The following is a 115,343-nucleotide window of genomic DNA, read 5'->3' as shown; positions in this document are numbered from 1 at the left end:
GAGGTCCACCGGGTGCCCGACGGTAATAAACGTCACTTTCGGCCCGACCATCACACCCTCGCCAAGGCGGGTGCCCGCGTAGTCGAGAAACGTGCAGCCCTGGTTAATGAACACCCGCTCTGCGAGCTCAATGGCTAAGCCGTGGTCCGTGTAAAAGGGCGGGTAGATGGTCGCTCGCGGCGGCAGTGGGCGGCCCAGTATCTGCTCCAGCAGTGCAGCCCGGCCAGCCTCGTCGTCAAACGGCAGCACGTTCAGCCGCGAGGTGAGCTCGGTGGCAAGGATCACACGCTCGCTCATCGCCCGAAACTCTGGGCCGAGCACTCGCTCCCCCGCGGCGAGCCGTTCGGGGTCGTGAATGCGCAGAAACTCGTTGTTGCTCACTCAGCTATTCTGAGGCATTCGCGGCGGTCAGGATCACACCCGCAACGTGCGTCGCAGTTTGTCGGTCTCTTCAACCGTCATGCCGCCCGACTGCAGGTACCCGGCGGCATCACGGTAGTTTTCGCTGATCCAGTCCATGGCTGCCTCAATCGCTGCCGCGGGCGACTTAGTCGCGAGCTGATCGAGTTTGGGGGTGAGCGGCAATCCAAACCCCGTAATGAGCCCGGTCAGCGCCTCGGCAAACGCGCCGGCAAGGTTCTCTTCGGTCTGGGTGTAGTCGGCGACGATGGTCTCGCGATCCACCCCTGCCAGCATCAAAAGAATCGCCGCTGCAAGACCCGTGCGATCCTTCCCCGCGGTGCAGTGAAAGAGCACCCCCGGCCGATCCGTCGCCACACCCGCGAGCACCGCACGACCGAGCTCAGCAAACTGGCGTGCGCTGCTTGAGAGGATACCAACGTAGAGCTGCTGCAGCGTCGGCACCTGATCCAGGATCGCTGAGAGCTGCTCAGACGAGAGCTGAGTCTTAGAACCTGCAGTTGCTGCGGGCATGAGCCCCCGTGCCATCTCGTCCATCGCACCGCCAAGCACGGGGAGCGGGATCAGCGTGACGCTGTTGTCGGTCGGAAGTACGTCGGCGGCCCGGCTGCGCTCGGCGTCGGTGCGCAGGTCGATCACCGTGCCGATGCGATACTCACGAAACGCGGCAACCCCTTCAGGCGTAAGCGCAGAGAGTGAGTCGGAGCGAAACAGCACACCCTCCGCGATGCTTTGCCCTCCGTCGGTGGGCAACCCTGCCAAACCGCGCGCGTTGTGTGTCCCCTGCAAATCCGAACCGAAACTCATGGCCCCACCTTCTTCGAAACGACCCCTGTATGGGTCATCGTATCGGTGGGCACTGAGCAAACGGAAGAGGCGAAAAGCGTCGCGAACAGCTACACGCCGGCGGTGTCGAAATCCTCAAAAATGAGCTGGGTGCGCGTGCCGCGCACGGCCGGAATCGCCTGGATTTCTTCGAGCACCACTCGCCGCAGATCTTGATTGTCCCGGGCCCTCACGAGCGCGATCACATCGAACTCGCCCCCGATCAGCGCGATGTGGCAGACCTCAGGAATTCCCGTCAAGCGGTCTCGCAGGTCTTGCCACTCGGTCTGATCCGCCGAGATGGTCACGTACGCAGAGGTCCGTTTGCCCGCGAGCACGGGGTTCATCTGCACCGTGAAGCCGCGAATCACCCCGCTGTCAACGAGCCTCCGAAACCGTGCGTGCGCGCTCGCCCGCGAGACGTGCACGGCCTCCGCCAGGGTCGTCATCGAGACTCTGGCGTCGGCCGCGAGCACGTCAAGTATCTCGCGATCGATCTCGTCGAGGTCCATAGGTCACTGGCCTAGGCGAGCAGCGCTCGGTCGTCGAGCATGGCTCCCTTGATCTTGGCAAACTCGGCAAGCAGCAGCGGCACGGTGAGCTGGCGCTTCTCTTCTTCCGAGGCCTGGAACACAATGCGCCCTTCGTGCATCATGATCAGCCGGTTACCAAGGTGCAGGGCCTGCTCCATGTTGTGGGTCACCATCAGCGTCGTGAGCCCACCCTGCGACACGATGCGCTCGGTGAGGTTCGAGACGAGCTCGGCTCGCTGCGGATCGAGCGCGGCCGTGTGCTCGTCGAGCAGCAGGATGCGCGGGTGCGTAAACCCGGCCATCAGCAGCGAGAGTGCCTGCCTCTGGCCACCGGAGAGGAGACCCACCTTTGCGGGGAGCCGGTTCTCAAGGCCAAGCTCAAGCGCTTTGAGTTCTTCGCGAAAGCGCTCCCGCTGCTTGGAGGTCAGTGCGAGCCCAAGACCGCGCGGCTTGCCGCGGCGCAAGGCGAGCGACAGGTTCTGCTCGATGGTGAGGTTTGGCGCGGTGCCGGCCATCGGATCCTGAAAGACACGGCCGATGTATTTGGCGCGCTGGTACTCCTTCAGACGGTTGACTCGCTGCCCGTCGACCTCGATATTGCCCGAGTCGACCGTGTATCGGCCCGAAACGGCGTTGAGCAGCGTCGACTTACCGGCACCGTTCGAGCCGATGACGGTCACGAAGTCACCCTCGTTGAGGTTCAGGCTGAGGTCGACAAGCGCCTTGCGCTCGTTGACGGTGTTCGGGAAAAAGGTCTTACTGATGTTGCTGATCTCTAGCATCGTGAGCTACCTTTCTCCGGCGCTGGTCGAGGACTCCATGGCGGCAGATTTCTCGGACTCCTCGAGCCCAACAACACCAACCCCGGCAGTGAGAGCTACGTTCGGGTCAGAGTCCGACCGCGGTGCGGCGCGACCCCCGCGCCCTCTGAGCGACGGTATGCGTTTCAAGAAGCCCCAGCGCGGCAGCAGCAGCGCTGCCACAACAAGCACCGCGGTGATGAGCTTCATGTCGTTGGGGTCGAGGCCTGCCATCAGCGCCAAGAAGATGATCATGCGGTAGAGCACAGCACCAAAGACCACGGCGAAGCTCGCGAGCCAGATGAAGCGCTGCCCGAACACGGCCTGGCCGAGAATCACGGACGCGAGGCCAACAAGAATCAGGCCGATACCCATGCTGATGTCGGCGAAGCCCTGGTACTGCGCGATGAAGGCACCGCAGAGCGCGACGAGGCAGTTGGAGACGGCGAGGGTCAGGATCGTGGTGCGGTCGGTGCTCACACCGAAGCTGCGAATCATGGGTCCGTTGTCGCCGGTCGCCTGAATAGCGAGGCCGAGGTTGGTCGACAGCAACCAGTCAACGAACAGTTTGAAAATCATGACCCCGATAAAGAGGATGAGCACACCGACCCAGGTGCCGAGCAGACCGGCCTCTTTCATGGGGGTGAACACAGTGTCTGCGCGCAGCAGCGGCAGGTTGGCAGCGACGGCCGATCCTTCTTTTGCCGTGCCCATAATGCGCAGGTTGACTGACCAGAGCGCGATCATGGTCAGAATACCGGCCAGCAGGCCGTCGATTTTGCCCTTGGTGTGTAGCAGCCCCGTGCAGACACCGGCGAGCGCCCCCGCCGCACCGCCAGCAATGGTGGCGATAACGGGGTTTTGACCGTTTGTGATTAGCGCGGCAGCGACCGCGGCGCCCATTGTGAAGCTCCCGTCAACCGTCAGGTCAGGGAAGTTGAGGACACGGAATGTGAGATAGACCCCGAGGGCCATCACTCCGTAAATGAGCCCGAGCTCGAGTGCACCAATCATGAACTGGTCTTTCTATGTTGCGTCGAATGGAGTGGTTGGTCTGCTGGGTGGGCCGAGCGAGCGCCCTCCCACCCAGCAGATCGAACAACTATCCGACAGTGTCGGCCTTATCGAGGATATCCTTCGGGATCGTCACACCCATGCGCTTCGCGGCGTCGGGGTTGACCACGTAGGTGAACTCCTTCGAAACCTCAACGGGCATGGTTGCGGGATCCGCGCCGTCCTGCAGAATCTTCAGTGCCATCTCGCCGGTCTGGTGACCAAGCTTGGTGTAGTCGATTCCGAGTGTCGCAACAGCGCCACCCTCGACCGTGCCCGACTCGGCACCAATGATCGGGATCTGCTTCGTCTCTGCGACCTGCACCAGTGCGGAGATGCCCGACACGACGGTGTTGTCGGTCGGTACGTAGAACGCGTCAACGTCACCGAGCGACTCAGCGGCCTGCGCGATGTCGTTTGCGGTGGTGACGGTTGCTTCCTTGATCTCAAGACCAAGACCCTTCGCGGCCTCCTTCGCGGCCTTTACCTGCACCTCAGAGTTCACCTCACCCGAGCTGTAGACGATGCCAACGGTCTTTGCGTCGGGAACGATCTCCTTCAGCAGCTTCAGCTGATCCTCGATCGGAGCAGCATCGCTCGTACCGGTCACGTTGCCACCGGGCTTGTCGTTGGACTTCACGAGCTCGGCCGACACAGCATCGGTCACGGCGGTGAACAGAACCGGCTTGTCGGTGATCGCCTGCGCGGCTGCCTGCGCAGCGGGGGTTGCCACCGCGAGCACCAGGTCTGAACCACCGGACGCGAAGCCCTGTGCCATGGTGACGGCGGTTGCCTGCTCACCGTTTGCGTTCTTTACGTCCCACTTGACGTCAACGCCGGCATCTTTGAATGCGTCCTGGAAGCCCTTGGTTGCGGCATCAAGAGCGGGGTGCTGCACCAGCTGAATAACCCCAATCGAGTACGACTTCGCGCTGTCATCGGTCTTACCCTTGTCATCGCCGCTGCTGCTGCAGCCCGCGAGAACAAGTGCACTGGCCGCCGCGAGGGCGAGACCTGCTGCAAGCTTTCGTTTCTTCATAGTGACTCTTCTCCTAACTGGTATTGCGGATGTATTTCAGGAAATCAAGGAAGGTTCGTTTAGTCTTGCCGCGCTCAGAATAGCGGCGATAAAGCCATCGTTCATCTCGGGCGTGCCGATGGTGACCCGAATACCGTCTCCTGGGAAGGCGCGAGCAACGATACCGCGTTCACGCAGCGCCTCGTCAATCGCCACAGTGTTTGCTCCCGTGCGCAGCCAAATGAAGTTGCCCCTGGAGTCGAACACCTCCAGGCCGCCCTCGCGGAGCGCTGCCAGCACCCGGGAACGTTCCTCGCGGATAAGGTCGATGCGATCCTGCAGTTCTTCTTCGGCGTCAAGCGAGGCGATCGCGGCTGTTTGCGCGAGCGCGCTCACTCCGAAGGGCACGGCGACACGGCGCAGGTTCGCGGCGACCTCTTCGTGAGCCACCGCATAACCGACCCGCAGCCCCGCCAGGCCGTACGCCTTCGAGAAGGTGTGCAGCACGGCAACGTTGTCGTAGTTTCTGAAGAACTCGAGGCCGCTGGCCGAATCGGGGTCGTCGTCGAAGTGTGTGTAGGCCTCGTCAATAACAACGAGGATGTCGCTGGGCACACGGTCTAGAAATGACTGCATCTCGTCGCGGGTCACCACGGCGCCGGTCGGGTTGTTCGGTGTGCACACGAGGATCAGTCTCGTGCGCTCGGTGATCGCGGCAAGCATGGCGTCGAGGTCGTGCCGGTCGTCCGTGGTGAGTGGCACCGGCACGGGAGTCGCCCCGGCAACCCGCACCAAAATCGGATACGCCTCGAACGAGCGCCACGCGAACATCACTTCGTCGCCCTCGCCTGCACACGCGTGAATCAGCTGGGCGGCAACCTCAACGGATCCGGCACCCACGGCAACCTCTTCGGGCCTCACATCGAGGTGACGCGCGATGCGTTCGACCAGATCCCGAGCCGACATGTCTGGGTACAGGTTGAAGGAACCGGCCTGCTCACGAACCGTCTCAAGCACGGACGCCAGTGGAGGGTACGGGTTTTCGTTCGATGAGAGCTTGACCGCGTTCGGGATCGACTTGCCCTGAACGTATGCAGGGAGCGACGCGACGACTTCTCGCTGGTACACCATTGTGCCTTCTGTATCCTTAAGCTTCGTTGCTGAGGGGGAAGCGTGCGGGCCTCATCGCCGCCGCTTTCCAGCAGTTTAGTGTTGCGCCAAACACTTGTGAGGGCAAAGCAGCAATCTGATAGACAAATCGTTACCTTTTGGATGCGAGGGCGCCGGATTGTCACGATTTAGACCGTTTAAGGGCCCACCTTGCACGGTTCAATGACCTGGCAAGGTGGGCCCGGGTGATCGCGCCTATTACGCCTTTGCGCGCCTGCGGCGCGTTGCGTAGAGCGAGATACCGCCCGCGGTCAGCAATGCCGCAACGAGCGCACCGATGCCGACAGACTGCTCAGCACCGGTTGTGGCGAGCGGATCGTTGGGTTTCGTGATGCCCTCGGGCGGAATCACCTTGGGCGGTCCCGCTTCGAACTCCACACTCGCAAGTGCACTCGTGTTGCCAGCGACATCGGTTGCGCGAATCGCGACGCTTGTGGCGTCGGCGCCAATCGGCAACGTTCCACGAATCACGTCACCACTCGCGAGCGCCGCGGTCATCCCAGCTGTGGCCGCCGGAGCTGCCGCTTCAAACGAGGTCCACTTGCCCTTCGGCAGCAGGCGATACTCAATGGAGTCGACACCCGAGGTTTCGTCCTTAGCCGACACCGACACAGTTCCGCGCGTGACGCTGCTCGCGGTCGCGGTGAGTGTCGGCGCAATGGAGTCGATCTTCACCTCGTGGGTGGCTTCGCCGACGTTACCTGCCCCGTCAGTCGCGTGGGCCTTGAACGCGGTTGTTCCCTCGGCGGCCACCGTGACGGGCGCCGCGTAGGCACTCCAGGTGGTGTCGTCGAGTGAGTATTCAAGGTCGGGCGCCTGGTCAACCTCGTCACGAGCGGTCACGATCAGATCTACCGGGCCGGTGTACCAACCCGAAACCGGTGCCGCTTTGTTCGTCGTGATCGACACCGCGGGGGCTGTCTTATCGAGGATCAACGGGATCTCAACATCGGTTTCACCCGCGATGGTCTTGCCGAGTGTGGCACCAACGGCTCCGTTCGTGGCAACAGCCGCAACGTCGCAGTCAACGTGCGGGGCGAGCGCCGAGGCAACACCCTCGTCGTTAGTGGTGCCGACCTTACGCCAGCCATCATCGTCACCGCACGACATAGCAACGGGAACACCCTCGGCCTTGCCGCCGTTTTCGTCGGTGACCTTCACGTTCACGGTGTTCAGCGAGGCACGGAAGGCGGATCCACCGATCAACTCCGAGGCGATCCCCAGACGATCCTGCGAGATGTTATCGATGGTGTCGGAAGGCTTGTGGTACGTCGGCTCGAGCACAATAGAGGTCGGCTTCGACCAGTACATCCAGCTGAACACGGCGGCGTCAATGCCAACGTCGCGGAACGACTGGTGATCACTCCGGCCAACATACCCACGGTTCATCGCACCGCGATCGGTGTGCTCGGAAACGGCGTTCGCCTGGTTCAGCACCTTGTTGTCGTCATCATTCTCGTCGACGGAGAGACCCCAGAACTCGGTGGGCTGCGAAGCGGTTCCCGCGAACGAGGTGCCAGCCATGTCCATGTTCCAAGCGCCGTAGGTACGTGCGATCTCCTCGGGGGTCAGGCTCTGCGCATGGAATTTCGAGCCGACCACACCCTTCTCTTCGGCACCCCAGGCCCCAACACGAATCTCGGTGTCGAGTGAGTACTTACTCATGATGCGCGCGGTCTCGAGCATAATGCCAACACCAGACGCGTTGTCGCTCGCGCCGGGGCTGCCCACAACGGAGTCGATGTGCGAGCCGATGTACACGATCGGGGCGGTGCCGTTCGTGTCGCCAACGGCCGGGCGAACACCGACCACGTTGGAGCTTGTAGTGCGGCTCTGCTCGGTCTTGATGCTGAGTGTCAGAGGGCCGGTCGCCAGGAGTTCCCTGATCCTCGCCCCCTGACCCGACGCTGCCCCGAGCACCTGAATGCCGGCCGCCGCGGCGGGAACGGTGCCAGGGTTTGCGAGCGAGCTATTGTCGGTGGTCATCGTGAAGATGATGCCCGCGGCACCAGCCGCCACCAGGTCGGTGATGATGGCGTTGCGCGTCGCCGCGGTTGCGTTCCAATCGACCAACACAAACTTGCCGTTCACGGCGGCGGGCGTAATAGTCGCGCCGGATCCAATATCGGCTACCTCCGCGACTACTGGTGCGCCCGATCCGGTGAAGAGTGCGTTCGCGGCGGGGCGATACTGCCAGCTCACCTGCAACCCCGTGTCCCGACTTGGCGTCACATTGGCGTATGTCGACGCGCTCACCGGGAACGTTTCGACCTCGGTCGTGAAGCCGTACGACTCGAGCTGCGACTTCACGTACTGGATACCGGCGTCTTCCGCGGCCGTTCCCGCAACACGAGGGCCGATGTCGACGGCGAGGTGGCGAACGTGCTCAAACGCGTTGGCGGCGTTGGCCTGGCTCGCGTACTCCTTCACGTAGTCGGGCAGGTAGGTGTTTGAGGCGATTGCCTCGGCCGCGCCCGGCGGCGTGTAGGGCGCCGCGAGCGCGGTGGTCGAGGTAAACGCAAGCGGAACAATGATGACGGCGGCCCCCACGGCGCCGAGAATTCTGTTCCGTCCCCTGGCCTTCGACCGAGATGGATTGAGTAAATGCATGAACGTGCTGTCCTCTCTGACAAACGTGCTGAGTGTTCTCGTGCTCCATCCGGGTCAGCCGTCGTGGCTGGGCGCCGGGCTCGCCTATGAGCCGTGGCTATCACTCGCGAACGGGTAGTTACGAGTGAGTGGGTGCGATATGCGGGATGGGGGCGTACGTCTTTCGGTGCGTGCGCACCGTTCCGACACTATCGAATTGGCCCATGTTGCGCTCGCCCGTGGCAGTTTGTCAGGCGAATACTGTCGTTTTGTCTGCCCGCGCAGCCCGGCCAGTCCGGTCCCGCCCGGCCCAGCCAGCCCGGCCCAGCCCAGCCCAGCATTTGCGGGTCACTTTTGTGCGCTAAAACCTCGTTTAGTGCACAAAAGTGACCCGCAAACGGCAGGCCAGGAGGCAACTAAGCGCTTGGCCACTCACCGAGCACAAGGTTCTCTGGCCGTTCACCCGCCTGCAGATGCGCAATCTGGCGCCGGATCAGCGAGACCATTCGCGGCAGCATCGCGCTTGAATCGCCACCAACGTGCGGGGTAATGAGGGTTCCAGGGCAGTCCCACAGTGGGTGATCTTCGGGCAGGGGCTCGGGATCGGTCACGTCGAGCGCCGCACGCAGGCGGCCCGCACGCAGCTCGGCAACGAGGGCGTCGGTGTCGACCACGGCACCCCTGGCGACGTTCACGAGCAGGGCACCGTCGGGCATGGCGCCGAGGGCTTCTGCGTTCATGAGCCCCTTCGTTTCTGATGTGAGGGGTACCGCAAGAATGACAACATCTGCGTCTGCGAGCGCACCGTGGAGCGAATCAAAGCCGAGCACCTGCACCGTCTCGCCGGCGAGATTCTTTTCTTCGCGGGCCGTGCGCGCGAGCCGCGTGATCGCCACCTCAAACCCGGCGAGCCGTGCCTCGATGGCCTTTGAAACTCCGCCGTATCCGATCAACAGCACGCGCTTATCGGCCAGGCTTGGGAAGGATCGCAGGTCCCAACGGTGCGCCTCACCATCGAGCACAAACTCAGCGATGCCCCGCTGCGCAGCGAGCGTCAGCGCAAGAGCGAGCTCGGCGGTTGAGGTCTCGTGCACGGTCGCGGCGTTCGCGAGCGGAATGCCCTCTGGCAGATAGCGATCGACACCGTTGTAGCCGATCGACTGCCACTGCACGAGCTGCACATCGATGTTGGCGAGGAGATGGAACTCCTTCGCGCCACCCCAGTAGGGCGGCACCACGACGTCGATGCGCTCGCTCGGAGCTGGCCCCTCGAGATCCCAATCGACGAAAGTGACGCCGGGCTGATCCGCCAGAGCCTCGCGCAGCCCGGGGTCACTCGGCAGGGAAACAATCAGCTCAGTCATGCATTCGAGTGTAGCGATGGGCGACGGGACTCAGTTCGAACGCGCAGCGGCCGCAGCCACCCGAGCGGCGATCCCATCAATGATCAGCTCAAGACCGCGCTCAAAGACCTCGCGGTTTCGCACCTCACCACTCGAGTGGTGCGGGAGGAGCGTGGCGAGCTTGCCATCCGAGTGGGCAGGATCGATCAGCACCTCGGGTGAGAGTGCGTCCAGCGCGGCACCAATGGAGAAGGCCTCAATGGCCTCGATGGTGGTGAGGATTTCCTCGTCGGGCAGCCCTGCCCGCTCGAGCGCTTCGGCCAACACCTCGTAGAAGCTCAGCGCGTCTGGCTCGTTGATAACCACCGTGATCAGGAGCTGCAGTACCCGCGGGTGACTCACGTACATGATCCAGGTCTGCTCGACCTCCCTGCGCAACGTCTCGCGCCAGTCGGCGGCTGATCTCTCTGGGCTTTTGTATTCGCTCACCATGACCTGCCGCATGGCGCGGATGATGCCCTCGCGGCCATCTACATGGTGGTAAAGAGAGGAAACACTCACGCCAAGCTGTTTCGCGAGGGGAACCACCTGGAGTTCGCGCCCGGAGTCAACGAGTTGAATTGCTGCCTGTCCGATGATCTCTTGACTCAGAAGAGCCTTGAGTGGCCTCGCCATACCAACCTCACGTTCATTGTCTGCTGCGCGTCTTGACAGATCCTCTCACAGCAGGCAAGATGAACGCGCGCATCGAAACTGTTTCGATTAATTTCGCACCCGTCGCCACCGTCGTCGAAGAAGAACTAGAGAGAACTCGTGAGCACAAACGTCTCCGCACCAGCAGCCTCTATCGAGTTGCGTCAACCGCTTACGCTGCGCAATGGCAGCGCGGTTTTTGTCGTCGCTCTCGCCAGCCTGATGATGGCAAATCTTGCCCCGTTCATCATGACAGCGCTGGGTGCACTCGGCTTCGACATTACGAGCAGCGGAAACATCCTGACCTGGGCACTACTCGCCTCCGCCGTTTCAGGTCTTGGCACGGCACGACTCGCATCGGGCAAACAGCGCAGGCCCCTCGCGTATATCGGGCTCACCGTCGCGACGATCGCGTTTGTTGCCGCAGCCGTGTTTCCCTCGCCCGGTGTTGTGGTCGGGGGCCTCATTATCGGTGGCGCGGGCGTGGGCGCAGCCATCTCAACCTCGGGTGCCGCCATTGCGGCGCTGCGCAACCCGAATCGGGTGTCGGCCGCGAGCGGTCTCACCAACCGGATTCTGGTCACCATCGTTCTCGCGGTGATCCCGCTTCTCGGCATCACTCAGGGCAGTGTCTTCGGAACACTCGCCCTCATCTCACTGGTTGCCCTCGCATTCGCCGCTTGGCTTCCCGATTCTCCCGAGCACGCCGAACCGGTCGACGTCACGGCAACGCTGCGTATCGCCGAGCCGCGCCGCATCACGATCGCGGGCTTCGCGCTGCTCCTCATCTTTCCCATCTGGGGCGCGAGCGAGGATGCCATCTGGACCATGGCTCCCGTTCTGGGCGATGCCGTCGGGCTCGGTGACCAGCAGCTCGGGTTCACGCTCAGCCTCGCCGCAGCGAGCGGCATCATCGGCATGTTTCTTGTCGCGCTCTTCGGCGATCGCATGGGACGAGCCGTGCCACTCGCCATCGCACTCGTACTGGGTGGCACTCTCAAAATCTGCATCGGTTTCACCGCCGACCCGACAGTGCTCGCCGTGCTCATCATCTGCGTCAACACAATCTACGCTTTCGCGTTTGCGCTCTTCATCGCCACCTCGGCGGGGCTCGACGCTCGCGGCCGCTGGTCTGGCCCACTTCTGGGCGCTTACCTCGTGGGCTCAAGCTTCGCCCCGCTTCTCGGCGGGGCACTCACCGAGGCGTTCGGCATTCGAATCTTCACACTCGGTGCCGGGCTTGTGAGCTTTCTCATCATCGTGCCGACCGTGCTCATCGCCCGCGTTTCGGTGGGAGCTGAAAAGGCACTGGCGCGATCCTCAACCTCCACCTCTGCCTGATCACAAGCTACGCACGGCTGCGCACCGTTCAGCGCCGATAACATCGAACCATCTCAGCACCACGAAAGCGGGTTTCCAATGACTGCACCCACCACGATCTACCGTAACGCCCAGGTCTTCACCGGCGAGGCCGCGCTGAAACCGCGCGACAGTTTTGCGGTGCGGGGGGACAGTATCCTTGCCGCTGGCGACCTTGACGCCGTGCGACTCGCAGCGGGTGCAGACGCGGCTGGAGCAAACACTGTCGAGGTGGATCTTGGCGGCGCGTTTGTGAGCCCCGGCATTATCGAGGGCCACGCCCACATGCTCATGCTTGGCGAGTCACTCGACAAGGTGCAACTGCGGGCCTGCAACACCGTCAAGGAGGTACAGGATCGCCTCGCGGCTGCCCACGCGGCGAATCCGGGCGCCGCGCAGATTCTCGGCACCAGCTGGCGCTTCGACATCTTCGCAGAGGGTGAGCGCCCAACCGCCGCGTTGATCGACGCTGTCATCCCAGATGTACCGGTGTTCATGGACGCAAACGACCTGCACTCGGTGTGGGTGAACTCGGCGGCGCTCAAGGTCATGGGCATCACACGCGACACCCCCGATCCCATCGGAGGCGAGGTTGTGCGCGACGAGAACGGTGACGCTACCGGCTTCTTGCTCGAATCGGCCGCGATCAAGTACGTCTGGGCCTACCTGGAATCGGTCGCGAGTGATGCCGACCGCGATCGCTTTCTTGAGAACGCCTTCAGTGCGTACCTTGAAACCGGAGTCACGGGAGCCACCGAGATGGCGTTTGGTCCGGCTGATCTCGCAACCTATCGCCGTCGCCTTGACCGCGACGGTCGGCTGCCATTTCTGGTCAACGCGCACTGGCTGCTCACGGCGTCGGGCAACCCCAAGGCCGACCTCGCCGCAATCGCCGAGGTCGCACAGATCCGCGATGAGGTCGCCGCGCAGTACGGCGACAAGTGGCTGCGGATCGCCGGCGTAAAGTTCATTCTCGATGGCGTCATTGACGCCTGCACCGCTGCCATGCGCGCGCCCTACGCCAATGGCGCCCTGCCCGAGGCGATCTGGACACGCGAGTTCGCGCTGCCCGTCGCAGTCGCGGCCGACGCAGCAGGGCTGCAGCTCGCGCTGCACGCGATCGGTGACGAGGCGAGCACGATCGCCCTCGACATGGTGCAGGAGTGCATTCGTGTCAACGGCCCACGAGCCGACCGTCGCGCCCGCGTCGAGCACCTGGAATCGGTCGCCGACGACACAATCGCGCGCATGGCCGCGCTCGGTGTGACCGCCTCGATGCAGCCGGTGCACTGCGACCCCGCGGTGCTCGACAACTGGCAGGCAGTGCTCGGCGACGAGCGTGCGCACTCCGGTTTTCCGTGGCACAAGTTCCGCGAGGCTGGTGTGGCCCTCGCACTCGGCACCGATGCCCCGACGGCACCGCACGAGGCGCCCGACAACCTCTTCATCGCCCTGACCGCGAAGTCTTCGATCGACCGCTCCCGCAGCGCCTACCAGCCGCAGCGTGTGTTCACCCCGGCGGATGCCGTGGAAGCCATGACACTCGGCCCCGCGTTCGCGACTCACCGCGAGGATGAGCTCGGACGCATCGCCGCCGGCTACCGAGCGAACGTGATTGTATGGACCGCAAATCCGCTGACCGACGCCCCCGAAGCCCTGCTCGACTCGGCCGCAGCGCTCACGATCGTCGATGGTGAGGTCGCATTCACGGCGGCTGGGTGACGCCTGACGCATTACACGGCAGAATGGGGTCATGAGTAGCGAAGAGCAGAGTGCGACGGGCCCCACCGAGTTCAGCTTTGTTGACGCGGACGGCATTGAAATCTTCTGCTATCGCTGGGACGCGGCGGATCCAATAGGTGTCGTGCAGATCTCGCACGGTGTGGGCGAGCACGCGAAACGCTATGACGCCTTTGCTCGGGCACTCGTCGGGGCAGGGTTCACCGTCTACGCCGACGATCACCGCGGTCACGGCGAGACCGGGCGCGCGCAGTGGGGTGGCGACATCGCCCGTCTCGGGCGTCTTGGGCCCGGCGGACTTCGGGCCACGGAGCGCGCGATCCTGCAGCTCACTGGGCTGATTCGGGATCGGCACCCCGGTTTACAGCTCATCATGTACGCGCACTCGTGGGGCTCTCTGATGGCGCAGCGGATCCTGAACGAACACCCGCGCGCCTGGGACGCGGTGGTGCTCTCGGGCAGCACACTTCGCACGTTCAAGCACATGGAGAGCGGTGACCTGAACAAGCGCTGGGCCGGGCCCGAGGCAAACGGCAACGAGTGGCTCAGCCGCGATCCCGCCGTGGCACAGGCGTTTGCTAGCGACCCGCTGTGCTTCCCGGCAGACATCTTGAAGCTCTTCGGTGTTGCCGACGGGCTGCGTCTCTTCGGCAGGCCCGCGGCGGGGCTCGCCCCCGAGATTCCGATGCTGCTGATCTCGGGAACCGATGATCCCGTTGGCCGCAACGACGGGGTGCGTCACCTCGCCGATGCCCTTCGCAAGCGCGGAGTCCGTGAGGTGGCAGTCAAGCTCTACCCGGGAGCGAGGCACGAGACGTTGAACGAGACGAATCGCGACGAGGTGCAGGCCGACATCATCACCTGGATGCTGGAGCAGGTTAACGGGTAGCTGCAAACCCTCCCACTGACCGCCCGTTCGGCGTACGCTAGGGCCATGAGCATGCACGGAGAATACAAGGTGCCCGGCGGCAAGCTAGTCGTCGTAGATTTCGAATTGAGCGACGGTCAGATCCACGATTTCCGCCTCTCGGGTGACTTCTTCCTTGAGCCCGACGACGCCCTCGAGTGCATCAACGCGGCCATCGAGGGCATGAGCCCGAACGGCACAATCGAGGAGTTCAGCGAGGCGATCCACACTGCCCTGCCGAGTGAGGTGCACCTGCTCGGGTTCACTCCCGATTCGGTGGGTGTGGCGATCCGGCGTGCCGTCACAGGGGCGGCCCACTGGCGCGACTATGACTGGCAGATCCTGCACGAGCCACCGATCTCACCCATGCTGAACGCGGCCCTCGACGAGGTGCTGACGGCGGCGGTCGGCGAGGGGCTGCGCGGGCCAACACTTCGCATTTGGGAGTGGAACGAGCCTGCGGTGTTTATCGGCAGCTTTCAGTCCGTCAAGAACGAGGTCGACGAAGAAGAGGCCGCAGCGCACGGGGCCAAGATCGTGCGGCGCATCTCGGGTGGCGGCGCCATGTTCATGGAACCCGCCGCGAGCATCACCTACGCGCTCTACGTACCTGGGGAACTCGTGCGCGGCATGACGTTCGCCGACTCGTACGCGTACCTCGACGAGTGGGTCATTGAGGCCCTGAAGGCGCTCGGCATCGACGCCGTTTACAAGCCGCTCAACGACATTACGAGCCCGCAGGGCAAGATCGGCGGCGCTGCGCAGAAGCGACTCGGCTCCGGCGCAGTGCTCCACCACGTCACCATGGCGTACGACATGGACGCAGAGGCCATGACCAAGGTGCTTCGCATCGGGCGAGAGAAGCTGTCAGACAAGGGCACGGCGAGCGCACAGAAGCGGGTGGATCCGCTGCGTTCCCAAACAGGCCTCCCGCGCGAGACGATCGTCGAGAAGATGATCGAGGTGTTCCAGCAGCGTCACGGCGGCGTGATGGGCGAGGTTACCGAGGGCGAGTGGGACGCGGCCGAGCGGCTCGTCGAGCAAAAGTTTGCGACGGAGGAGTGGCTTCGGCGGGTGCCGTAGGGCCCTGATTCCGAAGCAAGCTACACATGCACACCCGTTGTGTATGTGAGTCATCTCGCGTACCCTGACACTATGGCAACTCTTGAGAAACGGGTACAGGTGCTCTTTGATCCTGAGCAATATGCCGCTCTGGAAGCGGAGGCGCGGGCACGCAATATAAGCGTGGGTGCCCTTATTCGCCTGGCCACCGACCAGCTACTCGACACGCAGCGGAATGACGCCCGGCAGGGCCTCAGAGACATGTTCGCAAGGGCAGCTGAAGACGAAAAGCGAAACAACTACCCTCCCTTTAATTGGGAGGAAGCGCAGGCAGCTTACGAACACGAGACGGATCCGTTCTATCGCGAGGCCCAAAACAAGGGAGACCTCGCAGCATGAGTGTGGCAGCCATGGAAGATGCTGTGCTCATTGATGCCGCCACGGCACTCTACGCGTTAAGCCCGAGCGATCCACGAAGCGCTTCCTGTCAAGCAAAGCTGCTGGACCTTGCTTCTGGGAAGAGCCGTGGGTACATCAGCACGGAGATGGTTCAAGAAGTTGTGTTCCATCGCATGCGAAGGACCCAAAACCGCGCACAGTCGATCGAAGAGGGCCGCGGGCTCATTCGGTCATTCACGGTTCTGAAGTTTGACGATGAAGTGCTCGACACCTCTCTTAACCTCATCGAACAGCTACCAAACGTGCGCGGCCGCGATGCGGTGCATGCGGCGACCGCGCTTATCTACGGCATCCCGAAGATCCTGTCTCCTGATAAAGATTTCGACCAGATTCCCGGAGTTACGCGAATCGACCCCCTCGCGAGCCAAGACAGCTGACCTACACCGTCAGAACCACCTTGCCCGTGGTCTTGCGACCCTCGAGCGCACGGTGCGCATCTGCAGCGTCTTCCAGGGGGAAGCGCGCGCCGATCCTGATATCGAGATCACCCGCCGCAATCGCGTCAAAGAGATCGCCGTAGCGCCACGCGCGCTCCTCGGAGTTGCGCAAGAAGTGGCCAAGCGAGGGCCTAGTGATCGAGAGGGATCCGCCCGCGTTCAGCCGCTGCAATTCGAACGGCGGCACCGGACCACTCGCCCCACCAAAGAGAACCATCTCGCCGCGCACTCGCAAAGATTTGAGCGACTCGTCGAAGGTGTCTTTGCCTACACCGTCGTAAACCACCGCAACCCCTTCGCCTCCCGTGAGCTCGCGGGCGCGCTCCGCGAAGCCCTCGTAGTCCATAGCAACCTCGGCGCCAGCACCGAGGCTCAGCTCTCGCTTCTCGCCTGTCGACACGGTGGTGAGCACACGAACTCCACGCGCGGTCAGGATCTGAGTCAGCAGCAGCCCCACACCGCCCGCGCCAGCGTGCACGAGCACGGTGTCACCTTTCTGCGGGTGCGATGCAGAGGTTGCGAGGTAGTGCGCGGTCAGCCCCTGAAGGGGCAGCGCGGCGGCGGTCTCGGCATCGATCCCGCCCGGTACTTTCACCGCGGCGTCGGCAGCGACGATGAACCGTTCGGCGTAGCTGGCCCGGGCCTCGGCGGTGGCAACGAGGTCGCCGACCTCGAAACCCGACACGCCCTCACCAACAGCCAGCACAGTCCCCGCGGCCTCGGCTCCCGGGGTGAACGGGAGTGTCATCTTATACAGTCCCGTGCGCTGGTAGGCCTCAATGAAGTTCACGCCGACCGCGGCCGTCTGCACGAGCAGTTCGCCGGGGCCGACCGCCGGATCCTGCACCTCGCCAAGTTCAAGAACCTCGGGGCCGCCAGTTTGCTTCACGGTGATTGCGCGCATGATGCGAGCCTACGACGCCTGGCTCGACTTTGCACCTGTCGGGCAACGCCGAGAGCGCGCTCTAGTGTCGAACCTGCGGTTCAGAACCGCACTCTCGATGCTGGAATGCAGGTTCGGCAACTGGACCTGCTGCTACTCCTCCGGCACACCGCCGGGAAAGTCCTCGAAGATCAAAATGGTGCGGCTGCTGCGCACCCACGGGATCTTCTGAATCCCCTCGAGCACCACGCGCCGCAGGTGGCTGTTGTCGTCGGCTCGCACAAGCAACAGCACATCGAATTCCCCTCCAACCAGCGCAATGTGCTCGACCTCTTCTATGGCCCCCAGGGTGGAGCGGATCTCCTTCCAGCCCGTCTGGTCAATCTGCAGCGTCACATAGGCCGAGGCGTGCGCACCCGCTCGCACCGGATCGGTCTGCACCGTGAAGTTCACAATGACCCCGGAGTCGACCAGCCGCTTTACCCGCGCGTGCGCTCCGGCCCGCGAAATGTGCACGGCCTCCGCAAGCGACGTCATTGATACTCGCGCGTCTTCGCGCAGCACCTCGAGAATTGCCCGGTCAATGTCATCGACGCTCATCTGTCGCACCTCACACTTCGTTGTTACCAGATGCCATTCATCCAAACTTATGGAAGCATTTCGATCAAATATACATTCCTCACGAATTCTGAGACACAAACATTCAGAACTGGGGCAGAATTATCGGCATATCGTCTTGACCAATGATTCGAGGAGGAATCGTGTCAACACCAGGCACCTCACTGCTGCCGCGAGACACTCCCGTGCAGCTGATGGACTCTGACGGCATCGTGGGGAGCGACGCCGACTACGCCCTGCCGTCCAGCGAACAGTTGTTGAGCGCGTACGCCGCTCTCGTTAACGGGCGCAGGATCAACGACCAGTGCAACGCGCTCGTGCGACAGGGGCGCCTCGCCGTCTACCCGTCGTCAAATGGGCAAGAAGCCTGTCAGGTCGCCGCGGCCCTCGCGCTCGCGGAGGGCGATTGGATCTTTCCGACCTACCGCGATTCCGTCGCCGTCATCACACGCGGCGTCGCCCCGGCCAACGCCATGGTGCTGCTGCGTGGCGACTGGCACTCCGGCTACAACCCGCACGAGCACGGCGTCGCTCCACAAGCGACACCTCTTGCAACCCAACTGCTGCACGCGGTCGGCTTCGCGCACGCCGCAAAGCTCAGGGGCGAAGACACCGTAGTGCTCGCCATGTGCGGTGACGGCGCAACGAGCGAGGGTGACTTTCACGAGGCCATGAACTTCGCGGCCGTGTTTCAGCTGCCCGTCGTGTTCTTCGTGCAAAACAACGAGTTTGCAATCTCCGTTCCGCTGTCGCGCCAGACCGCGGCCCCCTCGCTCGCCCACAAGGCGATCGGTTACGGCATGCCCGGCCAGCGGGTCGACGGCAACGATGTTGCAGCTCTCCTCGCGGTGCTGAACGAGGCGGTGGATCGCGGCCGCTCCGGTGGCGGACCCAGCCTTGTCGAGGCCCACACCTACCGCATGCTCGCGCACACCAACGCTGACGACGACACCCGGTACCGCGAGCGCGAAGAGGTGCAGGCGTGGGTCGCGCGGGATCCGCTGACCCGCATGCAGACCTACTTGACCGGTGCAGGCCTGCTCGATGACGCAGCCGAAGCGTCCCTGGCAGAGGATGCCGAGGGGATCGCGGCAGAGCTTCGAGAGGTCATGAACGCGGAACCCGAGCTCGATCCCGAGCAGCTTTTTGCCCACGTGTTTGCCGAGCGCCCCGCAACCCTCGACGCCCAGTGGGCGCTGCTGCAAGACGAAATCGAGCGAACGGAGCACAGCGCATGAGTACCGCAACCCTGCCCAAGCAGACCGGATCCGCACCCGCAGCAGCGACCCAGAATGCCACACCCGCAAGCTCTGTCGCTGACGCACCCACCGATCACCCGCGCAGTGCTCCCGTCGTCGAGACTATGACCATGGCCGCCGCGCTCAATCGTGCGCTCGCGGATGCGCTTATTGAAGACGAGCGTGTGCTGATTTTCGGCGAAGATGTCGGCGCACTCGGCGGTGTCTTCCGCATCACCGACGGACTCACCGCCCGCTTTGGCGAGAACCGCTGCTTCGATACGCCGCTGGCCGAGTCGGGGATCGTCGGCACCGCTGTTGGCATGGCGATGAACGGACTTGTTCCCGTTGTTGAGCTGCAGTTTGACGCCTTTGCGCTGCCCGCGTTCGAGCAGGTCGTCAGCCACGTCGCCAAACTCGGCAACCGCACGCGCGGCGACGTGCGACTGCCCCTTGTTATTCGCATTCCCTACGGCGGCGGGATCGGCGGCGTCGAGCACCACTGCGACTCGTCTGAGGCCTACTACACGCACACACCCGGGCTCACCGTGGTGTCACCGTCGACTCCGCAGGAGGCCTACTCGCTGCTGCGCGCCGCGATTGCATCGCCGGATCCCGTGGTGTTTTTGGAGCCGAAGAAGCTGTACTGGTCGAAGGGTGTTGTCGATACCTCGGTGACCGCGGAGTTGCGACAGGCTCAGGTGATCCGCGAGGGCAGTGACCTGACGCTGATTAGTTACGGGCCGTCAGTACCGATTGCGCTGGAGGCCGCCGAGGCCGCCACTGCCGAGGGGCGGAGTGTGCAGGTCATTGACGTGCGCACGCTGACGCCGTTTGATGACGCGACGGTCATGGAGGCCGTGCGCGGCACCGGACGCGCCATTGTGATCGCCGAGGCACCCGGGTTCGCGAGTGTTGCGTCCGAGATTCAGGCGCGCGTGTTCGAGCAGTGCTTTGAGTATCTCGAGGCACCCGTGCGTCGGGTGACCGGCTTCGATACACCCTTCGCTTCGCCGAAGTTTGAGCACTGGTATCTGCCCGACGTGGATCGGGTGCTCGACGCCATCGACACACTTCACTGGGAGGACTGAGACATGACCACGCAGGTATTTCGTCTCCCCGATCTTGGCGAAGGCCTCACCGAGGCGGCGCTCGTGCGCTGGATGGTCGCCGTGGGCGACACCATCAAGATCGACCAGGCTATCGCCGAGGTCGAGACCGCCAAGAGCATCGTCGAGTTGCCCTCGCCCTATGCCGGCACTGTCATCGCCCTGCACGGCGAAGAGGGCGACACCATTCTGACCGGGGCGCCCGTACTTGAGGTGTCGTCTGGTGTGGAGCCTGGCGCTGGGACTGCCGCTGGGTCTGCCACCATGGCCGGTTCCGAGGCTTCAGAACGCAGTCACACGAACGACGAACACGAGGCCTATCGCAAAGAGGAGCAAGCCGGATCGGGCAACGTGTTGATCGGGTACGGCACCGGGGCCGGGCCAGCGAAGGGTCGGCGGAAGCGTCGGGGGGCCGGAGCAGCGCCTCGCGCCTCGCGCGAAGGGGCTGGCGGAAGCGTCGCCTCGGCTGGCTCCCCCGCGCCCGACGAGGGAGTTACGCCCGAATCAAGCACCACGACGTCTCGAACCGTCGCCGTGCGGTCACCGATTGTGCGCCGCCTGGCGCGCGAGCTCGGCATCGACCCGCGCTCCGTTGAACCCACCGGACTCGACGGCGCCGTCACACGCGCCGACGTGCTGCGTGCCGCCGAGGCCGGTTCGGCGGCTCCGGCTGCGGCCGCCGAAGCGCCTGGTTCAGGATCGGCCGCGATCCCGAACCAACACCCCACGGGCCCGCTCAAGGTGCTGCGCACCGAGCGCTTCACCCCGCTGCGCAAGGCGGTCAGCGCGAAGCTCAGCCGCAGCCGCGCCGAGATTCCCGAGGCGACGGTGTGGGTCGATGTTGACCTCACAGAGGTGTGGGAGCTGCGACCGCGCATGGCTTCTGAGGGAGAGAAGCCACCTTCGCTCACAGCCCTCTTCGCGCGCTACACGCTGCTCGCGCTCGAGCAGTATCCGCTGCTCGCGTCGCGCTTGAGCGCGTCGGGCGATGAGATCCAGGTGTTCGACGGGGTCAGCCTGGGCATCGCCGTCGACACGGATCGGGGCCTGATGGTGCCCGTGATCCATCGCGCAGACGCCCTCAGCGTGAGCGCGCTCGATGGCTCACTTCGTGAACTCAGCCGCGTCGCGCGCGAGGGACGCACCCCTCCCGAGCAGCTGCGAGACTCGACGTTCACTCTGAACAACTACGGAGGTTTCGGGGTCGACGGATCCGCGGCGATCATCAACCATCCCGAGGTCGCGCTGCTTGGCATCGGCCGGGTACTCGAACGCCCGTGGGTGGTCGACGGCCAGATTGTGCCGCGCAGGATCGCCCAGCTCTCGCTCGTGTTCGACCACCGCGTGTGCGATGGCGGCTACGCGGCGGGGTTCTTGAGGGCGGTCGTCGACCTGTTGGAGCACCCGCTGCGGGCGTATCCGTTGGTGTAGCGCGCCCGCCCGCCCGTGCGCTTCTCGGGCCGGCGCTCCGCCGCCCCGCAATTGCAGGCAAGGTCAGTAACCTGTGGCAAGGATCTTCACGCGGAGGTTTCCTTGCCACAGGTTACTGACCTTGCCACTACTCAGGCTCAGCGCCCGAGTTGGGCGTCACCGCATCAAACACCAAGCCTTCGCTGCTCAGCTTCGCGGTCCCAATCCCAACCCTGCCCCTGCCCCTACCCCTCGCTGAGAAGCCATGGTCTCGTCGAGAGGCCATCCCAATTCATGGCCTCTCGACGAGTCCATAGCTTTTCGACGGGGATGGCGCGGAGGGGTCGGCGTGGAGGGGCGGCGCAAGGCGCGGGGCCCGGCGCCCGGGGACGCCAGGGACCCCAGGGCAGCAGTAGCGAAGGATCCCAACCCCTACTGCGGCACAACCTCATTGGACCGCGTGTTGAGCGCCACACCCTTCGGATCCTTCACGAACGACACCGCAACCAGCGAGATGATCGTGACGCCGAGAATGTAGAGGCCAATGGTCCACGACTGGCCCGTCGACTTGAACACGAGGTCTGCGATCATCGGCGCAAAGGCCCCGCCAAAGATCGCACCGATCGCGTAGCCGATCGAGACACCCGAGTAGCGCACGTCAGCGGGGAACATCTCCGAGTACAGTGCCGCCTGCGGTCCGTACGAGAGACCCAGCCCGACCGTCATCAGGAACAGCGCGAGGAAGTACATGAAGATGTCGCCTGTGTCGATCAGGAACCACATCGGGATGGCCCAGATCCCGAGCAGCACGTAGCCGATCTGGAAGGTGCGCACGCGCCCGATGCGGTCCGAGAGGATGCCACCGTAGAGCGTGAACCCGAGCCAACCGAACGAGGCGAGGGTGGTCGCGAGCAGCACGGGTGGGCGCTCGAGACCGAGGCCGCCCTCGGCAACGGGACGCGTCGCGTACGCCGCGAAGAAGGCGATGAGCAGGTAACCGGCCGCGTTGTTCGCAATGAAGATGAGTGCTGCTTGAATGACCTGCTTGGCGTGCTTTGCGAAGAGCGTCTTGAGCGGAGTCGCCGACTCACCCTTGCGCTGCTGCAGCTCCTTGAACACGGGCGACTCTTCGACCGCACGGCGAATGAAGTAACCAACAAGAATCAGCACGATCGAGAACAGGAACGGGATTCGCCAGCCCCAAGCAAGAAACTGCTCTTCGCTAAGCACAGTGGTGATGACCCACATCGTGGCGGTGGCGAGGATCATCCCAAGCGGCACACCGATCTGCGGATAGGCACCAAAGAATCCACGCTTGTTCGTGGGAGCGTGCTCGACAGACATCAGCGCGGCACCACCCCACTCGCCACCGGCAGAGAAGCCCTGCATCACGCGAAGCAGGATCAGCAGCACGGGTGCGGCGATCCCGATCTGGGCATACGTGGGGAGCACACCGATAAGCGCGGTTGAGATGCCCATGAGAATCAGGGTGAGCACAAGCATGCGCTTGCGCCCGAGCTTGTCGCCGAGGTGACCCGCGACAATCGCACCGAGCGGGCGGAAGAGGAAGGAGATGCCGAGGGAGGCCCAGGCGACAATCTGCCCGACGGTCTCACCCGCGGGGGCGAAGTAGAGCGTCGCGAAGACAGCACCCGCCGCCTGCGCGTAAATAAAGAAGTCGTACCACTCGATCGTGGTACCCACGACGGTTCCCGCGAGCACCTTGCGCTGTTCCGCTCGTCGGTCGACGGTCGTCATTGTTTCAGCAGTCATGTGAACTCCGTTGTTCTTGTGGTTGCTTGGTGATTCTTGCCGAACGTTCGGCAAGTAATGAAGCTTACACGAATCCACCGGAATTGCACGCGCAGGATCATGCGCAGCGCCTCACCCAACCCGGCCGGTGTTTGCACCGAGCACCCCAGCCGTCTATCCTGAGATGAATTACCGAACGATCAGTCACTAAATCGACTGACGCGGCAGACATGGAGGTCTATCGCCTATGCCCGAGGCATTTCTCGTAGATGGTGTTCGTACGCCCGTCGGTCGTTATGGCGGTGCGCTCGCGGGCGTTCGGCCAGACGATCTCGCAGCCCTCGTGCTGCGCACGCTCGTGGAGCGGACCGGGATCCCCGCCGGCGCCCTTGACGAGGTGATCTTCGGAGCGGCGAACCAGGCCGGCGAAGACAACCGCAACGTCGCACGCATGGCCACGCTGCTCGCGGGTCTACCCGATACCCTCCCGGGATACACAGTCAACCGCCTTTGCGCCTCGGGCATGACCGCGGTCTCGAACGCCTCGCAGGCGATTCGTGCGGGTGACGCCGAGCTGATCCTCGCGGGTGGTGTCGAGTCAATGACCCGCGCACCCTGGGTGCAGGAGAAGCCGGGCAAGGCCTGGGCGAAGCCGGGCGCACAGTTCGACACCTCGATCGGCTGGCGCTTTACCAACCCCGAGTTTTTGAAGCGCGACAAGGCAACGTTCTCGATGCCTGAGACCGCGGAAGAGGTCGCTCGCGTCGACAACATCTCGCGCGAAGACGCTGACGCCTTCGCCGTCGAGAGCCACCGCCGCGCTATCGCCGCCATCGAGGCCGGGCACTTCGCCGACGAGATTGTGCCCGTCGAGGTGTCTCTTGGCCGCGGCAAGACCCAGCTGGTCGACACCGACGAGGGCCCCCGCCCCGGCACGACCGCAGAGGTGCTCGCGGGCCTGCGTCCCGTTGTCGCGGGCGGCACAGTGGTTACCGCTGGCAACGCCTCCTCGCTCAATGACGGCGCTTCGGCACTGCTCGTTGCAAGCGGTGAGGCCGTTGAGAAATACAACTTGAAGCCGCGGGCGAGGATCGTGACCAGCGTTTCTGCCGCGCTCGCCCCCGAGATCATGGGGCTCGGTCCGGTGCCCGCGACCGAAAAGGCTCTCGCACGCGCGGGGCTCAGCGTCTCGGACCTCGGCTCGATCGAGATTAACGAGGCCTTTGCCAGCCAGTCACTCGCCTCGATCAGGCGTCTCGGCCTCGATCCCGCGATCGTCAACACCGACGGTGGCGCCATCGCCCTCGGCCACCCGCTCGGCTCGTCGGGATCCCGACTGCTCGTCACCCTGCTCGGCCGCATGGAGCGCGAGGGATCACGCTACGGCCTCGCCACCATGTGTGTTGGTGTGGGTCAGGGCACGGCGACGATTATCGAGCGGGTCGAGTCGTGAGCGGCGCGAGCGACACGGCAGCCCGTGAGCCGCTGCGCATCGAGGATCGCGGCACTCACGTGCTCGCCACCCTCGACCGCCCGGAGAAGCGCAACGCGATCGACCAGGATCTGATCGATGCCCTGCACGTGCTGTGCGCGCGGCTCGAGGCCGTGCCGCAGACACTCGTGCTGCGCGGCGAGGGTGGCACGTTTGCCGCGGGAGCCGATATCGCACAGTTGCGCGAGCGCCGCGCGGCCGACGCAAAGGCCGGCATCAACACCCGCGCGTTCATGCGCATCAACGCCCTGCCGATGCCCGTGATCGCGGTGCTCGACGGCTACGCCCTCGGCGGCGGAGCCGAGCTCGCCTACGCGGCAGACATTCGGGTCGGCACGCAGACGCTCAAGATCGGTAACCCCGAAACGGGCCTCGGCATCATCGCCGCTGCCGGTGCGACCTGGCGCCTGCGTGAACTCGTTGGCGAGCCACTCGCGGCCGAAATCCTGCTCGCCGGGCGCATCCTCGACGCCTCCGAGGCACTGGCCGCAGGGCTCATTACCCACCTGCACGACGACGGTGAAGCAGCCCTGGCGACAGCAGAAAAGATCGCGGGCCGCATCGCAAAGCTCGACCCTACGGCAACACGTGCCTCGAAGCGAGTGCTCCACGCACCGCGCGAGGCCCACCCGCAGGTCGACCTCGACGAGCAGGCGATCCTCTTCGAAAGCCCCGAAAAGATGCGCCGCATGACGGAATTTCTTGAGCGAAAGCAGGCGAAATGACAAACCCTTCCCTTCCGATCCCAGCCGCTGAAGAAGCCGTGCCCTCGCGCGTTGGTGTGCTCGGCGGCGGGCGCATGGGCGGCGGGATCGCCCACGCCTTCCTCACCTCAGGCGCTTACGTTGTGGTGGTCGAGCGCGACGTCGCCTCGGCCGACGCAGCCCGCGAGCGCATTGAGCAGAGCATTGACGCCTCAATCGCGCGCGGCCTCGACGCCGACGCGGCGCTGCTGAAGCAGAACCTCACGGTCGCCACGAGTGTCACCGCGTTTGGCGCGTGCCGCCTCGTGATCGAGGCCGTACCCGAATCGCTTGACCTCAAGATCGAGGCGCTCAGCAACATCGAGCAGCAACTACCGGGTGACGCGATCATCGCGTCGAACACCTCGTCGATCCCACTCTCCCAGCTCGCGGAGGCACTGGATCGGCCCGAGCGCTTCATCGGTCTCCACTTCTTCAACCCCGTGCCGGCGTCCTCGCTGATTGAGGTGGTGGTGTGTGAACTCACGGATCCCGAGCTGCCCGAAATCGCGTGCGGCTGGGTGCGCGCACTCGGCAAGACACCGATCACCGTGAAGGATGCCCCGGGGTTTGCGTCGAGCCGCTTGGGAGTCGCGCTCGCGCTCGAGGCGATGCGGATGGTCGAGCAGGGTGTCGCGAGCGCGGCAGACATCGACCTGGCGATGGAGCTCGGCTACCGCCACCCGACGGGTCCGCTGCGCACAACCGACATCGTGGGACTCGACGTGCGACTCGGCATCGCCGAGCAGCTTGAGCGCGACCTCGGCCCGAACTTTGCGCCGCCGCAGTTGCTGCGCGACATGGTCGCGGCAGGCAAGCTCGGCCGCAAGAGCGGCCAGGGATTTTACGACTGGAATTGAGTCCCCGGTTCGATGCCGAGCCTGCACTTCAGCATCGAACCAGCAGTTCCTAACCGCAGGCTCGGCGCTGGAATGCAGGCTCGGCGGCGAGGCGCAAGCTCGGCGGCGAGGGGCAGGCTCAGCAGCGAGGCGCAAGCTCGGCGGAACAGCCCCCAGCACACAGACCAACAATTTGAAGGAGTCATCGCAATGACGCGCATACTACAGAGTTACGTACAGGATGCCTGGTGGAGCCCCGCCGCGGGCGTCACGGGTGTCGAGGTGAAAGACGCCGTCACCGGCGAGGCCGTCGCGCTCGTATCGAGCGAGGGTCTGGATCTCGCGGCCGCCATGGAGCACGCGCGCACCGTCGGGCAGAAGAGCCTCGGCGCCCTCACGTTCCACCAGCGCGCCGTGATCTTGAAGCAGCTTGCGCTCGCGCTGACCGAGCGCAAGAAGGAGCTCTACGCTCTGTCAACCCACACGGGCGCCACGAAGGGCGATTCCTGGGTCGACATCGACGGCGGCATCGGTGTGCTGTTCACCTACTCGGGCAAGGGTCGCCGCGAACTGCCCAATGCGAGGGTGCAGCTCGACGGTCCGGTCGAGCCTCTCTCGAAGGACGGCACGTTCCTCGGCCGCCACATCCGCACCACACTGCCCGGTGTCACCGTGCAGATCAATGCCTTTAACTTTCCGGTGTGGGGTGCGCTCGAGAAGTTCGGGCCCGCGTTCCTCGCCGGTATGCCGACCATCATTAAGCCCGCGACTCCGGGCGCCTACCTCGCCGAGCAGATGGTGCGCATCATGATTGAGTCGGGTCTGCTGCCCGCCGGTGCGCTGCAGTTGGTTTCGGGATCGGTGCGCGACGTGTTCGATCACGCGCGCCTCGGTGACGTGGTCGCGTTCACCGGCTCAGCCTCTACCGCAGAGGCGCTGCGCCGCCACGACGCCGTGCAGACCGGTGGCGTGATCTTCGGGGCGGAGACCGACTCGATCAACGCATCCGTGCTCGGGCCCGACGCCGTCGCTGGCACGCCCGAGTTCGACGCCTACGTGCGCCAGCTCGTCGCCGAAATGACCACGAAGGCAGGCCAGAAGTGCACCGCGATCCGTCGGGCCATCGTGCCCGCGGCGAGCGCTGACGCGCTGGTCGAGGCGGTTCGGGATCGCATCGCGTCGAAGGTGGTTGTCGGTGATCCTCCTGAGGAGGGCGTCACCATGGGGTCGCTCGCCTCGGTCGAACAGCGCGACGAGGTGCTGCGCCAGGTGCAGAAGCTTGTTGATGGCGGCGGCCGGATTGTGCTCGGAGAGGGCCAGACCGCGGGCCTCGATACCGCGTTTCTCGATCCTATGTTGCTACGTTTTGACGACCCTTTCGCCGAGCGCGTGCACGACACCGAGGCGTTCGGCCCCGTGTCGTCGATCATCACCTATGACACCCCCGAGCAGGCGGCTGATCTGGTGGTGCGCGGCGGCGGATCCCTCGTCACGAGTGTGGCGTCGGCCGATCCCGGGTTTGTTGCCGGGCTCACCCTGCGCGCTGCCTCGGCCAACGGGCGCATGCTCGTGCTCGACCGCACGGACGCACGCAGCTCGACCGGCCACGGCTCGCCCCTGCCGAACCTCGTGCACGGCGGCCCCGGTCGCGCGGGTGGCAGCGAGGAGTTGGGTGGTGTGCGCAGTGTGTTCCACTACATGCAGCGCACCGCGATCCAGGGCAGCCCCGAGGCACTGACCGCGATCACGGGAGTGTGGCACGCGGGCGCCGCAACTCGCGACGACCGCCATCCCTTCCGCAAGTCGCTGCAGGAGCTGCGCGTTGGCGATCAGGTACTGTCTGACGAGCGCGAGGTAACACTCGACGACATCACACACTTCGCCGAGTTCACGGGCGACACCTTCTACGCCCACATGGACGAGGAAGCCGCCGCGGCGAACCCCTTCTTCCCGGGGCGCGTTGCGCACGGCTACCTGCTGCTGTCGTTTGCGGCTGGCCTGTTTGTGTCGCCGGAACCCGGTCCCGTGCTCGCGAACTACGGGCTCGAGAATCTGCGCTTCATCACCCCCGTGTCACCTGGGGATCGTGTGCGGGTCGCGCTCACCGCAAAGCAGATCATTCCACGCGAGACCGACGACTACGGCGAGGTGCACTGGGACGCCGTGCTCAAGAACCAGGACGACGAGATTGTGGCGACCTACGACGTGCTCACTCTGGTGTCGAAGACGCCCTAGACCCCGTCCACGCGCCCTCACCCTCACCCTCACTCTTACCTCGCCAACAACACATCAACTCGTCGAGAGGCCCTCAACTAGCATGGCCTCTCGACGAGTTCGTAGCTTGTCGGCCGGGGTGGAGCGCGTCGAACGATCTCCACCCGCGTTTCCACCCGAGGGTGGTGTCTCGGAACGAGCACAAACGGCAAGCTTTTGGTATCAATCAGATCCAGGAGCTCCACTTGACCTCACTCAACTTCACCAGCATTCTTCTTGTTCTCGCCGTAGTCGCACTTGTCAGTGTTCGGCAAACACGCTGGACCGCAATCAGCGCCGACCAGATCTGGCGCGGCCCGGTCATCCTGGGTGTCATCGGGGTCGGCCTCATCACCTTTGGAGGCCAGGGCAACACATTCAACACAACCGACATTGCCTTCTTCGTCGTCGAGCTTGTAGCGAGCGCAGCTATCGGTGCACTGATCGGGGCTGTGGCCCACTTTCGCCCCATTACCGAGCAGGGGCTTCACAAGTGGCAGTCACGCAAGAAGAACCAGCAGGGCGGGGCTGCTCCCGAATTCGAGGCACGCAATGGCACACTGGGCCTCATTATTTGGGTGTTGCTTATCGCGGCGCGTATCGGGTTCTCTTTTTGGGAGGCATCGATCGGGGGCCACCTCGCTCAGGCGAGCGGCACGATCCTGTTGTTTCTCGCCGCGAACCGGCTGCTGCGTTCGGTTGTGATCACGCAGCGAACATCGCGAGTTCTCGCCCTGGCTCGGGCATAATTCAGAGATGGCCCGTCCTTCCCCCGACCCTGCGATGAGCATTGGCGCGCACCCACTTTCAAGGGCGTTGTCTCTACTGGCCGCAGTTGGCGTGACCGCCTCGGTTTTTCTGGATCCAGACCCCAACCCCCTGTGGGCGCTGATTGTGGCCACGATAGGGCTGCTGGCCTGGGTGCTCCTCTCCCTGCTGCGCTCGCGAACGAGGCTCTCCGTCGAGGTGATACTGCGCTCTACACTCATTGCAGTTGGTGCGCTTCTCGTGACTTCCATTCCCGTTGCCGGTGGAGTGTTGCTTATCGCTGGTCTGCTCGGGCTCATCGGAGATGCACGAATCGCTTGGCTCTATGCCTTCGTAGCCGCGGGATCGGCCGCTGCCCTGATCGCCGTGATCGCGCTTCGTGCACCGCTTCAACCGGAATCGCTTCTCGCCGCACTGGGCTTTGTGGTCCTCGGAGTTGTCTTGGGGATCACCCGGCGCTCGCAGACGGCAACGCGCGTTGCGGAGTTGCGCCTCGCCCAGCAACTCGCAGCCACTCAAACCGAGCGCGCGCGATCCGCAGCCCTCGACGAACGCGCTCGCATCGCACGCGATCTGCACGACACTCTGGCGCACACCCTCGGTGGTCTTGTGGTTCAGCTTGACGCGGTAGAGGCATTGGCAGAGGCCGGCAGAATTGACGACGTGATTACTCGCGCCCGGGCGGCACGCGGAATGGCCGCAGATGGACTGGTCGAGGCTCGAGAGGCCGTGGCATCTCTCAAGGAGGACCCCCTCGGCAAGGAGGACATTCGCCTCAACGATGCAATCCGCACCCTCGTCGATCTCGAGCGGTCGTTGGGCGCAACCATCGTTGCCTCGATAGATTCGGTTCCCGCTACGATCAAGGCTGAGACAGCGTCGGCTTTCCGCCGCGTTGCGCAGGAGGCACTCACCAACGCTCGAAAGCACGCGCCGGGTGAACCGCTCAGTCTCAATCTGAACTACGACGACCGCAGCATCACCCTCGCCGTTGAGAACGCACGGGGGCACAACAGGGAGAATGACATGCCGTTGCACGCATCGGGATCAGGCCAGGGCCTCGCGGGTATGCGAGCCCGAATGTCGGCGTGCCCGGGCGGGTCACTCATTGTCACTGAGAACCCGAGTTCGTTCAGCATCGTGGCAACGGCGGATTCCGCATGATTAGGATCGTCGTCGTCGATGATCAGGCGATCGTGCGCGATGGCCTCGTCACCGTTCTCGGGCTCATCGAAGACTTCGAGGTGGTCGGTGAGGCCGCCGACGGGCAGGCTGGCCTGGAGCTTGTTCTCGACAGCAAACCAGACGTTGTGTTGATGGATCTGCGCATGCCAAAACTTGACGGTGTTGCGGCCACTGCTCAAATTCACCAACTGCTACCCGATACTGCAGTGCTTGTGCTCTCAACGTTTGCAGATCAGGAGTCGATCGTTGACGCACTACGAGCTGGGGCTCGGGGCTACCTGACGAAGGACGCCGGTCGACAGCAGCTCGAGGCCGGCATTCGTGCTGTCGCTTCCGGGCAAACCACCCTTGCGCCGGCGGTGCGCGAGGCTGCCCTCTCGGGCATACAAACCTCGCACACCGCCGATACTGCGGCTGACGATGATCTCGCACTCCGTTTTCCGTTACTCACCGCGCGTGAGCGCGAGGTCGTCGCGCTCATTACCGAGGGTCTTTCGAACAGCGAGATCGCGGTGCAGCTGTTTCTATCAGTCGCGACAGTGAAGTCTCATATCAACTCGATCTTCGCAAAGTTTCACGTGACCACACGAGCCCAACTCATCGCCGCCGCATTGCGAAGGTGACGCCGTCAGGCCGCGCTAGCGGCGCGACACCTCGAGCTGACCGGTGCGCTCGCGAATTTCGGTGGCGACGCGGATCGCGTCACCCTCGGGCGCACTCGACTTCGCGTCGGGGCGCGCGATGAACAGGTAGATCAGGCCAACGATCACCACAACGCCGAGGCCGATGTGCACAACGTAGTCCTCGAAGAAGCTACCGCTGCTGCCAGGAGTCGCCAGAATCACGAAGGCAAAGATGCCGTACGCGAGCGCGACGATGTTGATGACAAAGCCGAGCTTGCCCAGCGAGAACGGTCCGGCCGGACGCCAGCCCTTGAAGCGCTGCCTGAGCGCTGCGAGCACGACCATCTGGAACGCCACGTAGATGCCGAGAATCGCGAACGAGGTGATCGGCACCAGCAGGTTCTCGTTCAAGAAGATCAGCAGGCAGAACAGCGCCGGGATCGTGCACGCCACTATCAGCGCGTTGTTCGGCACCTTACTCTTCGGCGACACCTTCGACAGCCAGCGGTGGCCGGGCAGCATGCCGTCGCGCGCGAACGAGAAGATGAGGCGGCTCGCGGCGGCCTGCAAACTCAGAACGCACGAGATAAAGGCGAGCAGCGCCACCACGAGGAAAATCTTTGCGCCGACGGCGCCCAGAGTGGATTCGAGAATCGCGGGGATCGGATCCTCAACCTCGCCATTCACAATCTCTTGCAGATTCGGTGCCGCCAGCACGTAACCCGCGAATGAGAACAGCGCCGACACGCCTCCGACGAAGATGGTCAGCTGCATGGCGCGTGGGATCCGTCGCGCTGGGTTCGACACTTCTTCTGCGACATCACCGCAGGCCTCAAAGCCGTAGAACAGGAAGAGTCCGGCGATAGCTGCGGCGAAGAACGCGGGAACGTAGCTGCCGTCACCCTGCACACCCATCGAGTCGAAGAAGACGCCGAAGTCGTTTTTGCGCTGGAAGATCAGCAGGTAGAGGCCAACCCCGATCACGCCGATCAACTCGGCGAAGAGCCCCAGGCGGGCGATGCGAGCGAGCCAGGCCGTGCCGGTGAAGTTGATCCCGAGAGCCACAAGCAGGAAGCCGAGCGCGATCAGCAGCGTAATTGCCGGAGTCAGCTCAATATTGAACAGGCTCGCGAAGAAGCCCGTGCCAAACTCGGCCACCGCGGTGATGGTCACGACCATGGCCCAGATGTAGACCCATGCGGCCATCCAGGCGTAGCGCCTGCCCCAGAGTCGGCGAGCCCACGGATACACCCCGCCGTGAATCGGGTACTGCGACACGACCTCACCAAACACGAGGGACACGAGCAGCTGCCCACACGCGACAATCACGATCCACCAGATCGAGGGTGGGCCGCCGGTAGTCAGCGCGACCGCAAACAGCGAATAGACCCCCACGAGCGGGGAGAGATAGGTGAAGCCGAGGGCGAAGTTGCCCCACAGGCTCATGGATCGACTGAACGAATCCTCGTAGCCGAGAACCGCGAGGTGCTCGCCGTCGTCCAACTGCTCGGGGAGCTTTGGTTTCGTAGACACGAATGGTGCCCTTTCTCATCATCATTGACAAAAGTGGGCGGCTTCAGTGCCGCCCGCAAGGCACTAGCCTAGCGAGCAGCCTAACGCCCCGCTCACCCCACGCGGTGAACGCATCTCAACATTTTGGATGGGCATAATGTTGAGATGCGTTCACCGCAGGGGCGGCTGACGTCAAGGGGAGTCAGGGAGTCAGGGGCACCCCGGAGCTCTTGGGAACAGGCGCGCAAGCGCCCTACCGAAAGTCGCGGGTCTCGTTCACGCGCAGGCCCGTTCGCACATAGCCGAGCACCGCGGTTGCGAGTTCCTCGGGGGTGTCAGGGCCGTCAGGCCGATACCACTCAACGAGCGAGTTCACGAGACCAAACGTGAAGCGTGCCGCGAGTCCCGGATCCATGTCGTCGCGCAGAGATCCCTCTGCACGTGCAGCATCAAACATCTTGCGCAGGCGGGCCGTGAGCAAGCGCCGCCGCTCAAGCGCGCGCAGCTCGACGTCAGAGTTGCCGTGCAACCGCAGCAGCAGCGTCAGATACTGCTGCTGCACACACGCCACCTGCACGGCCTCAAGCACAACATGGCGAATCTGCAGAACAGCGTCGCCGGTCTGCGCCTCCGCCTCGTCGAACACACGTTCCAGCTCGCCAAGCACCCGCTCAAGCGCGATCTCAAGCATCTCCGCTTTCGACGCGAAGTGGTGGTACACGGCCGACTTCGACAGCCCCAGCCGATCCGCGATCATGCCGAGCGACGATGCGTCGTAACCGTGATCGTTAAACACCTGCACGATCACCTCGAGCATGCTGTTTCGGTCGTGCCCGGGGCGCCCGCGGCGAGGGGTCACGGCAGTGCTCTCCAACATGCGTAACCTCCCCCTCATTAGATTCTGCGACTCGCTTCGCTCGCGCAGAATGACAAAACTCACAAACTCGCGCAGAATGACGAGCGCGCCTACCGAAGATCGTACAGCCGCTTGAGCTTTCCCTCCGACCTCGGCAGCGATCCCACAGCGACAAGCTCGGCCCCAATGGTGGTTCCGGCACGATCCTTCACGCGCTTCTGCATGAACTTCAGCGCGGCCTCCGCCTCAGAAGCGGTCGCGGCAGGATCCGGCTCGATCTTCATCGTGAGGTGGTCCATGGTGCCGCGTTTCGTCAATTCCAAGATGAAGTGGCTCGTCAGGTGCTCGATCTCGCACGCGATCTCCTCGATCTGCGTCGGGAAGAGGTTGACCCCGCGCAAGATGATCATGTCGTCATTGCGGCCCGTGATCTTCGCGATGCGGCGGTGCGCAGGCCGGGCAGAACCCGGGTGCAGCGAGGTCAGGTCGCGGGTGCGGTAGCGGATCATCGGGAACGCCTCTTTAGTGAGCGTCGTGAACACGAGCTCACCCTGTTCGCCGTCGGCAACCTGCCGCAAGTCCTCGTCGATGATCTCGGGCAAAAAGTGATCTTCCCAGATGTGCGGGCCATCCTGCGTCTCAACGCACTCGTTGCCGACGCCCGGGCCCATCATCTCTGACAGGCCGTAAATGTCGACGGCCTTGATGTCGAGCCGATCCTCAAGCTCCCTGCGCATGCTTTCGGTCCACGGCTCCGCGCCGCAGATCGCGACCTTGAGGCTGGAGGCGCGCGGATCCAACCCCGCCTTTTCGAACGCGTCGGCAATGGTGAGCAGATAGCTCGGCGTGCACATGATTGCGTCGGGACGGAAGTCGTGGATCAGCTGCACCTGCTTCTCGGTCTGCCCTCCAGACATTGGCACCACGGTGCAGCCGAGCCGCTCGATGCCCGCGTGGGCCCCGAGTCCACCCGTAAACAGGCCGTAGCCGTAGGCGTTGTGCACCATCCAACCGGGGCGCACACCCGCGGCATACAGCGAGCGCGCGATCAGGTCGGCCCAGTTCTCGAGATCCTGGTCGGTGTAGCCCACCACCGTGAGGCGTCCGGTCGTGCCCGAGGAAGCGTGGATGCGCCGCACCTGATCCATCGGCACCGCAAACAGGCCGAACGGGTAGTTCTGGCGCAGGTCGTCTTTGGTGGTGAACGGCAGGCGCTCAATGTCGGCGAGTGTGCGAATGTCGTCGGGGTGCACGCCGTGGCGATCGAACTTCTCCTTGTAGAAGGGCACGTTTTCGTAGGCGTGGCGCACGGTCCACTGCAGGCGCTCGAGCTGCAGCACCTCGAGCTCTTCGCGGGTGAGGCGTTCTTCTGGGTGGAGACCGAGCTCGGCAGTGAGGGTAGCGGTTTCAGACATGGTGTTCCTTTGTGCGGTGAAGGGGTGAGGATCGCGGGGCGGCAGGAGGCTTAAGCCACCGTGGGCAGTGGGTTGTTGGTCGCGAAGGATCGACCGCGGAACTCCGCGATCACCTGGTCGTTCTGGTCAATGACCGTGATGTCGTACAGGCCATTGCGACCGGAGAGCCAGCGGCGCTCGGCGGTTGCGGTGAGGGTGTCGCCCGAGCGACTGGCGCGCGTGAAGGTGATGTCGACCCCGGAGGCGACGACGGCGTTGCTGCCCTCATTGCAGGCGTAGGCGAACGCGGTGTCGGCGAGCGTGAATACCATGCCGCCGTGGGTAATGCCGAAGCCGTTGACCATGTCGTCGCGAACCTGCATGGTGAGCACCGCGCGACCGCGTTCGAGCTCTTCGAGCCTGATGCCGAAGGCCTTCTTGGCGGTGTCGGTGCGCAGCATCGCCGTTGCAGACCAACTGGGATCAAGCTCGATGCGATCCTCGATGCTGCCTTGTTCTGTCAGGTTCGTCGTTGAACTCATCTTCGCTCCGTTGCGTTTCGTGGGTGACGGTTCCGCGGTTCTTTGCGGATGCCTCCGAAGTGTGTTTATACTAACTGAATGATCGGTAAGTAATTACTTCTCCGAGACTCTACCACTAGTTTTCCGGCTCCGGGAGAGCCACCGTACGCAAGAACTGATGCAAGGAGGCAGCAGATGGCGACAACCGAGCAAGAAAAGCAGGCCCGCTTTGACGCGCTCATCGAGGCGGATCAGCGCATTGAACCGCGCGACTGGATGCCCGAGAAGTATCGCAAGACCCTGATCCGGCAGATCTCGCAGCACGGCCACTCCGAAATTATCGGCATGCAGCCCGAGGCCAACTGGATCACGCGTGCACCGAGCCTGAAGCGCAAGGCGATCCTGATTGCCAAGGTGCAAGACGAGGCGGGGCACGGGCTCTACCTCTACTCCGCGGCACAGACATTCGGGATCACGCGCGAAGAAATGACCGACGCACTGATCGAGGGCAAGGCCCGCTACTCGTCAATCTTCAACTACCACACGCCCACCTGGGCAGACATGGGCGCGATCGGCTGGCTGGTCGACGGCGCCGCGATCTGCAACCAGGTGCCGCTGTGCCGCGCTTCGTACGGCCCATACGGCCGCGCGATGGTGCGCATCTGCAAAGAGGAATCGTTCCACCAGCGGCAGGGCTTCGAGATTCTCTACGAGCTCTCGCACGGCACCCCCGAGCAGAAGGCCATGGCGCAGGAGTCGGTCAATCGCTGGTACTGGCCAGCGCTGATGATGTTCGGACCGAGCGACGACGCTTCACCCAACTCGGCGCAGTCGATGGCGTGGAAGATCAAGCGCTTCTCGAACGACGAGCTGCGCCAGCGCTTCGTTGGTATGTGCGTGCCACAGTTTGAGGCGCTGGGCCTCGAGTGCCCCGACAAGGATCTGCGCTACGACGAAGAGTCCGGCAAGTGGATCATCGGTGAGCTCGACTGGGACGAGTTTTACGCCGTACTCGACGGCCGCGGACCGGCCAACGCCGAGCGCCTGCGCAACCGTCGCGAGGCCCACGAGAACGGTGCGTGGGTGCGCGAGGCAGCGGTCGAGTACGCCCGCAAGCAGCGGGAGCGCCAGCGTTTCGCGGCGTGATCCCGCCCCGAACTGACAACAAAAACTTAAAGGAGACGACGATGTCGACACCCGGTGAAAAGGGTAACGAAGCCTGGCCGCTGTGGGAGGTGTTCATCCGTGCGAACCGCGGACTGAGCCACGTGCACGCGGGATCGCTGCACGCCCCCGACGAGGAGATGGCCCTGCGCAACGCGCGCGATCTGTACACGCGCCGCAACGAGGGCGTGTCGATCTGGGTGGTGCCCGCCGCCGCGATCACCACGAGCGACCCCGATTCGAAGGGTGTGTTCTTTGAGTCACCCGCTGGCAAGAACTACCGTCACGCGGTGTACTACACCCTCGCCGAGGGGGTAAAGCACCTGTGAGTACCGACACCACAACCACTGCCCACGGCGACGTAACGGTCGACGAGCTTCGTCTCGCCGACGAGCTACCCGGCTCGGGCGCCACCGCGACCGCCGACGTGGCCGAATACGCGATGCGGCTCGGCGACGACTCGCTGATCCTCTCGCAGCAGCTCGGCTGGTGGGTCGCGAAGGCCCCCGAGCTCGAAGAAGATATGGCGCTCGCGAACGTCACCCTCGACCTGCTCGGCCACGCCCGCGCGCTGCTGCATTACGCGGGTACCGCGACCGGACGCTCCGAAGACGATCTCGCATTCTGGCGCGACGAGCCCGAGTTTCTCAACTGCTGGCTAGTGGAGCAGCCCAACGGGCACTTCGGCGACACGATCGCCAGGCAGTTCATCTTCTCTGCGTATCAGGCAGAGCTCTACAAGACCCTGCTCAACAGCACCGACGCCTCATTGCAGGCAATCGCTGGCAAGGCGGAGCGCGAGGTGCGCTACCACCTGGATCACGCGGTGCAGTGGATCCTGCGCCTCGCAGGCGGCACCGAGGAGTCGCGCGGCAAGATTCTCGTGTCGCTGCAGGATCTGTGGCCCTACGTTGACGAGCTCTTCTCCGACGACGAGCTGACGTCGCGTCTGGCGGGCGTCGCTGCCCAGCCCTCCGCTCTGCGCGCTGGCTTTGACCAGACCGTCGCGGCAGTGTTCGCCGAGGCCGCGATCGAAGTACCCGAGGTGAAGCCCGCCTACGCGCGCGGCCGATCCGGCATTCACAGCACACAGCTGGGCCACCTGCTCACTGAGATGCAGTGGCTGCCGCGGCGCAGTCCCGGAGCGAAGTGGTGACCATGACCGCCACGCGCGCCGACAGCGCGGTGCCAGGAGTCGACTCGCCGCACGCCGACGACGCCGCACACCCAGACAGCTCGCTCAGGCCAACGGACCCCGCCGAGGCGCGGGTGTGGGATCTCGCCGCGCAGGTGTTGGATCCTGAGGTGCCCGTGCTGACCATCGAGGATTTGGGGGTGCTGCGCACTGTGATCCTGAGCGAAACCGGGGTCGAGGTTGCGCTCACGCCGACCTACTCGGGCTGCCCAGCTATCGACCAGATGCGCGACGATGTCACGGCAAAACTGCGCGACGCCGGCTACGAGCAGGTGAGCGTGACCACCACGCTCTCCCCCGCGTGGTCGACCGACTGGATGAGCGAAAACGGCAAACGCAAACTCGAGGCCTACGGGATCGCGCCGCCTGACTTCCGCTCGGCGGCGAGGCAGGGTCCTGTGCTCGTGCCGCTCGCGGTGAAGTGCCCGCGCTGCCACTCGACGCAGACGCGCGAGATCGCCCGCTTCGGTTCGACCTCGTGCAAGGCGCTCTACGAGTGCACCGCCTGCCTCGAACCGTTTGACTACTTCAAGGTTCACTGAGCGGACCGCCCGCTACCCCCGTTCCACCCAAAACTTAGGGAGTTCCCATGGCTGCCATCAACCTCGGTGCGACGCCCGCCCGGCTACGCACCACGAAGCGCGCGACGTTCCATGAGCTGCGTGTCGCAGAGGTGCGCCACCTCACCGACACGAGCGTCGAGGTCACCTTTGAGGTGCCCGACGAGCTCGCCGAGCACTACGTCTACCTCGCGGGTCAGTATCTCGCGCTGCGCACCACCCTCGACGGCGAAGATATTCGTCGCTCGTACTCGATCTGCCGACCGCCAGCGAACGGTCGCATCTCGGTCGCCATCAAGCGCGACCAGGGCGGGCTCTTCTCGACCTGGGCCAACGACACCCTCAAGGCTGGCGACACCCTGCAGGTGATGACCCCGCAGGGAGCGTTCACCTCAAACCTTGCTGAGTTCGACGGCCGCCACGTCGTCGGCATTGCCGCCGGATCGGGCATCACCCCGATCATCACGATCGCGCACAAGGTACTGCTGCAGAGCGACACGAGCCGCTTCGACCTGCTGTTCACGAACAAGTCCTCGCTCGACGTGATGTTTGTCGAAGAGCTCGCCGATCTGAAGGATCGCTTTCCGCAGCGCTTCGCGATCCACCATGTGCTGTCGCGCGAGCAGCGCTCGGCGCCGATCATGTCGGGACGCCTCGATGAGGAGCGGCTGCGCACGATCCTGGCCTCTGTGATTCCTGTCGGCATGGCCGACGAGTGGGTGCTGTGCGGACCGTTCGAGCTCGTGCAGCTGTGTCGGGATCTGCTGGCCGAGCACGGGGTCGAGCCGTCGCACGTGCGCTTCGAGCTGTTCAGCACGGGTGAGCCGGGTGAGGCCCCGACACGGGCGCGGCCAGTTGAGATGCGGGCGGGCGAGAAGGCGGTGCGGATCGACTTCACCCTCGACGGCACCTCCGGCACGGTCGAGAGCCCGGTGAGCGCCAACGAGACGATCTTGAACGCGGCGCTTCGTGTGCGCGCCGATGTGCCGTTTGCCTGCGCCGGTGGGGTGTGCGGCACCTGCCGCGCCCGCGTGGTTACAGGTTCGGTATCGATGACCGAGAACTACGCCCTCGAGCCCGAAGAGATGGACCGTGGCTACGTACTCACCTGCCAGTCGCATCCACAGTCGGATCACGTTGTTGTCGATTACGACGCTTAGGTTTTGGGGGACAACATGATCAAACTTTCTATTGCCGACGGCGTTGCCGAGGTGGTTCTTGACGCGCCGGATCGGCTGAACTCTCTCGGGCCGTCTGACCTTCGCGAGCTGGCTGCCGCGTACACCGAGGCCGAGCAGGCCGGGGTGCGCGCGCTGGTGCTGCGCGGCGAGGGTCGTGCGTTCTGCGCCGGGCGGGATATCTCTGGGGTGGACCCTCGGGAAGACGATGTGCTCGGCTATCTTGAGGGGCTCGTCGAGCCGCTGATGAAGCAGATGAGTTCCTTCCCCGCACCCACCTTCGCGGTGGCGCACGGCGCATGTCTCGGTGTTGGTCTTGGGCTGCTCATCGCGAGCGACGTTGTGTACGTCGCCGACTCGGCGAAGATCGGCAGCCCGTTTGCGAACCTTGGGGCGACACTCGACTCGGGTGGGCACGCGCTGTTCGTCGAGCGGCTCGGGGCGCACCGCACGCTCGATCTGATCTACACGGGTCGGTTGATGAGCGGCGCCGAGGCCGTGGCTGCGGGGCTGTTCTCGCGGTCCTTTGCCGATGATGAGGTGCTGTCGGAGACCCGGGCCGCGGCTTCGCGGGCCGCCGCCGGAGCGACGCAGGCGTTCTTGGCGTCGAAAGCCTTGGTGGCCGAGCTGCGGGATCGCCGCGTCGGCCTGTGGGACTCAATGTCTGAGGAGAACCGGGCGCAGGCCGCGCTCTGCGACACCGACGACTACCGGGAGGGTTTTGCGGCGTTCCAGGAGAAGCGGAAGCCGGTGTTTGGCGGTGGGCATTCGGGCGGTGCCTGATCCCGAACCAGCGGCCAGCTGGTCGCCGACCACCGATCAGTGACCGGCGGCCACCCACCATCCGCCACCAGCGGCAAGGTTACTGGCGAGTGGCAAGGATCCTCACATGCCGCTTTCCTTGCCACTCGCCACTTTCCTTGCCTTCGGTTGAGCCAAGCCCCACCCAAAGCGCCAAAACTTCGCCCGGTGGTGTTCCCACCCCCAACAAGGAAGAATGATCCCCGTGAATGACAAGAATTGGGTTGCAGAGAACGGCTCGGGTGAGCTCGCAGACGCGATGGGGATCGAGTTTCTCGAGTACACCGTTGAGCGCACCGTGGCGCGCATGCCGGTGAAGGGCAACCGCCAGACCGTCGGGTTCTTGCACGGCGGCGCCTACGTGGTGCTCGGTGAATCGCTCGGTTCGATGGCGGCCAACCTGCATGCCGGCCCGGGGCGCCTGGCTGTGGGAGTCGACATCAACGCGACCCACACGCGCTCCGCCACCGAGGGCTACGTGACCGGTGTGTGCACGCCGATCCACCTGGGCCGCACGCTTGCGGTGCACGAGATCGTCGTCACCGACGACCAGGGCCGCCGCTGCTGCACAGTGCGCATCTCAAACCTGATCAAGGACATGCCCGCGAAGTAGCTCGCGCCGCTTGCGCGGCGCCCCTGCGCGGCGCCACCCCTGCCGAGAAGCCATGAACTCGTCGAGAGGCCATCGAACGTGATGGCCTCTCGACGAGTTCATGGCTTGTCAGCGGGACGACGGGTGAAGGGGGACAGGAGACGCGACGGCCCGCGACGAGGCCTAGGCCTCTTGCTTGCGACGCGACCGGGCGAACAGCGCGGCACCGATCCCGAGCAAGAGTGCACCCGCGATAGCTCCGCCCCAGGCGAGTGATGAACCCGTGACCGCCAAAGCCGGTACCGGTGCGCCTGACGTGCCCGATTCACTCACGGCGCCCGATGTGCCTGGTTCCGTGTTGGTGGTGGACTTGGGAGTCTTGGGGCTGGTCGAAGTTGTCGATCCAGCTTCCTGTGCCACATCGGCATCGGCGGTTGAGGTGTCCGTAACCGTGCCCGGGGTCGTCCCCTTCGGTGCGTCGCCCGTTGCGGTGGCGGTATTGACAAGCTTGCCAGCTACATCCGCCTTGGTCACGGTGTAGGTGCCACTCAGCACCACGGTCTCACCCGGGTTCAACAGGCCGTCGAATCCCTGGGGCGCCACGAGTGGGCCATCGAGCTTCAGCGCGTCACCCTTGGCGTTGGTAAACGAATCCTCGGTTACCTCAACAGCGCTCAGCGGCACGTTGCCGGTGTTGCGCACGGTAAAGCTGTACTCCACCTTCTCACCGGGGGTAAAGGCGGTCCCGTTAGAAGGCTTGTTCGCAACCGACTTCACGAGGTCGATTCCGGGCTTCGCCAGATCAACGTTCACCGCAACTTCAGACGATGCTTCCACAGGATCCCCCGTAGCCGACTTACCGGTGGCAATTGCGGAGTTTGTGATCTCTCCGCCAGCAACCTGATCATCCACGGTCACAACGTAGCTCGCCTGGTAGGTCACCGACGCACCCGGCGCGAGTGTGCCGTTGAAGTCTGCTGGCTTTACCACTGTGATCGGGGTGGAGAGCGAGAGAGCATCCCCCGCGCCGTTCGTGAACTGATCCTCAGCCACGCTCACATCACGCAGTTCACGCGAACCGGTGTTCGTTGCAACAAATGTGTAGTTGACCGTTTCGCCGGCGGTGTAGCTCACACCATTTGCGGGTGCCGAGGCCGACTTCACCAGGTCAATCGCAACGGGTCCGGGTTCCATCGTCGTAGTGACCGTGTTTGACAGCACACCGAGGGGCGCCTCTGCCGTGCGGAAGGAGGCGTTATTCGACCAGATACCGCCCTCGTTGCCAGAAACGTGGGTGAGCGAGTAGGTGAAGAATCCATCGGTCTGCGGCGCCATCGGAGCGAACGTCACCTTCACGCCGGTGACCTTGTCGAGCTGGTCTGCAACCGCGACGTAGTCCACCCAGTTGACGCCCGTGCCAAAGTTAGCGCGTGCGACATCACCCAACTCTTGCGAAAGCTGCACTGTGCGCGAGTCATCGGTCGTATACATGGCCGTTGCACCAGCGGGCATGCTCACCGGGCCGGTCAAGCGATACTTCGCCGCATTGGTCGTGCCCGGAACTCGAGCGGATGCACCGCTTCCGTCATCTCCAATGTAGGGCAGCACATCGATCACGGTAGGGTCTGTCTGCGTCGTGACGCTCGAACCGTTCGCAACGTTGACGCGCCACGCGAAGTCTTCGCCCGCCTCGATGACCGGGTTCAGGGCAACCTTTGACACTGCGATGCCTGCGGGGCCATCAACACTCACCGTGGCCTGGGCCATATGACGATCGTTTGCGAGGGTCGGCAGCTCTCCCGGGGCGGGAGCAGCGCCATCTGAGACCGAAGCAATCGCAACGGTGTTGACGTAGTCGCCATGCGCCGTGTCTGCCGCCTGGGCCGAGTACGTGATCACGGGCTCTTCGCCACGGGTAATCGAATCGAACTTCCAGGTAACGGTCGTCGATCCATCAGCGTTGACAACCACCGAGCTGGGTTCGTAACTCGGTGCGGCAACTGCCTGGCCATTGATCGTTGTGGCCTTTTCGATGAAGAACAGCCCGGCCGGAACGGTGTCCGTCACAGTCACCGACTGAGCCACGTCTCCGCCAGCCGTTCCAAGGTCAAGCACCTTCGGGGTCAACGTAAACTGGCCAGCCGCTCCTACAGCAATACGGGGCACGGCAGCGGTCTTGGCCACACCAACGGCTGCGTCAACCGCGATCATGCGGTCACCGGTCGTCGGGATCCGCGTGAGTGTTGTCAGCTCTTCGTTTGTGCCCGGGCCATAGCCGGCGGGGCGATACTTACCGCCGTTGAGGTCTGATGAACTCCAGCCCGCCATGTTCGCAATGACGGAGCCGGGGGCCACATCTGCGCGACGCTCAAGGTTCACAAGGAGGATGACATTGTTCTGGCCTGCAGCGATATCTGCATCAGCGTCAGCGATAAACCGGACCGCGCTGACCTTATCCAGGTCAAAACTCGGGTCTGCGAGAGCGGTTGCCTGGTCGGTCCAGGTGCCCAGGTTGTCGGCGCAGTTAAAGGAGCGCATCTGGTCCCAACGCGCATCTTCATCGCCGTTCAGCGTGTAGCCGGTGAGGTACTCGAAGTGGCCCTTCAGCACACCGCCACGCACGTAGGCGGGAGATCCCTCGCTTCCGCTCGGCCATGCCCACCTGCCCGTAGGAGCAGTCTGAAACTTCGCGAGGCTCATCTCCGTTGAGTCCCACACGTCACAAGCTTTTACGTCGTTCAGTGCCGCAGCCGTTGAAACGTTCTGCACTGAAATATAGGACTGAACCTGCTGACCCGCAATGAGGGGGCCGTCACCCGAACGATCGGAGGTGGTGCCGTTCGGCAAGAAGGGTGTGCGATCAGGGTTGTTAATAATGTCGACGAACCGCTTCGACATTGCGCCCTGCGTCGTGATGGTCAGATTCGCGGTCGAGGTGTTGTCTGAGAGATCTTCTCCCGTGTTCTCAACCGTCGCACCATCTGCGCTGGTTCCGTTCGCCACGAGATCTCGAATCACGTTCTTCGCCGCTATGGATCCCGCACCGGTTTCGTAGCCGGGCACATCGCTCAGCGGCACAAACACCGTGATTGTGCCCAGGGTGAGGTAACCCTTATTGTCAGCGATAGCTGCACCACCACGGGTTTTTGTGGGAAGGTGATTTGCACTGAGGTCGGCATTGGCGATCGACACGGTGACCTTTTGGGGGTTTGCAGGATCAACCGAACCGGTCCACACGCCACCGTTCGAAACGGCGTAATCAGCGTTGACAGAGGTCACGCTAAAGCCCGGAAACTCTGGGTGGTTGGTAATGTCGGTACCCTTCACCTCGAGCAGTTGGGCGTTCGGGCTGATCCCGCTCAGATCGTCAACAAAGCTGACGGGCTGATCGGGCGTCTGGTAGCCGCGCACACCCTTGGTGTTCATGCCGGGCACCGAGACTGTCACGCCGTACTGAACACTCCAGCCACGCGTCACGCCATCCGGCCCAAGCACGTTGGTCGCAATGAATGGCGCTGCAACCTTTGTCATGTTGAGGCGCGGTGCCGAAGTAATCGTGACCGCTTTCGGGGCGGTCGTTGCCGCGGGGGCATCAGGATCGTCGCTCTTAAACGAGACGGCGTCGGGTGCAAAGTTCAGTTCTGTTCCATCGGGCTGGCTCTGTGCCGTCGCCGAGAGAGTGACAACTGGTGACGATCCAAGTGGAATATCTCCCAGGTTACAAGTGGCTGTCTTGCCGTCTGCGCTGATCTCTGAAGCAGGTCCGCCAGCGGGCGAGATGCACTGCGCCGGAAGTGTGTTCCATTCGAGGCCCTCGGGCAGAGTGAACGTGATCGTTGCATTCTTTGCGTCCGCAGATGCGCCAATGAGCGAGTTCGCGGAGACGGCAACATCCCAGGAAACGGTGTCGTGTGAACGAAGTACGCTGTCGGTCGGTGAGACGTCGTTACCGGGCCCCGCTGTTGCATCGAACGGTGCCGTGCCGGTACGAACCTCGCCGATCGAAACGGCGTATGCCAGATCTCCCGGAGCAGCCATCGCAGACGTAGCTGGTATCGCAAGCACGCCGCACACCAGTGCGGCGACCAGCGCTGAAACTGATTTCTTGAACTTCACGTATCTCCCCTTCAGCCGACCTGCCGTGATCGCTGAGGTGAGCGTCGGCAGGGCAGATCTTCCTGCCGAGAGGAACCCCCTCTGAGAGGTTCCCCATCCAGAACTACAGGTCCCCGCCTGTAGTAATTACAGGTTTAGGCTACGTTCTGCACAGGTGCCCAGGGTGAGGTTGCGGTTGATCTAAGAACGAAAATCGTGTCGATCAGTAGTCAAGCTGCTTCAGGGAGCTCACCTACGTAGCCAACTACGTGGTCGCAATAGACAGGACATTTCCCCAGTCTTCTGCCGCTCACACCGCAAACGACGGTGCCCCTCACCGACCGGGTTCTTAGACAACAGTCCCTACCGCTCAGGCGTACGTATGTTGCGCCTGAGGGCCACTTACATCCCCGTCAGAACGTACTGAGGTTGGTTCGCAGTGAGGCCTCTGGCCGATCGATGCTGGCTACTTTTATATTCACGCCGAGCCACCTCAAAAGGGGATTAGGCCGCTGCGTGAACAATGACGCCATACGCCAGACCCCCATCCGGGATCTGTGCTCTGACCTTGAGGATGAAATAACGTGGGGAAAGACTTAATAAAGCTTAAGTCGGTGGCCGTGGGGTGGCGATCGCGCACTTCTGCACTTCTAGGTGCCGCAGTGCTGGTGTCGGCTGTTGTTGGCGGGGGCGCACTTGTGATTACCCCGTCTGCCGCTATGGCAGATGCCGGAGATGTTCTGACAGTATCGGATGCGCTGTATAACACGCCGTACGGTTCGGAACTGTTCATGGAGCAGTTCGCCTCCGTGACCGACACAGACGACAACGGGCTGGTCACCGTGGGCGACCTGATCGATTTCACGTTCGTGGTCACAAACACGGGCAATGCTCAGGTCGACTCGATCGCGGTGGAGCAGGCCAGTGGTGGCGCGGTGGATTGCCCGTCAACGACGTTGGCCCCGATGGAGCAGATGACCTGCAAAGCTGTCGCGCCATACGTTGTGACAGATGACGACTTTGAAAAGGGCCTCGTTGAGAACTCGGCGACGGCAACCGGAGCATCGGCCACAAACTCGAGCATTCGCACCGGGCAATCGGTTGCGCGGATTGAAACTGGCGCACCCGTCCCAACTGTTCCGGTCAACTCGGGCTCACTGAGCCTGTCCAAGGCAATTCGTGGCGGAACCCTCTGGTATGACGGTGATACCCCGAAGACGCCGTCGCACAACACCGTGGTCTCCACGGTACGTTTCTTGGCGGTGAACAACGGCACCGAGGCACTGTCCGAGGTTGTGCTCACTGACCAGGTAAAGGTCGGCGATGCAGTCACCGACATGGGATGCTACTTCCCTGACGATGACGAAAATGAGGTGCCGGGAACATTCAACGACGCGACTCAGACGTGGTCTGTTCGCTGGGAAGCCTCTTTCGGTGAGAACCCGGTGCTGTGGGAGCCCGGTGCGATGATCATGTGCTCCGCAGTTCTTTGGCCGGCCGAGGGCGCGAACCAGCACGCTGACATCGCCACCATCCAGGCACGTGTGCCAGGCACACCTGAAGAGCCTTCTACGCCGGGTGAGCCAGGCGATCCATCCACACCGGGTGAGCCGAGCGATCCCTCCACACCAGGCGAACCGGGCGAACCGTCCACACCGGGCGAACCGGGCGATCCCTCCACACCAGGCGAACCGGGCGTTCCATCCACACCAGGTGAACCGGGCGATCCCTCCACACCGGGCGAACCGGGCGATCCCTCCACACCGGGCGAGCCAGGCGAGCCAGGCGAACCATCCACACCAGATGAACCAGGCGATCCATCCACACCAGATGAACCAGGCGAACCCTCCACACCAGGCGAGCCAGGCGAACCATCCACACCAGATGAGCCAGGCAAGCCCTCCACACCGGGCGAACCGTCCACACCCAACGAGCCGTCCACACCGGTCACACCGGCCAACCCGTCCGCGCCGAAGGACGAGACAACCCCGTCCTCCAATGGCGCCACGGCGTCAGCTGAGCAGCTCGCGTTGACCGGCGGAAACCTTCAGCTGGTCTGGTGGGAAGTTGCTGGCGGTATCGTTCTACTCGGATTCGGAGCAACCTTGATGATGCGCCGCAAGTCGCAAAAACAGTCGTAAGACACCACTTCTACGACAAAGGCGCTGCTCCTCGCGGGGTAGCGCCTTTGCTGTACGTGGCGGTCGGCATTTAACTGTTGGACCGGCTTGCCACGGACCCTGCAGCGCAGGCCACCGCGTGCTCACCGAGAACCCAGGTTCTCGGCGAGCGCGCAGAACGGCTACTGCTTCGCGCGGCGCACCCGGCCCGCGGCGAGCGCGGTCAGGATCAGGCCCAGACCTGCCCACACCACCAGCAGCAGGGCAGATCCGCCCGCGCCCGCCGATCCACTCGCGATCGCCTGGAAGCCAGAGAGCGCCGAACCGACGGGACTCAGATCACCGATCGTCGCGAGCGGGCCGGGCACAGTCGACACCACACCAACAGCAAACGCGACCACCAGCAACGCAAACGCAATAAATCGACCGAAGCCGCCGAGCAGCGCCGAGGCACCCTGCACAACGAGCGCGAACGAGATGCCCGCGAGCACCGCGAATCCGAAGAACCCGGTTGCCTGTGCGAGGTCGTAGCCAAGCGCTGCGGGCAGGATCACACCCGCGATCGCACCCTGCACCGCTCCAATGGCGAGTGCTGGTAACGCACTGCGCACGGTGATGTAGCCGATGCCACGTGCAGCGTCCCTCGTGCGCCGCCACAGCGGAGCCAGCACCAAGAAGCTCGCGAGCGCACCCGCCCAGAGTGCAATGCCCGCAAAGAGAGGCGCACCCGACGAGGTGAAGATCTCGTCGCTGCCACCGCGGGTCTCCACGGGGGTCACGGCCTTCTCCGAGAGCGTCTCACGCTCCGCCTTCGTGTAGTTCGGGATCCCAGTGACTGCCTCGTCGAGACCCTTCGAGAGGTCCTTCGCGCCATCGGCGGACTTCGTCACACCGTCGGCCAGTTTCGAAGCTCCGTCAGCTAGTTCCGGAGTGCCCTCGGCAAGTGCGGTCGCGCCGGTCGAGAGCTGGCTTGTTCCAGCCGCGAGCTGGGTTGCACCGGTTGAAAGTTGGCCACCCTGCGCGGCAAGCTCATTGAGCCCAGTCCCAAAGGCAGTGATTCCAGCGCTGAGCTGATCAAGCTGCGCGTTGGGATCGCCGCCGGGATTGCTGTTCGAGGCGGTTATGGTGTTCTGGAACGTTTCCTGTGCTGCGGCTAGACCTTGCAATCCGGTCTGCGTCGTTGCCAATCCGCCGCCGATCTCGGTGCCACGCCCACCAACTGTCGTAAGCATGCTGTCGCAGAAATCCTTGGTGGCTCCCGAGGCCAGGCAGTTTGGATACAGCGTTTTTAGGTCCTCGCCGAGTCCCCGCGCACCGGCACCGGCTGCGGTAAGTCCTTCCGTAACCTGACCCTGGGGCCCAGCCGAGTTCGCTTGCAATGTCCCAAGCGCCCCGATCATTGTCTTCAACTGTGCCACCGCCGCACTTGCACCCTGGCTGAGCGGCGCATAAGCCTCAGAGAGCGCGGAAGCACCCGCCGTGTACTGGCTCACCCCAGAAGCCAGCGCCCCGGCCCCCGTCGAAAGCTCCGAAGCTCCGCTCGACAGCTGCTGCGCACCGTCAGAAAGTTGCGAGGTCCCGTCCGCGAGCTGCGTGGCACCCTCTGAGAGCTGTGTGCCGCCGTCAGCAAGCTGCGAGGCCCCATCAGCGGCCTTGCCGATTCCGGTGTGCAACTCATTCATGCCAACGAACACGTTGCCGACGAACTGGGCACCCAACTGTTGGTTCAGCACGGAAGTCGCCGTCTGGGTCACGATGCCAGAGAGGGCAGTGTCGATAAGCCGCCCCTGGTCACTCTCCGCGATGTCGATGTGCGCGGTCTTCGCCTTTTCAGGGCCCTGAGACAGCGAGGTCGCGGCCGCGGAGAAGTTCTCGGGGATCGTGATGACCGTCGTGTAGCGGCCGTCCTTCAGACCCTTCTTGGCGTCATCCTTATCGGTCAGCTGCCAGGTGAAGTTTGTGTCAGCGTCGCCGCCAATCAGCTCACCCGCGAGCACGCGCCCGAGCGGCACCGTCTGCCCGTTCACCTCGACCGGCTTGTCGTTGTTCACGACAGCCGCGGTCACGTTTTCGAGGCGGTCACTCGGGTTCCATAGACCCCACAGCAGGATTCCGGCCACGGTCAGCGGCACCAGCACAATCCCGAGAATTGTTGTCCAGCTCACGGGCTTTGCACCCTTGAGCCTGGTGAGTGGGAGCGTCATGCGAGCTCTCCTTCTGCGATCGCTGCGGTGAACGCAGGTGCGGCGGGTCGTGTGTCAGACAGGGTGCGCTCGCGCAGGGTGATGGTGGCGGGCAGGATCCGCTCCGCCAGGCTTCGTTCCCCGAGCACGATAAGGGTGAGGGGTGGCGCGGCCCCGCGATCCGCCTCGACCGTTCTTGCGGCGAGCGCGGAGTGCATGGCGTCGATCCGCTCGAGCGAGATGGGCGCTTCAGCCGCCGCTCGCAGGTCAAGCAGCACAACCGAGGCGCGATCCTGCAGGGCGTCGCGTAGGGATTCAAGGCTGGCCCACGCCGAACGTGTGCGCAGTGACGAGGCCCGCTCGGGCAGCAGCAGCCCGTCGACCTTGAGTGTGCCCGCAACGATCGCGCCGCGGCCGGTCAGCAGTCGCGCGAGTGGCAGGGCAACGGGATCCCGCGGATCGAGCATCAGGGTCTCACCGTGGGCGATACGCAGATGATCCACGTGGAGGCTTCCCGGAAGCAGCAGCCGCTCGGCGGCAATCGCCGCGTCGGGCATGTCTTCGGGCCAGCCAGCGTGCTCGAGCTCGCGCGCGAGGCCCTCACCCTCCACGTCGAACGAGGGGAGGATCTTCGACAGCCAGCGCGGCATGCGCCATGCGCGATCCCCGAGCAGTGCAAGCACGGCAGGCACGAGGGTCATGCGCACGATGAACGCGTCGACGAACACACCAACTGCAAGGCCGAGCGCGATCACCTTGATGCTCGGGTCGCCCTCGGGCACAAACGCGGCAAACACGGCGAACATGATGAGAGCGGCGGCGGTCACAACCTTCGCGCTGCCAACAAAGCCGTTGCGGATCGCGCTCTGCGCGTCGGCGTGGTGATCCGTCTTGCCGTGCACGTATTCCTCACGGATGCGCGAGACCAAAAACACCTCGTAGTCCATCGCGAGACCAAACAGCACACCCATCAAAATGATCGGCATGAAGCTCAGGATCGGCCCCGTCGAACTGACGTTGAGCAGGTTCGAGAACCAACCCCACTGGAATACAGCCACAACAGCACCAAACGCGACCCCGACCGACAGCAAAAAGCCGAGCGTCGCCTTGATCGGCACCCACACCGAGCGGAAGACCATGGCGAGCAGCACTAGCGACAGGCCAACTACCAGGATGCCAAACGGCAGCAGCGCGTTCATCAGCAGCGCGGATACGTCGATCGCAACCGCGGTGAAGCCGGTCACGGCCAGGCTCACACCGTACTTCTTCTCCCAGGTGTCGTGCATGTCGCGCAGTTTGTGCACGAGTTCCGTGGTGCTCTCGGCGTGCGGTCCCTCGTCGGGGATCACCTGGATAATGCCGGTGTCGGCCCCCTGGTTCGGTGTTGCAAGTGGCACCTCAGCAACACCGGGAACCTTTCGCACCTCGTCAGCGAGATCCTTCATCAGGCCAACGGGGTCGGTGCTCGTAATGATCGATCCGGTCAGCAGCAGCGGGCCGTTGTAGCCCTCGCCGAAGTGCTCGCCCGTGAGCTCGTAGGTGACGCGGGCAGGATCATCCGCGCTGAGCGAAGTTGCGTTCGGCAGCGCGAGACGCAGCTGTGCAGCGGGGATCGCAGCAATGCCGAGCAGCACAAGCACGGTCAGAATCGTGACGATCGGCTTCTTCGTGACCGTGCGCACCCAGCCGCCGAAGAAGCGGTCGGCCCGGGAGGGTGTGTGCGGGTCAAAACCGTCAGTTGGTTCGGGGTTGTGGGTCGCGGTCTCGTCCCTTGTCATGCTGCGCGCAGTCGCAGCATCATCGCTCGAGTTGTCGCCACCTACTGTGTTGACCGAAGCTACGCTCCCCCGCAAGCGAATCCGCTGTTTCTTCGGCAGGATCCGCAGCCCGACCATCGCCATGATCGCGGGGGTCAGCGTCACCGCAATCAGCACGGCGATGGCAACCGCTGCGGCGGCGGCGATCCCGAGCGAAGTGAGGAATGGAATGCCAGCGACCGACAGGCCAACGAGCGCGATGATCACCGTGAGGCCCGCGAACACCACGGCAGAGCCAGAGGTTGCGGTCGCGCGGGCGATCGAGTCTTCGACGCTGAGGCCCGCACGCAGCTGCTCTTGGTGGCGACTCACGATGAAGAGTGTGTAGTCGATGCCCACCGCGAGGCCCAGCATGAGGGCAAGCATGGGAGTGGTCGATGTGAGATCAACGAAGGCGGTTACAAAGAAGAGTCCCGCGATCGAGACGCCGACGCCGAGCATGGCGATAATCAGCGGCATGCCCGCTGCGATGAGCGAGCCGAGTGTGAGGATCAATACAACAAACGCGATGATTACGCCGACACCCTCGGTCGGGCTGATGCCGGGGACCGAGGCCGAGAACGCCTCACCGCCGTAGGAGACCTGGGCGCCCGAGGGCAGCTGATCCCGAATCTCTTCGGTTGCCTTTTTGAGTCCCTCGATGGTCGATTCTTTGACGGTGCTGACCTCACCCTCGATCTGCACCGTGATGAGCGCGGCCTCGCCGTCTTTGGAGAGTCCCCCGCTCGCCTGCTCACTGAATGGAGTCTGCACCGCGGTCACGGCGGTGACGTCTTCGAGATCCTTCGCGGCATCGTCGACAATTCCCTTGTAGGGCTCGGCGTCGACCTTTTCGCCCTTCGGAGCGACCACGATAATCGTGGCGCTCGTGCCACTGACCTCTGGAAATGTGAGGCCGAGCTGCGTGATCGCATCCTGCGACTCGGTTCCCGGAATCGAGATGGGCGCGTTCGCTCCCTGTCCGAACAGCGCGGCACCCGTTCCCAGCAGCGCGAGCAGTGCGATCCAGAGGATCAGAACGAGCGTTCTTGCACGCGTCGCCCATCGTCCGAGGGCGTAAAGAAGCGTGGACATGCGGGCCTTCCGGTCACGGTGGTTGGCGGGACTTGTGCGGTTGTGGGATTGGCGGGACTGCAAAATAGCACGGTGGTTGGCGATCTTGCGGGATCCAAGTATTTCGATACACGAGTGTATCCGTTTCCGATACACAAATGTATCCACTCTTCGCTTCAAGCTCGCTGAGTGTGCGATGATGTTGCACATGTTCCCCGATCCCGAGGCCTCCGACGCGCGCGTAAGCGCGGGATCAGCCGACGGTTCCAACCAGGTTCCCGAGGCAGCCCTCAGTGCCCGCCGCCTGGAGACTCGAAACCGCCTGCTCGATGCGGCGGCCGAGGTGTTCACCGAATCTGGCCTGCAGGGCGCGTCTGTCGAGAGTGTCTGCAGTCGGGCTGGGTTCACGCGCGGAGCGTTCTACTCAAACTTTTCCAGCAAGGAAGAGCTGTTTCTCGCGCTGCTCGATCGTGAGTACGACCAGCGCACCCAGTTCTTGCAGGAGCGCGCGGCCGAGCTGATTCCGCTGCTCGCGAGCCGCGAGTGCCTGCTCACCCCCGAAGACACGGCGCAGTATGTCACCGAGTTCTTCGCCCCCACCGGCTGGGAATCGACGTGGTTCGCGCTCGAGACAGAATTCATGCTGCTCGCCATGCGCGAGCCCACGAGTTCGCTCAGCCTCGCCAGCTTCATCGTTCGCTCTCGCCTCGATCTCGAAGAGCTCGTGGAGGGCATCTTGCACGCCGCGGGACGCCGCTTCACGATCCCGGTCGACCGCGCAATGCCGATCCTCGGCGGCATCTATGAGCGGGCGTTTCGCATCACGGCCCTGGCTGGCCCGGATGCCCCTGAGGGCCTGAATGAACTGGGCGGCAGGATCGCGGAACTGCTGTTCGCGATCACCGAGGATGAGGGGTAGGGGTTTCGCGCCCGCCCGCTCCTCATCCGATTTGCGGGTCAGTTTCTGGCACTAAACCCGGTTTTAGTGCACAAAAGTGACCCGAGAATCTTCAGGATCTGACTAGCGGGACTTTAAGGATCCGCCTAGCGGGTCCCGCTCCTGACGAGCGGCCCCACGCACCGCAGCATCCATTTGCGGGTCAGTTTCTGGTACTAAACAGCTGCTTAGTACCAGAAACTGACCCGAGGATCCACAAACGCCGACTGTCCCGTGCCCGCTAAGATCGAAGCGTGCTGCTATCTGATCGTGACATCAATGCCGAACTCGAATCTGGCCGCATCGGGCTCTCGCCCAGCGAAGCCTCGATGGTGCAACCGTCAAGCGTCGACGTGCGGCTCGACCGCTACTTCCGGCTCTTCGACAACCACAAATACGCCGTCATCGACCCCGCAGAGGATCAGCCCGAGCTGACTCGCCTCATCGAGGTCGACCCCGCCGAGGGTTTCATCTTGCACCCCGGCGAGTTTGTACTTGGATCCACCTTCGAGCAGGTCAGCCTGCCCGACGACGTTGCCGCGCGCCTCGAGGGCAAGAGTTCGCTCGGTCGCCTCGGCCTACTTACGCACTCAACCGCCGGATTCATTGATCCCGGCTTTGAAGGCCACGTCACGCTCGAACTCTCGAACGTCGCAACCCTGCCGATTCGCCTGTGGCCGGGCATGAAGATCGGTCAGCTGTGCTTCTTCCGACTTACCTCTCCCGCGGAGCGCCCGTATGGATCCGGCGCAACGTTCTCACGCTACAAGGGACAGCGCGGCCCGACAGCCTCGCGCTCGCACCTCAACTTTCACCGCGCAGACGTGACGGCGACAGACGCGGGGCACACCGGGGGCTAGCGTCGACGCGACCGCTCCTCGCTGCCCAAACCGCCCACACCCCCAAGCCCCGCGCACCCCGCAAACCCCATTCGAGTGTTGCCATATTGCTAGTTGGTCGCGTCTCAACTAGCCATATGGCAACACTCGATCGCAGGGCAAGGCTGGCCAGGCCAGGCCAGTCCAAGCCAACCAGGCCGCGCCAGTCCAAGCCACCCAAGCCAAGCCCTACGCAAACCCAAGTCCCGAGCAATCAGACCCCGGCAGTCGCCCGCTCATATCCGGCGAGCAGGATCCGCTCCGCAAGCAGCAGGTAGTCGCGCAGGGCGGCCGACGCCTTGTCGGTCGCGCCCGATTCAAGCAGCTCAAGGATCCTCTCGTTGCGCTCAAGGAACGGCGCGTGAAGATACGCGGGATCGTCGATCAGGCCGAAGGCGAGGCGCAGCTCCGAGGTCAGCTGGGTGTACATGCGATTGAGTCGGGCGCTGTCCGCGAGTTCGAAGATGGCACGGTGAAACTCGATGTTCGAGGTCGCAATGCTGGGCCAGTCGTCGTGATCCCGCGCTTCTAAAGCCGCCTCAACCGCGCGCCGCATGCGAGCAATGGCCGGGTGCCGCGGCATCGCCTCGGCAACCGCTTGGCACTCGATGAGGCGACGCACGCGGTAGATGTCGATGATCGTGTTGATGTTCGGGATCGCCACGCAAGCTCCACGGTTCGGAATCTGCGTGATGAGCCCCTCCTCGCTCAACGCACGAAACGCCTCGCGCAGCGTGTTGCGTGAAACGCCAAGCGACTCGGCCAGTTTGGCCTCGGGTACGCGCTCACCGGGTGCGAGCTCCCCTCGAGAAATGCGGGCGCGGATCTCGGCAGCGGCATCTAGAGCGCGCGAGTGAGAGCCAGGCTCGCCACCGGCCTCGGCCCCTACACTCACACCACTCACCATGAGTGCAGTGTAACAACCGCAACAAACGCATGCTGTTTGTTGAAAGAAGAGACTTGCATTGTTCAACAATCAATGTAAAGTAAAGGAACCCCCAGAAACCGGCGCAATGGTGCGAGAGGAATTCCCGAATGAACGAGCAAGTCTCACCCGAAAAGGAACGCGAGGGCGAAGTTTCCGTCCCCGGACCCGCAACCGTAGCCAGCGGCACGGTCGGATTCGTGAAATCGCGTCGGGCCTCCCTCATCGGGGCAATCTTTATGATGGCAACCTCGGCCATCGGCCCCGGCTTCATCACGCAGACGGCCACGTTCACCGCAACGCTGGGGGCAGCCTTCGCGTTCGGCATCCTCGTTTCGATCGTCATTGACTTCATCGTGCAGGCGAACATCTGGCAGATCATCACGCTCTCGGGCAAACGCGCGGCCGAGCTCGCCAACGCCGCGATCCCGTTCAGCGGGTTCATTCTCTCGGTGCTCGTGATCGTGGGCGGGCTCGTGTTCAACATCGGCAACATCGCGGGCGCCGGCCTCGGGCTCAACGCCATGCTCGGGCTCGACCCGAAGATCGGTGGTGCCATCAGTGCACTGCTCGCGATCGCCATTTTCCTTTCGCGTCGCGCGGGTCTGCTCATGGACCGCGCAATGATCGTGTTCGGCCTGCTGATGATCACCCTGACCGTTGTCGTTGCGATCATCGCAAGCCCACCCGTCGGTGAGGCCCTGCGTCAGACCGTCATGCCCGACACCATCGACTTTGCCGCAATCACCACGATCGTCGGCGGCACGATCGGCGGCTACATCACTTACGCTGGCGCTCACAAGCTGCTCGATTCGGGCGCCGCGGGCCCCGAACACATCAAGCAGGTCACCAACTCCGCGTTTATGGGCATCGCGGTGACCGGAATCATGCGCTACGTGCTCTTCCTGGCATTCCTCGGTGTCACTGCAAGCGGTGTGATGCTCGACATCGCCGCAAATCCCGCCGCGCAGGCCTTTGAGTCGGCCGCGGGCGAGTGGGGCATGCGGGCGTTCGGGCTCGTTCTGTGGGCCGCGGGCATCTCAAGTGTGATCGGCGCGGCGTTCACTTCGGTGTCGTTCATGACGGTATTCAGCAAGAAGCTCGATCAGCGCCGCCGCGGCTGGGTCACGGTTGTGTTCATCTTGATCGGCCTCGCCGCATACCTGACCATGGGCACTACACCGGTTGCACTGCTGGTGTTTGCGGGTGGATTCAACGGCCTGATCCTTCCCATCGGGTTCACCGTCTTTATGTACATTGCTTGGTTCCGCAGGGATCTGCTCGGTGGTCATCGCATTCAGATGTGGTTGCTGTGCCTCGGTTCCCTCGCGACGGTTCTCACCTGGTACATGGGTGTGGTGTCGTTCAGCAAGATCTTTGAGTTCCTCGCCGCGTGATTGTCGGTGGCTACCGCAATACTTGAATCCAGGAGGACACCAATGAGAATCGACCTAAACAGCGACCTCGGCGAGCACTTCGGCTCGTGGACCATGGGCGACGACACCAGCATGCTCGAGATTGTCACGAGCGCGAATGTCGCCTGCGGGTTCCACGCGGGTGACCCGCGCTCGATCCTCGGCACGCTCCGCGCGGCGGCCTCTCGCGGGGTGGCCGTGGGCGCCCACGTCGCCTACCCCGATCTGGTCGGCTTCGGGCGGCGCCCCATGACACTCGCTCGTGCCGAACTTGAGGCAGACATCATCTACCAGATCGGTGCGCTACAGGCCCTCGCGAGGGTCGCGGGCACCGAGGTGCGCTACGTCAAGCCGCACGGCGCACTCTACAACAGCATCGCGTTCAACGAGGCCGAGGCAGACACCGTGATCCGTGCGATTCGGGCGGTTGACCCCGAGCTAGCGCTTGTGTGCCTCGCCGCCTCACCGCTCGTGGAGCAGACGGAAGCCGCGGGCATGCGCGCGATTCCAGAGGCTTTTGCGGATCGCGCGTACGAGCCGAACGGGGCTCTCGTCTCGCGGCGGGAGCCAGATGCGGTGCTGCACGATCCCGCTATCGTCGCCGAGCGCATGCTGCGCCTCGTGCAGACCGGCACCATCACCGCGCGCGACGGCAGCGAGGTCACCGTACGCGCCGAGTCGATCTGCGTGCACGGAGACAGCCCCGCAGCCGTCGAACTGGCGCGGGCAGTAAGCGTGTCGCTGGTTGGGGCGGGCGTCGAGCTTTCGAGCTTTTCGAGGTCCCTGTGACCAGTGAACCCAGAATTCTGCCCGCGGGGGCCACGGCGGTGCTGCTTGAGTGCGGCACGCTCGACCGCGCGCTGCAGGTGTTTGCTTCGCTGACCGCGGCTCGGGATCGCGGAGAGCTCGACGTCGCCGAACTGGTACCTGCGGCGGAAACCGTGCTGGTGAGCGGTGGTGAGGCTCGGGATCCGCGCGCGCTTCGTGCGAAACTGCGCGACCTGTTGTCGGGTTCAGGATCGGCGAGCGCGCGGGCAGCAGCGAGCGCTGAAACTGTGATCCCCGTTTTCTACCGGGGCGAAGACCTCGACGAGGTCGCCACGCTCACCGGCATGAGCGCTGAACAGGTGGTGCAGCGGCACACCGCGGCCGCCTACACCGTTGCGTTCACCGGCTTCGCGCCCGGTTTCGCGTACCTCTCGGGTGGGGATCCCCTACTTGAGGTGCCGCGCAGGGCCACCCCGCGACCGCGCATCTTGCCCGGATCGGTGGGCCTGGCCGGCCCCTTCTCGGGGGTGTACCCGCGCGAGAGCCCCGGTGGCTGGCAGATCATCGGCCACACCGATCACCCGATGTGGGATCTCGATCGCGAGCGGCCCGCAGCCCTGCTCGCGGGCGAGGGCGTGCGGTTTGTTGCGGAGAGGGAGCGCGTTGTTGCGGCTGACCCAGGTCGCTCAGCGCAGGTTCCTGCGCCTTCCCTCGACCACCCCGCGAAGGCGAAGCGCCTGGACCGTGGTGTCCCCAGCGCCCCGGCCCTCACCGTCATCGATGCCGGGCTACAGACTTTGATCGAAGATGCCGGCCGCTTGGGCGCCTCAGGCATGGGTGTTGGCGAGTCAGGGGTCAGCATTCGCCGCGCGTACCAACAGGCTAATCGTCTCGTTGGAAACCGTCCTGGCGCGGCCGCACTCGAACTGAGCCACGGCGGCTTCGCGGTCGAGGCGGTCAGCACAACAGTGCTGGCGCTCGCGGGAGCACCTCGCGTGGGGCAGATCACCGGCCCCTTCGGCACACGCGGCGTGCCCGAGGGTCAAGCTTTCCGTCTGAGCGTTGGCGAGCGGCTCACACTCGGCGCCCCCTCAGCCGGCTTACGATCCGTGCTCGCTCTGCGCGGCGGCGTAGCGGCGACCCCGGTGCTCGGCAGCCGATCCCGAGATACCCTCGCCGGCCTCGGCCCCGAATCACTTATCGCGGGCGACACCATCAGCGTCGCCAGCGAAGCGATCCTTCCCGTCAGTGCCCCCGAGGCTACTGCAGCGCAGCTTCCCGCAGCTGGCGAGGTGACAACGCTGCGGGTGATCCTCGGCCCGCGCGACGGCTGGTTCGACGAGGCGAGCATCGATCGTTTCTTTGCTCAGAGCTGGGACGTCACCCCGCGCAGCGACCGCGTGGGCGTGCGCCTCGCCGGTGATGCGCTCACCCGGTCCCCCGACTTTGACGGCAAGGAACTGCCGAGCGAGGGGATGGTGCTCGGTGCGATCCAGATTCCGCCTGACGGACAACCCGTACTGTTTCTCGCCGACCGCCCTCTGACCGGCGGATACCCGGTGATCGCGGTCGTTCACGATGACGACATTGAACTCGCGGCACAACTCGCACCGGGGTGCCGCGTTCGTTTCGACCTGTTCCGCGATGGCTCCGCATCAACAGAGGCTGTGCAGAATACGACTGTGCCGAACGTACCCGCGCCAAACGTGACCGAGATTGACCAGGAGAACCCCTCATGACCCCCTCAAAACCCCTGACAAAAGTCTTGATCGCAAACCGTGGCGAGATCGCGGTACGCGTGATTCGGGCAGCCCGCGAAGCCGGCATCGGAAGTGTCGCCGTCTATGCAGACGCCGATGCTGACGCACTGCACGTGAGGCTCGCTGACGAGGCCTACGCACTGGGCGGCGTCACCCCTGGCGAGACCTATCTGAACATCACAAAGCTTCTCGAACTGGCACAACGGTCAGGCGCCGATGCGATCCACCCGGGCTACGGCTTTCTGTCGGAGCGCGCCGACTTCGCGGCCGCCGTGATTGACGCGGGACTGAACTGGATCGGCCCGGATCCCAGCACCATCGAGGCCCTCGGCGACAAGGCCCGCGCCCGCGCACTCGCGGAGCAGGTGGGGGCTCCCCTTGTTCCCGGCACGCCAGGTCCGGTTGCAGACGCAGACGAGGTCATCGCATTCGCCGACACCTTCGGCCTGCCCCTCGTCATCAAGGCCGTGTATGGCGGCGGCGGCCGCGGCATGCGCGTGGTGCGGGATCGTGCCGAGATCCGCGAGGCTTACGAGTCCGCGGTGCGCGAGGCAGAGCTCGCATTTGGCCAGGGCGACTGCCTGGTCGAGCGCTTTCTTGATCGCCCTCGTCACATCGAGGCCCAGGTGCTCGGCGACCGCCACGGACGCGTTGCTGTGCTCGGCACGCGCGACTGCTCGCTGCAGCGACGCAACCAGAAGCTCGTCGAAGAGGCACCCGCTCCATTTCTCGATGACGCCCTTCGCGAGCGCATCCACCAGGCCGCCGCCGACGTGTGCGCCGCAGCGGGGTACGTCAGCGCGGGAACGGTCGAGTTTCTGCTCGGCGAAGACGGCACCCTCTCGTTCCTCGAGGTGAACACCCGATTGCAGGTCGAGCACCCGGTCACCGAGCAGATCACCGGCATCGACCTCGTGCAAGAGCAGTTCCGCATCGCGGCTGGCGAGCCCATGAGTGTGCCCGAACAGATTCCGAGCTTCGGGCACTCCATCGAGTTTCGTATTAACGCTGAGGATCCCGGTCTCGGCTACCTGCCGACCCCCGGCACGATCGAGCGCTTCGACGTGCCCGGCGGGCAGGGGGTGCGTGTCGACTCGGGTGTGTACGCAGGGTATGCGGTGCCCGGTAGTTTCGATTCGATGCTCGCCAAGCTCATCATCTGGGGCAAGGATCGCGAGCAGGCCCTCGCCCGCGCGCGACGGGCGCTCGACGAGTTTCAGATCGAGGGAGTCGCAACCGTGCTGCCCTTCGATCGCTACGTTGTGACCGATCCCGCCTTCACCGCTGCCTCCGGGCGGTTTGGAGTGCACACCCGCTGGATCGAGGAGGAGTGCACTGCCACCTTCGAGCCCGCAGCCGCCGTTGCTGCGCCCGCCGCGCCGCGACTCACCCGCATGCCGCTTGAGATCGACGGCCGACTGGTTGAGATCGGTCTACCCGAGGCGCTGCTGTCGCGCCTTGCGAGCGGTAGCGGCCAGAGCTTAGAGGCCGGCTCCCCGGCGGACGCCGGGGCCGCAGGCGGCGCCGCACAGGCCGACCCCAACGCGGTGCTGGCGCCCTTCACGGGCACCCTCAGCGCGTGGAAGGTCGACGCGGGCGCGCAAGTTGCCGAGGGCGACACCGTTGCGGTGATCGAGGCCATGAAGATGGAGGTTCCGGTGAAGGCCCCGAGATCCGGAATCCTGCGGCACAGTGTGGCTCCCGGCACCAACGTCTCAGCGAGCGCCGAGATTGGGGTTATCGAGGGGTAATGCTGCCGCGGTCCCAGTTTCTGCGTTGGGGAGAGCCGCTGTAGTCAGAAAGGATCAGACGCTTCGCGCGTTCTCCTGAGCCTTCTGCGCCCGCTCGTCACGCGCGGCCTGCTTTTCCAGCATCTCGTTGTACGCGTGCAGTTCAGCCTCGCCCGAACGATCCGCCGCGCGATCCTTACGCTTCTGCACCTTCGTGTCGTTACGCGACCACTGCACCGCCACGATCAGCGCGAGGGCGAGCGTCGGCAACTCGCCAATACCCCAGGCGATACCGCCGCCGAGGGATTGATCCGCGAGCGGCGTTGCACCCCAGGTGCGCCCCATCGCACCGAACCAGTCGGCGAGCATCAGAGAGTCACCTGTCATCATGGTGACACCAAAGAAGGCGTGTGAGGCCATCGTCGCGAACAGCGTGATGAGTCGCATCGGGTACGGGAAGCGGTATGGCACGGGATCGATCCCGATCATCGACAGGGCGAAGAGGTACCCACCGATCAAGAAGTGGATAATCATCCACTGGTGCCCAAGGTGCTCCGACATGGCCCAGCGGAAGATCGGCGTGAAGTAGAACACCCAGAGCGACCCGACAAACACAACGGCCGCAACCGCGGGGTGCGTGATGAACTTCGAGTACGGCGTCTGCACCATCCACAGCACCCACTCGCGACCGCCCCACGAACCGTCGTTACGCTTCTCCGTCGCACGCAGCAGCAGCGTAATGGGCGCGCCAAGTACCAGGGCAATCGGAATCACCATGGTCAGCATCATGTGGCCCAGCATGTGCACGCTGAACAGGTACTGCTCGTACAGGTTGAAGGGTCCGTTTGTCGTGTAGAACAGCGCGGCCAGACCGAGGAACCAGGCGATGGATCGGCCAATCGGCCAGCGATCCCCGCGACGCCGGAGGCGGATCACAGCGGCAATGTACAGGGCGAGACCAAAGGCACACACCAGGGTCCAGGCCAGGTCAAACTTCCAGCCGGTGATGTAGCTCATCGGCGTGAGTTCCGGTGGCAGCGGATCACCGGTGAGCCACTGGGCTGAGGTAACCCCACTGCCTTGATCTTGAGCCGGCTCAAACGACACGGGGGTTGCGGTGCGACCAAGCGCACCGGCGATCCCGCTCGCCACACCCATCACGGCAAGCTCCGCAACAACCAGCCATCCAAATACGCGGCCACCGTTCGGCGAGCTGGCAATGCGCGGGATCAGCCGCGTGCGCTGGAAGGCACCAAACACACCAAGCACCACGAGAGCGCCGGTCTTCCACATCACAAGCTGGCCGTAGCCGGTTCCGAACAGCGCATCGAAGTCACCCACGCGCAGCCAGGCGCTCACGACACCGGAGGCGGCCACGCCGATGAAGGCGAACAGAGCGAGCGTCGAGTAGCGAGAGGTGAGTACGGCGAGGCGCTTGCGATCCACAACCCGCGCGACGAACACCAGGGTCATCAGACCGCCGAGCCAGACCGCGGCGCCGATCAGGTGCACGAGCAGCGAGTTGACGGCCTGCGCGTGCCCCGAGGAACCCGCGGCGTGCCCCTGCTGCGCGAGGGGCAGAGTCGTCGCGAGCGCTGCGACGAGCACAAGAAGCGTGAGGCGGCGTTCTCGGATCGCAAATGCCATGACCGTTGTGGCTGCGGCCAACAAGAGTTCGAGCAGCCACAGCTGGCCCAACTCGACCTCGGTAACGAACTGGGCGAGACCGGCACCGAAGGTTGCATCACCCGAGAAGGGGAGGCCAGAGACGTCAACATAGGTGAAGAGAAGCGTGGCAGCACTCGCGACGGTCAGAAGCGCAGCGGATCCTGCCGCGAGGTCCATCGCCGTGCGAGTCTCGGGCTTTTCGCTCGCGAGGGCCCAGACCGCCATCACGACCGAGCCGATGAGCCCAGCGATGGCGATGTTGACGATGGTGCGGGAGATCGGGAGCGCAAAGCGCACAACAACACCCGGATCAAGCAGAGTGCGCTCGGCAGCAGCACCACCGATAGCGAGACCAAGCAGCAGAGCCGCAAGCGCCACCGCGATCAGAACAGCGGGGGCAACGATACGCAGATAACGAGGCACCCCTTAAGCCTACGGCCTTGTAGATGTGTGTATTGTCGGACGGCGCGGGCTGCCCCAGATACAACGAAACCCCCTCGACGCTTGCGCGCCTCGGGGGTTTCGTAAAAGTCAGTTACTTAACAGCTGCCTTGAGCTTGCTGCCAACCGACACCTTGACGCGCTTGCCAGCGGGGATGTCGATGCTCTCGCCGGTGCGCGGGTTGCGGCCGGTGCGAGCAGCGGTGGTTGCGGTCTCGAAGGAGATCCAGCCCGGGATGGAGACCTTCTCGCCACCGGCGACAGTCTCGGAAACAGCGGCGAACAGGCCGTCGAGAACGCTCGAAACAGCAGCCTGGCTCTGGCCGGTTTCTGCGGCGATCTTTGCTACGAGCTCAGTCTTGTTGAGTGCCATGTGTTTGTCCTTCCAGGGCAACGAAGCTTTTGTTCGGGCCCCTGATCTGGTTCAGGTTTCCCCCCATTTTGAGGGGTCCGATCGGTTGATCGGTTCGAATCTACCCTACTCCGGCATGATCTCGCGGATTTTCACGCAAAATTGCGGAAGTTTCTGTTGCGTAAGTGCTGAAAATACAAAAGAAGCGGGTGTGGGGTCTATAGAACCCACGCCCGCCTACAAAGTTTCTACTCGCGCGGAAGTTTTTGAGAGTTACCCACTCGGTGCCTGAGCTGTGGACGCAGCTCAGGCTGACGAGCGGCCCCTTGAGCGACGAGTGACCCCTTTACCCACGCGTCGGCAGCCTGGCCGCTCGTCGCTCAGGGGGCCGCTCGTCGTCTGCAAAAGCCTTTAGGGACGCAAAAGGCGGGTGCCACGAGATTTCTCGTGACACCCGCCTCTTAAGCGTTGGGCTGTTACCAGCTCAGCTGTTTACCAGCTCGACTTGGTGATGCCGGGCAGCTCGCCACGGTGTGCCATGTCGCGGAAGCGAACACGCGAAACACCGTACTTCGACAGAACGCCACGGGGGCGGCCGTCGATGACGTCGCGGTTACGCACGCGCACGGGCGATGCGTTGCGGGGCAGCTTCTGCAGGCCGACGCGTGCAGCCTCGCGGCTCTCGTCGGTGCCGTTGGGATCAACGAGTGCCTTCTTCAGCTCAGCGCGCTTCTCGGCGTACCGATCAACGATGGCCTGGCGCTGCTTGTTCTTCGCAATCATGCTCTTCTTAGCCATGTTTAGCGCTCCTCTCGGAATTCAACGTGCTTGCGGACCACCGGGTCGTACTTCTTGAGCACGAGACGGTCGGGGGTGTTACGACGGTTCTTGCGGGTCACGTAAGTGAACCCGGTGCCAGCCGTCGAACGGAGCTTGATGATCGGACGTACGTCCTTATCCTTAGCCATTAAATCTTCACCCCACGCTTCTGCAGATCAGCAACGACGGACTCGATGCCACGTGCATCGATAACCTTGATGCCCTTAACCGACAGGGTGAGTGTCACCTTGCGGCCGAGTGAAGGCACGAAGTAGGTCTTCTTCTGGATATTCGGATCGAACCGACGCTTGGTGCGACGGTGCGAGTGCGAAATGTTGTGACCGAAACCGGGAACGGCTCCTGTCACCTGGCACACTGCTGCCATGGTTTTTCCTCTCATACCGTGAGACCGGACGGCCTCACCCAAGATTTCTTGTCTGCGAGAGCTTTTGCACCAAAGCGGCCGGGGCCGATCCTGCGCGAAATGCTCTAGCGGTCTGCACAATGGGACTTTGCACAGCCAAAGAGAAAGCTTAGATCAGGATCGGCGAGATCGCAAGCAGAAGTATCAGGCGTAGGGTGGACCCGTGGCACAGAATCTCCCCGAACCAGGCAACGACGCAGGCACCGCAACCATTCGCTACGTGGCGATCGGCGACAGTTTCACCGAGGGGGTTGGCGACGAGCAGCCGGACGGTTCCGTGCGAGGCTGGGCCGATCTCGTCGCGCAGGGTCTCGCCGACGCGACCGGCGAGCCGATTCAGTACGCGAATCTCGCGATTCGCGGTCGCCTTCTCAGAGGCATCATCGCTGAGCAGCTGCAACCCGCGCTCGACCTCGGCCCCACGCTGCTCAGCTTCAATGGCGGCGGCAACGACATGCTGCGTCCGGGAACCGACATGGCCTGGATCATCAGCGAAACCGAGCGCGCGCTGCAGCGCATCATCGAGGCGGGCGTTGAGCCACTGCTGCTTGCCGGCGCGAACCCCACGGGAAGCCTGCCGAGCGGCGGGCGGGTCGCGGTCAAGGGTGACGCCCTCACCACGGCAGCGGGCAAGATCGCCGCGCAGCTCGGTGTGCGCTTCTCAGACAACTGGCACGACACGGAACTGGCGGGGAGGCAGTACTGGTCGCACGACCGCCTGCACCTCGCCCCCGTCGGCCACCACCGTGTCGCATCAAATGTGCTGCGCACACTCGGCCACCCGCACCCGAGCGACTGGGTGATTGACGCGGCGCCGATCCCAAACCCCACCCGCCGCGAACAACTCACCTACACCCGCGAGCACGTGCTGCCGTGGGTGAAGCGGCGCCTCACTGGCAAGTCGAGCGGTGATGGCCGCACCGCCAAGTTTGGTGAGTGGACCTGGATCACCCCAAGGGAACAATGACCACCAGCGCACACTATTACGATCCGGTTGACGGCTCCGAGTATCCGCTAACGACCCCGAGGTGGCGTTCCGACGCACAGCGGCCGCTGCTCATCACACCATCGACAGGGCTGCGTCCGGAAGACATCGACACCAGCACACGAAGCCTGTGGCGATACCGGGCCGCGTTGCCGTTGCACGTCTCCGATCCGATCACACTCGGCGAGGGCTGCACTCCGCTGGTCGCAAGCGTCTGGGAGGGCAGCACGGCTCTCTTCAAGCTTGAATGGTTCAGCCCGAGTGGGTCCTTTAAGGATCGCGGGGCGAGCGTGATGCTGTCGGTGCTTCGTGAGCAAGGAATTACAGCCGTCATCGAGGACAGCTCGGGCAACGGCGGATCCGCAATCGCTGCCTATGGAGCCGCGGGTGGGCTCGATGTCACCGTATTCGCGCCAGCTTCTACCTCACCGGCCAAGCTGGCCCAGGCCCGCGCGTACGGCGCGACCATGGAGGCGGTTGAGGGGCCACGCGAGGCGTCCCAGCAGGCTGCGATCGCCGCGGCGGATCAGGGCCGCGGCTTCTACGCCAGCCACAACTGGCAGGCCTGGTTTCTTGAGGGCACCAAGTCGCTCGCTTACGAGCTCTGGGAAGACCTCGGTTTCACCGTGCCCGACGCGATCATCGTGCCGGTCGGTGCGGGCAGTAGTCTGCTCGGTCTCTCAATGGGCTTCGGCGAGCTGCTGCGGGCGGGGCAGATCCACACCCTACCAAGGCTCTACGCGGCTCAGCCGCTCAACTGCTCACCTATCGATGCAGCGTTCCGCGCTGAGCAGGCGGGCGCCCAGAGCGAGCCCCGGCCGGTTCACCCAACGGTTGCCGAGGGCACCGCGATCCGGAACCCCCTGCGCATGCACCAGATTCTCGCCGCGCTTCGTGACAGCCGGGGCGGCACGGTCACCGTGACTGAGGAGCGGATCATCGCGGCGAAACAGCAACTCGCGGCGCAGGGCCTGTTCGTAGAGCCAACCAGCGCGACGGCCGCCGCGGCGCTGACGACGCTGCGCGCTGAAGGAAGCATCACGACCGACGAAACCGTCGTTGTGCTGCTGACCGGGTCTGGGTTGAAGGGTGCCGCAGGCTAAAGCCCATCAGACAAGAGCCTTCTCACTAGCGAAACATGATCATGTCCCGACGGTTTCGCGCGACCTGCTCCATTTTCTCAAGCATGGTTGCCAGCGGCTCAGTTTTGCCCGAGAGGTAGGCAGACATACGGGACCTGCTCGTACCGCAGCGTTTGGCGAACTCAGTAATGGTCATTTCTGCCATGCCAAACGCGTTGCGAATTCGTCGTTGCACTCGCTCTGCCGAGCTCTCTTCGACCATACCTATGTAGCTCACAATGACGCCCCGACCACCGCCCTCAGCGATATCGAGAGCTTCATTAAGCTCTTGACGAAGCTCACTCCCGGAACCCGCGCTATGTGCAGCCTGGGCAACTCTCCGCCAATCATCGACTGAGCCGCGCTCGATTGCAATTAGTAGACCCTCGACACCCCAATCCTCAATCGAGTCTTCCGGGGTGACATTGAGGTTTCGAAACTTCAACACATAATTAGCGTATCAAACTTGATACGCCAAAACCAGAGTCAACTATTCCCGAGAATCTCTGCGGTAATCTCCCGGCACTCCTCGCGCACACGATCCCAGTCCGACCATCGGCTTGCGAGCCCCTTGTAGCCTCCCAAATCTTTCAATGTGCGACTGTCCCTCGGCTGAGGATCAAGAAGCTGTCTCATGAGCTGAGTCAACACAGGACTGGAACCAGGAGGGGCCGTGTCGTCGGTGTAATAATCGTCAATCCCACTAATCCACTCGGCAACACTCGGGGCTCCATAACGGCTCGACATCGCCGCCACATCCAAATAGTCCCGCACTTGATTCCGTTTCACGATCAAATAGGACTTGATCCTTACGGTTTCAGCCTCGGTCGGTATCGTGAGTTTCTTACCTGAGGGCAACTCGATCTGCTGCACCTCAAGAGGGCGCTTTCGAATGAGCTGGCGAATACCCACCTCAATGCCACCGAGTTCACCCAAAATAATCTTTTGAGGAATTGCCCGCGCAAGCACAAAGTCTCCTTCGCGATCGAGCGCGTCAAACACAACGTCAAACCGATCGTGAAGCGATTGCACGACATGGTCGTGATCGTAAGAGAGCCGGTGTCGGGCATAAAACGCTGCAGCACTGCCACCCACGAGAACAGCATCGGGCACAAGCTCTTGCAGCCGAGCCGCCGACTCAAGAACCTCTGCAAAGCCCTCGTCTAGCTCGTCACTCATAAACGGATGCTACCAAATCATCCTCTCGGAGGATGGGTGTAGTACCTGGGGACGATGCGCTACAGCTGCGGTTCAGCCAGCATAGGAGGATCATGACCTTCCTTACGCGCGTCAGCCTCAAAAACCGTCTCATTGTTGGCCTCGCAACCCTGGCGATCGCCGTGGTTGGCATCTTCTCGATGGGGGCGCTCAAACAAGAGCTCATGCCGTCGATGCAGGTGCCGATGGCCTTCATCTCGGTGCAATCGCAGGGCCTCGCCCCCGAAGAGATGTCGCGCACCGTCACCGAACCGGTTGAGAAGGCGCTCTCCGCGGTGCCGGGCATCACTAAGGTCTCCTCCAATACCTCGAGTGGTTCCGCCGACATCACGGTCGAGTGGCCATTCGACGAGGACGACACCGACACGCTCCAGGCGATCCGTGGGGCGGCCGATGCGCTCAAGCCGACGTTCCCGAGCGGCACCGAGGTCAACGTCTTCTCGGGTGGGGCCGACGATATGCCAGCGATGGTGCTCTCGGCTGGCAGCAGCGACAAAGAAGCCGTGTTCGGTGACGCGCTCGCGCAGACCGTCGTGCCCGCACTGCAGGGTGTCAACGGCGTCAAGCAGGTCACACTCTCGGGCCGCGAAGAGCAGCGCATCATGATCGACCTGCGCCCGAGCGACATGACCAAACTCAAGGTTACCCCCGAGCAGATCGCGCCCGTGTTGCAGGCCAACGGAGCTGCGCTGCCCGCGGGTGAGGCGGAATCCGCTGAGGGTCCGCTCTCGGTGACCGTCGGCACGGCGCTCTCCTCAGTCGAACAAATCTCGGCGCTGCCGATCCCGGTCGAAAACGGGGTCGTGCGCATCTCCGACTTCGCCGACGTGCGCACCGAGACCGTGCCCGCAACGCCCATCTCCCGAGTTAACGGCCTGCCCGCGATGACGCTGCAGGTCATGCCCGCGCAGGGTGCCAACGTGGTCGACATTTCCCACGGCGTCACGGCAGAGCTGGATCGCTTGGCTCCCGGGCTCAACGCCAAGTTCGTAACGCTCTTTGACCAGGCTCCGTACATTGAGCAGTCGATTCACGATCTCTCCGTTGAGGGCGGTCTCGGTCTGCTGTTTGCAGTGCTCGTTATTCTGGCGTTCCTCGGCTCGTGGCGATCCACCCTGATCGCGGCGGTGTCGATCCCGCTCTCCCTGCTCATCACCCTCATTGGCCTCTGGACGAGCGGCAACACGCTCAACATCCTGACGCTCGGCGCTCTCACCATCGCCATCGGTCGCGTGGTCGACGACTCAATCGTGGTCATCGAGAACATCAGCAGGCGGCGAGGATCCGGGCCGCTCACCCCGAGCGGTGTTGTCGCATCGGTGCGCCAGGTTGCGGGTGCCATTACGGCCTCAACCCTCACGACGGTCGCCGTGTTCCTGCCGATCGCGTTCGTCTCAGGCATGGCAGGGCAGCTGTTCCGGCCGTTCGCCATCACCGTGACGATCGCGCTGCTCGCGTCTCTGGTCGTGGCGCTGACCATCGTGCCCGTGCTCGCGTTTTGGTTCATGCGAAACCGCGCACCGCACGGTGCGGTCGCTGCGGCGAGTGACGGGGTCGTTGATCCTGCTCTGGCAGAGCAACCCGAGCACTCCGATCTCGCCGAAATTCACACGGCACCGGATCGCCTGCAGCGTCGCATCATGCCAGCGCTGAACGCGACCCGCCGCCACCCGGTGATCACCCTGGTTGCCTCGGGCCTGATCCTCGTGTCGACCCTGGTGCTGAGCAGCATGATCCCGACCGACTTCCTCGGCTCATCCGGCAACGAGAGCCTGCAGGTCACCCAGACCCCCGAGGAGGCGGACGGCAAACTCGTTGAGGCTGCGGCGCCCGTTGAAAAGGCACTCGGCAGCGTCGAGGGTGTGCGCGACGTGATCACCACGATTCCGCTGGCCACTGCGGGAACACCGTCAACCATTTCCTACGATCTGCAGCTCGATGATGGTGTCGATGCGCAGCTCGTGAGCGCGGCGGTCGAGAAGAAGTTTGAGACCCTCAAGGGTGCTGGCTCGATCCAGCTGGCCACCCAGGATGCCTTTGTTGGCGGGGCCGGCGGCAGCGGCATCGCACTGCAGATTCGCGGCAACGATCCGGCGGCGCTGCGAAAGGCGAGCGACCTGCTGGAGAAGCAGCTCAAAAAGGCCGACGGTGTGCAGTCGGTGACGAGTGAGCTCGCCGGTGAGCAGCCGGTCATTCGCATCAAGGTGGACGAGGTGAAGGCCGCTCGCCTCGGATTCGACCGCACGCTCGTTGCCAAGGCCGTGCAGGAGGCTCTCGAGGGTCAGCAGGTCGGTCGCATGATGTTTGAGGGGCAGGAGCGCGACATCATCGTGCGCACCCCCGGCGCCGAGCGGACCGCCGAGAAGCTCGGTGAGATCCGGCTGCCGGTCACCCCGCAGCAGACCGCTGAAGCGCAAAAGATCGCCGCGGACGCGCTGCAAGACAAGGCAAAGGCCGCCGCGGAAGAGGCGCGCCTGAAGGGCAATGCCGACCTCACCGATCAGATCAATACGGCTGCTCAGCAGCGTGCCGAGCTGATTCAGCAGCTGGCTGCGATGAACGAGCAGCTCGCCGTGCTGCGAGATATGCCGATCGTGCCGCAGGATCCGCGCACCCCCGAAGACGACGCCGCGATTCGGGCGAACCAGGAGCGCGCTGAGCAGTTGGCCGCACTCGAGGGCGCCATTGCGGGAGCGCAGGGTGGCATCGAGGGCCTCGATGAGCAGATGAAGGCGCTGCGCGAGGCACAGTCTGACGCGGCCACGCAGTTGGCTGAGCAGCAGGAGGCCGAAGACGAGCAGGAGGCGGTCACCAAGATCACCGGCACGGCAGTGGCTCTCGGCGACATCGCGAAGATCGAGAAAGAGCTCACCGCCCCCACGATCACGCGAACAGACGGCAACCGTCAGGTCACCCTCACCGTGGCTCCGAAGAAGGGTCAGCTCGACGCCGCGAACCTGGCGGTCGAAGACGCTATCGCCACCGCAAAACTGCCAGCCGGCGTGAGCTTTGAGCTGGGTGGTGTGAGCGCCGAGCAAGACGACGCATTCGCTCAGCTCGGTCTCGCGATGCTCGCGGCGATCCTGCTCGTGCTGCTGGTGATGGTTGCAACGTTCCGCAGCTTCCGCGGGCCCCTCGTGCTGCTCATCTCGATTCCGTTCGCGGCGACGGGCGCGCTGCTCGGGCTGCTGTTTACCGGCACGCCACTTGGGCTGCCAGCACTTATTGGTCTGCTGATGCTGATCGGCATCGTCGTGACCAACGCGATTGTGCTCATGGACCTGGTGAATCGCCTGCGCTCGAGCGGCGCCTCACTTGAGGAGGCGGTCGAGCACGGCACTCGCCTGCGGCTGCGTCCGATCCTGATGACCGCGGCAGCGACGATCTTCGCGCTGATCCCGATGTCGCTCGGTCTGACCGGGGGCGGTGTGTTCATCTCGAAGCCGCTGGCGATCGTGGTGATCGGCGGGCTGATCTCGTCGACACTGCTGACGCTGATCCTCGTGCCGATTCTGTACACGCTGATCGAGCGGCGCCGCGACCGCAAGCTGGCGAAGCGCGGAGCGCGTGCCGAGCGACGCGAGGCCCGCAGGGCAGAGCGCGACGAGGCGAGGGAAGCGCAGCGGGCGCTGAAGGCTGGGGCTTCTAGTTAGGCCGCGGCGCGGCAGCGCTCGCAGAGGCCGAAGATGTCGACCACGTGCTCGATGTCGGTGAAGCCGTGCTCGGCGGCCACCCGCTGCGTCCACTCCTCGACCACGGTCGCGGAGAGCTCGCGGGTGTCGCCGCAGCTGCGGCAGATGAGGTGGTGATGGTGGCCCTGAGTGGCGCAGGATCGGAACAGGTTCTCGCCCTCGGGTGACTGCAGGGAGTCGGCCTCTCCCGATTCGGCGAGGCCGGCGAGTGCGCGGTACACGGTCGCGAGTCCGATCGTCGATCCTCCGTCGCGCAGCACCTGGTGTAGCTGCTGTGCGCTCACAAAACCGCGCTTCTCGGCCAGCGCCGCCCGCACGGCCTCACGCTGCCAAGTATTACGCTTTGGCTGCTGCATCTCGCACCTCTCGAGTAGAACGACTTGTTCCCACCGTAACGAAGTTCGTGCGGCCAGCACCGCGAACCCGCGCCAACACGGCCCGACCCAGCAGCACCAGCACAAACACCGCGGTCACGACCAGGCCGATCGCGCCGCCAGCGGCAACCCCGAAGTCTCTTGAGATCCAGAGACCCGCGACTCCGCTGCCGACGCCCACAACCGCGGCGATCGGAGGGATCCAGCTCAGCTGCGGGGCGATCAGCCGCGCGGTTGCTGCTGGTCCGATGAGGATCGCAACACCCAGGATCGCGCCGACCGCGGGCATTGCCACGACCGTCGAGGCGGCAATAATTCCTGTAACCACGAGTTCAACCGGCCAGGTGCGAAAACCCGCGGCGGCGTACCCGACGGGGTCAAAGGTGTGGAACAAGATCTTGCGGCCGGTCAGACCAACGGCAATCAGCGCAATCACCAGCACGGAAGCCGTCGCGGCAATGTCGCTCAGATCGACTCCCAGCGGCGAGCCGACCAGCAGCGCCTCAACCGGCACCCCCAGCCCGGGGTTCAGCCCGGCGAGCAGCGTGCCCAGGGCGAACCCGAACGACAGCACAACCCCGCTCGTCACCTGGCGACCCTGACCGGGAATGCGGCTGAGCAGCGTCATGATCAGCACGAGCACAACGGCAAACAGCGCCTGCCCGAGCAGCAGGTTCCAGCCGAGCACCGCAAACGCGACGCCGCCCGGAAAGGTCGAGTGGCTCAGGGCCACCGCAAAAAACGAGCGGCGGCGAATCACGATCAGCGTGCCGGCGATGCCCGACAGCAGACCGAGCAGCACGATCTCAATCGTCGCGAGCGCAAAGTAACTCACGAGGCCACCGCCCTGCGCCGAAACAGCACCCGCACGAGCGCCGAGATGCCGTACAGCGCCACGAGCAGCAACACCACAACGGCGCCGGGAGACACCGAAGCCCCCACCCCGACCGACAACTCAAACGACAGCCAGAGCCCGGCAACCCCCGCGATCAGCGGAGTGAGGATCGCGAGCGGGATCAACAGCGCAAACCCCCGGGTCAGCAGTCGCGCGGCGGCCATCGGCACCGTCAGCAGCGCGATCACCATCAGCACCCCGAGCGCCTGCACCCCGGCGACCACGAGCAGCGCAACCGCAATGCTGAGCGTGATGTCGGTCGCGAGCGGCCGAAACCCGGCCGACTCAAACCCAGCAGGATCAAACGCCCGAAACAGCTGCGCGCGCCAGGTAAACGCAACGATTCCGACGGCGACAACCGCCACCACCAGAATCTGCCAGAGCTGCGCCTCGGTCACCGTCAGCAGTCGGCCAAACATCAGCTCCTGCAGCTGCGAGACGTACCCGTCTTGCTTCGACACCAGCACCACACCCAGGCTGAACAGGCCGGTCAACACCACGGCAATCGCCGCGTCGGTGCCCGCGCCCCCGCGGCGATCGATCACGGTGAAGAGAATGGCTGCGAGGATCGCGGCGACCGCGGCACCGGGAAGCAACCCGGCGGTGCCACCGATGGCGGCCCCGATCACAAGTCCCGGGAACACCGCGTGCACAAGCCCGTCGCTCACAAACTCAAGCTCGCGGAAGCTAATAAACAGCCCGATGATCCCCGCGGCGACGGCGAGCACCGCGACCGTAACGAGCGCGCGCCACATAAACGGCAGCGCAAACATGTCGAGCAGCGATTCCACCGCTACTCCATCTCGCGGTTCGTCGTGACCGTGTGCTGGTCGAGCTCAACGGTTGCATCGTGGAAGGCGTGCTGCACCGCGTCGAGAGTGAGCGCGTCTTCGACGGTGCCAAAACCCGCGGGGTGCCCGGGCTGCCCCGGTTCGTGGCCGCTCGCGAGTAACAGCACGTGGGAGCAGGCGGCCTGTGCGATCTCGAGATCGTGGGTCGACACAAGCACCGTGCGGCCCTCCTCGCGCAGTCCGCGAACGAGCTCAAGCAGCACGTCGCGGTTCTCGCGATCGAGGCCATTAAACGGCTCGTCGAGCAGCAGTAATTGTGGGTTCGAAACGAGCGCCCGGGCCAGGATCCCGCGCTGCTGCTGGCCACCCGAAAGCTCACCAAAGCGACGCCCAGCGAAAGCGTCGAGGCCTACCCGTTCGAGCGCGTCGTTGACCGCGGCGCGACCGGCGCGACCCACCCGACCGAGCGGCCCGAGCGAGCGGTACAAGCCCATCGTCACTGCCTGGCGCAGCGTCACGGGCAGTGTCACGTCGCGGCTGTCGGCTTGCGGCAGCGATCCGATGTGCCGCCGCGCTTTGGTGGGACTCTCCCCGAGCACCTCGATGCTGCCGTCGGTGAGCTCGGCGAGTCCCAGGATGCCGCGCAGCAGCGTCGACTTGCCCGAACCGTTCGGCCCGATGAGCGCCACCGCAGCGCCCGCCGGAATGTCGAGTGTCAGCCCGCGCACCCGCGTGATTCCGGCGTAGCCAAACGCCGCGTCCTTCAGAGAGAGCGCAGCGTTTGGCGTTGTATTCACATCGGCCATTATTTCAGTGAAGCGGGCACCGCGTCGGGTGTCACACCCCAAGCTTCGAGGATCACCTGCGTATTGTGAATCGTCGCGTCAATGTACGTGTCGGCGCCGCTGCCCTTGGCCCCGAGCGAGTCGGCGTAGAGGGACTCGGCGTCAACGACCTTCACACCGGCCTCTTTTGCGATGGTGCGCGCGAGCTTCGGGCTCATCGAGGATTCGGAGAAGACCGCTCTCACGCCACGCTCCTTGATGGTTTTCACCAGGGTATCGATGTCGGCCGCGCTGGGCTCGGCGTTGTCTTCAAAGCTGGGCAGGATCGACCCGGCGAATGCGATGTTGTAGTCGTGCAGGTAGTAGGCGAGTGAGTTGTGGCCGCTGACCAGCACCCGCTCGGCCTCGGGCACACGCTTGAACTGCGCGGCGATCCAGGTGTCGAGATCCTGCAGTTTGGAGTTGTAGGCCTTGGCGTTGGCCGAGTAATCGGAGGCGTTGTCGGGATCAGCCTTCGAGAGGCCCTTCGAGATCTCGGTGACCATACCCTCGGCGTTGCTCGGAGAGGTCCAGATGTGCGGGTTCAGGTCACCGTGGTCGTGATCGTCGTGATCTTCTTCGGCGGCGTGATCGTGATCCGCCTCCTCTTCATCTGCCTCAGACTCAGCACTGATCTTCTTCGCCTCGGCCTGGTCGATGCCGTCACTCGCGGTGATCACGGTGCCCTTGAAGCCCGAGGCCTCAACAGCGCTGTCTACGAAGGTTTCAAGGCCCGCACCGTTCACCACAAGCACGTCGGCTTTGCCGAGAGCCAGCAGGTCAGCAGGGGTGGGGTCGAAGTGGTGCGCCGAGGCTCCCACGTGCAGCAGGCCGGTGAGTTCGATGTGGTCACCACCAACCTCGGAGGTGAAGTCGGTCAACTGCGTGGTCGTAGCGACGACGTTGAGCTTTCCGTCGGACGCGGAGCTTGAGGTGGTTGCGCCACACCCGGCAAGGGCGAGGGCGGCGACAGCGGCAAGCCCGAGCGCGGTAAGTGCGGAAAAGGGTCGAGTCATGAGAAGCTTTCTAAATGAGAATGAATCTCAACCATAGCGGCAATTGATAATCGTTCGCAACTAGGTGTCGTCAGTCTTCGATAACGACCCAGCCATCGGTCTCGCCATCAAGCGGATCCGAGGTTGCAGTCGAACCGTCATTTCGCTCGGGATCCCCGGAGTTCTGGGGTGGCTGACCGGTCGGGGCAGTTCCCCCTCCGCTAGCGGGCTCGTCAGAACCGGGAGTGGGGTTCGCTGGCGCCGCGGGAGATTGGGTTGGCGCAGGCGACTGCTCGACCGGCGGCTTCGACCCCGGGTCAGCATCGGATCCCGAACCCGAAAGCGCAATGATCACGCCGACCACCACCGCAACCGCGCCGACCCCAACCACGGCAACGAGGGCGCGGTGCCCCAGAATCCAGTTGACGACTGCGCCGAATCGGCTCGCCGCAGAAGCCGGGGCGACATCCCCGAAGAGCCAGGCCGCGAGACCCGTTGGAGCACCCAGAATCACGATGGGCACCACGATGCCGCGCATGTGCTGACCAACATCTTCGAGCTGGGCCAATACGGCCCGACACGATTCGCAGGTTTCAAGGTGGTCAACCACCCGGAGTTTGTCTTTTGCGCCGATGCGCTGGCCGCGCCCGTAACGCACGAGCTTTGGTCGCAGCTTGGCGCAGCCTGCGTCTGCGGCGCCGTCAATGTGCTCGGCGAGGTAGGCAAGCCGCAGGCCCTCGCGCGCGCGAAAGGCGAGCTGTATCGCGGCATTTGCATTGATCTGCAGGCGGCTGCCGATGATCTCGGGGCTCAGCCCGTCGACCTCTTTGAGCCACAGCACTCGCTGCCATTTTTCGGGCAGCGTTTGGAACGCGCGGTGCAGCACGTTGCTCTCCGCGATCTTCTCGGAGGAATCAGAGATTGAGAGCTCTTCGATGTATTCGTCGGCGTCCTCGAAGAGTTGCACCTCGTTCTGGTTGGGGCGACTGCGGTTTCTGTTTGAGATCGTCGTGAACAGGTACCCGCGAAACGTCTCTTTGGGTCCGAGTCCGCGCTGTAGCGCGCTGAAGATACTCACAAAAGATTCCGCCACGAGGTCTTCTGCGCGCGACGAGTCCCGCGTCAGGTAGTTCGCGTGACGAAGGGCAGCCTCGTTGTGGCGCTCGTACAGCACGGCAAACGCGGCAGAGTCCCCGCCACGAACGGCATTGCTCAGCTCAGCGTCGCTGCGATCGGTCTCTGCGCCCTCGTGCTCAAGCGCCTCAATACGGTCCAGTTCCTCTTGCTCGCTCATCACACTCACCACGCATTCCGCCGCTCTTGGGCTCGCACCAACAAGCGCCGCCGCACGCGAACGGCGTACATCGTCGCGCCGAGCAGAATCGCCACAGCCGCTATCAGACCCGCCGACCAAACGGAATCGAGCGACGAGCTACCCGTTGCGGCGAGCGCTGATCCCTGCGCCTCCCCAGCACTGACACCCTCGGCACCCGCAAGTTCTCCTGCCGTTGCTGAAGGTCCGTTCAGTCCGCTTCCCGCAGCGGCACCCGCACCGTTGTGTGTCGCGCTGGCCGAGAAACCACCGGGGGTTTGTGACCCGTTTTCAGCCACAACCCGGTCGACGGTCACGCGAATGTCTTGCAGATCGGTGGGACTTCCGGCCGTCACAACGGCTGCCCGCCCAAAACTTGCGTGGTTGATCCGCACCGCCGCGGTCTCGCTCGCCTGACCGGGGGTCGCGAAGCAGCGTGACCCGACTGGCAGAGGCCGCGGCTTGCCCGAAGACCCAACCATCTGTTTGGTCTGGGTGCCCACCATCTTTACGAGACCGGAGTACAGCGTCGTGTGAGAGTCGGCCCCGTTTGCGAGCTTCTCCGACACCTGGCAGGTGACCAGCACGGTGTTCACCGACGTGGGCCCGGCGTAGTCGGCTCCCCCACTCTCGCGCTGGCTCAGCTTCATGGTTCCCGCGGACACCCACCGCGTCACCGATGCCACCACGGTGTTCGGGCGGAAGCCAGCGCTGGCCGCGCTCTCCACCATCGTGACCACAATTGGTTCGGGATCCGTGCCGGCCACGGCTGGTCCGGTGATCGCGCACTCGGCGCCGATGGGCAGCTGGGTCACCGGTTTGCTCAGAACGGCGTTGCCGCCAGACGCCGACACCGCCAGGCGCTGCCGCGCGACAATCGCCCCACCAAAGCTGCACTCAACGCCGTACTCGCTGAGATCCGTGCGCCCGAAACTCGCCTCGGCGTCAACTCCGGCTCCCGATAGCAACTGCGACACCACGAGGGTGCCAACGGGGTTTATCGCCAGCCGCAGGCTGTTGTTGGCAAAGCCATTGCCGTCTGGTCCGTTACCGACAAGGGTGCCCCCAATCCGCGACGCCGCAAACGTGACAACCGGGCTGCGCAGTTCGGTGGACTCGGCTGGCGCCCCGGTAGTCGTCGACCACCCTTGAGCGGCAGCAAAGCCGTCAAGCACCTGGCCCTCACCAAACCGATCAGCCTTGATCCTCGCCGCGTAGCTGCCAGCATCAAGATTCTTCGCGTGCCAGCTGCCGTCGGCCGACGTCGTGACCGTCTGCACGACGCGCTCCGAGCCGTTCGCCGCGATCTCAAGCACGTCAATTGCAACTCCGGCCGGCCCCAAGCGGTCAACACCCTCGGTAAAGACTCCGTCGCGGTCGACATCGACCCAGAGGCGGTCACCCAGGGCGAAACCGAGCACCCGGGTCGAGGCCGCATTCGAGACGATCTGCTGACCCGCGAAGGTCGTCGACGACGCACCGAACGAGGCCACGTACACGTCACCCGCAGAGCTGCCCGACGGGAGCAGTCCAACATGGGCGACGACGGTAGCTCCCGCGCCCAGCGATTCCAACTGCACAAAGCGCGCGGCCGTCACCTGAGCGAGTGACGCGGGGCAGCCAGCCGTCGAAATCTCCGCGGCCTCGCACCACTTCACCGGGGTAGAACGCGCGGCCCTCGCGAACACACTGACCGGCTGCGCGAGCTGAGCGGGAGCCGCAGAAGTGTAGAGCCACTCCCCACCAACCGCATCACCACTCGCCTCAACGGTCGGTGCCGCGAGTAGGGCCGTCAGCCCGATGCGGCCCGCAAACTGCGAGCCATTGGGGTCACCCGAGTACGGCAGCACAAAGAGCACATCGGGCGCGGCCACGGTCGTGCGACCGGTTGTGTTGGCCCAGCGCAGATCCCACTGCTGGGCGCTGTTCTTCTGCTCGACGGCGGTACCGACGCTGAGCTCGGTGCGCAGCCCCTCCGTGGCGAACACGGTGATCGCGTCGCTGCCAGAGTTCAACGTTGGGGGGAAGACGAGGTTGTCAGCGCGCAACTCCGCGTTGACCTCGAGCGAGGTGCCCGAGGCGACAAACTGCGACACTGTCGCGCAGACGGTCAGCTGCGGCAGCTCGGCGCCAAACGGTACATCACCCAGGTGCCAGGTCAGGGTGGTGAGTCCAGCCGCGTTCCGTTCAACGGTGGGGGCTCCACCGTCCGTCCACGCCGCACACTCGGAGTCAACGAGCAGACCCTCCGGCAGAGTGGCAACAACGGTTGTACCTCGACTCGGTTCACCCGCCGCGGAGGTGCCAGTTGCGAGCTTGGGGGTGAGCGTCCAGCTCACCGCGCTTCCCGCGTTTACCGGAGCATCGGGCTTCGCTGATCCCGCGAGATCGACCTGAACCGAGGCCGTGGAATGCTGCAGCGTCATCTTGTCGCCGTGGTCTGCAGAGACGCGGTGGTTGTTGGGGTTGTAGTTCAGCGGCGTTGTGTAGCCGTTGTCCCACTTGTGCCCGGCGAAAAACGCGATCACGGAGCCGTTCGGAATTGTGTCGCCACCGTGCGGCCCGCCGTAGAAGGTGTCGCGTGTTTCGAGACGGGGGCGCACGGTGATGCTGTCGGCAGGGTTCAGTTTGGATCCCGGCGCGGTCACCCGCACTATCAACACGTCTTCGATCGGCCAGCCGTCTGCAACGGGGTCGGTGCTGAACTCCAGCTGCCCGGCCGCGGCTGCAGCGGTTCCGCAGTCGTTCGCAACGGTTCGCTGCGCACTCCAGTCGCCAAGGAAGCGGTGCGAGGTGGTGTCCCAAGACTGCAGCACGTTCTGCGACCACGATCCACCGCCGACCAAACGGCCGTACTCAAGACCGATGCCGCGGCTCGAAGGCTCGAACCCGGTGAACGGCTTAAACGTATCCGCAACCTTGTGACTCAGCGACACCAACTGGCCTTTTGAGGCACCCGCGGTGTAGGGGGTGAGGGTCTGCTGCGAGTTGTCCCACACGCTGCAACCCTGCGCTTGGTCGAGCGCAATCACGCCGTGTGCGTTGTTGAGCGAGAGGTACGCGTACTGCGCCTCTCCGGGCGAGGTCACCCCAACCCCGTCGTGGCGCGTGACAACCCCGCGGGGCACCAGTGGTTTACCCGAGGTGTTTTCAGGGTGCGGGGATCCGTAGGCATCTCCGGCGACCGGGTCGCCCGACGCGGGAATCTTGCCCCACAGCGCAGACACGCTGCCGCGCGCGTCGACCAGCAGATCGAAGGTGCGGCAGTTATCGCCGCTCGGTTCGCTACCGTTCCAACCCGGCTCGTGCGCACCAGCGAAGTTCGCCTGGCCGTCGAGGCTCTGCGGCTCGAAGTCCGTGAGGCACGTGGTGAGAGCGTAAGTGCCAGCAACAATCGGGTCACCACTCGACCACAGAGAGCCGTCGGGGTTGCGTGCGGCGTTCGCCTTGAGGATCGCCGAGATGGGATAGCTGATGGCGAAGCGGCCCAGCCCAACAAACTTCGTGTTGTCAAGCGACTCACCGTTGATCGCTTTTGTGGCAAAGTGCTGGCCAGAGGTGTCGAGATCGCTGACGGTTACGCCAAATGCGCCCGTCGCGGGGTTGTAGGCGGCAGGATCACAGCTAAACGATCCCGAGCGAAAACGATTCTCGCTGGGCGGCTGTGTGGCAGATGCCGCGCCTGGCAGCTTCCAGCGGCCCGCCCAGTAGTCGGTCATCGGTGAGCACTCAAACGGGGCAGCACCGTAGGCGGCCAGTCGTTCGTCGAGGCGCACGCCGAACGAGGTGGTGGATCCGACGGAAGCCATGCCCCGGGCATCATCGGGCGCCTGAATCGCCGTCGAGTAGTGCACCACGATTGACTCTTCGGTCTCGCCGGTGACCGGGTTCACGACGATTTCGCGCCCGGCGGCATCGGCCGCCCCGCCGGGAGTGCCGCCGTTGACGAGGTTGAGTCGCGGGCTCGCCGAGATCTCGACGGGTTCGAAAGTAAACTCCTCGCTCGCGGTGGCTGCGGGATCCTCACCCTGTCCGTCGCCCGCGACTGCCCGTGCGGTCAGTGAAAAGCTTGAGCCGTTCGCCGAATTTCCTGACGCAATGACGTCGATGGGAACCGCACGTACTCCGCTGCTCTCAACCCGTCCGATGTTGCACAACAGCACAGAGTTGCCGTCAGCGTCGGTCTCGATGCTGGAGGCTGGCGAGCGGCCCGTCTCGCAGCTTGCGGGAAGGCCGGTTTTTGGCAGCGTCTTGAAGTGGGCATCTGCGCCGTCTCGCTGCGACAGCCTCGCTTCAATGACGACATCGTCGACGACGGTGGCTGTTTCGCTCGGGGTTTCTTGATCCTGCTCGATCGAAACGGCCAGGAAGGCAGAGGTTGTGTCGTTGGTGAGTACTCGATGGTCGCTGGTGGAACAGTCGTTTCCGGCAACGGGAGCCGGGCAGTTGCGCTCGGGATCCAAGAGCGGCAGCGTGCCCGTTTGCAGGCCATCCGGGCCAACCCCGGGGGCGCCAGCGTAAGTGTCAAGAACGAGTTTGGGCGCGGGCACCGTTGCTTCCGCGGCCTCGACAAGACTCCCCGATACATCAGAAAACACAAGAAGCGCTGTCAGTGACAGCGCGGCAAATCTCAGCGGCTTTTGCCAACCGCGTTTTTGTTCCAACATTCCCAATCCCCCTAGTTTCCGCCAGTGGCGGCGCAACGGGCTATGGCCGCGGCAGCACATGTCTGTGCTACCGCGGCCACCGCTACGTGTCTTGCGGCGCGTCTTACAACGCGCTTTTCTGCGAGCTAGCTCTGCTCAGCCGACTTCCGTCGACGTACGAGCAGCACGCCACCGAGCAACAGCAAGAGTGCTCCGGCCAGCGCAACTCCACCGATCTCCCCACCGGTCAGAGCGAGGCCAGTCTCCTCGTTCTTCGTGCCGTCACTCTTTGGCTGCACCACCTCGTCGGGCGCCTTCGTAACAGCCTTAACGACCGTCGAGTCGGCACTCGTGACAAGGGGGTTCGACGCTGCGGACGGGTGTCCGGTAACGAAGGCCGTGTTGGTCACCTTGCGGGCCTGCTCATCCCCCTTGGTAACGACATAGCTCGCGGTGCAGTGAACGGTGTCACCGGGTGCGATCTTTGTCAGCGGGCTCTCGCAGGTAAACCCTGAGAGACCCTTCAAGCCGTCAACAATTTTAACATCGTACATTGACAGGTTTCCTGTGTTTGTAATGTCAAAACCGAACGTCACAGTGTCACCCGTGTACGCGACCTTCTTTTTGGTGGAACCCGTTACCTTTTCGATGGTCTTAACGACCTTCAGCGACGGACGAGCATCGAGCGGCTGGCTCACGGTGTCTTCAAGGCTCTCAACCGCGTCACCGGTCGGGCTCTTCGCAACAGCGTGCGCGTCGTTGACGATTTCACCCGCGTAGGTGTCTGCTTCGGTGACCGTGTAGTCGGCCTTGCAGACCATGCTCGCGCCGGCAGCAAGTTCGCCGTTTGTCACGTCGCAGTCGAGCTTGCCGAGGCCCTTGAGCTCATCGACAACCTTGACGTCGGTGAGCTTGACGTTGCTCGTGTTCTTCACCGTGATCTCGTACGAGATGACGTCACCCGCGTCGTTGAGCTTGTTTGCGTTCTCGTCCTTCACGCCGGTGATCTTCTTGTTCAGCTCGAGCCCAACAATCAGGTTGGTGGGCACGGTGACCGAGTCCTCGTCGTTCACCACAACATCGTTCGGGTCAACGGACGTGACCTTGGCGGTGTTCGTGACCTTGCCGCTGGTGACGTCGGCAAGCGTCACGTCGACCGTGGCGCGGCACTCAAAGCCCTCGCCGGGCAGCAGCTCGGCGGCCTTGGCGTCTCCGGCTGGAGTGTTGCAGTCGAGTGCACTCAGACCTGCGAGGTCATCGGTGAGGTCAACGTTGAGCAGGCGGGTGTTGCCCGTGTTCTCAACCTTGAACAGGTAGTGGATCACACTACCCTCGTCGACGAGCTGATCGGCGTCGGTATCGACCTTCTCAACCGTCTTCGTGAGGGTGATGTCGCGAACCGCGTCGAGCGGCACGGTGACGTCAGCGGGACCCGTTGTGACGGGGCGACCGAGCGCGTCGGTTCCGTCGGCTGTCGCGGTGTTCGTGAGCGTCTCAGCCAGCTGATCACCCTCGGTCACCGTGTAGGTGGCCGAGCAGTTGGTGGAGGCACCAACCGCGAGTGTGCTGTCAGCGCAGGTGACCGCGCTCACACCGGCGAGCTGATCAGTCACGGAGATGCCCGTGACCGTGTCGTTGCCCGTGTTGCTCACGGCAAAGTTGAACGTGAGCACATCACCCTCGTCACGCAGACCGTTGCCGTTGGTGTCAGCCCACGACTTCTCGGTCTTCACGAGTGTCAGCGCCGGCAGCACCTCAAGCATGCCGAAGTTGACGTTGGTGAGGTCTGCGCTCCTGTTCACCTCGGTGCTGTACGTCTGCAGCGGCACCGCGTTTGCCGCCGGGTCAGCCGTCATGCGCCAGCCCATTGCCGCGAGGTCGTCGGTAATGGTGACCGTGTACGAACCGGAGTGCAGGCCGTCGAAGGAGTACTCACCCTTTGCGTCGGTTGTGGTGGTCAACGAAACAGCCTCGTCGTCACCGGCACCGCCGTCGTCCACGCCGTCAGGCCCGAACGAGTAGCCATTGAGCTCCAGGTTGAGTCCGGGAACACCGGCCTCACCCTTGTCGTGCTTGCCGTTGCCGTTTGCGTCGTTCCAGACGGTGTTGCCGACTGAAGAGGCGGTCACGCGAGTGGTCGTGCGGCCCGCCTCGCCAATGATGAGCGAGAGACCCTCGATCTTGGTGCTCGCGATCGAGTTCTTCAGCAGGTCACCCTTCTTCGAGTTCGCTGCCTCAAAATTGAGGTCGATGTACCCGAACCCACCCGGGGTAACCGGAAGGGTACGCACCTTGATCGCGGTTGCGTCGGGCAGCGGTGTCGCACTCCACACGATGCTTGCGCTGTGGGGATCAGCCTGCAGATCAGCAATCGGAGCGTTCGTGAACCACAGGGACTCAACGCCCAGCGAGCCCTCGGTCGACAGGTAGCTGAACGTGCCAGCGAACGTGGTGCCGCGACCATCGGCCGTGTTCGGCAGAATGTCGACCAGCTCGGCCGAGCCGACCGGTGCCGACAGGCGGTTTGCCCACGACAGGCGGTACGGCACGGGATCGCCCACCTCAATCTCTGCGGGTGCGCGCTTCGCGACAGCAAACTCGCTGAAGCCGTTGACCGCGAGGCCAGACGTCGACGTGCGGTAGGGCTCCGTCGAAGCATCATCCGGTGACGAGATGACTGCAGTGGTCGGCAGCGTCACGGGAACCGGCGCATTCACCGGCACCTGCGCCTCGTACGTCAGCACTGGTAGTGGATCGGCCACTGGCCAGTCACCGAGAATCCAGGTCAGCGTCGAGTAGGAGTCCTTGTCGTCTGCGGTGCAGGCAATTCCGTCGGGGCCAGGATCGCCAGCCACAAACACGGGCTCGACCCCGTTGATTGCGATGGCTGATCCTGCGATGTACTCAAGGCACGACGGAATATTCACGACCACCCGAACGTCACGCACGGTTGTCGCCTGAGACGACTGCGTGATGGTGGAGTTCACCTCAAACTTTACGGGGCTACCGGGCGAAGCGCTCGATACTCCGGGTGAGGTGATGGAGGTGCGCACGAGCGCACCGGCCTGGTTCACGCGATCCCCACCGTAACCGGAGTGATCAGCGGCAACGTAGGTTCCCTTTGCCCAGTTTGAACGACCGTCCCACTTCGAAACGAGGTAGGCGGGCAGCACCGTAGAGGGCGGGTTTGCCTGAGCGACCATGGGCACAAAGAAGCGCATGGAGCCACCGGGGGCAATGTCGTTGTGGAAGGTCACGCGAATCGTGGTCACGGCAGAGGCGCCTCCGGCAACAGCGCTCGCTGAGTCTGCCCAGGGGCCGGCGTCACACTCGTTGCCACGCAGTTCCGCCTCAGAGGCATAGCTCTGCGAGCCGTATTCGATGGTCGCCTCAGAGAGCGGCCTCGGGTTTCCGCCCGACATCATCACGATCGGTCGCGAGTCATCAAACTGCAGCAGCTTCGGATCAATACGCACGCAGAGCTGGCCGTTTGTCATCGGCAGCAGACCAGTGTTGCCGAGCCCGGTGCGCAGGTAGAACTGCTCACCGGTACCAACGACACCCTCACCCGACTGGTATTTTGCCTGCGCGTTCACCATGTTGGCTGAAGTGGTGTCGAGTGTGGGATTACGCACGAACCCAACGTCTGACTGCCCGCCGCGATCGGTCATGCGCACGGTGTAGCAGTTGTCGTTTCCGGCGGTGCCGTTGGCGCCACCCGGAGTGTTGCTGCAGGGCACGAAGTTTGGTTCGCTGCCCTGCTCAAAGCCAGCGCCATAGTTCGACTGCCCCGTAATGGAATCGGGGTCAAACCCACCGACGCGCATCTTGACATTCATCTCGCCGGTCGGCCCGAGAGCGCTCAGCGGGATCCACACCGAAACGTAACCGGCCGCGATGTAGGCGCGCTCATCGGCGATGGTCGTTCCACCAACGGTCTTGTTTGGCTGGCTGGGAACGGTCGTGTCCGCGCCGGTCACCGAAACGGTGATGGGATCGCCGGGCGCAGCCTGCGAGCAGGTCCACGTACCGCTGTTTGGCGTCGAGTTGGCAGCCGTTGCTGCACCGATGATGCCAATGCTTCCGTAGGGCATCGCGTTGGTCTGCTGACCGCGACCGTTCACGCCACAGGTATTCGAGCCCCAGGTCCAAAGCCGCGCACCGGGCGCGATTTCGTTTGCAAACTGCTGGAACGAAAAGTCGGAGACGATGGGCTCGTTGCCCTTTGCCTTGTTCGTGTTGTTCGAGATCACACCGGCGTAGATGGTGTAGACGTAGCCTGGCTCTCCCTCGGGAGAGGTGCTGAGACCCGTGCCCGCCACCGCGGGAATAGTGAGGTCAACACGTGGCTGCGCCACGACCTTGGTTGAGACGGTCGCGGAGGTTTCTACGCTGCCATCGTCAAGCGTGGTGGTCAGGAAAGTATCGATTGAGGTGCCGCGAGGAATAGTGTTGCTCACGTTCGCAACAACCGTGTACGAGCTCGACGCATTTGCTGCCAGGTCGAGCGTGCAGGTGAGCAGCGCGCCCGCCTCAGTGATCGCGCAGTCAGGCGAAGCCATGCCTGCGTCCCAGGTCACACCCGTTGGAAGCCTCTGCTCGAACTTAACGCCCTTGACAACACGGTCCGTACGAATGTTCCAGTTGTACGAGATCGTATCGTTCGTGCGCACAATTCCGTTGGCTGCGCCATTGGCATCCGTGTCGAGGTCGTCCCACGCGGGGCTGCCGTCTGCCAGCACCGAGAGTGAAATATCAACACCGTTCGCTGCCTGGGCAACGGTGGCTCCACCGACGCTCGCCCCCAATGCGAGTGCCGAGATAACTGCTATTGAAAGACTTCTTCGCAGACTGAACCGTGTGGCCCGTCTCCGTTTTTCCTGAACCATCGAACTCCTGATTTTTCTTTGCAGGCCACATCGTCAAACAATGGGCACTCGGGCCCACACAGTGGCATCAGAAGGTAAAGACAGATTCGTCTGATCTTGCTTACGAAAACGGTGAAAAGTTTTTTGAACGCAAAAATCCTGGGCGCGTCTCGCAAAAGACGCACCCAGGATTTGTTTCGGCGTGGCCGCTAGAGGTCGATCCCGACCCCGTTGCCAGCCCCGCTCACGGCACTACGGCGACGGCGAAGCAGCAGCACCCCGCCCGCCGCAATGGCGACCAGCATGATCGCGGCAAGACCGCCGATAGCCGCGCCGGTCACCGGCAGTGTGCCGGGAACCGGAGTGCTCACGGCCTGAATGGGCGCGGCAACCGTCGACTCTGCGCTGACCTGATCCCCGGCAACGGTCTCAGCTGAGGCAGCTGCTGTGTTGGTCAGCGATCCGCCAAGGTCAGCCGATGTAACCACGTAGCTTCCCGTAAACACGGTCTGCTCACCGGGCGCTAGGGATCCGCTAAAGCCTGGCGCTGCGGTCGGCCCCGAGGTGAGCGAGAGCTTGTCCCCCGCCGCATTGGTGAAGGTCTTCTCGTTCACCGCAACACCGTTCAGCGGCACGTTGCCCGTGTTTCTGACGGCGAACGCAAAGTTCACGGTGTCGCCGACAGCGAACTTGCCCGATGCGGGCAGGTTGGTAATCGACTTGACCAGGCTGAGCGCCGGAGCCGGTGCATCAACACTCACCGAGACATCACTATCGTCAGTCACCGGTACGCCCGTAGTCGGTGTACCCGTGATGCGGGCGCTGTTCGCGATGCTTCCGCCCGCGTCTGCGTCTGCCTGTGTCACCACGTAGCTCGCGGTGTAGGTCACGCTCTTACCAACACCCAGAGTGCCATCGAAGTTACTCGGGTCGGTTGCCACCGGAGCCTTCACGAGGTTCAGCGGCGTTCCCGCTCCGTTCGTGAAGCTGGTCTCGTCCAGTGTCACGTCGTGCAGCGTCACCGCACCAGTGTTGGTGGCGACGAAGGTGTACGTCACCGTCTCACCGGGCTGGAACGAAAGCCCGTTCGGCGCGGCCGACGCACTCTTGACGAGTGTGATCGAAGACGGCGCTGCGCCCGTGCTGGTGGTGACGGTGTCGTCGTCGTCAACGCCGGTTCCGAAAGGATCCGTGCCCGAGGCCGTCGCGTTGTTCGTGATCACTCCACCGGCGTCGATGTCCGCCTGCGTGAACGTGTAGCTTCCGGTAAACACCACCTGCTCACCCGGGCTGAGCTGACCGCTGAAGTTTGCGGGTGGCGTCGGTCCGTCGTCAAGCACGAGTGGCTCGCCCGCTCCGTTCGTGAAGTCACCCTCCGCAACGTTGACGCCGCTCAGGGTCACGTTACCCTCGTTGCGCACGGTGAAGGAGTAGTTCAACTTCTCACCGACCACAAACCCGGTGCCGTTGGCTGGCTCTGATTCGGCGCGTTTGATCAGCGAAATCGCGGGTTCAGGATCACCCATGCTCACCGACACGTCACTCTCGTCAGTCACGGGGCCACCCGTGGGTGGCTGACCCGTGGTGGTTGCGGTGTTGGTGATCTGGCCGCCCGCGTCGATATCGGCCTGGGTCACCACGTAGCTTGCACCAAAGGTGGCGCTCGCGCCGGGGGCAAGTGTGCCGTTAAATCCGACAGGATCGATCACCGCGATCGGAGTGGTGAGCGTCAGCGGGTCCCCGGCGCCGTTCACAAAGTTGCTCTCGTTGACCGTCACTCCGGTCAGCGGAACGAGCCCGTTGTTCGTGACGTTGAAGCGGAAGTTCACCGTCTCGCCAACACCAAACTGCTCGCCGTTGGCGGGGGTTGACGCGCTCTTGATCAGCTCGATCGCGGGCTGCTCTGGCAGCATGCGGGTCGTCACCGTGTTCGAGACAACACCGAGCGCAGCCTGCGTCGTGCGGAACGTCGCGTTGTTCGCGAAGTAACCGCCCTCGACCCCGTCCATGTGCGTGAGGGTGTAACGGAACTTCTGCGTTGTCTGAGGCGCCATTGAAGGCAGGTGGACCCGAATCGCCGTAACGTCTTCAAGGTTCGCTTGCACGGCAGCAAACGGTTGCCAGTTAACGCCGGCACCAAAGGTCGGCGCTTGCCCGGCACCGATCGTCTGCGAGGCCTGCACGGTCGCCGCCGGGTCCGTCGTGTAGTCAACCGTCGCGCCCGCGGGCACCGTGGGTGCAGCCTTGAGCTTGAACTGCGAAGCATTGTCGGTCGCTGGCACACGGCTCACAACACCGGCCGCGCCGTCCCCGACAAACGGGAACACGTCGATCACGGTTGCGCCGGTCTGGGTGACCGCCTGCGAACCGTTGGAGGTGGTGATCTCAAACGCAAAGTCATCGCCCGCAGAGATAAACGGATTGAGCACCGTTTTACTCACGGCGATACCGGCCTGGCCGTCGATGCCGATGTTCGCGGAGGAGCGGTGAACATCGGTTGTCGACGGTGCCGTGTCTGACACCGCGGGCGACTGCGCATCATCGGGAGAGCGAATAATGGCGGTGTTCACGAAGTCACCGCGGCTGGTTGACTCGGTCGCCACCCAGTAGACGATGGACGGAATGTTGCCCGTTGAAATCTCGTCAAAGGTCCACACCACCTCTGTTGTGCCATCGGGCAGCACGGTGACCGAGGTCGGTGCGTGATTGGGTGGGGTCACGGCCTGACCGTCGACATTTCCCGGGTCAAGCACAATCGACATGCCAGCCGGAATCCGGTCGGTGACCGTCACGTCCCTGGCGGTAAACGGCCCCGGCCGACCGACGGTGCGGAACGAGGGGGTGATCGTGAACTGAGCAGCACCACCCGCAACAACACGCGGATTCGGGGTTGACGGTGCGGTCACAGTTTTGGTCAGCGCCAGCGGAGCTTGCACCGCGATCAAACGGTCACCCGCCGACGGAGTGAATCCTCCGGTGGTTTTTGCGGTCTCGGGCACGTAGTTGGGGTATCGATACGCCCCGTTCAGCAGCTCTGGGGCCTGCCAGCCGGCCATGTTGGCCACGATCTGGCCCTCAGGAATTGCCGCCTTTGCCTCAAGATTGATGAGCATGGTGACGGTGTCACCCGCGGGGAACGGCTGATCTGCAATCCAGCGCACGGCCCGCACCTGCGTCAGGTCGAAGTTGGGGTTCGCAAGCGCCGCGGCCTGTGTGGTCCAGGTACCCGCGTTATCGGCGCAGTTGAACGTTCGTATGGTCTGCCAGCGCTGCGCGTCGGTGCCCGAGAGCGTGTAATTGGTCAGGTACTCGAAGTGGCCCTTGGCCGCGGCCGATCCTGTTGCGCTCGTCGGGTTACCGTCAGGGTTGGCCCAGCGCGAGGGCGGCGTCACACTCCACCTCGCCAAATCGAGGTACTGCGAGTCCCACATGTCGCACACCTTGGTGGCGCTGTACTCACCGTCGGAAGAGGTGTTTGTGAGGGCCATGTAGCTCTGTACTTGCTGGCCCTGCGTCAGTGTGCCGTTGCCCGAGCGATCCGAGACCATACCCTCCACGAGAAACGGAGTGGCTGGGCTATTCACCACGTCGGCAAAGCGCTTCGAGAACTCACCGGCCGCCTGACGAACGAGGTTCTGCGACTGACGGTTGTCAGCTGGGTTCTCACCGACGTTGGGGACGGTCGAGCCGTCAAAGTGTGGCCCGGTCGGCGCAAAGTCGGTGACCAGGTTGCTGATGGGAATACTGCCTTCCCCAGTTGCGTCGTCGACGGGCACATCGGTCAGCGGAACGAAGATAATGACCTTACCGAAGGTCAAGTAACCCTTGTCGGTGATCGGCTGGCCAGCGCGACTCGTGGTTGGGATGTGCGAGGCCGTCAGATCGGCCCCCGTTACAGTCACGGTCACACGCTTGTTTGCCTGGTCCGGCGTCGCCGTCCACACACCACCGTCGTTGATCGCGTTTGGAAGGTTGAGGTTCGCTCGGCTGAAAAGCGGCAACTCACCGTGGTTTGTCACGTCGCCAGACTCGACTCGCACAAACTGGGCGTTCGGGCTGATCTGCGAAAAGTCATCGGTGAAGGTCAGCGGTCCGGTGGGGGTGAGATATCCCTTACGTCCCTTCCCCTGAATGTCGGGGATCGAGAACGTCACACCGTACTGGAGCAGCCAACCGCGGGTAACACCGTCGGGTCCGAGCTGGTTCTTTGCAACATACGGCACGAGCTTGGTCATGTTGACGTTCGGGGCGCCAGAGCTCACGAGCGAACCGGGCGTCACGGTCACGGCGGGTGTGGTGACGTTGTCAGTCGCAAAGCTCAGTGCATCCGGCGCGAAGTTGAGGGGTGTCGCATTCGGCAGGTTCGCAACAGTTGCGCTCAGCGCAACGCTGCGAGCGGCGCCCAGAGCAACGTCGCCGATGTTACAGACGGCTGTTCTGCCATCAGCACTGATCGACGATGCGGGTGTCGTAGTGGTGAGGCAGGTGCCGGGAAGCGTGTTCCAGGTCATGCCCTCGGGCAGCGTGAAGGTGAACGCCGCGTTTGAAGCGGTGCCCGTCGCGCCGGTCGTCGAGTTGACGGAGGCCTCAAGCTCATACGTCACGGTGTCATAGGAGCGCACGATGTTGTTGCCCGGCCCCGAGTCGTTACCGGGTCCGTCATCGGCATCGAAGTTGCCCGATCCTGTCTGAACCGAGCCGATGGCAATCTCGTAGGCCAGTTCAGGATCGGCGGCCTGGCCCGCGGTTGGTGCTACCAGCCCGGCAAGAACTGCCAGTCCGGCTCCCATGGCGGTGGCTCGCCAAATCGTTTTGTTGCGTGCAATTGACACGTTGACGGTCTCCCATTGTTAGAAGCTTTGACGACCCCCTACGCAACGCATCCCCCGCGCGCAGTTCCCTATAGGCCTGTCAAGCGAGGTTCAGAATAACCGTGTTTTCTCATGAAATGCCGTGAGCCCGCGAATTTTTCCGACAGGAGTTGGTGACAGGTGCCCCGACTAAGCTTGTGCGACAACGGAAAGGTGCCCTATGAGCCGTCGAGAAAAAACTTCAATTGGATTTAGCCCGCTGATGGTCATCGCGGTTTTGGTGGCGCTCGCGCTCGCCATTTCGTTCCCGTTTGCTCTCGTGAACACCATGCCGAAACAGCAGACCCCTCTAGAGCGGGCTAAGCAATCGCTTGAGAGTTCCAGCCCCGCCGCAGGTGACGCGCTCGATCTCAACTCGCTGCGCGTTCTCGAGACCGACCCGAATGGCACCACATTCCTCGCCGCTCGCACTAGCAGCGGGGCATCGCGGGGGTCATCTATTACGACGGCGGGACGGTCACTGGCAGCGTATCGGCGAAGGACGGCGACGACGTGGGGTTCGCGGGTAACGGACCAGACAACGCGGGTTACCTTTACGTCAAAGCCGCACCCCAGAGCAAACTCGGGTTTCGCTACTGTGCGCGATCGAAGGTGGGCATAAAACCCACGGAAAAGTTGATGGAAGAGCTGGCTGAATCGTGCGGAGACAGCTTCGAGTGAGCTCGCTCCCTGACACCGCTCTCGAGCTGCGTGCGACCCTGCGCTCGGGTGAGCTCTCCACGCGCGAGGTAACGGAGCAATACTTGGGCCGGATCACCGAGCGCGCAGATCTCGGAGCGTTCGTCAGCGTGACCGCGGAGCAGGCGACCCACGAGGCGACAGTGGCCGACAACAGATTCGCCGAGTATCAGCGCGCTGGCCGATCCAACGAGACACTCACACTCCCCCCGCTGCACGGCCTCCCCCTAGCGCACAAAGACCTGGTCGATGTTGCTGGTGCCACCACCACACACGGCAGTGCGGCCGTGCCGCACGAGCTCGCGAAGACGGACAGCCCCGGTGCCGGGACACTGCGGCGGGCCGGGGCTCTCTCGCTCGGCAAGACCCAGGTGCCCGAGTTCGGTCTCACGGGATACTCCGAAAATCTGATCGTCGATCCCGCGCGAAACCCACTTGATCCGAGCAGAACGGCGGGTGGGTCATCGGGAGGATCAGCCGCGGCCGTTGCCGCCGGCCTGCTCCCCTTCGCTCCGGGCAGTGACGGGGGTGGGTCGATCCGGATCCCTGCCCTTGCCTGCGGAATCGTTGGGCTGAAGCCGGGGCTGGGCACGATCCCGAGCGACCTTCGTAACGGTGCCCGCGACCCCTTTGGCGCGCCCCGACTCACCGTGAGTGGGCCGCTCGCCCGCAACACCGCCGATGCCGCAATGCTCTTTGACGCCATGCGCGGCGCGCAGGGTGAACCGAGCCTGGCGGCGGTTCGCACCGCCGACCGCGTGAGCAGACTGCGCATCGGCGTGAGCACGGCCTCGCCGTTCGAATCCGCCTACCCGATCACCCTCTCCCCGGACGCCACGGCCGCGGTGGTCGCGGCCGCACAACTGCTTGAACAGCGCAACCACCGAGTCGAAGAGGCCAGAATCGCCTACGACCCCGGTTACCCCGAGGCCTTTATGACCGCGTGGACCGCGGGCCTCTCCCAGCTCATGTTGGATGCAGAGGCTGAGGATCGCCTCACCCCTCTCACACGCGAGTTTCGCGAGCGGGCGCTCGCGCGATCCGAGTCCGAACACCACGCCGCGGGATCACGGCTCCGCGGTTTCGCGAGCGACGTGCGTGAGCAGTGGGGGCGCTACGACGTGGTGCTGACTCCGGGGCTCGCCTTTGATGCGCCACGGGTCGGCGCGTTCACGGCCCTCTCTCCCGATGACGACTACCGACTGCAGTGCGAGTGGGCACCCTTTACCTCGATGGTCAACGTGTCGGGTTTGCCCGCGATCGCGGTGCCGATCCTGAGCCTGCCCAGCAGCCTGTCTATGGGTGTGCAGCTCATTGGTCGTGCTGGCAGTGAGGTGCAGTTGCTGCAGCTGGCAACGCAGCTGATGGGCACTGAGACATCCTTTCGCTAGCTGAGAGTCGGCCGAACGCCGCCGTTTTCTTGCGGACTCCGCGTAACAAAAGGGCCCAAATCCGCTCTTAAACAATCGGGCACGAAGATTCTGGGCCCGAAACATTTGAGATTTACAGGAGTACCCACACGCCATGGAAAACGGCATTGACAACCCCGGCGAACAGCCACAAGCCACTGGCCCTGAGCCAACCCCCGAGCTAGCCCCCGCGCCAGCCCCCGTGGTTGAACCGCACATGAGTGCGCCCGCACCGGCCGCCCCTCGGCCATCCCTCGTCTTCCCGATCATCGCGACCGTACTCTGCTGGCCGGTCGGGCTGTTTGCGATTCTGAAGACCGTCTCGGCACGAAAGGCCGCTGACGCTCTCGATACCGTCACAGCAGCAAAGAACGCCCGCACCGCCAAGACCCTGTCTATCGTTGCGACCTGCCTCGGTGCGCTTGGCTGGTTGCTCAGCATCGTGCTTCTCGTTATCTCGGTAAACCTCGCGGCATCGCAGTTCGACTCGTCGATCTCAGATGACGATGAGACCGTCGCGTACTCCGCGTCCCTTGCAGACGGCCCGACCAACGAGGTCGTCTTCCGGTTGGCGGTCGACAAGGGCACTGCCACCTACAGCTTCAGCGGCACTCTTGGCGACACAGAGTTTGAGAACACCGACGAGTCGAAGAACAAGTTCGAGAAGTCAGTCAGCAAGACCGTCCTGGTAGACAAGGACAACACCGATTTTTCGGTCCACGTCTCAACGTTGGAGACCGGAGCAACGGTGAGCTGCGAGCTCGAGGTTGACGGTGTTGTGGTCGCAAAGGACTCGAGCAAAATCTCAACCTTCTGCAACATGTACATGGACGATGAAGATGACACGGCTGCCGACGACAGCACCGCGTCAGACGCGACAGTGCCAGACGCATTCAAAACAGAAACGTTCGCTGTCGGTGACTGCATCAATACGGTGACAACCGACGACAAGGGAACCCGCGCCGAGAAGGTTGACTGCGCCACCGCCCACGACGGCCAGGTCTCCCACGTCGAAACACTTCCCAAGGCCGACTACCCCGGCGAGGAAGCGATCAGCGCGCAGGCAAACACGGTTTGCACGGGCGATTCGTTCACCAGCTTCGTGGGTATCCCGTTCTCCGACTCCAACCTCTCTGGTTCATTCCTGTACCCGAAGGAGTTCAACTGGATGGTCGGCGATCGCCAGATCACCTGCATGGTTCACGAGGCCGAGGGTAAGACCACCGGGTCGCTGCAGGGCGCGGCTCGCTAGCCACTCCCCCCTCCCAACACAATGCCGGTTCGACCGGGTGCCACGCACCCGGTCGAACCGGCATTGTTGTGTGTACGCACGTCTCGTTTCGCCGGCATTCGGCCACCTAGTTCTCGTTCGCTTCCTGGGAGTACACCCCACACAGCGAATTCCTTGCGCGTTTGTCGTCAGATCTCGCGCAAACCGTCGTCTTCAAAACAGGGCGAGAAGATTCTGGACCCAAATCGTTTTGAGAATTATAGGAGAACCAAAAGCCATGGAACACGGCACTGACAACCCCGGCGAACAGCCCCAAACACCCACACCTGAACAGGGACCCCAGACGACGCCGCCCATCTGGGCCGGGGCCCAATTGGGTGCGCCCGCGACGGCTCGACCGTCCCTCGTTTTTCCGATTATCGCGACGGTGCTCTTCTGGCCCGTCGGGCTCTTTGCGATCCTCAAGACCGTCAAGGCGAAAAAGGCAGTAGCAGCCGGGGATAACGCCTCCGCCGTGAAGCTTCTCCGCACCGCCAAGACTGAGTCGATTATCGCGACCATCGTCGGCGGGCTGATTCTGCTGTGCAACATCCTTATTTTGGCCGCAGTGGTCGCCTCCGCGCCTCAGGATCTCGCGTCGCAGAGCCCCACCAAAGACGAGATTCCCAGCTACTCGGCATCCATGGCGGACGGCCCCACCAATAAGGTCGTCATTCGATTGACGGTCGATAAGGGCAGCGCACGGAGCACGTTCAGTGGAACGCTCGGCGGCAAGGAGTTCGAGAACGCTGACCAGTCAGACAACGAGTTCAAGAAGTCGTTCACCAAGACGATCCTGGTCGACAAAGACAGCAAGGACTTTACGATCGATGTCCTAGCGGATACGTATGGCGCAAAGGTGACCTGCGAGCTTGAGGTTGACGGTGTTGTGGTCGGTAAGAATGTCGGCACCGGCACCACCTACTGCGATATGTACATGACCGTGAATGACGATTCCGCCTCGGCAGACGATGCCAGCTCGAACGATTCTTCTTCCGGCGGCATCTTCGCAATGCCGAAGTACGCGGTCGGAGACTGCATCAACACCACAACAAACGCGGGCGGGCAGGTCACTTCAGAGAAGGTGGACTGCGCCGGAGAACACGATGGCCAGGTGACCCACGTTGAAACCCTGCCCGATGGTGACTACCCCGGCGAGGAGGCCATCAGCAACCAGGCCAACACGGTCTGCACGGGAGATGCTTTCACCAGCTTTATTGGCATCCCGTTCACAGACTCCACCCTTTCCGGCTCGTTCATGTACCCGCAGTCGGTGAGCTGGACGGTCGGCGATCGCGACATCACCTGCCTGGTTCACGAGGCCGAGGGTAAGACCACGGGATCGCTGCAGGGAGCAGCCCGCTAGTCGCAACAACCCGCACAAAAAGGCCGGTTCGACCGGGTGCCACGCACCCGGTCGAACCGGTTTTTTTGGAACCCAACTTGCTCGTTTACCTTTACTTATTCGATCATTCTTTACTTTATTAACTTATGTTTATCAGTTACAATGCAATTGGATAGAAAGGTGAAAGTCATGTCAATTGCGCACCTAGACCGCGCATACGTCACACTGAGCAGCAAGGGGCAAGTGACGATCCCAAAGTCCATTCGCGACGAAATGAAACTCGAACCCGGCAGCCAGCTTCGTTTTGTTCACATGTCAGACGGACGTGTTGAGTTGATTCCAAGGACAGGTAGCATGCAAGACCTCATTGGAATCCTTCACGATCCCAACCGCAAGCCAATAAGCATTGACGAAATGAATGATGCAATTGCCGACGGCTGGGCGACCGCGGGCGCGCGTGGCATGAGGGGGCTGGATCCCGACCACACGGTCTCCGCGAGCGACAGCAACGGCGCGGCGAAGAAGTCCCGCTAATGGCAAAACGGTCAGGCGAGCTCACCGGCATCGACACCAACGTGTTGCTCAGGGCGTTACTGCAAGATGACCCCGTTCAGTCTCCGGTCGCCACGAAGCTCTTGAGCTCGCTCACACCCAGTGCACCAGGATTCATTGCTCACGCAACTCTCATTGAAATGCACTGGGTGATGACACGAACCTTCAATACCCCAAAGAACCAGTGCCTCGCGGTCCTTCGAAAACTCACCGAACTAGCCATGATTGAGTTTGAAGACGCAGAAGGAATCATCCGTGCCGTGGCTCTCGCCGAAGAGGGCGCCGATTTTCCCGACGCCCTCATTCACACGACAATGGAGCAGTTCATGATCGAACGGGTCGTGACCTTCGACAAGAATGCCGCGAAACGACTCGAATGGGAGGTTCTGAGGGCGTAACCCCCTTTAACTGTTAGCCCCAGAACTCAGCCAGCTGTGGGGCGAGTGCTTCACCCTGGCCGTGGCCTGCGCGCGCTGCGGGTATGCGGGTGGAGAGATCCATCATGTTGGTGCCAAAGGCCTCCAGCGAGGCCGGATCCGGCGCGATCGTTTCCACCGCGCTACCGCCCGAACGCAGTTCGTCTACCTGTGCCGCGAGTTGCATGTTCCACTCCAGGGGGTGCCTCGTTCTGCCCCCAAACGGCGAGAGTACCAACACCCGCTCGAAGCCGGCGGCGAGGTCTGCATTTTCATTGCGGCGATAGCCACCGTCGATGAACCCCCTACCTCCGATCGAGTAGGCGGTGGCTGCGGAGCAGCTCGCCGCCACCGCATCGGCCAGATCCACGCCGCTTTCACTGTCGAACACAACCGGTTCTCCGGTGCCGGCATCGACCGCGGTCAGCAGCGTTGTGCACTCGGGCCAGTCCTGGCTTGAGAACCGTGCTGCGACGGTACGGCGCCAGCTGGATCGGCCGTCCTCACCCCAGGCCTCCGCCATTTCGAGTGCCCCCGAGCCCATCCCTCGGCGCATATCCGTCGGGTTCTCGGCCGCCGCGATGATCTTGGCGGTGCGCTCCATGTGGTTACTGGTCTGTCGACTTGATGCGCCGCTACCGCCGACCGCGGCTGTGCGAGGCTGTGGAAGCGTCGCGGCAAGGATGTTTTCGAATAGCTGCGCTGCGCTCGCCCCACCGAGCTGGGCGGCGGCGGTCGCGCCCGCGGAGGTGCCGACCATGAGGTCGGTCTCGGTGACATCGAGTCCCGCCTGCGCGAGCCCGGCGAGTACACCGATCAACCAGGCGTTGCCTGCCGAACCGCCACCGCCGAGCACAAGTGCTCGTTTACCAGCGTGGTTCTCGAGCGGAGCGTAGCTCGCCTTTGCTTGGGCATCGAGGATCACCCTCGACGTAACAAAGTGAGTTGAAGAAGAAGTTGTGTGCATGGGAGTGCCTCTCGCGAATTGCCTATTGGCGCTCCCGGCGGCGACTACCTCAGTCGCGTGATCGTGAGCTGCAGGGGAGCGCCCACTGTCGATACTGCGTACATGGGTCTCACCTCCTGCCGGAACTTCACGATTGGTAAAAAGATAGCACGCTCGCCCGGGGCTGGGGTGGGGAGTTTCATCCTGTCGTGAACGCAAGTGAACATTATGGTCACCCATAATGTTCACTTGCGTTCACGGCAGAGGGGTGTCCATCACGCCGCGGTATCTCTGATCACGCTGCGGGTGTCTCATCACACCACGGGCAGCGGATCCCCCATCAACTCACGGCAGCGCTCCATGAGAGCAATACTTGCGAGCGACTGATCGAGCGGGCGCAGCGGTGATTCGGTGAGGCCCGCGTCGATGCAGCGTGCCACCTCAAGCGCCTCCCAAAATAGCTGAGTGTGGGCGAGTCGGGGCTCGTCGTAGCGCAGCTCCCGGCCGTCGTGGAAGCGCACCGTGACTGGCCCAGGATGGTAGAACGGCGATTCGAGAATCAGCGTCGCCTCGGTGCCCGCGATATAGGCGCTGGAAGGAGTGTCAGCCAGCATCGACGCACTGACGGTTACCTGTCGCCCATCTTCGTCGGTCAGGATCGCGTGAAACTGACCGTAGGAGCCGTGCACCGCGTGCTGCTGCCCGCTGGCGGCCAACACTCGGAGCCCGGGCAGCACCTCGTTGGCGAACATCAGTGGGTAGGTACCCAGATCGTTCATCGCACCACCGCCCTGCGCGGGATCCATCGCCCGGTGATGATTGACCAGGTACTCACCCATATTGGCGTGCACCTCAACGATCTCGCCGAGCAGTCCCTTCTCCAGCACCTGGCGTACGACCGAGAAGCGTGGCAGTGCGAGGGTCCACACGGCCTCCATCGCGAACAGCCCCTTGGATCGGGCAAGGTCAACGAGGGCGCGCGTTTCCGCGAGTCGCGGCGTCATCGGTTTCTCTACCAACACCGGCTTGCCCGCCTCAAGCGCGAGGATCGCGTGCGCGAAGTGGTCGAGGTGCCCGGTTGCAACGTAGACAACGTCGACGTCGCTTGCGACGAGCTCTTCGTACGAGCCGTACGCGTGCTCGATGCCGTGCTCGCGCGCAAACTCTTGGGCGCGAGCGAGGCTGCGCGATCCAACCGCCACCACGCGCTGATTGGTTAACGACCGCAACGCGTCTACAAACTGGGTCGCGATCCAACCGCTGCCGAGAATCGCCCAGCGCAACGACGGACCATTCTGCGGGTCCGGCACCTGAGGACTCGGCATCTTCAGTTCTTGCTCAGTAGTCATCAGGCACCCTCCACTCGTACAAAACGTCCTCCGGAACGCATCGACTCGGCCGCGGCGGCGGCCACTCGTGTGGCCTGCGCCCCGTCTTCCACCGTCGCGAGAGCCGGCGCCCGGCCCTCGTTCATGGCCGACACCCACTCCTGCAGCTCAAGTCGGTAGGCCTCCGCGTAGCGCGGTCGAAAATCTTCGGGCATAGGAGTACTCGCAGCGAGCGCAGAAAGTGTCTGCACGCGGTGCGGCTCAGTGATCGAGACGGCCCCCGTCTCGCACACCACCTCGGAACGCATGTCGTAACCGTAGCGCGCGTTGAGGTAGTTCTCAACGGTTGAGAGAGCGCCATCGGCGGTTCGCAAGAGCAAAAAGAAGGGATCCCGCAGTCCGCCACCGGTCGAACTCGGCGTCTCGGGAGCGTGCCAACTCACCTCGGTGACTGCCGATCCGAGCAGCCACGGCACGATATCGAAGTCGTGGATCGCGGAGTTGAAGATGACAGTCTCGTCGGTCGCACCCGGCCCGGTTGTGACGCCGCGACCAACCGAGTGCACCATCACCGGGCGGCCGTGCGCTCCCGAGTCGACCGCGCGCTTCTGCTCGACGTACCCGGGATCGAAGCGACGCATAAACCCCTGGTGCACGAGGGGCACCCCATCGCCGACCGACTCGCGATGCGCGACGATCACCCGTTCCGCCTCCTCCACGGAGTATGACAGCGGCTTCTCGCAGAGGGTTGGCTTTCCGGCGGCAATGCAGGCGAGCGTCTGCTCGGCGTGCAGCACATCGGGTGAGGCAATCAACACGGCGTCGACCTCGGGGTGCTGAATCAGTTCAAGAGGATCACTCAGAGCCACAGCTCCCGGGATCGCGGCAACCACGGCCCCCGCGCGCTCCACATCGGGATCCGCCACGGCAGTCACCGTGGCTCCTGACACCTGCTCGTGCAGCAGCCGCGCGTGGAAGGCGCCCATCACTCCGGTGCCGATGATGCCGATTCTCATGCTTGCTCCCTCGCCCTGCTGTTGAGTTGAGTGGTTACTCGTATGCGCCGGGAACGTTCTGATCCCAGTCAATGATTGATCCCGTAACAACTCCGCTGCGCTCGCTCAGCAAAAACACGACCGCGTCGGCGATCTCGTCGGGCTGACCGAGTTTGCCCATGGGCTGCGCGGCCGAGGCCTTGGTGAGCCAGTCGTCTTCGGCGTCGTGGAAGGTCTTTTGGGTAACGGCCTCACCCGGCGTCGCCGTCCAGCCGATGTTCAAACCGTTGATGCGGATGCGATCGAAGCGGTGCGCAAACGCGGCATTTTTGGTGAGACCGGCGAGCGCCGCCTTCGAGGCGACGTACGGCGCGAGGTAGGGCTGACCGCCGTGCATCGACATGGTGATGATGTTCAGAATTGTGCCGGGCGCCCCGCGGTCGCGCATGTTGGCAACGGCGCCCTGCATGGTCATGAACGGAACAACGGTGTTGAGATTCAGGTGCTCGTTGAGCAGCTCGCGTGTCGTGTCGAGCAGTGTGCCGCGGCTCGTTGCGCCCGCCGCGTTCACGAGGCTGTCGATGCGACCGAAGCGTGCGATGGTCTCGGCCACGGCGCGCTCGGCCTCGCCCGGGATGCTGAGATCAGCGATGATCGCGATCACCTCGGTGCCCGATCCTGAACCACTCTCGCGGATCGCGGCAACAGCGGCCTCAGCTTTTTCTGCGCTGCGGCCCACGATCGCGACGCCCGAAGCGCCCTCGCGCGCCGCGGCCTCACCGATGGCCCGGCCGAGGCCCTGGGTGCCCCCGGTGATGAGCACAACCTTGTTTTGCATGAGTGCCTGCATTGCCACTACTCCGTTCAAGTTTTGATGTTATGTCTTGCTGCGTACGTCGTTGATCCTGCGACTCGTACCTCGCGCAGGATGACAGAAATCAGTCTCGCAGGCCCCTCCGACATTCGGGGAGCTACGCGACAGCGCCCCGAATGAACTCGACGCTGCGGCGCGCGTTCTCCAAAGCCACGGCGGCGTCTTCATCGGACTCCACCACGGTGTCTTGCTCAAGCACGTACCAGCCGTCGTATCCGGCCGCGGCGAGCGCGTCGACGATCTCGGCAACGCGCGCATCGCCCGCACCGAGCGCCTGGTACATGCCCTGGCGCACTCCCTCGCGGTAGTCGATCTCGCCGGCGCGCACGCGCTCGGCAACGGCCAGGCTCACATCTTTCAGGTGGGCGTGCACGATGCGGTCGGCATGATCCCGAACCAACTCGACGGGGTCACCACCAGCGAGGGTGTAGTGGCCCGTGTCGAGGCACAGCCCGATCGTTGACCCAGCCAGCACCCGCGCAACCGCGTCCGGCTTCTCGACAACGGTGCCGAGGTGGGGGTGCAGCGTCGCCACAACGCCCACGGAAGCGGCGGTGCGCTGGGCCCGATCCAGGTTGCTGAACAGGGTCTGCCACTCGGCCTCGGTGAGCTCGGCGGCACCGTCGTAACCCTGCTCACCAGTCACGGCCGACAGCACAATCGTGCTCGCTCCGGCGGCGACATACGCCTCAAGCTCGCGCTCCATGGCGGGCAGCGGATCCTCATCGGCCTTGTGCAGCACGACCGGGTAGAAACCGCCAACGGCGCTCAGACCAGCTTCCGCCAACACGGCAGCGCGCTCGGCGGGAGCGTCGGGTAGAAATCCCTCGGGCCCGAACTCGGTTGCGGTGATGCCGAGCGACTTCATCTCGCCGAGCACCCGCTCGCGGTCGAGCTGCAGGCCCCAGCCGGGAACCTCGATGACTCCCCAGCTGATCGGGGCCGATGCGATACGTGCGTTCATGTGCGGTGCTTTCTTTGAGGGGTGGTTCGGGATCGGGGCTCCACGCCCGTGGTCAGTCAGCGATCGCCGCGGTGGTGCCAGCGACGGGAGCGCTCGACTCCCAGCGGCGCTCGGCGGCGGAGCGCTCGGCGGCCGAAATGACCTGGGACGCGGAGAGCGCGTCTTGAATGTTGGAGTTCAGCGCTGCGCGACCCGCGACGGCCTCGAGGAACTTCTTCGCCTCGATCACTTTGAGATCGTCGTAGCCCATTGATGTGCCCGCTCCCGGCTGGAACAGCCCGAAGTCGCCCATGCCCGGGCTCGCCATGACGCGGGTGTAGCCCTGGTGCGCGGCACCGAGTCCGCTCGAAATGTGCAGTTCGTTCATACGCTCGAAATCCCAGTGGGCGGAGCCGTTGGTGCCGTAGATCTCGATGCCGTAGCTGGCGCGCGGACCCACGGCCACGCGCGAGGCCTCGAGCGTGCCGACGGCGTCAGCGGCGACCGCGTTACCGCTGAGTCGCACGAGCATGCCAGCGTAGTCCTCGTTCTCGACCGGCTTCATCTCACCGTTTTCGATCACCGCGAAGTGCGTGCCGCTGCCCATTGGCAGCTCGGGTCGCTCGGTGTAGACGGTGGAGGTGATGGCGCTGACCTCGGCGATCGGGCCGAGCGTGTACTGCACGAGGTCGACCAGGTGGCCCATCAGGTCGCCGAGCACACCGGAGCCCGCGAGGTTACGAATGAAGCGCCACGAGAGCGCGCCGCGGGGGTCAGCCGAGTAGTCGGCGAACATGTTGCCGCGCACGTTGGTGATGCGTCCCAGCTCGCCGTCTGCGATGAGCTTCTTGAGGTGCTCGATCGCGGGGGCGTGGCGGTAGTTGAAACCGATCGAGCTGACGACGCCAGCCTCGGCAGCAGCCTCGGAGACCGCGCGGGTCTCATCTTCACCGCGACCAACGGGCTTCTCAACCCAGAAGTGCTTGCCCGCCTTCGCCGCGGCAACCGCGATCTCGGCGTGCAGAAAGTTGGGGGCGCAGATCGAGACGACGTCGACCTCGGGGTCGTTGAGCACCTCGTGGTAGTCGGCCGAGGCGCGCTCGTAGCCGAGCACCTCGACGGCCTCTGTGGCGCGGGCTGGCGCGGTGTCGGCAGCGTGCACGAGACGCGGGCGGATCCCGAGCTCCGGATACACGTAGCGCAGGTTGGAGTATGCGCGGCTGTGCAGCTGACCCATCCAGCCCACGCTAATGAGGCCCACGCCGATTGTGATGGTGCCGTCGTCGTTCTTCTGCATCTTGTGGGCCTTCGTTTGGTGTCAGAATCGGCAGCGTCGTCGCTGGGCCCGTTTGATATGGACCGGTCCAAATTGTAAGTACGTCATGGCGAAGATGTCAAGCGGGCGGGCGCGTTGCTCCAAAGTGGAGGTTTGCTCGATGCGACCGGTGCAGCGCGGGTCAATTGGGCATAGTGTTTTGCGAAATCACTGTGCCCAACTGACCCGCCTAGGGGGTTTCAGGCCGAGCACGGCCAAGCACCCGATACGCAACGAAACACACCATTCCCACGGCCATCAGCGCGAGGGCACCCACCGGCAATAACGCGACGCCCGATCCGGCAAGGATCGCGCCACCCACCAGCGCACCCAAGAAGCTGCCGAGGTTGCCCGCACCCGAGGGCAACGACGAGGCCAGGCGTGGATACTTACGCAGCTCCCGCATGTAGAGCACCTGCCCAGAAGGGCTCGCTCCCCCGAGGCACACGCCAAGCAGCAGCACCGCGATCACGGCGATCACTGCACCCGCGTCGGGCACGAGCAGAAGCGCCGCACCGGAGGCCCCGGCGAGTGCCACGCCGGAGAACGCGACGCTTGGAGCGCGGTCGGCCAGCCACCCGGAGCCGAGGTTGCCGAGGTTCATGCCGATCCCGAACGCGAACATCGCGAGCCCGGTTGTGAGCCAGACATCACCGGAGCGAGCGGCGGTGACCACGGGCGCAATATAGGTAACGATCACAAAGCTACTCGCGGCTGCGAGCACCGCCGCGCTTATCAGCAGCAGCAGGCGCCGCTTGCGCACGGCACCACCCAACTGAGTCGCGGCCGCGGCCGGTTCGTCAGGCAGCTTTACCAGCAGCAAAGCCACAAACGGCACCGCGAAGAACAGGGTAACGATTCCCCCGAGGATCAGCCGCCACTCCCCGCCAGCACCGAGCGCTGTGAGCACAGGCACACCCACGAGGTTTGCCGCGGCCAAACCGCCGTGCACAACGGCGGCGCCTCGCCCGTACTTGCCACCTCCGAGCAGGTGCGCAACCGCCATCGCGCCGACCCCGAGGTAGCTCGCGTGGGCGAGCGCCGAGAGAAAACGAAGCGCAATGGCAATCGTCAGGTTCGGGGCGAAGGCCGTCAGCAGCGTAAACAGCAGCATGCCGCCCGCGCAGACCAGCAACGCTCCCCGCTCCGAGAGTCGCCGGGTGAGAATCGGGGTCGTAAACATACCAACCACCACCCCGAGGGCGTAGGCCGAGGCGAGGCCTCCGGTTGCGGCGAGCGCGGCATCAGGATCGCTGCGGCTCAGTTCGGGGAGCAGATCCGCGGCGATTTGCGGCAGCAAACCCATGACCAGGTATTCACTGACGCCGATCCCGAACCCACCGCACGCGAGCGCAAAGATGAGGAATCGCCGCCCGGCACTACTCACCGCCATGCTCTACCCTTTCTCTACCGCTCGCACCGAGACCCGCCACACACCACCCGCACCCACGACGAGCGCCCAGATTACCAACGAGGGCCTCCCTTAACCACGCGTTGGTAAGGGGGCCGCTCGTCGGGAATCTGGGCGCTCGCGGCGGGATCAGGCAACCAAACAGCTACCGGCCGTCATCCTCCGGCGGCACCACTGTGACCACCTCGGTCACGGTAATGCGGCCGACACCGGCAGAGGGATCCTCTTCGATTTCGTCGCGGATCGTGCGCACCGTGTCGGTGCTCGTGCCAACCTGGCGCAGCTCGTGAACGAGCTGTTCCAGCTCAGCGCCACCCGCCATCAACCCGGTCAGCTCTTCGAGCGTGATCTCGGACTTCTCGTGGTAACCGATGCTCTGGCCGCGCTTGAGCAGCAGGAAGCGGTCACCCACCGGGTACGCGTGGTGCGGGTTGTGCGTGATGAAGATGACACCGAGGCCGCGATCCCGAGCCTGAATGATGTAGCGAAGCACGACACCCGACTGCTTCACGCCGAGCGCCGCAGTGGGCTCGTCGAGAATCAGCACCTTGGCACCGAAGTACACCGCGCGGGCAATGGCCACACACTGACGCTCGCCACCCGAGAGGGTGCCGATCGGCTGATCCACGTCGCGCAGATCGATGCCCATGTCGAGTAGCTCTTTCTTCGCGGTCTTCCGCATGAACTCAACGTCGAGGCGCTTGAACGGACCCCAACCCTTCGTTACCTCGGAACCCAGGAAGAAGTTGCGCCACACCGGCATGAGCGGCGCCACCGCGAGGTCTTGGTAGACCGTCGCGATGCCGTAGTTCAGCGCCTCGCGCGGCGAACCCAGCTTGACCGGCTTGCCCTCGATGAGAAACTCACCGTCGGTGTGCTGGTGCAGACCCGCGATGATTTTGATGAGGGTCGACTTGCCAGCGCCGTTGTCGCCGAGCACACACATGACCTCGCCGGCGGCGACCTTCAGGCTCACATCGCGCAGGGCGATGATGTTGCCGTAGCGCTTCTCAGCGTCACGCAGCTCAACGAGCGGCACGGTTTTGGTATCGGTTACGGCGTTCACTTTTTGCCTCCCCTCGCAGCGCGGCGCTGCAGTGTGTAGTTCAGCACGGTCGCACCCAGGAGCATCGCACCGAGGAAGAACTTCAGCCAGTCCGGGTTCCACTCGGCGTAGACAACACCCTTCAGAGCCATGCCGTAGATCAGTGCACCGATCGCACCACCGATTGCGCTGCCGTAGCCACCCGTCATGAGGCAACCACCAACAACCGCGGCGATGATGTAGAGGAACTCGTTGCCGATGCCCTCACCCGACTGCACGGTCTTGAACGCAAACAGCTGGTGCATACCGAGCAACCACGCGCAGAAGCTGACGCCCATGTAGAGGAAGATCTTGGTCCACACCACGGGTACGCCGACGGCGCGGGCTGCATCTGGAGCGCCACCACTCGCGAAGATCCAGTTGCCAGCCTTGGTGCGCTGCAGGATCCAGGTCGCGATGATCACGAGCAGGATCCAGTAGAACACCGTGATCTTGACGTTGACACCGAAGACCGGGATATCGGAGGCGAAGATCGCTGCGGCCGAGTCGAAGCCGGGCCACCGCTCGATCGACGGAGCGGCAACGCCACCCGTGATCATGCGGGTCACACCGAGGTTCAGACCCGTGACCATAAAGAACGTGGCCAGGGTAATGATGAAGCTCGACAGTTTCGTTTTTGTTAATAACCAGCCGTTCACGAAGCCGAGGAGCAGCGAGGTGAACAGGCCGATGATGACGCCGAACCAGACGTTGCCACCGAACCAGTAGAGGAACAGTGAAGAAGACAGCGCCGAGAACACCACGCCGACACCGGCGGAAAGGTCGACCTCACCACCGATCATCAGGAGCGAAACACCGACGGCCATAATGCCGACGGTCGAGGCGCCGTAGAGGATCGTGGCGATCGACTCAGGTTTGCTGAACTGGGGCGCGACGACCGCGAACATGATCGCGAGAACCAGGGCCGCGGCGGTGGCCCCCGCCTCTGGTTTGGTGAAGAAGCTCACAAACCAGTTGGCGGAGGCCAGACGCTCGTCAGCCTTTGGGGCTGTTGCAGTAGACATCAGTGTTTCAATTTCTTTCGGTGCGACCGTTACTTGGCGTCTTTGAACTGAGCCGAGACGGTATCGAGGTTGTCCTTGGTGATGATCGACGGGCCGGTCAGCACTGCCTGGCCACCGCCGAGCACGTAGCCGCCCTCCTTGTAGAGACGCACTGCCTCAACTGCGGAGTATCCCTGCAGCCACGGCTGCTGATCCGAGGCGAACACGATCGAGCCGTCACCGAGTGCCTTGTAGACATCTGCGTTGAGGTCGGTGGTGGCGAGCTTCGCGCTGCTACCGGCATCCTTGATCGCGTCGACCGCGGTCATTGCAAACGGTGCACCGAGGGTAACAACGTAGTCAATATCGGAGTTGGTCTGCAGCTTCGAGGTGATGGTCGAGGCGACGCTGGTCATGTCTTGACCGTTGACGTAGAGGATCTCGGACTGCCCCTTGTAGGTGTCCTTGAGACCGGCGCAGCGCGCTTCAAGGCCGACGTGGCCCTGCTCCTGGATCACACAGATGGCCTTCTTCGAGCCTTCTTTATTGAGCTGCTCGCCGACCGCCTGGCCCGCGATGAACTCGTTCTGGCCGAAGTGGGCGAGCACGCCCATGGCCTTGTACTCGTCTTCACCAGCGTTGATGCTGAAGACGGGGATGCCCGCGTCAACGGCCTTCTTGACCTCACCCGACATGGCGTCGGCCTTTGCGAGCGTCACAACAATGCCGTCAACCTTCTGGTCAACAGCCTGCTGCACCAGCTGGGCCTGGCGAGCGCCGTCAGGATCGGAGCTGTACAGCAGTTCGATGTTGTTGAGGTCCGCTGCGTTTTCAGCACCGGAGCGAACGATGTCCCAGAAGGTATCGCCGGGGGCCTGGTGCGTGATGAGCGCAACCTTCAGCTTCTCGGTCTTTGGCGCGCTGCTGCCGCCGTCACCGGTATCCTTACCTGCAGGGCTGCCACACGCCGCCAGAAGTAGCGCGCTACCGGCTGCAATCGTGGCGAGGCCAAACCTCATCCAGCGGGTTTTTCGTGATTTCAACATCGCTTCACTCCATCGTGTAATTGAACTAATGTCGTTACAAAGCTTTCGCTTGCTTTTTACAGTACCGTAACTTTCGCGGTCAGGCGAGTTCTTCGGTAAAGCTTGGATAACGACCTTCCAGCACCTCACGCACTGCCTCAGCCGCCATCTGGAACGTCTTCGCCATCGCTGCCTCAGACAATCCACTGGTGTGCGGACTCAGCAGCACGCGAGAATGATGCGCCAGCGGGTGCTCGCGCATCGGTTCGGTGGCGAAGACATCGAGGCCAACTCCACCGAGAATCTTTTGCTCAAGCGCCCACTCGAGCGTCTCCGTCGCAACAAGCTCTGCTCGCGCGCAGTTCACCAGCACGAGCCCCGGCTTGGCGAGCGCCAACCGATCCCGGCCGAGCAGCTCTCCGTCGCCACCTGGCAGGTGCAGCGTGATCGCATCGGCGCGCTGAAGCGCCTCTTCGAGCGTCACGTTTTCAAACTCATCAGCCCGCACGAAGGGATCGTGCACCAGCACCCGCATGCCAAACGCGGTGGCAAACCCAGCGACGATCCTGCCGATCCTGCCAAACCCAACAACCGCGAGTGTCTTGCCGAACACGTCTCCCGGCACGGGAACAGGATCTACACCCCAGCGGTCCCCTGCAACGTAGGAGTTTGACTCACCAACCCGCTTTACCAGGGCGAGCAACAGGGCAAAGGCCCCTTCGGCAACGGCCTGAGCATTGCTGCCGGGCGTAACCGCGACGGGAATTCCGCGCTCGGCAGCGGCAGCAAGGTCAACCCGTTCGACCCCAACTCCGGTGCGCGCAATTACGCGCAGGCGGGGCATGGTGTCGAGGCGGGCCCGGTCAACGTCGTAGGCCGCGCGCACGATCGCACCCTCGGCCACGGCGAGGTCACCGGCCGAAGGCTCCCTAATAAACTGCACCTCGTCGCCGAGATACGGGAGCACAAGCTCGGGATCAACCGGGCCGAGCCCCACAACGACTCGCTTCATGCGGCGCCACCCAGGGCCTCGGGGATCGCCGATCCCATCGCCGCCGCAAGCAGCGTCGCATCGGAGCCGATCGCGATAAACCCAAATCCCCGCTCGAGATAGGCGTCTGCACCGGCTCGATTGTTCGTCAGAATTCCGGCAACCTTGCCGTTCGCGCGGCAGGCTTCGACCACCCGATCCAGCGCTTGCTGGAATTCAGGATCGTCAAAGCGCCTCGGCACCCCGAGCGCGTAGCTGAGGTCTTGCGGACCAACAAACAGCACGTCGGCGCCGGGCACCGCCGCGATCGCGTCCAGCTCGGCCATCGCGCCGACGGTTTCGATCTGCACAATGCCGAGCGCTCGCTCGTTCGCGAGATCCATCTCAGTCACCTCACCGCCCCAGCGAGCGGCACGGTTGTAGGTCGCAACGCCGCGGTCGCCCTCTGGCGGGTACAGCCTGTGCCGCAGCGCCTGCTCGGCCTCCGTTGCACTCGAAATGCGGGGCAGCATCACGCCGGCGGCCCCCGCGTCGAGCACGCGCCCTATGCGAATGCGCTCCGGTTGCTCGACGCGCGCGAGAGTCGCGGTGCCGTAGGCACCCGCGGCCGCAGCGATCGCGCCGACCTGATCCTCGTCACCCCCGCCGTGCTCAAGATCAATGAGCACCCAGTCGAGTCCGGCCGAGGCGCAGACCTCTGCGGCCGTGACCGACCCCAGGCCAAGAAAGGTGCCGACGGTGGGATCGCCAGCCAGAATGCGCTCTCGCAGTGCTCGGCCCGCGGCGAGTGGGCCGCTGAGTTTCGCTGTGTTCTCACTCATGCGCCGCCCCTATCCGTGCCAGCGCTGCTGCGCCAGGCCCTCGGCGTACTCGGTCAACTTCTCGGAGGTGTCAACGTGCTCCCACACCTCGGCGGGCGAGACATCCCACCACACGTCCGAAGACGGCAGGTCGGCGTGCGGAATCGTGGGAACCACGATCACAACGGGTCCGCGCACGTCTCGCGTCTCGGCGAGCGCCTGGCGCACCTCATCCGCGGTGCTCGGCGTGCGCACCTCCGCGCCGAGACCAGCGGCAATCTTGCCGAGGTCGATGCGCAGGTAGTCGCCCTCTAGGCCCGCGGCGTCGGAACCGGCGAGGGATCCGCCTTGCTCGCGATACCGGAACTCGTTGCCGAAGTGCTCGCCCGTTCGCCACATCTGCAGCCGCCGGATCACCTGGTAGCCGTGGTTCTCTGAAATGACCACGGTAAAGGGGATGCCCTCTTGCGCGGCGGTGACGATCTCCGTTGGCATCATAACAAAGGTGCCGTCACCAATAAACGCGGTCACGCGGTGGTTAGGATCGGGATCCGCGACCCTCACGCCCATGGCCGCGGGCAGCTCGTAGCCCATGCACGAGAACCCAAACTCAAGGTGCGCGTTGCGGCCGTCGGTCGCGTCCCACACCTTCTGCAGGTCTCCGGGAGGGCCACCCGCCGCGGCAACAATGGTGTCGCCCGAGCGCGAGTGCTCCTGCAGCAGCCCGATCAGTTGGCCCTGCGTCAGCACGGCGTCGGTCTGCGGCAGCTCGGGGTGATCGGCCTTCGGGAAGAGTACGTCAGGATCAAGCGCGGCCTCTCGCACGGGCAGCCAGGCTTCGCGGGCTGCGATAACCTCTGCGGCCCAGTCTGCGGGCACGCGGTAGTCCGCGAGCTCTGCTGCGAGCGCCGAAATGGCAAGCTGCGCGTCCGCGACTACGGCGACGGCGCCCTGCTTGACCGCGTCGTGCTCGACCGTGTTGATCGACGCAAAACGCACGCCGGGGTTCTGAAAGATCGACTGCGAGGCCGTCGCAAAGTCGGTCAGGCGGGTGCCGATGTGCACGATGAGGTCGGCGCTCTCAGCCAGTCGATTGGTAGTGGGTGAACCCTCGAGGCCGATCCCGAACACACTCCACGGGCCGTCTTCAACAACGGCGCCCTTGCCCGCGAAGGTCTCGCTGATGGGCAGCAGCGTCTGGCGACCGAGCTCGGTGAGGGCACTCTGCGCGTCCGAGTAAATGACCCCGCCACCTGCGATGACGAGTGGTCGTTCGGCAGTGCGGATCAGCGCGGCGACCTCGGCAACCTCGGCCTGATCGGGCACCCGGCGACGAATCACCCAGTCGCGCTCCGCGAAGAACTCGATCGGGAAGTCGTAGGCGTGCGACTGCACGTCCTGCGGCAGTGCGAGCACAACGGCGCCCGTCTCCTCGGGGTTCGCGAGCACACGGAAGGCCTGCGGCAGCGCCGTGAGTAACTGCTCGGGGCGGTTGATGCGGTCGAAGAAGCGCGAGACCGGGCGGAAGGTGTCGTTCGCCGTGACATCGGGGGTGCCGGGAAGATCGAGCTGCTGCAGCACGGGACCCTGGCGGCGGGTGGCGTAGGTGTCGCCGGGGAGCAGCAGCAGGGGGATGCGGTTGACCGTCGCGAGCGCTGCCGCCGTGACGAGGTTCGTCGATCCTGGCCCAATCGATGCCGTGACCGCGAGCGTCTGGCGGCGCTTTGATGCCTTGGCAAAGCCGGTGGCCATGTGGCCGAGCGCCTGCTCGTTGCGACCCTGCACAAAGGGCAGGCGATCCTCGTGCTCGGCGAGAGCCTGCCCGAGCCCGGCCACGTTGCCGTGACCGAAGATGCCGAGCGCCGCCGGCACGAAGCGGCGACGCTCGCCGTCAGCCACCGAGTACTGCGCCGCGATGTATCGAATGATCGCCTGAGCAACCGTCAACCGGACGGTTTCGCCCGAGATTCCCTGCACCATGCCTGAACTCCTTTGTCGTGATTAAGTCTGTGTGTCGGTTCGAGCCCGTTAGCTGTGCAAGATGACGGTCTTCACCTCGGTCATTTCTTCGACCGTGGATCGCACGCCCTCTTTGCCGTAGCCGCTGGCCTTAAAGCCGCCGTAGGGCATCAGGTCTGCCCGCCACAGCGGGGTCCAGCCGAGGTGCACACTGCCCGCGTCGATCTCGCGCATTGCGCGGATCCCCTCGGCGAGGGTGCCACCGAAGACCCCGGCCGCGAGGCCGTAGGGGGTGCCGTTTGCCGCGTCGAGTGCGGCGTCGAAGGAGTCAACCGTGGTCACGGCGACCGCTGGGCCAAAGAGTTCCTCTTGGGCAAGCGCCTGGCCGGTCTGCACTCCCGCGACCACCGCCGGTGAGATGAACGAGCCGTCTCGAGCGCCGCCCGTGAGCAACTGCGACCCCTCGGCCACGGCCTGCGCGATGCTGCGCTCTACGCGCTCGGCCTCGCGCGCCGTGATGAGCGGCCCGAGCGTGGTGCCGTCGGCAAACGGATCACCCGTGCGGATCGCGGCTACCTTTGGCAGCAGGGCATCGAGGAAATCGGCCTCGATGTCGCGGTGCACCACGACCCGCTGCACCGAGATGCAGACCTGGCCCGCGTTGACGTAGCCGCCGAGAGCGACCGCGGTCGCCGCGTGCTCAATGTTTGCGCCCGGCAGGATGAGCGTGGGCGAGGAGGCACCGAGTTCGAGTGAGAGTTTCTTCACGCCAGCGAGTGCCGAGATGCGCTCGCCCACAGCGGTCGAGCCGGTGAAGGAGATCTTGCGAACCCGGGGGTCGCGCACGAGGGCGTCGCCAATTGCGGCACCGGATCCCGTGATCACGGAGAGCACGCCCTCCGGCAGGCCTGCCTCAACGAAGAGTTCGGCGAGCGCGAGGGCCGTCAGTGGCGTCGCACCCGCGGGCTTCAGGATGACCGCGTTGCCGGCCGCGAGGGCCGGGCCAACCTTGTGCAGAACCAGCAACGCGGGGTAGTTGAACGGTGTGATGGCCACGACAATGCCGACGGGCTGACGCAGCGTAAAGCCGACCTTGTCTTGCCCGGTGCCGGGGTTGGCGTCGAGGGGCAGGCTGTCGCCGTAGAGCTGGCTTCCCTCTTGGGCGGCGAGTCGAATGATGGCTCCGGAGCGACGCGCTTCGCCCAGCGCCTCCGCGAGCGGCTTGCCATTCTCGGCCGAGATGGTGGCCGCGATGAGGTGGGCTCGCTGATCGGCGAGGTCGGCGGCGCGGCTCAGGATCGCGACGCGCTCGTGCGCGGGGGTGCGCCGCCAGGTGGCCGCACCGCGCTCGGCTGCCGCTATTGCGGCGTCAACGTCGTGCTCGGTGGCGACGGCGACCTCTCCGACAACAGTGGCGTCGTAGGGTGAGCGCACCTCCGCACGAGACCCGCCCGCGGCCTCGCGCCATTCTCCGCCGATGAGCAGCCCAAAACTGCGCGTCGTGCCCTGCTCGTTTGCTGTTTGCTCGCTCACTTAAACCGCCATTCAACGTTGACTTGGACCGGTCCAAATTGTAAACACAGCGAGCGACGAATGTCAACTGGGTGGGTGTCGCGAGGGTCTGGTGCCCCTGACCGGACCGGTAACCTGTTCCATCCACGGCTGCCGCAACCAGGCCCAGCACCCCTGGCACTCCCCGGCACCCCCGGGTGCTCCCCGGCGCTCCCAGTCCACCCTGCCCACCCTGCCCACCCTGCCCACCCTGCCCACCCTGCCCTCCCCGTCCACCCTGCCCACCCTGTCAGCCGGTACTCATACCTCTGCCGGTCCAGAATCGCCCTTTTCAACCGGCTGACATGTCAGCACCGGTCGACACGCGCGGCGCGGTTGTAACGCCTACACCGGTCGACACGTGCGGCGCGGTAGTTACGCCTGCACTGGCTGACCCGCAAGTAGTTTCAACCTGTCAACACGCAGGCACTAGTCAACACGCAGGCACTAGTCAACACACGCGGGGGGCGGCGTTGGCAGCGGCGAACGGGCTAGCGAACTAGCGAGCGGTCGAGGATCCCCGCACGACCAGGCGCGGCGCCACCAGCACCTCGCCGATCCGCTTCTCGCCGCTCGCGAGCAGGGCCTCTGCGGCCGCCGTGCCGATCCTGCGATTATCGGGGTCAACACTCGTGAGTGAGATGCGCGGGATCGCCGCGAGCATTGTGTCGTCGTAGCCCGTCACCAGGCAGTCGCCCGGAACAGAAACGCCAGCCTCTTCGAGGGCCGTGATGACGCCGATGGCGGTGAGGTCGTTCACCGCGATGATGGCCTGCGGCAGGCGGTCCTGGGCGATCAGATCGGCCACGGCCCTGCGGGCATCCGCCTCGGTGAAGTCGGCCCGCTCGACCCGGGCATTGTCGCCAAATCCTCGCCTGGCGGCCGAGGCCCGAAACGCCGCCTCGCGCGAGGCGGAAACCGTGCCACCGTCGCCGCCGATGAAGGCGATCCGCTCGACCCCCTGCTCCGCGAGGTGGGCGACAACAAGGTCCAGGCCGGCCTCGTCGTCACTGCGCACGATGGCGACGACGTCTTTGGTGGTATCGATCGCGCTCGCGACGACCGTTGGAGTCGTGGCGGTCAGGTCTGCGAGCTCTGCAAAGCCGTTGATGGTGCCTACGGTGATGAGCCCTGAGGGGCGCAGATCCCGCAAGATAGCGATGTTGTCGCGATCCAGCACCGCGGATCCACCATCGTCATCAACCTGCGCGCTCACGATGAGCGTGCGCTGCCCCGCCTCGACCAGCCGGGCCTTCGCGGCGCTGACGATCTCGGCAAAGAGCGGGTTGTGCAGGTTCGAAACGAGGATCGCCACAACGTCTCGACGCCCCGCCGACAGGGATTGGGCGACGAGGTTTGGGCGGTATCCCAGGCGCTCGGCCGCGTGCAAGACGCGCTTACGGCGTTCCTCGCTGACGTTCTCGCCGCCGTTAAATACGAGGGACACGAGCGACTTCGAGACCCCTGCCTCACGCGCGACATCGCGAATAGTCGCGGGTTTTGAGGGTTTTGAGGGTTTTGAGGGTGTGCCCTGCGCGGGATTGCCTTGCTCCGTCATCACCCTCCTAGCGTCCCGTTCATCTTACGGGGCCGCGCGCCTACGCGGGCGGCGAGGGCTTCGGGTCGGTCTCGAGCGAACGTGTCTCGGCCACACCGACGGCCCGGCGTCGCGGGCGAGACTTCTTGGCCTGCTTCGAGCGCAGATCCTCATCCTTCATGATGCGTTTCGTCTCGGTGAGGTCGCCGATCACGGGCCGCCACCAGGCAGCCGACGGGTTCGAGTCGATGAGGATCGCCCGCACAAGCAGCGTCAGCGGGATGGCGAGAATCGCGCCGATCGGGCCAATCACGACCGCCCAGAACAGCACCGACACAAACGTGATCGTCTGTCCGAGCGCAACGGCGTTGCCAACCACACGCGGCTGAATCAGCGACTGCACCACCGCGTTAATGACCCCGTAGATGATAATTACGGCGATGACAACCGGCCAGCCACCGACCAACAGCCCGAACACAATCGGCGGAATGATCGCGATGAAGTAGCCAATGTTCGGAATGTAGCTGCAGAGAAACGACAGCAGCCCCCAGAGAAAAGCCCCCGGAATATCGAGAATCACGAGCGCCACCCAGTTGAGCAGGCCCTGCGCGATACCCAGCGCGGTCGTCGCGACCATGTAGCGCCGCACCCCGGTCGCAAAGCCCGCGAGCGCCGCGACCATGTTGGGCCTTGTGCGTCCAACCTGACGCATGAGCAGGGGCACATAGACGGCGTCCATGGCCATCAAGATCAGCGAGGTCAGAACGATCACGAGCCCAACCGTCACGCTGGTCACGTTGCCGAGCAGGGCTGCAACGAAGCCAAGAATGCGACCCGGG

Annotated in this window: 92 protein-coding genes (2 of these 92 only partly in view); 39 read left to right on the top strand and 53 right to left on the bottom strand. The window is 63.9% G+C overall.

Features of this window, described 5'->3' with window-relative positions; all coding sequences use genetic code 11:
- The 10 genes from G7068_RS10315 to G7068_RS10270 all read right to left on the bottom strand — a co-directional run.
- Positions 1-381, bottom strand: partial view of a DapH/DapD/GlmU-related protein gene (locus G7068_RS10315; RefSeq protein ID WP_244304442.1) — the 5' portion only. 198 nt of this gene lie to the left of the window's left edge; the window shows 381 of its 579 coding nt (coding positions 1-381); it begins with the start codon at positions 379-381; the stop codon falls past the left edge of the window.
- Between the two features lie 33 nt (positions 382-414).
- Complete coding sequence (locus G7068_RS10310; RefSeq protein WP_166291770.1) at positions 415-1,227, bottom strand: tyrosine-protein phosphatase; 813 nt, start codon at positions 1,225-1,227, stop codon at positions 415-417.
- Between the two features lie 89 nt (positions 1,228-1,316).
- On the bottom strand, positions 1,317-1,757 hold the full coding sequence (locus tag G7068_RS10305; RefSeq protein WP_166291768.1) for an Lrp/AsnC family transcriptional regulator: 441 nt from the start codon (positions 1,755-1,757) through the stop codon (positions 1,317-1,319).
- A gap of 11 nt (positions 1,758-1,768) precedes the next feature.
- Positions 1,769-2,560: an ABC transporter ATP-binding protein gene (locus G7068_RS10300; protein WP_166291766.1), complete on the bottom strand. Its 792-nt coding sequence runs from the start codon at positions 2,558-2,560 to the stop codon at positions 1,769-1,771.
- A gap of 6 nt (positions 2,561-2,566) precedes the next feature.
- On the bottom strand, positions 2,567-3,592 hold the full coding sequence (locus G7068_RS10295) for an ABC transporter permease (protein ID WP_166291764.1): 1,026 nt from the start codon (positions 3,590-3,592) through the stop codon (positions 2,567-2,569).
- 88 nt (positions 3,593-3,680) lie between these two features.
- On the bottom strand, positions 3,681-4,670 hold the full coding sequence (locus G7068_RS10290) for an ABC transporter substrate-binding protein (protein ID WP_166291761.1): 990 nt from the start codon (positions 4,668-4,670) through the stop codon (positions 3,681-3,683).
- Positions 4,671-4,706: 36 nt separating this feature from the next.
- Positions 4,707-5,780 (bottom strand): histidinol-phosphate transaminase, encoded by a 1,074-nt coding sequence (gene hisC, locus G7068_RS10285; RefSeq protein WP_166291759.1) that lies wholly within the window; start codon positions 5,778-5,780, stop codon positions 4,707-4,709.
- Positions 5,781-6,017: 237 nt separating this feature from the next.
- Positions 6,018-8,369: a M28 family peptidase gene (locus G7068_RS10280; protein ID WP_166291757.1), complete on the bottom strand. Its 2,352-nt coding sequence runs from the start codon at positions 8,367-8,369 to the stop codon at positions 6,018-6,020.
- 455 nt (positions 8,370-8,824) lie between these two features.
- Positions 8,825-9,772 (bottom strand): 2-hydroxyacid dehydrogenase, encoded by a 948-nt coding sequence (locus tag G7068_RS10275; RefSeq protein ID WP_166291755.1) that lies wholly within the window; start codon positions 9,770-9,772, stop codon positions 8,825-8,827.
- A gap of 30 nt (positions 9,773-9,802) precedes the next feature.
- Positions 9,803-10,426 carry a TetR/AcrR family transcriptional regulator C-terminal domain-containing protein gene (locus G7068_RS10270; protein WP_166291753.1) on the bottom strand — a complete coding sequence of 208 codons (624 nt, stop codon included), beginning with the start codon at positions 10,424-10,426 and terminating at the stop codon, positions 9,803-9,805.
- Positions 10,427-10,564: 138 nt separating this feature from the next.
- Here G7068_RS10270 and G7068_RS10265 point away from each other — a divergent pair, with 138 nt between their 5' ends.
- The 6 genes from G7068_RS10265 to G7068_RS10240 all read left to right on the top strand — a co-directional run bounded on the left by G7068_RS10265 (position 10,565) and on the right by G7068_RS10240 (position 16,348).
- Positions 10,565-11,785, top strand: coding sequence for an MFS transporter (locus G7068_RS10265; protein ID WP_244304441.1), 1,221 nt, complete (start codon positions 10,565-10,567; stop codon positions 11,783-11,785).
- A 78-nt stretch (positions 11,786-11,863) separates the two neighbouring features.
- Positions 11,864-13,525, top strand: coding sequence for an amidohydrolase (locus tag G7068_RS10260; RefSeq protein ID WP_166291751.1), 1,662 nt, complete (start codon positions 11,864-11,866; stop codon positions 13,523-13,525).
- A gap of 31 nt (positions 13,526-13,556) precedes the next feature.
- The gene (locus tag G7068_RS10255; protein WP_166291749.1) at positions 13,557-14,432 is read left to right on the top strand and encodes an alpha/beta fold hydrolase; all 876 of its coding nucleotides are present in this window, start codon (positions 13,557-13,559) and stop codon (positions 14,430-14,432) included.
- Between the two features lie 51 nt (positions 14,433-14,483).
- Complete coding sequence (gene lplAB / locus G7068_RS10250) at positions 14,484-15,533, top strand: lipoate-protein ligase LplAB (RefSeq protein ID WP_166293116.1); 1,050 nt, start codon at positions 14,484-14,486, stop codon at positions 15,531-15,533.
- Between the two features lie 72 nt (positions 15,534-15,605).
- Positions 15,606-15,911 carry a hypothetical protein gene (locus G7068_RS10245; RefSeq protein ID WP_166291747.1) on the top strand — a complete coding sequence of 102 codons (306 nt, stop codon included), beginning with the start codon at positions 15,606-15,608 and terminating at the stop codon, positions 15,909-15,911.
- Positions 15,908-16,348: a type II toxin-antitoxin system VapC family toxin gene (locus tag G7068_RS10240; protein WP_166291745.1), complete on the top strand. Its 441-nt coding sequence runs from the start codon at positions 15,908-15,910 to the stop codon at positions 16,346-16,348. The genes G7068_RS10245 and G7068_RS10240 overlap by 4 nt, the downstream gene beginning before the upstream one ends.
- 1 nt (position 16,349) lies before the next feature.
- Here the strand turns inward: G7068_RS10240 and G7068_RS10235 are convergent, their stop codons facing one another.
- Positions 16,350-17,315 (bottom strand): quinone oxidoreductase family protein, encoded by a 966-nt coding sequence (locus G7068_RS10235; protein WP_166293115.1) that lies wholly within the window; start codon positions 17,313-17,315, stop codon positions 16,350-16,352.
- Between the two features lie 129 nt (positions 17,316-17,444).
- On the bottom strand, positions 17,445-17,891 hold the full coding sequence (locus G7068_RS10230) for an Lrp/AsnC family transcriptional regulator (protein WP_166291743.1): 447 nt from the start codon (positions 17,889-17,891) through the stop codon (positions 17,445-17,447).
- Positions 17,892-18,103: 212 nt separating this feature from the next.
- Here G7068_RS10230 and pdhA point away from each other — a divergent pair, with 212 nt between their 5' ends.
- Genes pdhA through G7068_RS10215 form a run of 3 tightly spaced genes read left to right on the top strand, consistent with a single transcriptional unit; the run spans position 18,104 to position 21,687 of the window.
- Entirely contained in the window at positions 18,104-19,147 is a 1,044-nt protein-coding gene (pdhA, locus tag G7068_RS10225; protein ID WP_166293113.1) for a pyruvate dehydrogenase (acetyl-transferring) E1 component subunit alpha, read from the top strand.
- Positions 19,144-20,238: an alpha-ketoacid dehydrogenase subunit beta gene (locus G7068_RS10220; protein WP_205881274.1), complete on the top strand. Its 1,095-nt coding sequence runs from the start codon at positions 19,144-19,146 to the stop codon at positions 20,236-20,238. The genes pdhA and G7068_RS10220 overlap by 4 nt, the downstream gene beginning before the upstream one ends.
- A gap of 3 nt (positions 20,239-20,241) precedes the next feature.
- Positions 20,242-21,687, top strand: coding sequence for a dihydrolipoamide acetyltransferase family protein (locus G7068_RS10215; RefSeq protein ID WP_166291741.1), 1,446 nt, complete (start codon positions 20,242-20,244; stop codon positions 21,685-21,687).
- A 411-nt stretch (positions 21,688-22,098) separates the two neighbouring features.
- Here G7068_RS10215 and G7068_RS10210 read toward each other — a convergent pair whose 3' ends face one another.
- A complete protein-coding gene (locus tag G7068_RS10210; RefSeq protein WP_166291739.1) occupies positions 22,099-23,439 on the bottom strand; it encodes an MFS transporter in 1,341 nt (446 codons plus the stop codon).
- 226 nt (positions 23,440-23,665) lie between these two features.
- On the opposite strand from G7068_RS10210, the gene G7068_RS10205 reads away from it, so the two are divergent.
- From G7068_RS10205 to G7068_RS10175, 7 genes are all read left to right on the top strand, one after another.
- Positions 23,666-24,871 (top strand): thiolase family protein, encoded by a 1,206-nt coding sequence (locus tag G7068_RS10205; RefSeq protein ID WP_166291737.1) that lies wholly within the window; start codon positions 23,666-23,668, stop codon positions 24,869-24,871.
- Positions 24,868-25,635: an enoyl-CoA hydratase/isomerase family protein gene (locus G7068_RS10200; RefSeq protein ID WP_205881273.1), complete on the top strand. Its 768-nt coding sequence runs from the start codon at positions 24,868-24,870 to the stop codon at positions 25,633-25,635. Before G7068_RS10205 ends, G7068_RS10200 begins: the two co-directional genes overlap by 4 nt.
- Positions 25,632-26,513, top strand: coding sequence for a 3-hydroxyacyl-CoA dehydrogenase family protein (locus G7068_RS10195; protein ID WP_166291735.1), 882 nt, complete (start codon positions 25,632-25,634; stop codon positions 26,511-26,513). The genes G7068_RS10200 and G7068_RS10195 overlap by 4 nt, the downstream gene beginning before the upstream one ends.
- A 189-nt stretch (positions 26,514-26,702) precedes the next feature.
- Entirely contained in the window at positions 26,703-28,727 is a 2,025-nt protein-coding gene (gene paaZ, locus G7068_RS10190; protein WP_166291732.1) for a phenylacetic acid degradation bifunctional protein PaaZ, read from the top strand.
- Positions 28,728-28,951: 224 nt separating this feature from the next.
- Entirely contained in the window at positions 28,952-29,494 is a 543-nt protein-coding gene (locus G7068_RS10185; RefSeq protein WP_166291730.1) for a hypothetical protein, read from the top strand.
- 7 nt (positions 29,495-29,501) lie between these two features.
- Entirely contained in the window at positions 29,502-30,677 is a 1,176-nt protein-coding gene (locus G7068_RS10180) for a sensor histidine kinase (RefSeq protein ID WP_166291728.1), read from the top strand.
- Positions 30,674-31,321: a response regulator transcription factor gene (locus G7068_RS10175; protein ID WP_166291726.1), complete on the top strand. Its 648-nt coding sequence runs from the start codon at positions 30,674-30,676 to the stop codon at positions 31,319-31,321. Before G7068_RS10180 ends, G7068_RS10175 begins: the two co-directional genes overlap by 4 nt.
- A gap of 15 nt (positions 31,322-31,336) precedes the next feature.
- Here G7068_RS10175 and G7068_RS10170 read toward each other — a convergent pair whose 3' ends face one another.
- From G7068_RS10170 to paaI, 4 genes are all read right to left on the bottom strand, one after another.
- The gene (locus G7068_RS10170; protein ID WP_244304440.1) at positions 31,337-32,854 is read right to left on the bottom strand and encodes an APC family permease; all 1,518 of its coding nucleotides are present in this window, start codon (positions 32,852-32,854) and stop codon (positions 31,337-31,339) included.
- Positions 32,855-33,086: 232 nt separating this feature from the next.
- Positions 33,087-33,710 (bottom strand): TetR/AcrR family transcriptional regulator, encoded by a 624-nt coding sequence (locus G7068_RS10165; RefSeq protein ID WP_166291724.1) that lies wholly within the window; start codon positions 33,708-33,710, stop codon positions 33,087-33,089.
- An 89-nt stretch (positions 33,711-33,799) separates the two neighbouring features.
- Positions 33,800-35,104, bottom strand: a complete 1,305-nt coding sequence (paaK, locus tag G7068_RS10160) for a phenylacetate--CoA ligase PaaK (protein ID WP_166291722.1) — start codon at positions 35,102-35,104, stop codon at positions 33,800-33,802.
- A 50-nt stretch (positions 35,105-35,154) separates the two neighbouring features.
- Positions 35,155-35,625: a hydroxyphenylacetyl-CoA thioesterase PaaI gene (gene paaI / locus G7068_RS10155; RefSeq protein ID WP_166291720.1), complete on the bottom strand. Its 471-nt coding sequence runs from the start codon at positions 35,623-35,625 to the stop codon at positions 35,155-35,157.
- A gap of 174 nt (positions 35,626-35,799) precedes the next feature.
- On the opposite strand from paaI, the gene paaA reads away from it, so the two are divergent.
- The 7 genes from paaA (at position 35,800) to G7068_RS10120 (ending at position 41,115) form a co-directional block, all read left to right on the top strand.
- The gene (gene paaA / locus G7068_RS10150; protein ID WP_166291718.1) at positions 35,800-36,750 is read left to right on the top strand and encodes a 1,2-phenylacetyl-CoA epoxidase subunit PaaA; all 951 of its coding nucleotides are present in this window, start codon (positions 35,800-35,802) and stop codon (positions 36,748-36,750) included.
- 41 nt (positions 36,751-36,791) lie between these two features.
- Positions 36,792-37,097: a 1,2-phenylacetyl-CoA epoxidase subunit PaaB gene (gene paaB, locus G7068_RS10145; protein WP_166291716.1), complete on the top strand. Its 306-nt coding sequence runs from the start codon at positions 36,792-36,794 to the stop codon at positions 37,095-37,097.
- Positions 37,094-37,924, top strand: a complete 831-nt coding sequence (paaC, locus tag G7068_RS10140) for a 1,2-phenylacetyl-CoA epoxidase subunit PaaC (protein WP_166291714.1) — start codon at positions 37,094-37,096, stop codon at positions 37,922-37,924. The genes paaB and paaC overlap by 4 nt, the downstream gene beginning before the upstream one ends.
- Positions 37,925-37,926: 2 nt before the next feature.
- Positions 37,927-38,505, top strand: a complete 579-nt coding sequence (gene paaD, locus G7068_RS10135) for a 1,2-phenylacetyl-CoA epoxidase subunit PaaD (protein WP_166291711.1) — start codon at positions 37,927-37,929, stop codon at positions 38,503-38,505.
- 47 nt (positions 38,506-38,552) lie between these two features.
- Positions 38,553-39,683, top strand: a complete 1,131-nt coding sequence (gene paaE / locus G7068_RS10130) for a 1,2-phenylacetyl-CoA epoxidase subunit PaaE (RefSeq protein ID WP_166291709.1) — start codon at positions 38,553-38,555, stop codon at positions 39,681-39,683.
- A 15-nt stretch (positions 39,684-39,698) separates the two neighbouring features.
- Positions 39,699-40,484 carry an enoyl-CoA hydratase/isomerase family protein gene (locus G7068_RS10125; protein WP_166291707.1) on the top strand — a complete coding sequence of 262 codons (786 nt, stop codon included), beginning with the start codon at positions 39,699-39,701 and terminating at the stop codon, positions 40,482-40,484.
- Between the two features lie 214 nt (positions 40,485-40,698).
- The gene (locus G7068_RS10120; protein WP_166291705.1) at positions 40,699-41,115 is read left to right on the top strand and encodes a hotdog fold thioesterase; all 417 of its coding nucleotides are present in this window, start codon (positions 40,699-40,701) and stop codon (positions 41,113-41,115) included.
- A 162-nt stretch (positions 41,116-41,277) separates the two neighbouring features.
- On the opposite strand, the gene G7068_RS10115 is transcribed toward G7068_RS10120, so the two are convergent.
- Positions 41,278-45,210, bottom strand: a complete 3,933-nt coding sequence (locus G7068_RS10115) for a DUF7507 domain-containing protein (protein ID WP_166291703.1) — start codon at positions 45,208-45,210, stop codon at positions 41,278-41,280.
- A 641-nt stretch (positions 45,211-45,851) separates the two neighbouring features.
- Between G7068_RS10115 and G7068_RS10110 the strand changes: the two genes are divergently transcribed.
- A complete protein-coding gene (locus G7068_RS10110; RefSeq protein WP_166291701.1) occupies positions 45,852-47,330 on the top strand; it encodes a DUF7507 domain-containing protein in 1,479 nt (492 codons plus the stop codon).
- 161 nt (positions 47,331-47,491) lie between these two features.
- On the opposite strand, the gene G7068_RS10105 is transcribed toward G7068_RS10110, so the two are convergent.
- Entirely contained in the window at positions 47,492-49,513 is a 2,022-nt protein-coding gene (locus G7068_RS10105) for a YhgE/Pip domain-containing protein (RefSeq protein WP_166291699.1), read from the bottom strand.
- Positions 49,510-52,383, bottom strand: a complete 2,874-nt coding sequence (locus G7068_RS10100) for an MMPL family transporter (RefSeq protein WP_166291697.1) — start codon at positions 52,381-52,383, stop codon at positions 49,510-49,512. The genes G7068_RS10105 and G7068_RS10100 overlap by 4 nt, the downstream gene beginning before the upstream one ends.
- A 175-nt stretch (positions 52,384-52,558) precedes the next feature.
- On the opposite strand from G7068_RS10100, the gene G7068_RS10095 reads away from it, so the two are divergent.
- Together G7068_RS10095 and dcd are read left to right on the top strand one after the other, a co-directional pair.
- A complete protein-coding gene (locus G7068_RS10095) occupies positions 52,559-53,281 on the top strand; it encodes a TetR/AcrR family transcriptional regulator (RefSeq protein ID WP_166291695.1) in 723 nt (240 codons plus the stop codon).
- Positions 53,282-53,553: 272 nt separating this feature from the next.
- Positions 53,554-54,159 carry a dCTP deaminase gene (gene dcd, locus G7068_RS10090; protein ID WP_166291692.1) on the top strand — a complete coding sequence of 202 codons (606 nt, stop codon included), beginning with the start codon at positions 53,554-53,556 and terminating at the stop codon, positions 54,157-54,159.
- A gap of 232 nt (positions 54,160-54,391) precedes the next feature.
- On the opposite strand, the gene G7068_RS10085 is transcribed toward dcd, so the two are convergent.
- Positions 54,392-55,084: a GntR family transcriptional regulator gene (locus tag G7068_RS10085; RefSeq protein WP_166291690.1), complete on the bottom strand. Its 693-nt coding sequence runs from the start codon at positions 55,082-55,084 to the stop codon at positions 54,392-54,394.
- 128 nt (positions 55,085-55,212) lie between these two features.
- Here G7068_RS10085 and G7068_RS10080 point away from each other — a divergent pair, with 128 nt between their 5' ends.
- From G7068_RS10080 to G7068_RS10065, 4 genes are read left to right on the top strand one after another with little or no spacing between them, the layout of a single operon-like run.
- Positions 55,213-56,499, top strand: coding sequence for an NRAMP family divalent metal transporter (locus G7068_RS10080; RefSeq protein ID WP_166291688.1), 1,287 nt, complete (start codon positions 55,213-55,215; stop codon positions 56,497-56,499).
- A 42-nt stretch (positions 56,500-56,541) separates the two neighbouring features.
- Positions 56,542-57,306 carry a LamB/YcsF family protein gene (locus G7068_RS10075; RefSeq protein WP_166291686.1) on the top strand — a complete coding sequence of 255 codons (765 nt, stop codon included), beginning with the start codon at positions 56,542-56,544 and terminating at the stop codon, positions 57,304-57,306.
- Positions 57,303-59,024 (top strand): 5-oxoprolinase subunit B/C family protein, encoded by a 1,722-nt coding sequence (locus G7068_RS10070; protein ID WP_166291684.1) that lies wholly within the window; start codon positions 57,303-57,305, stop codon positions 59,022-59,024. Before G7068_RS10075 ends, G7068_RS10070 begins: the two co-directional genes overlap by 4 nt.
- Positions 59,021-60,796, top strand: coding sequence for an acetyl/propionyl/methylcrotonyl-CoA carboxylase subunit alpha (locus G7068_RS10065; RefSeq protein WP_205881272.1), 1,776 nt, complete (start codon positions 59,021-59,023; stop codon positions 60,794-60,796). The genes G7068_RS10070 and G7068_RS10065 overlap by 4 nt, the downstream gene beginning before the upstream one ends.
- Before the next feature lie 54 nt (positions 60,797-60,850).
- Here the strand turns inward: G7068_RS10065 and G7068_RS10060 are convergent, their stop codons facing one another.
- The 5 genes from G7068_RS10060 to rpmB form a co-directional block, all read right to left on the bottom strand.
- Positions 60,851-62,866 carry a bifunctional copper resistance protein CopD/cytochrome c oxidase assembly protein gene (locus tag G7068_RS10060; RefSeq protein ID WP_205881271.1) on the bottom strand — a complete coding sequence of 672 codons (2,016 nt, stop codon included), beginning with the start codon at positions 62,864-62,866 and terminating at the stop codon, positions 60,851-60,853.
- Between the two features lie 112 nt (positions 62,867-62,978).
- Positions 62,979-63,257: an HU family DNA-binding protein gene (locus G7068_RS10055; protein ID WP_166291682.1), complete on the bottom strand. Its 279-nt coding sequence runs from the start codon at positions 63,255-63,257 to the stop codon at positions 62,979-62,981.
- Between the two features lie 471 nt (positions 63,258-63,728).
- Positions 63,729-64,034: a 30S ribosomal protein S14 gene (rpsN, locus tag G7068_RS10050; RefSeq protein WP_166291680.1), complete on the bottom strand. Its 306-nt coding sequence runs from the start codon at positions 64,032-64,034 to the stop codon at positions 63,729-63,731.
- Between the two features lie 2 nt (positions 64,035-64,036).
- The gene (gene rpmG / locus G7068_RS10045; protein ID WP_046454849.1) at positions 64,037-64,204 is read right to left on the bottom strand and encodes a 50S ribosomal protein L33; all 168 of its coding nucleotides are present in this window, start codon (positions 64,202-64,204) and stop codon (positions 64,037-64,039) included.
- Entirely contained in the window at positions 64,204-64,440 is a 237-nt protein-coding gene (gene rpmB / locus G7068_RS10040; RefSeq protein ID WP_166291677.1) for a 50S ribosomal protein L28, read from the bottom strand. The genes rpmG and rpmB overlap by 1 nt, the downstream gene beginning before the upstream one ends.
- Positions 64,441-64,642: 202 nt before the next feature.
- Here rpmB and G7068_RS10035 point away from each other — a divergent pair, with 202 nt between their 5' ends.
- Complete coding sequence (locus G7068_RS10035; RefSeq protein WP_244304438.1) at positions 64,643-65,446, top strand: SGNH/GDSL hydrolase family protein; 804 nt, start codon at positions 64,643-64,645, stop codon at positions 65,444-65,446.
- Positions 65,443-66,567, top strand: a complete 1,125-nt coding sequence (locus G7068_RS10030; protein WP_166291675.1) for a pyridoxal-phosphate dependent enzyme — start codon at positions 65,443-65,445, stop codon at positions 66,565-66,567. Before G7068_RS10035 ends, G7068_RS10030 begins: the two co-directional genes overlap by 4 nt.
- A gap of 25 nt (positions 66,568-66,592) precedes the next feature.
- Here G7068_RS10030 and G7068_RS10025 read toward each other — a convergent pair whose 3' ends face one another.
- Entirely contained in the window at positions 66,593-67,033 is a 441-nt protein-coding gene (locus tag G7068_RS10025; RefSeq protein WP_166291673.1) for a helix-turn-helix domain-containing protein, read from the bottom strand.
- Positions 67,034-67,071: 38 nt separating this feature from the next.
- Positions 67,072-67,764 (bottom strand): hypothetical protein, encoded by a 693-nt coding sequence (locus G7068_RS10020; protein WP_166291671.1) that lies wholly within the window; start codon positions 67,762-67,764, stop codon positions 67,072-67,074.
- Between the two features lie 92 nt (positions 67,765-67,856).
- Here G7068_RS10020 and G7068_RS10015 point away from each other — a divergent pair, with 92 nt between their 5' ends.
- A complete protein-coding gene (locus tag G7068_RS10015) occupies positions 67,857-71,456 on the top strand; it encodes an efflux RND transporter permease subunit (protein WP_166291669.1) in 3,600 nt (1,199 codons plus the stop codon).
- Here the strand turns inward: G7068_RS10015 and G7068_RS10010 are convergent.
- The 9 genes from G7068_RS10010 to G7068_RS09970 form a co-directional block, all read right to left on the bottom strand.
- Positions 71,453-71,851 (bottom strand): Fur family transcriptional regulator, encoded by a 399-nt coding sequence (locus G7068_RS10010; RefSeq protein WP_166291667.1) that lies wholly within the window; start codon positions 71,849-71,851, stop codon positions 71,453-71,455. The genes G7068_RS10015 and G7068_RS10010 overlap by 4 nt on opposite strands.
- A complete protein-coding gene (locus G7068_RS10005) occupies positions 71,832-72,704 on the bottom strand; it encodes a metal ABC transporter permease (RefSeq protein ID WP_166291665.1) in 873 nt (290 codons plus the stop codon). Before G7068_RS10005 ends, G7068_RS10010 begins: the two co-directional genes overlap by 20 nt.
- The gene (locus G7068_RS10000) at positions 72,701-73,555 is read right to left on the bottom strand and encodes a metal ABC transporter permease (RefSeq protein ID WP_244304437.1); all 855 of its coding nucleotides are present in this window, start codon (positions 73,553-73,555) and stop codon (positions 72,701-72,703) included. Before G7068_RS10000 ends, G7068_RS10005 begins: the two co-directional genes overlap by 4 nt.
- A gap of 2 nt (positions 73,556-73,557) precedes the next feature.
- Entirely contained in the window at positions 73,558-74,352 is a 795-nt protein-coding gene (locus G7068_RS09995; RefSeq protein ID WP_244304435.1) for a metal ABC transporter ATP-binding protein, read from the bottom strand.
- A gap of 8 nt (positions 74,353-74,360) precedes the next feature.
- Entirely contained in the window at positions 74,361-75,395 is a 1,035-nt protein-coding gene (locus G7068_RS09990) for a metal ABC transporter substrate-binding protein (RefSeq protein ID WP_166291661.1), read from the bottom strand.
- Positions 75,396-75,465: 70 nt separating this feature from the next.
- A complete protein-coding gene (locus G7068_RS09985; RefSeq protein WP_166291659.1) occupies positions 75,466-76,668 on the bottom strand; it encodes an RNA polymerase sigma factor in 1,203 nt (400 codons plus the stop codon).
- A gap of 5 nt (positions 76,669-76,673) precedes the next feature.
- Positions 76,674-81,353, bottom strand: coding sequence for a hypothetical protein (locus tag G7068_RS09980; RefSeq protein WP_166291657.1), 4,680 nt, complete (start codon positions 81,351-81,353; stop codon positions 76,674-76,676).
- A gap of 125 nt (positions 81,354-81,478) precedes the next feature.
- A complete protein-coding gene (locus G7068_RS09975) occupies positions 81,479-86,140 on the bottom strand; it encodes a DUF7507 domain-containing protein (RefSeq protein WP_166291655.1) in 4,662 nt (1,553 codons plus the stop codon).
- Positions 86,141-86,409: 269 nt separating this feature from the next.
- Positions 86,410-91,032: a DUF7507 domain-containing protein gene (locus G7068_RS09970; RefSeq protein ID WP_166291653.1), complete on the bottom strand. Its 4,623-nt coding sequence runs from the start codon at positions 91,030-91,032 to the stop codon at positions 86,410-86,412.
- A 199-nt stretch (positions 91,033-91,231) separates the two neighbouring features.
- On the opposite strand from G7068_RS09970, the gene G7068_RS09965 reads away from it, so the two are divergent.
- The 6 genes from G7068_RS09965 (at position 91,232) to G7068_RS09940 (ending at position 96,723) form a co-directional block, all read left to right on the top strand.
- Positions 91,232-91,672: a hypothetical protein gene (locus G7068_RS09965; protein ID WP_166291651.1), complete on the top strand. Its 441-nt coding sequence runs from the start codon at positions 91,232-91,234 to the stop codon at positions 91,670-91,672.
- A 55-nt stretch (positions 91,673-91,727) separates the two neighbouring features.
- Positions 91,728-93,140 (top strand): amidase, encoded by a 1,413-nt coding sequence (locus G7068_RS09960; protein WP_166291648.1) that lies wholly within the window; start codon positions 91,728-91,730, stop codon positions 93,138-93,140.
- 133 nt (positions 93,141-93,273) lie between these two features.
- Entirely contained in the window at positions 93,274-94,410 is a 1,137-nt protein-coding gene (locus tag G7068_RS09955; RefSeq protein WP_166291646.1) for a septum formation family protein, read from the top strand.
- Between the two features lie 256 nt (positions 94,411-94,666).
- Positions 94,667-95,794, top strand: a complete 1,128-nt coding sequence (locus tag G7068_RS09950) for a septum formation family protein (protein ID WP_166291644.1) — start codon at positions 94,667-94,669, stop codon at positions 95,792-95,794.
- 168 nt (positions 95,795-95,962) lie between these two features.
- On the top strand, positions 95,963-96,307 hold the full coding sequence (locus G7068_RS09945; protein ID WP_166291641.1) for an AbrB/MazE/SpoVT family DNA-binding domain-containing protein: 345 nt from the start codon (positions 95,963-95,965) through the stop codon (positions 96,305-96,307).
- Positions 96,307-96,723 carry a PIN domain-containing protein gene (locus G7068_RS09940; protein WP_166291639.1) on the top strand — a complete coding sequence of 139 codons (417 nt, stop codon included), beginning with the start codon at positions 96,307-96,309 and terminating at the stop codon, positions 96,721-96,723. The genes G7068_RS09945 and G7068_RS09940 overlap by 1 nt, the downstream gene beginning before the upstream one ends.
- Positions 96,724-96,736: 13 nt before the next feature.
- Here G7068_RS09940 and G7068_RS09935 read toward each other — a convergent pair whose 3' ends face one another.
- From G7068_RS09935 to G7068_RS09860, 16 genes are all read right to left on the bottom strand, one after another.
- On the bottom strand, positions 96,737-97,708 hold the full coding sequence (locus tag G7068_RS09935) for a patatin-like phospholipase family protein (RefSeq protein ID WP_166291637.1): 972 nt from the start codon (positions 97,706-97,708) through the stop codon (positions 96,737-96,739).
- 293 nt (positions 97,709-98,001) lie between these two features.
- On the bottom strand, positions 98,002-99,036 hold the full coding sequence (locus tag G7068_RS09930; RefSeq protein ID WP_244304433.1) for a Gfo/Idh/MocA family protein: 1,035 nt from the start codon (positions 99,034-99,036) through the stop codon (positions 98,002-98,004).
- Complete coding sequence (locus G7068_RS09925) at positions 99,036-100,031, bottom strand: Gfo/Idh/MocA family protein (protein WP_166291635.1); 996 nt, start codon at positions 100,029-100,031, stop codon at positions 99,036-99,038. The genes G7068_RS09930 and G7068_RS09925 overlap by 1 nt, the downstream gene beginning before the upstream one ends.
- 34 nt (positions 100,032-100,065) lie before the next feature.
- Complete coding sequence (locus G7068_RS09920) at positions 100,066-100,878, bottom strand: SDR family oxidoreductase (protein ID WP_341873742.1); 813 nt, start codon at positions 100,876-100,878, stop codon at positions 100,066-100,068.
- 103 nt (positions 100,879-100,981) lie between these two features.
- Positions 100,982-101,848: a sugar phosphate isomerase/epimerase family protein gene (locus G7068_RS09915; protein ID WP_166291633.1), complete on the bottom strand. Its 867-nt coding sequence runs from the start codon at positions 101,846-101,848 to the stop codon at positions 100,982-100,984.
- A gap of 52 nt (positions 101,849-101,900) precedes the next feature.
- The gene (locus G7068_RS09910) at positions 101,901-103,124 is read right to left on the bottom strand and encodes a Gfo/Idh/MocA family protein (protein WP_166291631.1); all 1,224 of its coding nucleotides are present in this window, start codon (positions 103,122-103,124) and stop codon (positions 101,901-101,903) included.
- A gap of 208 nt (positions 103,125-103,332) precedes the next feature.
- On the bottom strand, positions 103,333-104,535 hold the full coding sequence (locus G7068_RS09905; protein ID WP_166291628.1) for an MFS transporter: 1,203 nt from the start codon (positions 104,533-104,535) through the stop codon (positions 103,333-103,335).
- Positions 104,536-104,698: 163 nt separating this feature from the next.
- Complete coding sequence (locus tag G7068_RS09900; RefSeq protein WP_166291626.1) at positions 104,699-105,619, bottom strand: ATP-binding cassette domain-containing protein; 921 nt, start codon at positions 105,617-105,619, stop codon at positions 104,699-104,701.
- The gene (locus G7068_RS09895) at positions 105,616-106,662 is read right to left on the bottom strand and encodes an ABC transporter permease (protein WP_166291624.1); all 1,047 of its coding nucleotides are present in this window, start codon (positions 106,660-106,662) and stop codon (positions 105,616-105,618) included. The genes G7068_RS09900 and G7068_RS09895 overlap by 4 nt, the downstream gene beginning before the upstream one ends.
- 29 nt (positions 106,663-106,691) lie before the next feature.
- On the bottom strand, positions 106,692-107,687 hold the full coding sequence (locus G7068_RS09890) for a substrate-binding domain-containing protein (protein WP_166291622.1): 996 nt from the start codon (positions 107,685-107,687) through the stop codon (positions 106,692-106,694).
- Between the two features lie 79 nt (positions 107,688-107,766).
- A complete protein-coding gene (locus G7068_RS09885; protein ID WP_166291620.1) occupies positions 107,767-108,678 on the bottom strand; it encodes an NAD(P)-dependent oxidoreductase in 912 nt (303 codons plus the stop codon).
- Positions 108,675-109,478: an HpcH/HpaI aldolase family protein gene (locus tag G7068_RS09880; protein ID WP_166291618.1), complete on the bottom strand. Its 804-nt coding sequence runs from the start codon at positions 109,476-109,478 to the stop codon at positions 108,675-108,677. Before G7068_RS09880 ends, G7068_RS09885 begins: the two co-directional genes overlap by 4 nt.
- Positions 109,479-109,487: 9 nt before the next feature.
- Positions 109,488-111,437: a 3D-(3,5/4)-trihydroxycyclohexane-1,2-dione acylhydrolase (decyclizing) gene (gene iolD, locus G7068_RS09875; protein ID WP_166291616.1), complete on the bottom strand. Its 1,950-nt coding sequence runs from the start codon at positions 111,435-111,437 to the stop codon at positions 109,488-109,490.
- 48 nt (positions 111,438-111,485) lie between these two features.
- Positions 111,486-112,949, bottom strand: a complete 1,464-nt coding sequence (locus tag G7068_RS09870; RefSeq protein WP_205881270.1) for an aldehyde dehydrogenase family protein — start codon at positions 112,947-112,949, stop codon at positions 111,486-111,488.
- Positions 112,950-113,466: 517 nt separating this feature from the next.
- Positions 113,467-114,525: a LacI family DNA-binding transcriptional regulator gene (locus G7068_RS09865; protein WP_166291614.1), complete on the bottom strand. Its 1,059-nt coding sequence runs from the start codon at positions 114,523-114,525 to the stop codon at positions 113,467-113,469.
- 40 nt (positions 114,526-114,565) lie between these two features.
- Positions 114,566-115,343: the 3' portion of an AI-2E family transporter gene (locus G7068_RS09860; protein WP_166291612.1), read on the bottom strand. Its footprint extends 434 nt past the window's final position; the window shows 778 of its 1,212 coding nt (coding positions 435-1,212); its start codon lies off the right edge, out of view — the gene reads right to left on this strand; the stop codon is at positions 114,566-114,568.

It is taken from the genome of Leucobacter viscericola, from assembly GCF_011299575.1.
Classification (GTDB): domain Bacteria; phylum Actinomycetota; class Actinomycetes; order Actinomycetales; family Microbacteriaceae; genus Leucobacter; species Leucobacter viscericola.
Note: the sequence above shows the minus strand (reverse complement) of the source record. Positions and strands in the feature narration are given on the sequence as shown.

Coding starts and splice junctions, on each gene's coding strand:
- G7068_RS10310 (WP_166291770.1), bottom strand. CDS start 1,227: ATGAGTTTCGGTTCGGATTTGCAGGGGACACACAACGCGCGCGGTTTG.
- G7068_RS10305 (WP_166291768.1), bottom strand. CDS start 1,757: ATGGACCTCGACGAGATCGATCGCGAGATACTTGACGTGCTCGCGGCC.
- G7068_RS10300 (WP_166291766.1), bottom strand. CDS start 2,560: ATGCTAGAGATCAGCAACATCAGTAAGACCTTTTTCCCGAACACCGTC.
- G7068_RS10295 (WP_166291764.1), bottom strand. CDS start 3,592: ATGATTGGTGCACTCGAGCTCGGGCTCATTTACGGAGTGATGGCCCTC.
- G7068_RS10290 (WP_166291761.1), bottom strand. CDS start 4,670: ATGAAGAAACGAAAGCTTGCAGCAGGTCTCGCCCTCGCGGCGGCCAGT.
- hisC (WP_166291759.1), bottom strand. CDS start 5,780: ATGGTGTACCAGCGAGAAGTCGTCGCGTCGCTCCCTGCATACGTTCAG.
- G7068_RS10275 (WP_166291755.1), bottom strand. CDS start 9,772: ATGACTGAGCTGATTGTTTCCCTGCCGAGTGACCCCGGGCTGCGCGAG.
- G7068_RS10270 (WP_166291753.1), bottom strand. CDS start 10,426: ATGGCGAGGCCACTCAAGGCTCTTCTGAGTCAAGAGATCATCGGACAG.
- G7068_RS10260 (WP_166291751.1), top strand. CDS start 11,864: ATGACTGCACCCACCACGATCTACCGTAACGCCCAGGTCTTCACCGGC.
- G7068_RS10255 (WP_166291749.1), top strand. CDS start 13,557: ATGAGTAGCGAAGAGCAGAGTGCGACGGGCCCCACCGAGTTCAGCTTT.
- lplAB (WP_166293116.1), top strand. CDS start 14,484: ATGCACGGAGAATACAAGGTGCCCGGCGGCAAGCTAGTCGTCGTAGAT.
- G7068_RS10245 (WP_166291747.1), top strand. CDS start 15,606: ATGGCAACTCTTGAGAAACGGGTACAGGTGCTCTTTGATCCTGAGCAA.
- G7068_RS10240 (WP_166291745.1), top strand. CDS start 15,908: ATGAGTGTGGCAGCCATGGAAGATGCTGTGCTCATTGATGCCGCCACG.
- G7068_RS10230 (WP_166291743.1), bottom strand. CDS start 17,891: ATGAGCGTCGATGACATTGACCGGGCAATTCTCGAGGTGCTGCGCGAA.
- pdhA (WP_166293113.1), top strand. CDS start 18,104: ATGGACTCTGACGGCATCGTGGGGAGCGACGCCGACTACGCCCTGCCG.
- G7068_RS10220 (WP_205881274.1), top strand. CDS start 19,144: ATGAGTACCGCAACCCTGCCCAAGCAGACCGGATCCGCACCCGCAGCA.
- G7068_RS10215 (WP_166291741.1), top strand. CDS start 20,242: ATGACCACGCAGGTATTTCGTCTCCCCGATCTTGGCGAAGGCCTCACC.
- G7068_RS10210 (WP_166291739.1), bottom strand. CDS start 23,439: ATGACTGCTGAAACAATGACGACCGTCGACCGACGAGCGGAACAGCGC.
- G7068_RS10205 (WP_166291737.1), top strand. CDS start 23,666: ATGCCCGAGGCATTTCTCGTAGATGGTGTTCGTACGCCCGTCGGTCGT.
- G7068_RS10195 (WP_166291735.1), top strand. CDS start 25,632: ATGACAAACCCTTCCCTTCCGATCCCAGCCGCTGAAGAAGCCGTGCCC.
- paaZ (WP_166291732.1), top strand. CDS start 26,703: ATGACGCGCATACTACAGAGTTACGTACAGGATGCCTGGTGGAGCCCC.
- G7068_RS10180 (WP_166291728.1), top strand. CDS start 29,502: ATGGCCCGTCCTTCCCCCGACCCTGCGATGAGCATTGGCGCGCACCCA.
- G7068_RS10175 (WP_166291726.1), top strand. CDS start 30,674: ATGATTAGGATCGTCGTCGTCGATGATCAGGCGATCGTGCGCGATGGC.
- G7068_RS10165 (WP_166291724.1), bottom strand. CDS start 33,710: ATGTTGGAGAGCACTGCCGTGACCCCTCGCCGCGGGCGCCCCGGGCAC.
- paaK (WP_166291722.1), bottom strand. CDS start 35,104: ATGTCTGAAACCGCTACCCTCACTGCCGAGCTCGGTCTCCACCCAGAA.
- paaI (WP_166291720.1), bottom strand. CDS start 35,625: ATGAGTTCAACGACGAACCTGACAGAACAAGGCAGCATCGAGGATCGC.
- paaA (WP_166291718.1), top strand. CDS start 35,800: ATGGCGACAACCGAGCAAGAAAAGCAGGCCCGCTTTGACGCGCTCATC.
- paaB (WP_166291716.1), top strand. CDS start 36,792: ATGTCGACACCCGGTGAAAAGGGTAACGAAGCCTGGCCGCTGTGGGAG.
- paaD (WP_166291711.1), top strand. CDS start 37,927: ATGACCGCCACGCGCGCCGACAGCGCGGTGCCAGGAGTCGACTCGCCG.
- paaE (WP_166291709.1), top strand. CDS start 38,553: ATGGCTGCCATCAACCTCGGTGCGACGCCCGCCCGGCTACGCACCACG.
- G7068_RS10125 (WP_166291707.1), top strand. CDS start 39,699: ATGATCAAACTTTCTATTGCCGACGGCGTTGCCGAGGTGGTTCTTGAC.
- G7068_RS10120 (WP_166291705.1), top strand. CDS start 40,699: ATGATCCCCGTGAATGACAAGAATTGGGTTGCAGAGAACGGCTCGGGT.
- G7068_RS10105 (WP_166291699.1), bottom strand. CDS start 49,513: ATGACGCTCCCACTCACCAGGCTCAAGGGTGCAAAGCCCGTGAGCTGG.
- G7068_RS10100 (WP_166291697.1), bottom strand. CDS start 52,383: ATGTCCACGCTTCTTTACGCCCTCGGACGATGGGCGACGCGTGCAAGA.
- G7068_RS10095 (WP_166291695.1), top strand. CDS start 52,559: ATGATGTTGCACATGTTCCCCGATCCCGAGGCCTCCGACGCGCGCGTA.
- G7068_RS10085 (WP_166291690.1), bottom strand. CDS start 55,084: ATGGTGAGTGGTGTGAGTGTAGGGGCCGAGGCCGGTGGCGAGCCTGGC.
- G7068_RS10080 (WP_166291688.1), top strand. CDS start 55,213: ATGAACGAGCAAGTCTCACCCGAAAAGGAACGCGAGGGCGAAGTTTCC.
- G7068_RS10075 (WP_166291686.1), top strand. CDS start 56,542: ATGAGAATCGACCTAAACAGCGACCTCGGCGAGCACTTCGGCTCGTGG.
- G7068_RS10065 (WP_205881272.1), top strand. CDS start 59,021: ATGACCCCCTCAAAACCCCTGACAAAAGTCTTGATCGCAAACCGTGGC.
- G7068_RS10055 (WP_166291682.1), bottom strand. CDS start 63,257: ATGGCACTCAACAAGACTGAGCTCGTAGCAAAGATCGCCGCAGAAACC.
- rpsN (WP_166291680.1), bottom strand. CDS start 64,034: ATGGCTAAGAAGAGCATGATTGCGAAGAACAAGCAGCGCCAGGCCATC.
- rpmG (WP_046454849.1), bottom strand. CDS start 64,204: ATGGCTAAGGATAAGGACGTACGTCCGATCATCAAGCTCCGTTCGACG.
- rpmB (WP_166291677.1), bottom strand. CDS start 64,440: ATGGCAGCAGTGTGCCAGGTGACAGGAGCCGTTCCCGGTTTCGGTCAC.
- G7068_RS10030 (WP_166291675.1), top strand. CDS start 65,443: ATGACCACCAGCGCACACTATTACGATCCGGTTGACGGCTCCGAGTAT.
- G7068_RS10020 (WP_166291671.1), bottom strand. CDS start 67,764: ATGAGTGACGAGCTAGACGAGGGCTTTGCAGAGGTTCTTGAGTCGGCG.
- G7068_RS10015 (WP_166291669.1), top strand. CDS start 67,857: ATGACCTTCCTTACGCGCGTCAGCCTCAAAAACCGTCTCATTGTTGGC.
- G7068_RS10010 (WP_166291667.1), bottom strand. CDS start 71,851: ATGCAGCAGCCAAAGCGTAATACTTGGCAGCGTGAGGCCGTGCGGGCG.
- G7068_RS09990 (WP_166291661.1), bottom strand. CDS start 75,395: ATGACTCGACCCTTTTCCGCACTTACCGCGCTCGGGCTTGCCGCTGTC.
- G7068_RS09985 (WP_166291659.1), bottom strand. CDS start 76,668: ATGAGCGAGCAAGAGGAACTGGACCGTATTGAGGCGCTTGAGCACGAG.
- G7068_RS09980 (WP_166291657.1), bottom strand. CDS start 81,353: ATGTTGGAACAAAAACGCGGTTGGCAAAAGCCGCTGAGATTTGCCGCG.
- G7068_RS09965 (WP_166291651.1), top strand. CDS start 91,232: ATGAGCCGTCGAGAAAAAACTTCAATTGGATTTAGCCCGCTGATGGTC.
- G7068_RS09955 (WP_166291646.1), top strand. CDS start 93,274: ATGGAAAACGGCATTGACAACCCCGGCGAACAGCCACAAGCCACTGGC.
- G7068_RS09950 (WP_166291644.1), top strand. CDS start 94,667: ATGGAACACGGCACTGACAACCCCGGCGAACAGCCCCAAACACCCACA.
- G7068_RS09945 (WP_166291641.1), top strand. CDS start 95,963: ATGTCAATTGCGCACCTAGACCGCGCATACGTCACACTGAGCAGCAAG.
- G7068_RS09940 (WP_166291639.1), top strand. CDS start 96,307: ATGGCAAAACGGTCAGGCGAGCTCACCGGCATCGACACCAACGTGTTG.
- G7068_RS09935 (WP_166291637.1), bottom strand. CDS start 97,708: ATGCACACAACTTCTTCTTCAACTCACTTTGTTACGTCGAGGGTGATC.
- G7068_RS09930 (WP_244304433.1), bottom strand. CDS start 99,036: ATGACTACTGAGCAAGAACTGAAGATGCCGAGTCCTCAGGTGCCGGAC.
- G7068_RS09925 (WP_166291635.1), bottom strand. CDS start 100,031: ATGAGAATCGGCATCATCGGCACCGGAGTGATGGGCGCCTTCCACGCG.
- G7068_RS09915 (WP_166291633.1), bottom strand. CDS start 101,848: ATGAACGCACGTATCGCATCGGCCCCGATCAGCTGGGGAGTCATCGAG.
- G7068_RS09910 (WP_166291631.1), bottom strand. CDS start 103,124: ATGCAGAAGAACGACGACGGCACCATCACAATCGGCGTGGGCCTCATT.
- G7068_RS09905 (WP_166291628.1), bottom strand. CDS start 104,535: ATGGCGGTGAGTAGTGCCGGGCGGCGATTCCTCATCTTTGCGCTCGCG.
- G7068_RS09895 (WP_166291624.1), bottom strand. CDS start 106,662: ATGTCTACTGCAACAGCCCCAAAGGCTGACGAGCGTCTGGCCTCCGCC.
- G7068_RS09890 (WP_166291622.1), bottom strand. CDS start 107,687: ATGTTGAAATCACGAAAAACCCGCTGGATGAGGTTTGGCCTCGCCACG.
- G7068_RS09885 (WP_166291620.1), bottom strand. CDS start 108,678: ATGAAGCGAGTCGTTGTGGGGCTCGGCCCGGTTGATCCCGAGCTTGTG.
- G7068_RS09880 (WP_166291618.1), bottom strand. CDS start 109,478: ATGAGTGAGAACACAGCGAAACTCAGCGGCCCACTCGCCGCGGGCCGA.
- iolD (WP_166291616.1), bottom strand. CDS start 111,437: ATGGTGCAGGGAATCTCGGGCGAAACCGTCCGGTTGACGGTTGCTCAG.
- G7068_RS09865 (WP_166291614.1), bottom strand. CDS start 114,525: ATGACGGAGCAAGGCAATCCCGCGCAGGGCACACCCTCAAAACCCTCA.